Origin of the sequence: Nocardioides sp. NPDC023903, assembly GCF_040639295.1 — a bacterium.
Taxonomy (GTDB): Bacteria; Actinomycetota; Actinomycetes; order Propionibacteriales; family Nocardioidaceae; genus Nocardioides.
This window is the reverse complement of record NZ_JBEZZS010000001.1, coordinates 1-111,840: the sequence shown is the minus strand read 5'-3', so window position 1 is coordinate 111,840 and position 111,840 is coordinate 1. Positions and strand designations below refer to the sequence as shown.

At 69.2% G+C, this 111,840-nt stretch carries 112 protein-coding genes (1 of these 112 only partly in view); 40 read left to right on the top strand and 72 right to left on the bottom strand.

Features of this window, described 5'->3' with window-relative positions; translation table 11 throughout:
• Together AB0F44_RS00560 and AB0F44_RS00555 are read right to left on the bottom strand one after the other, a co-directional pair.
• Positions 1-440: the 5' portion of a hypothetical protein gene (locus AB0F44_RS00560; RefSeq protein ID WP_357351642.1), read on the bottom strand. 718 nt of this gene lie to the left of the window's left edge; the window shows 440 of its 1,158 coding nt (coding positions 1-440); its start codon is at positions 438-440; its stop codon lies beyond the left edge, outside the window.
• A complete protein-coding gene (locus tag AB0F44_RS00555) occupies positions 437-1,321 on the bottom strand; it encodes a TIGR03619 family F420-dependent LLM class oxidoreductase (protein ID WP_357351641.1) in 885 nt (294 codons plus the stop codon). The genes AB0F44_RS00560 and AB0F44_RS00555 overlap by 4 nt, the downstream gene beginning before the upstream one ends.
• A 46-nt stretch (positions 1,322-1,367) precedes the next feature.
• Here AB0F44_RS00555 and AB0F44_RS00550 point away from each other — a divergent pair, with 46 nt between their 5' ends.
• Complete coding sequence (locus tag AB0F44_RS00550) at positions 1,368-1,853, top strand: nitroreductase/quinone reductase family protein (RefSeq protein WP_357351639.1); 486 nt, start codon at positions 1,368-1,370, stop codon at positions 1,851-1,853.
• Positions 1,854-1,865: 12 nt separating this feature from the next.
• Positions 1,866-2,321 (top strand): nuclear transport factor 2 family protein, encoded by a 456-nt coding sequence (locus AB0F44_RS00545; RefSeq protein WP_357351637.1) that lies wholly within the window; start codon positions 1,866-1,868, stop codon positions 2,319-2,321.
• 4 nt (positions 2,322-2,325) lie between these two features.
• Here the strand turns inward: AB0F44_RS00545 and AB0F44_RS00540 are convergent, their stop codons facing one another.
• Positions 2,326-2,715 (bottom strand): helix-turn-helix domain-containing protein, encoded by a 390-nt coding sequence (locus AB0F44_RS00540; RefSeq protein WP_357351635.1) that lies wholly within the window; start codon positions 2,713-2,715, stop codon positions 2,326-2,328.
• 78 nt (positions 2,716-2,793) lie between these two features.
• Here AB0F44_RS00540 and AB0F44_RS00535 point away from each other — a divergent pair, with 78 nt between their 5' ends.
• Both AB0F44_RS00535 and AB0F44_RS00530 read left to right on the top strand, forming a co-directional pair.
• Positions 2,794-3,519 carry an SDR family NAD(P)-dependent oxidoreductase gene (locus tag AB0F44_RS00535; RefSeq protein ID WP_357351633.1) on the top strand — a complete coding sequence of 242 codons (726 nt, stop codon included), beginning with the start codon at positions 2,794-2,796 and terminating at the stop codon, positions 3,517-3,519.
• Between the two features lie 51 nt (positions 3,520-3,570).
• A complete protein-coding gene (locus AB0F44_RS00530) occupies positions 3,571-4,389 on the top strand; it encodes a class I SAM-dependent methyltransferase (RefSeq protein WP_357351631.1) in 819 nt (272 codons plus the stop codon).
• Positions 4,390-4,829: 440 nt separating this feature from the next.
• On the opposite strand, the gene AB0F44_RS00525 is transcribed toward AB0F44_RS00530, so the two are convergent.
• The 6 genes from AB0F44_RS00525 to AB0F44_RS00500 all read right to left on the bottom strand — a co-directional run bounded on the left by AB0F44_RS00525 (position 4,830) and on the right by AB0F44_RS00500 (position 9,780).
• A complete protein-coding gene (locus tag AB0F44_RS00525) occupies positions 4,830-5,558 on the bottom strand; it encodes a class I SAM-dependent methyltransferase (RefSeq protein WP_357351630.1) in 729 nt (242 codons plus the stop codon).
• Between the two features lie 72 nt (positions 5,559-5,630).
• Positions 5,631-6,401: a 3-oxoadipate enol-lactonase gene (gene pcaD, locus AB0F44_RS00520; RefSeq protein ID WP_357351628.1), complete on the bottom strand. Its 771-nt coding sequence runs from the start codon at positions 6,399-6,401 to the stop codon at positions 5,631-5,633.
• Positions 6,402-6,535: 134 nt separating this feature from the next.
• On the bottom strand, positions 6,536-7,117 hold the full coding sequence (locus tag AB0F44_RS00515; RefSeq protein ID WP_357351626.1) for a hypothetical protein: 582 nt from the start codon (positions 7,115-7,117) through the stop codon (positions 6,536-6,538).
• Positions 7,118-7,266: 149 nt separating this feature from the next.
• A complete protein-coding gene (locus tag AB0F44_RS00510; protein ID WP_357351624.1) occupies positions 7,267-8,316 on the bottom strand; it encodes a ferredoxin--NADP reductase in 1,050 nt (349 codons plus the stop codon).
• Positions 8,306-8,611 carry a hypothetical protein gene (locus AB0F44_RS00505; RefSeq protein WP_357351622.1) on the bottom strand — a complete coding sequence of 102 codons (306 nt, stop codon included), beginning with the start codon at positions 8,609-8,611 and terminating at the stop codon, positions 8,306-8,308. Before AB0F44_RS00505 ends, AB0F44_RS00510 begins: the two co-directional genes overlap by 11 nt.
• The gene (locus tag AB0F44_RS00500) at positions 8,611-9,780 is read right to left on the bottom strand and encodes a Rieske 2Fe-2S domain-containing protein (RefSeq protein ID WP_357351620.1); all 1,170 of its coding nucleotides are present in this window, start codon (positions 9,778-9,780) and stop codon (positions 8,611-8,613) included. Before AB0F44_RS00500 ends, AB0F44_RS00505 begins: the two co-directional genes overlap by 1 nt.
• A gap of 71 nt (positions 9,781-9,851) precedes the next feature.
• Between AB0F44_RS00500 and AB0F44_RS00495 the strand changes: the two genes are divergently transcribed.
• The 4 genes from AB0F44_RS00495 (at position 9,852) to AB0F44_RS00480 (ending at position 15,092) form a co-directional block, all read left to right on the top strand.
• Positions 9,852-11,054, top strand: a complete 1,203-nt coding sequence (locus tag AB0F44_RS00495; protein ID WP_357351618.1) for an acyl-CoA dehydrogenase family protein — start codon at positions 9,852-9,854, stop codon at positions 11,052-11,054.
• A 23-nt stretch (positions 11,055-11,077) separates the two neighbouring features.
• Positions 11,078-12,154 (top strand): acyl-CoA dehydrogenase family protein, encoded by a 1,077-nt coding sequence (locus tag AB0F44_RS00490; RefSeq protein WP_357351616.1) that lies wholly within the window; start codon positions 11,078-11,080, stop codon positions 12,152-12,154.
• A 763-nt stretch (positions 12,155-12,917) separates the two neighbouring features.
• Complete coding sequence (locus tag AB0F44_RS00485) at positions 12,918-14,159, top strand: DUF222 domain-containing protein (RefSeq protein ID WP_357351614.1); 1,242 nt, start codon at positions 12,918-12,920, stop codon at positions 14,157-14,159.
• Positions 14,160-14,432: 273 nt separating this feature from the next.
• Positions 14,433-15,092: a hypothetical protein gene (locus AB0F44_RS00480; RefSeq protein WP_357351612.1), complete on the top strand. Its 660-nt coding sequence runs from the start codon at positions 14,433-14,435 to the stop codon at positions 15,090-15,092.
• A 24-nt stretch (positions 15,093-15,116) separates the two neighbouring features.
• On the opposite strand, the gene AB0F44_RS00475 is transcribed toward AB0F44_RS00480, so the two are convergent.
• Positions 15,117-15,554: a hypothetical protein gene (locus AB0F44_RS00475; protein WP_357351610.1), complete on the bottom strand. Its 438-nt coding sequence runs from the start codon at positions 15,552-15,554 to the stop codon at positions 15,117-15,119.
• A 91-nt stretch (positions 15,555-15,645) separates the two neighbouring features.
• On the opposite strand from AB0F44_RS00475, the gene AB0F44_RS00470 reads away from it, so the two are divergent.
• Positions 15,646-16,158, top strand: a complete 513-nt coding sequence (locus AB0F44_RS00470; RefSeq protein WP_357351608.1) for a hypothetical protein — start codon at positions 15,646-15,648, stop codon at positions 16,156-16,158.
• On the opposite strand, the gene AB0F44_RS00465 is transcribed toward AB0F44_RS00470, so the two are convergent.
• From AB0F44_RS00465 to AB0F44_RS00450, 4 genes are all read right to left on the bottom strand, one after another.
• Entirely contained in the window at positions 16,142-16,630 is a 489-nt protein-coding gene (locus tag AB0F44_RS00465; RefSeq protein ID WP_357351606.1) for a hypothetical protein, read from the bottom strand. The two genes, AB0F44_RS00470 and AB0F44_RS00465, sit on opposite strands and share 17 nt — an antisense overlap.
• Positions 16,627-17,454, bottom strand: coding sequence for an alpha/beta fold hydrolase (locus AB0F44_RS00460; protein WP_357351605.1), 828 nt, complete (start codon positions 17,452-17,454; stop codon positions 16,627-16,629). Before AB0F44_RS00460 ends, AB0F44_RS00465 begins: the two co-directional genes overlap by 4 nt.
• A gap of 171 nt (positions 17,455-17,625) precedes the next feature.
• On the bottom strand, positions 17,626-18,735 hold the full coding sequence (locus AB0F44_RS00455) for a nitronate monooxygenase family protein (RefSeq protein WP_357351603.1): 1,110 nt from the start codon (positions 18,733-18,735) through the stop codon (positions 17,626-17,628).
• The gene (locus AB0F44_RS00450; protein ID WP_357351601.1) at positions 18,732-20,381 is read right to left on the bottom strand and encodes an acyl-CoA synthetase; all 1,650 of its coding nucleotides are present in this window, start codon (positions 20,379-20,381) and stop codon (positions 18,732-18,734) included. Before AB0F44_RS00450 ends, AB0F44_RS00455 begins: the two co-directional genes overlap by 4 nt.
• A 54-nt stretch (positions 20,382-20,435) precedes the next feature.
• Between AB0F44_RS00450 and AB0F44_RS00445 the strand changes: the two genes are divergently transcribed.
• On the top strand, positions 20,436-21,233 hold the full coding sequence (locus tag AB0F44_RS00445) for a crotonase/enoyl-CoA hydratase family protein (RefSeq protein ID WP_357352688.1): 798 nt from the start codon (positions 20,436-20,438) through the stop codon (positions 21,231-21,233).
• A 7-nt stretch (positions 21,234-21,240) separates the two neighbouring features.
• Here the strand turns inward: AB0F44_RS00445 and AB0F44_RS00440 are convergent, their stop codons facing one another.
• Positions 21,241-21,870, bottom strand: coding sequence for a cytochrome b/b6 domain-containing protein (locus tag AB0F44_RS00440; RefSeq protein ID WP_357351599.1), 630 nt, complete (start codon positions 21,868-21,870; stop codon positions 21,241-21,243).
• A 113-nt stretch (positions 21,871-21,983) separates the two neighbouring features.
• Between AB0F44_RS00440 and AB0F44_RS00435 the strand changes: the two genes are divergently transcribed.
• Entirely contained in the window at positions 21,984-22,562 is a 579-nt protein-coding gene (locus AB0F44_RS00435; protein WP_357351597.1) for a dihydrofolate reductase family protein, read from the top strand.
• Positions 22,563-22,568: 6 nt separating this feature from the next.
• Here AB0F44_RS00435 and fadD8 read toward each other — a convergent pair whose 3' ends face one another.
• Genes fadD8 through AB0F44_RS00410 form a run of 5 tightly spaced genes read right to left on the bottom strand, consistent with a single transcriptional unit; the run spans position 22,569 to position 28,080 of the window.
• The gene (gene fadD8, locus AB0F44_RS00430; RefSeq protein WP_357351595.1) at positions 22,569-24,146 is read right to left on the bottom strand and encodes a fatty-acid--CoA ligase FadD8; all 1,578 of its coding nucleotides are present in this window, start codon (positions 24,144-24,146) and stop codon (positions 22,569-22,571) included.
• 52 nt (positions 24,147-24,198) lie between these two features.
• Entirely contained in the window at positions 24,199-24,915 is a 717-nt protein-coding gene (locus AB0F44_RS00425) for a PaaI family thioesterase (protein ID WP_357351593.1), read from the bottom strand.
• Positions 24,916-24,929: 14 nt separating this feature from the next.
• Positions 24,930-26,177: an NADH:flavin oxidoreductase gene (locus tag AB0F44_RS00420; protein ID WP_357351591.1), complete on the bottom strand. Its 1,248-nt coding sequence runs from the start codon at positions 26,175-26,177 to the stop codon at positions 24,930-24,932.
• Positions 26,174-27,034 carry an SDR family oxidoreductase gene (locus tag AB0F44_RS00415; protein ID WP_357351589.1) on the bottom strand — a complete coding sequence of 287 codons (861 nt, stop codon included), beginning with the start codon at positions 27,032-27,034 and terminating at the stop codon, positions 26,174-26,176. Before AB0F44_RS00415 ends, AB0F44_RS00420 begins: the two co-directional genes overlap by 4 nt.
• Positions 27,031-28,080: an LLM class F420-dependent oxidoreductase gene (locus AB0F44_RS00410; protein ID WP_357351587.1), complete on the bottom strand. Its 1,050-nt coding sequence runs from the start codon at positions 28,078-28,080 to the stop codon at positions 27,031-27,033. The genes AB0F44_RS00415 and AB0F44_RS00410 overlap by 4 nt, the downstream gene beginning before the upstream one ends.
• 58 nt (positions 28,081-28,138) lie before the next feature.
• Between AB0F44_RS00410 and AB0F44_RS00405 the strand changes: the two genes are divergently transcribed.
• From AB0F44_RS00405 to AB0F44_RS00390, 4 genes are all read left to right on the top strand, one after another.
• Complete coding sequence (locus tag AB0F44_RS00405; RefSeq protein WP_357351585.1) at positions 28,139-29,089, top strand: OB-fold domain-containing protein; 951 nt, start codon at positions 28,139-28,141, stop codon at positions 29,087-29,089.
• A 10-nt stretch (positions 29,090-29,099) separates the two neighbouring features.
• The gene (locus AB0F44_RS00400) at positions 29,100-30,170 is read left to right on the top strand and encodes a thiolase domain-containing protein (RefSeq protein ID WP_357351583.1); all 1,071 of its coding nucleotides are present in this window, start codon (positions 29,100-29,102) and stop codon (positions 30,168-30,170) included.
• A complete protein-coding gene (locus AB0F44_RS00395; RefSeq protein WP_357351581.1) occupies positions 30,167-31,330 on the top strand; it encodes a thiolase domain-containing protein in 1,164 nt (387 codons plus the stop codon). The genes AB0F44_RS00400 and AB0F44_RS00395 overlap by 4 nt, the downstream gene beginning before the upstream one ends.
• A 63-nt stretch (positions 31,331-31,393) precedes the next feature.
• The gene (locus AB0F44_RS00390; RefSeq protein WP_357351579.1) at positions 31,394-31,900 is read left to right on the top strand and encodes a GNAT family N-acetyltransferase; all 507 of its coding nucleotides are present in this window, start codon (positions 31,394-31,396) and stop codon (positions 31,898-31,900) included.
• On the opposite strand, the gene AB0F44_RS00385 is transcribed toward AB0F44_RS00390, so the two are convergent.
• Complete coding sequence (locus tag AB0F44_RS00385; RefSeq protein WP_357351577.1) at positions 31,891-33,114, bottom strand: cytochrome P450; 1,224 nt, start codon at positions 33,112-33,114, stop codon at positions 31,891-31,893. The genes AB0F44_RS00390 and AB0F44_RS00385 overlap by 10 nt on opposite strands.
• Positions 33,115-33,328: 214 nt before the next feature.
• Here AB0F44_RS00385 and AB0F44_RS00380 point away from each other — a divergent pair, with 214 nt between their 5' ends.
• From AB0F44_RS00380 to AB0F44_RS00365, 4 genes are read left to right on the top strand one after another with little or no spacing between them, the layout of a single operon-like run.
• Entirely contained in the window at positions 33,329-34,492 is a 1,164-nt protein-coding gene (locus tag AB0F44_RS00380) for a steroid 3-ketoacyl-CoA thiolase (protein ID WP_357351575.1), read from the top strand.
• Position 34,493: 1 nt separating this feature from the next.
• Positions 34,494-36,116: a GMC family oxidoreductase N-terminal domain-containing protein gene (locus AB0F44_RS00375; protein ID WP_357351573.1), complete on the top strand. Its 1,623-nt coding sequence runs from the start codon at positions 34,494-34,496 to the stop codon at positions 36,114-36,116.
• A 59-nt stretch (positions 36,117-36,175) separates the two neighbouring features.
• The gene (locus AB0F44_RS00370; protein WP_357351571.1) at positions 36,176-37,783 is read left to right on the top strand and encodes a succinic semialdehyde dehydrogenase; all 1,608 of its coding nucleotides are present in this window, start codon (positions 36,176-36,178) and stop codon (positions 37,781-37,783) included.
• Positions 37,780-39,018 (top strand): hypothetical protein, encoded by a 1,239-nt coding sequence (locus AB0F44_RS00365; RefSeq protein ID WP_357351569.1) that lies wholly within the window; start codon positions 37,780-37,782, stop codon positions 39,016-39,018. The genes AB0F44_RS00370 and AB0F44_RS00365 overlap by 4 nt, the downstream gene beginning before the upstream one ends.
• A gap of 16 nt (positions 39,019-39,034) precedes the next feature.
• Here AB0F44_RS00365 and AB0F44_RS00360 read toward each other — a convergent pair whose 3' ends face one another.
• The 12 genes from AB0F44_RS00360 to AB0F44_RS00305 form a co-directional block, all read right to left on the bottom strand.
• Entirely contained in the window at positions 39,035-39,460 is a 426-nt protein-coding gene (locus AB0F44_RS00360) for a nitroreductase/quinone reductase family protein (protein ID WP_357351567.1), read from the bottom strand.
• Between the two features lie 64 nt (positions 39,461-39,524).
• Complete coding sequence (locus AB0F44_RS00355; RefSeq protein WP_357351565.1) at positions 39,525-41,138, bottom strand: FAD-dependent oxidoreductase; 1,614 nt, start codon at positions 41,136-41,138, stop codon at positions 39,525-39,527.
• Complete coding sequence (locus tag AB0F44_RS00350) at positions 41,135-41,545, bottom strand: carboxymuconolactone decarboxylase family protein (RefSeq protein ID WP_357351563.1); 411 nt, start codon at positions 41,543-41,545, stop codon at positions 41,135-41,137. Before AB0F44_RS00350 ends, AB0F44_RS00355 begins: the two co-directional genes overlap by 4 nt.
• 16 nt (positions 41,546-41,561) lie before the next feature.
• On the bottom strand, positions 41,562-42,443 hold the full coding sequence (locus AB0F44_RS00345) for an NAD(P)-dependent oxidoreductase (protein ID WP_357351561.1): 882 nt from the start codon (positions 42,441-42,443) through the stop codon (positions 41,562-41,564).
• Entirely contained in the window at positions 42,440-43,186 is a 747-nt protein-coding gene (locus AB0F44_RS00340; RefSeq protein ID WP_357351559.1) for an SDR family oxidoreductase, read from the bottom strand. Before AB0F44_RS00340 ends, AB0F44_RS00345 begins: the two co-directional genes overlap by 4 nt.
• Before the next feature lie 151 nt (positions 43,187-43,337).
• Complete coding sequence (locus AB0F44_RS00335) at positions 43,338-44,822, bottom strand: aldehyde dehydrogenase (protein WP_357351557.1); 1,485 nt, start codon at positions 44,820-44,822, stop codon at positions 43,338-43,340.
• Entirely contained in the window at positions 44,819-45,418 is a 600-nt protein-coding gene (locus AB0F44_RS00330) for a hypothetical protein (protein ID WP_350839166.1), read from the bottom strand. The genes AB0F44_RS00335 and AB0F44_RS00330 overlap by 4 nt, the downstream gene beginning before the upstream one ends.
• Complete coding sequence (locus AB0F44_RS00325; RefSeq protein WP_357351555.1) at positions 45,419-45,613, bottom strand: ferredoxin; 195 nt, start codon at positions 45,611-45,613, stop codon at positions 45,419-45,421. It lies immediately after the preceding gene.
• Entirely contained in the window at positions 45,610-46,965 is a 1,356-nt protein-coding gene (locus AB0F44_RS00320) for a cytochrome P450 (RefSeq protein ID WP_357351553.1), read from the bottom strand. The genes AB0F44_RS00325 and AB0F44_RS00320 overlap by 4 nt, the downstream gene beginning before the upstream one ends.
• On the bottom strand, positions 46,962-47,738 hold the full coding sequence (locus tag AB0F44_RS00315; protein WP_357351551.1) for an SDR family oxidoreductase: 777 nt from the start codon (positions 47,736-47,738) through the stop codon (positions 46,962-46,964). The genes AB0F44_RS00320 and AB0F44_RS00315 overlap by 4 nt, the downstream gene beginning before the upstream one ends.
• A gap of 178 nt (positions 47,739-47,916) precedes the next feature.
• Positions 47,917-49,149: a cytochrome P450 gene (locus AB0F44_RS00310; protein ID WP_357351549.1), complete on the bottom strand. Its 1,233-nt coding sequence runs from the start codon at positions 49,147-49,149 to the stop codon at positions 47,917-47,919.
• The gene (locus AB0F44_RS00305) at positions 49,146-49,727 is read right to left on the bottom strand and encodes a helix-turn-helix domain-containing protein (protein ID WP_357351548.1); all 582 of its coding nucleotides are present in this window, start codon (positions 49,725-49,727) and stop codon (positions 49,146-49,148) included. The genes AB0F44_RS00310 and AB0F44_RS00305 overlap by 4 nt, the downstream gene beginning before the upstream one ends.
• A gap of 71 nt (positions 49,728-49,798) precedes the next feature.
• Here AB0F44_RS00305 and AB0F44_RS00300 point away from each other — a divergent pair, with 71 nt between their 5' ends.
• The 4 genes from AB0F44_RS00300 to AB0F44_RS00285 are packed head-to-tail and all read left to right on the top strand — an operon-like array spanning position 49,799 to position 51,598.
• Positions 49,799-50,392 carry a hypothetical protein gene (locus AB0F44_RS00300; protein ID WP_357351546.1) on the top strand — a complete coding sequence of 198 codons (594 nt, stop codon included), beginning with the start codon at positions 49,799-49,801 and terminating at the stop codon, positions 50,390-50,392.
• Entirely contained in the window at positions 50,385-51,128 is a 744-nt protein-coding gene (locus AB0F44_RS00295; protein WP_357351544.1) for a metallophosphoesterase, read from the top strand. Before AB0F44_RS00300 ends, AB0F44_RS00295 begins: the two co-directional genes overlap by 8 nt.
• Positions 51,125-51,388: a hypothetical protein gene (locus tag AB0F44_RS00290; RefSeq protein ID WP_357351542.1), complete on the top strand. Its 264-nt coding sequence runs from the start codon at positions 51,125-51,127 to the stop codon at positions 51,386-51,388. Before AB0F44_RS00295 ends, AB0F44_RS00290 begins: the two co-directional genes overlap by 4 nt.
• Positions 51,389-51,394: 6 nt before the next feature.
• The gene (locus AB0F44_RS00285) at positions 51,395-51,598 is read left to right on the top strand and encodes a hypothetical protein (protein WP_357351540.1); all 204 of its coding nucleotides are present in this window, start codon (positions 51,395-51,397) and stop codon (positions 51,596-51,598) included.
• A gap of 15 nt (positions 51,599-51,613) precedes the next feature.
• Here AB0F44_RS00285 and AB0F44_RS00280 read toward each other — a convergent pair whose 3' ends face one another.
• Both AB0F44_RS00280 and AB0F44_RS00275 read right to left on the bottom strand, forming a co-directional pair.
• Positions 51,614-52,402: an enoyl-CoA hydratase-related protein gene (locus tag AB0F44_RS00280; protein WP_357351538.1), complete on the bottom strand. Its 789-nt coding sequence runs from the start codon at positions 52,400-52,402 to the stop codon at positions 51,614-51,616.
• An 11-nt stretch (positions 52,403-52,413) separates the two neighbouring features.
• Positions 52,414-54,021 (bottom strand): FAD-dependent oxidoreductase, encoded by a 1,608-nt coding sequence (locus tag AB0F44_RS00275; protein WP_357351536.1) that lies wholly within the window; start codon positions 54,019-54,021, stop codon positions 52,414-52,416.
• Positions 54,022-54,083: 62 nt separating this feature from the next.
• On the opposite strand from AB0F44_RS00275, the gene AB0F44_RS00270 reads away from it, so the two are divergent.
• The gene (locus tag AB0F44_RS00270; RefSeq protein WP_357351534.1) at positions 54,084-54,923 is read left to right on the top strand and encodes an LLM class F420-dependent oxidoreductase; all 840 of its coding nucleotides are present in this window, start codon (positions 54,084-54,086) and stop codon (positions 54,921-54,923) included.
• Here AB0F44_RS00270 and AB0F44_RS00265 read toward each other — a convergent pair whose 3' ends face one another.
• Complete coding sequence (locus tag AB0F44_RS00265; protein ID WP_357351532.1) at positions 54,924-55,793, bottom strand: alpha/beta hydrolase; 870 nt, start codon at positions 55,791-55,793, stop codon at positions 54,924-54,926.
• Positions 55,794-55,880: 87 nt separating this feature from the next.
• Between AB0F44_RS00265 and AB0F44_RS00260 the strand changes: the two genes are divergently transcribed.
• Positions 55,881-56,333, top strand: a complete 453-nt coding sequence (locus tag AB0F44_RS00260; RefSeq protein ID WP_357351530.1) for a nuclear transport factor 2 family protein — start codon at positions 55,881-55,883, stop codon at positions 56,331-56,333.
• A 22-nt stretch (positions 56,334-56,355) separates the two neighbouring features.
• Entirely contained in the window at positions 56,356-56,766 is a 411-nt protein-coding gene (locus tag AB0F44_RS00255) for an RpiB/LacA/LacB family sugar-phosphate isomerase (protein WP_357351528.1), read from the top strand.
• A gap of 29 nt (positions 56,767-56,795) precedes the next feature.
• On the opposite strand, the gene AB0F44_RS00250 is transcribed toward AB0F44_RS00255, so the two are convergent.
• From AB0F44_RS00250 to hsaA, 7 genes are read right to left on the bottom strand one after another with little or no spacing between them, the layout of a single operon-like run.
• Positions 56,796-57,527: a cation transporter gene (locus AB0F44_RS00250; RefSeq protein ID WP_357351526.1), complete on the bottom strand. Its 732-nt coding sequence runs from the start codon at positions 57,525-57,527 to the stop codon at positions 56,796-56,798.
• A complete protein-coding gene (locus AB0F44_RS00245; RefSeq protein ID WP_357351524.1) occupies positions 57,524-58,474 on the bottom strand; it encodes a cation diffusion facilitator family transporter in 951 nt (316 codons plus the stop codon). The genes AB0F44_RS00250 and AB0F44_RS00245 overlap by 4 nt, the downstream gene beginning before the upstream one ends.
• The gene (locus tag AB0F44_RS00240; protein WP_141804731.1) at positions 58,441-58,776 is read right to left on the bottom strand and encodes a metalloregulator ArsR/SmtB family transcription factor; all 336 of its coding nucleotides are present in this window, start codon (positions 58,774-58,776) and stop codon (positions 58,441-58,443) included. Before AB0F44_RS00240 ends, AB0F44_RS00245 begins: the two co-directional genes overlap by 34 nt.
• Positions 58,777-58,833: 57 nt before the next feature.
• Complete coding sequence (locus AB0F44_RS00235; RefSeq protein WP_350720171.1) at positions 58,834-59,415, bottom strand: flavin reductase family protein; 582 nt, start codon at positions 59,413-59,415, stop codon at positions 58,834-58,836.
• Between the two features lie 30 nt (positions 59,416-59,445).
• Positions 59,446-60,342, bottom strand: a complete 897-nt coding sequence (gene hsaC / locus AB0F44_RS00230) for an iron-dependent extradiol dioxygenase HsaC (RefSeq protein WP_357351521.1) — start codon at positions 60,340-60,342, stop codon at positions 59,446-59,448.
• Positions 60,339-61,241, bottom strand: coding sequence for a 4,5:9,10-diseco-3-hydroxy-5,9,17-trioxoandrosta-1(10),2-diene-4-oate hydrolase (gene hsaD / locus AB0F44_RS00225; protein ID WP_357351519.1), 903 nt, complete (start codon positions 61,239-61,241; stop codon positions 60,339-60,341). The genes hsaC and hsaD overlap by 4 nt, the downstream gene beginning before the upstream one ends.
• A gap of 1 nt (position 61,242) precedes the next feature.
• Entirely contained in the window at positions 61,243-62,436 is a 1,194-nt protein-coding gene (gene hsaA / locus AB0F44_RS00220) for a 3-hydroxy-9,10-secoandrosta-1,3,5(10)-triene-9,17-dione monooxygenase oxygenase subunit (protein WP_357351517.1), read from the bottom strand.
• Between the two features lie 176 nt (positions 62,437-62,612).
• Here hsaA and kstD point away from each other — a divergent pair, with 176 nt between their 5' ends.
• Genes kstD through AB0F44_RS00205 form a run of 3 tightly spaced genes read left to right on the top strand, consistent with a single transcriptional unit; the run spans position 62,613 to position 66,693 of the window.
• Positions 62,613-64,328: a 3-oxosteroid 1-dehydrogenase gene (gene kstD / locus AB0F44_RS00215; protein ID WP_357351515.1), complete on the top strand. Its 1,716-nt coding sequence runs from the start codon at positions 62,613-62,615 to the stop codon at positions 64,326-64,328.
• Positions 64,328-65,224, top strand: a complete 897-nt coding sequence (locus AB0F44_RS00210; protein WP_357351513.1) for a MaoC/PaaZ C-terminal domain-containing protein — start codon at positions 64,328-64,330, stop codon at positions 65,222-65,224. The genes kstD and AB0F44_RS00210 overlap by 1 nt, the downstream gene beginning before the upstream one ends.
• Positions 65,221-66,693, top strand: a complete 1,473-nt coding sequence (locus tag AB0F44_RS00205; protein ID WP_357351512.1) for an FAD-binding protein — start codon at positions 65,221-65,223, stop codon at positions 66,691-66,693. The genes AB0F44_RS00210 and AB0F44_RS00205 overlap by 4 nt, the downstream gene beginning before the upstream one ends.
• Positions 66,694-67,174: 481 nt before the next feature.
• Here AB0F44_RS00205 and pulA read toward each other — a convergent pair whose 3' ends face one another.
• The 8 genes from pulA to AB0F44_RS00165 all read right to left on the bottom strand — a co-directional run bounded on the left by pulA (position 67,175) and on the right by AB0F44_RS00165 (position 81,110).
• The gene (gene pulA / locus AB0F44_RS00200) at positions 67,175-72,454 is read right to left on the bottom strand and encodes a pullulanase-type alpha-1,6-glucosidase (RefSeq protein WP_357351510.1); all 5,280 of its coding nucleotides are present in this window, start codon (positions 72,452-72,454) and stop codon (positions 67,175-67,177) included.
• A 145-nt stretch (positions 72,455-72,599) separates the two neighbouring features.
• Positions 72,600-74,009: an alpha-amylase family protein gene (locus AB0F44_RS00195; RefSeq protein ID WP_357351508.1), complete on the bottom strand. Its 1,410-nt coding sequence runs from the start codon at positions 74,007-74,009 to the stop codon at positions 72,600-72,602.
• Between the two features lie 140 nt (positions 74,010-74,149).
• On the bottom strand, positions 74,150-75,316 hold the full coding sequence (locus AB0F44_RS00190; RefSeq protein WP_357351506.1) for a lipid-transfer protein: 1,167 nt from the start codon (positions 75,314-75,316) through the stop codon (positions 74,150-74,152).
• Positions 75,313-75,690 carry a MaoC family dehydratase gene (locus AB0F44_RS00185; RefSeq protein WP_357351504.1) on the bottom strand — a complete coding sequence of 126 codons (378 nt, stop codon included), beginning with the start codon at positions 75,688-75,690 and terminating at the stop codon, positions 75,313-75,315. Before AB0F44_RS00185 ends, AB0F44_RS00190 begins: the two co-directional genes overlap by 4 nt.
• Entirely contained in the window at positions 75,690-76,094 is a 405-nt protein-coding gene (locus AB0F44_RS00180; protein WP_357351502.1) for an OB-fold domain-containing protein, read from the bottom strand. The genes AB0F44_RS00185 and AB0F44_RS00180 overlap by 1 nt, the downstream gene beginning before the upstream one ends.
• Positions 76,091-76,636 (bottom strand): MaoC family dehydratase N-terminal domain-containing protein, encoded by a 546-nt coding sequence (locus AB0F44_RS00175; RefSeq protein ID WP_357351500.1) that lies wholly within the window; start codon positions 76,634-76,636, stop codon positions 76,091-76,093. The genes AB0F44_RS00180 and AB0F44_RS00175 overlap by 4 nt, the downstream gene beginning before the upstream one ends.
• On the bottom strand, positions 76,633-78,813 hold the full coding sequence (locus tag AB0F44_RS00170; protein WP_357351498.1) for an acyl-CoA dehydrogenase: 2,181 nt from the start codon (positions 78,811-78,813) through the stop codon (positions 76,633-76,635). Before AB0F44_RS00170 ends, AB0F44_RS00175 begins: the two co-directional genes overlap by 4 nt.
• A 170-nt stretch (positions 78,814-78,983) precedes the next feature.
• Positions 78,984-81,110 (bottom strand): acyl-CoA dehydrogenase, encoded by a 2,127-nt coding sequence (locus tag AB0F44_RS00165; protein WP_357351496.1) that lies wholly within the window; start codon positions 81,108-81,110, stop codon positions 78,984-78,986.
• 170 nt (positions 81,111-81,280) lie between these two features.
• On the opposite strand from AB0F44_RS00165, the gene AB0F44_RS00160 reads away from it, so the two are divergent.
• Positions 81,281-81,916 (top strand): TetR family transcriptional regulator, encoded by a 636-nt coding sequence (locus tag AB0F44_RS00160; RefSeq protein ID WP_357351495.1) that lies wholly within the window; start codon positions 81,281-81,283, stop codon positions 81,914-81,916.
• A gap of 4 nt (positions 81,917-81,920) precedes the next feature.
• On the opposite strand, the gene AB0F44_RS00155 is transcribed toward AB0F44_RS00160, so the two are convergent.
• The 16 genes from AB0F44_RS00155 to AB0F44_RS00080 all read right to left on the bottom strand — a co-directional run bounded on the left by AB0F44_RS00155 (position 81,921) and on the right by AB0F44_RS00080 (position 96,810).
• Positions 81,921-82,820, bottom strand: coding sequence for a hypothetical protein (locus AB0F44_RS00155; RefSeq protein ID WP_357351493.1), 900 nt, complete (start codon positions 82,818-82,820; stop codon positions 81,921-81,923).
• On the bottom strand, positions 82,817-84,001 hold the full coding sequence (locus AB0F44_RS00150) for a hypothetical protein (protein ID WP_357351491.1): 1,185 nt from the start codon (positions 83,999-84,001) through the stop codon (positions 82,817-82,819). The genes AB0F44_RS00155 and AB0F44_RS00150 overlap by 4 nt, the downstream gene beginning before the upstream one ends.
• 116 nt (positions 84,002-84,117) lie before the next feature.
• Positions 84,118-84,876, bottom strand: a complete 759-nt coding sequence (locus tag AB0F44_RS00145) for a glucose 1-dehydrogenase (protein WP_357351489.1) — start codon at positions 84,874-84,876, stop codon at positions 84,118-84,120.
• On the bottom strand, positions 84,876-85,754 hold the full coding sequence (locus AB0F44_RS00140; RefSeq protein WP_357351487.1) for an SDR family NAD(P)-dependent oxidoreductase: 879 nt from the start codon (positions 85,752-85,754) through the stop codon (positions 84,876-84,878). The genes AB0F44_RS00145 and AB0F44_RS00140 overlap by 1 nt, the downstream gene beginning before the upstream one ends.
• A gap of 6 nt (positions 85,755-85,760) precedes the next feature.
• Positions 85,761-85,955 (bottom strand): ferredoxin, encoded by a 195-nt coding sequence (locus AB0F44_RS00135; RefSeq protein ID WP_160023224.1) that lies wholly within the window; start codon positions 85,953-85,955, stop codon positions 85,761-85,763.
• 32 nt (positions 85,956-85,987) lie between these two features.
• Complete coding sequence (locus tag AB0F44_RS00130) at positions 85,988-86,464, bottom strand: TIGR03618 family F420-dependent PPOX class oxidoreductase (protein ID WP_141804750.1); 477 nt, start codon at positions 86,462-86,464, stop codon at positions 85,988-85,990.
• A 112-nt stretch (positions 86,465-86,576) separates the two neighbouring features.
• Complete coding sequence (locus AB0F44_RS00125; protein ID WP_357351484.1) at positions 86,577-87,440, bottom strand: hypothetical protein; 864 nt, start codon at positions 87,438-87,440, stop codon at positions 86,577-86,579.
• On the bottom strand, positions 87,440-88,012 hold the full coding sequence (locus tag AB0F44_RS00120) for a hypothetical protein (protein ID WP_350658599.1): 573 nt from the start codon (positions 88,010-88,012) through the stop codon (positions 87,440-87,442). Before AB0F44_RS00120 ends, AB0F44_RS00125 begins: the two co-directional genes overlap by 1 nt.
• A 5-nt stretch (positions 88,013-88,017) precedes the next feature.
• Positions 88,018-89,295: an MlaD family protein gene (locus AB0F44_RS00115; RefSeq protein ID WP_357351482.1), complete on the bottom strand. Its 1,278-nt coding sequence runs from the start codon at positions 89,293-89,295 to the stop codon at positions 88,018-88,020.
• On the bottom strand, positions 89,295-90,650 hold the full coding sequence (locus AB0F44_RS00110) for an MCE family protein (RefSeq protein WP_357351480.1): 1,356 nt from the start codon (positions 90,648-90,650) through the stop codon (positions 89,295-89,297). The genes AB0F44_RS00115 and AB0F44_RS00110 overlap by 1 nt, the downstream gene beginning before the upstream one ends.
• Positions 90,647-91,990 carry an MCE family protein gene (locus tag AB0F44_RS00105; RefSeq protein WP_357351478.1) on the bottom strand — a complete coding sequence of 448 codons (1,344 nt, stop codon included), beginning with the start codon at positions 91,988-91,990 and terminating at the stop codon, positions 90,647-90,649. The genes AB0F44_RS00110 and AB0F44_RS00105 overlap by 4 nt, the downstream gene beginning before the upstream one ends.
• On the bottom strand, positions 91,987-92,976 hold the full coding sequence (locus AB0F44_RS00100; RefSeq protein ID WP_357351476.1) for an MCE family protein: 990 nt from the start codon (positions 92,974-92,976) through the stop codon (positions 91,987-91,989). The genes AB0F44_RS00105 and AB0F44_RS00100 overlap by 4 nt, the downstream gene beginning before the upstream one ends.
• Positions 92,976-94,076: an MlaD family protein gene (locus AB0F44_RS00095; protein WP_357351474.1), complete on the bottom strand. Its 1,101-nt coding sequence runs from the start codon at positions 94,074-94,076 to the stop codon at positions 92,976-92,978. The genes AB0F44_RS00100 and AB0F44_RS00095 overlap by 1 nt, the downstream gene beginning before the upstream one ends.
• Positions 94,073-95,215 carry an MCE family protein gene (locus AB0F44_RS00090; protein ID WP_357351472.1) on the bottom strand — a complete coding sequence of 381 codons (1,143 nt, stop codon included), beginning with the start codon at positions 95,213-95,215 and terminating at the stop codon, positions 94,073-94,075. The genes AB0F44_RS00095 and AB0F44_RS00090 overlap by 4 nt, the downstream gene beginning before the upstream one ends.
• A 13-nt stretch (positions 95,216-95,228) precedes the next feature.
• On the bottom strand, positions 95,229-96,071 hold the full coding sequence (locus AB0F44_RS00085) for an ABC transporter permease (protein WP_350658607.1): 843 nt from the start codon (positions 96,069-96,071) through the stop codon (positions 95,229-95,231).
• A gap of 7 nt (positions 96,072-96,078) precedes the next feature.
• Complete coding sequence (locus AB0F44_RS00080) at positions 96,079-96,810, bottom strand: ABC transporter permease (RefSeq protein WP_305367616.1); 732 nt, start codon at positions 96,808-96,810, stop codon at positions 96,079-96,081.
• 375 nt (positions 96,811-97,185) lie between these two features.
• Between AB0F44_RS00080 and AB0F44_RS00075 the strand changes: the two genes are divergently transcribed.
• Positions 97,186-98,436, top strand: a complete 1,251-nt coding sequence (locus AB0F44_RS00075; RefSeq protein ID WP_357351470.1) for a phospholipase D-like domain-containing protein — start codon at positions 97,186-97,188, stop codon at positions 98,434-98,436.
• Positions 98,437-98,446: 10 nt separating this feature from the next.
• Here AB0F44_RS00075 and AB0F44_RS00070 read toward each other — a convergent pair whose 3' ends face one another.
• From AB0F44_RS00070 to AB0F44_RS00060, 3 genes are read right to left on the bottom strand one after another with little or no spacing between them, the layout of a single operon-like run.
• Positions 98,447-99,352, bottom strand: coding sequence for a DNA-3-methyladenine glycosylase 2 family protein (locus AB0F44_RS00070; protein WP_357351468.1), 906 nt, complete (start codon positions 99,350-99,352; stop codon positions 98,447-98,449).
• Positions 99,349-100,737 carry a serine hydrolase domain-containing protein gene (locus tag AB0F44_RS00065; RefSeq protein ID WP_357351466.1) on the bottom strand — a complete coding sequence of 463 codons (1,389 nt, stop codon included), beginning with the start codon at positions 100,735-100,737 and terminating at the stop codon, positions 99,349-99,351. The genes AB0F44_RS00070 and AB0F44_RS00065 overlap by 4 nt, the downstream gene beginning before the upstream one ends.
• A gap of 23 nt (positions 100,738-100,760) precedes the next feature.
• Positions 100,761-101,177, bottom strand: a complete 417-nt coding sequence (locus tag AB0F44_RS00060) for a MarR family transcriptional regulator (RefSeq protein ID WP_357351464.1) — start codon at positions 101,175-101,177, stop codon at positions 100,761-100,763.
• Between the two features lie 51 nt (positions 101,178-101,228).
• On the opposite strand from AB0F44_RS00060, the gene AB0F44_RS00055 reads away from it, so the two are divergent.
• From AB0F44_RS00055 to AB0F44_RS00040, 4 genes are all read left to right on the top strand, one after another.
• Positions 101,229-101,813, top strand: coding sequence for a TIGR03086 family metal-binding protein (locus AB0F44_RS00055; protein ID WP_357351462.1), 585 nt, complete (start codon positions 101,229-101,231; stop codon positions 101,811-101,813).
• Between the two features lie 26 nt (positions 101,814-101,839).
• Positions 101,840-103,360 (top strand): ATP-dependent DNA ligase, encoded by a 1,521-nt coding sequence (locus tag AB0F44_RS00050; protein WP_357351460.1) that lies wholly within the window; start codon positions 101,840-101,842, stop codon positions 103,358-103,360.
• A gap of 56 nt (positions 103,361-103,416) precedes the next feature.
• Positions 103,417-104,883, top strand: a complete 1,467-nt coding sequence (locus AB0F44_RS00045; protein WP_357351458.1) for a glycerophosphodiester phosphodiesterase family protein — start codon at positions 103,417-103,419, stop codon at positions 104,881-104,883.
• Between the two features lie 62 nt (positions 104,884-104,945).
• Positions 104,946-105,671: a TetR/AcrR family transcriptional regulator gene (locus tag AB0F44_RS00040; RefSeq protein WP_357351456.1), complete on the top strand. Its 726-nt coding sequence runs from the start codon at positions 104,946-104,948 to the stop codon at positions 105,669-105,671.
• A 280-nt stretch (positions 105,672-105,951) separates the two neighbouring features.
• Here the strand turns inward: AB0F44_RS00040 and AB0F44_RS00035 are convergent, their stop codons facing one another.
• Complete coding sequence (locus AB0F44_RS00035) at positions 105,952-107,232, bottom strand: acetyl-CoA C-acetyltransferase (RefSeq protein ID WP_357351454.1); 1,281 nt, start codon at positions 107,230-107,232, stop codon at positions 105,952-105,954.
• Positions 107,233-107,382: 150 nt separating this feature from the next.
• On the opposite strand from AB0F44_RS00035, the gene AB0F44_RS00030 reads away from it, so the two are divergent.
• From AB0F44_RS00030 to AB0F44_RS00010, 5 genes are all read left to right on the top strand, one after another.
• Positions 107,383-108,705, top strand: coding sequence for a 3-oxoacyl-ACP reductase (locus AB0F44_RS00030; protein WP_357351452.1), 1,323 nt, complete (start codon positions 107,383-107,385; stop codon positions 108,703-108,705).
• Complete coding sequence (locus tag AB0F44_RS00025) at positions 108,705-109,586, top strand: MaoC/PaaZ C-terminal domain-containing protein (RefSeq protein ID WP_357351450.1); 882 nt, start codon at positions 108,705-108,707, stop codon at positions 109,584-109,586. The genes AB0F44_RS00030 and AB0F44_RS00025 overlap by 1 nt, the downstream gene beginning before the upstream one ends.
• 63 nt (positions 109,587-109,649) lie before the next feature.
• Positions 109,650-110,564: a GNAT family N-acetyltransferase gene (locus AB0F44_RS00020; RefSeq protein WP_357351448.1), complete on the top strand. Its 915-nt coding sequence runs from the start codon at positions 109,650-109,652 to the stop codon at positions 110,562-110,564.
• Between the two features lie 56 nt (positions 110,565-110,620).
• Positions 110,621-110,839 (top strand): hypothetical protein, encoded by a 219-nt coding sequence (locus AB0F44_RS00015; RefSeq protein ID WP_091041496.1) that lies wholly within the window; start codon positions 110,621-110,623, stop codon positions 110,837-110,839.
• Positions 110,840-110,853: 14 nt separating this feature from the next.
• Complete coding sequence (locus AB0F44_RS00010) at positions 110,854-111,243, top strand: PIN domain-containing protein (RefSeq protein ID WP_229788919.1); 390 nt, start codon at positions 110,854-110,856, stop codon at positions 111,241-111,243.
• Between the two features lie 13 nt (positions 111,244-111,256).
• On the opposite strand, the gene AB0F44_RS00005 is transcribed toward AB0F44_RS00010, so the two are convergent.
• Complete coding sequence (locus tag AB0F44_RS00005) at positions 111,257-111,607, bottom strand: ArsC/Spx/MgsR family protein (RefSeq protein ID WP_357351445.1); 351 nt, start codon at positions 111,605-111,607, stop codon at positions 111,257-111,259.
• Between the last annotated feature and the right edge of the window lie 233 nt (positions 111,608-111,840).

Here is a 111,840-nt window from a genome sequence, read left to right as displayed (position 1 = left end):
CCCGGCTCGGCGACATAGGTGAACTCGAAACCCCCGTCGTCGTCGAGCTGGAGCTTGCGGTCGTCGAAGGCCATCAGGCTGGTCGCGGCGGAGTCGGCGGTGTAGGCGCCGCCCATCACCTGGAAGGAGAGGTCGGCACTGGTCCCGCGACGGCCGCGGACGACGTACTCGACGCCTTCTCGCAGGTAGGCGTTGAAGTAGATCGCGTCAGGATTGTCCAGGCCCTGCTTGGAGAACTGGTGGGTCGGGTTCACGAAGAGCGGTTGCTCGAGGTCGTAGTCGAACGCCGTCTGCATCGCCATCCGGATCCGGCCGGAGAGATACTCATAGCCCTCGAGCCGGTCGGCTTCGGTGCGGATGAACGGGGCGTTCGCGATCAGCTCCTCCGCCTCCGCGATCGCCCGCTGGAGCGGCTCGGTCAGGCCGTACGCCTCACTCACTTGCCCACCTTGGCGATGATGTTCTCCCCGTACCACTCCAGGTGCTTGATCTTCTTCTCCAGCGGCTCGGGGTCGGCGCCCTTCACATAGGGGTCGCGGAAGCCGACGATGCAGTCGGTGACGCCCTTGTCCTCGAGCCGCTTGATCCCGTCGAGGTCGTACGCGTCGTAGCTGATCACATGGACCTCGAAGTCGTCCCTGGCGTCGCCCTCCTCGCGCCGGATCTCGGCGAGGCGGACCAGAAGGCGGTCGAGCTCCTCGCCGTCGCCGCCGGCGTGCATCCAGCCGTCGCCCTTGAGGACCGCGCGGCGCAGTGCCGCGTCGGCGTGGCCGCCGACAAGGAGGGGGATCTTCTCGGTTGGCGCGGGGCGCTGCTGGAGCGGTGCGAACTCGTAGAACTCACCGTCGTAGCCGAAGAAATCGCCGCTCGGGTCGGTGAGGCCGCGGAGGATGTCCATGCACTCGTCCATCCGCTTGCCGCGGCGCTTCCAGTCGACGCCGAGGGCGGCGAAGTCCTCCGGCCATGGGGACAGGCCGACGCCGAGTCCGAGCCGGTTGCCGGAGAGGAAGGCGAGGCTCGAGGCCTGCTTGGCGGCCAGCACCGGCGGGCGTACGGGCAGCTTCACCACGAACGGGGTCAGGCGCAGCGTCGTGGTCACCGCGAAGAGGTGGGCGCACAGGATGAACGCCTCGATGAACTCCTTGCCCTGCAGGAACTCCCGGTCGCCGGTATCGGTGTAGGGATAGGTGGAGTCGGACTCCTCGGGATAGATCAGGCTGTCGGCCACCGTCATGCTGGTGTAGCCGGCGGCCTCGGCCGCTTGGGCCAGCGGTGCGTAGTAGTCGGCCTGCGTCATTGCCTCGGCATAGGTGAAGCGCATGTGCCAACACTAGAACGTGTTCTAAGTTTCTGCCAGAGTGTTCGTCATGTCGCCTTCTCTCGAACGTCCCGCAGGCCTCGACTCGCCGCTGACGGCGAGAATCATCAAGTACGGCGCCCGCGCCAACACCGCGCTGTTCAAGCTCACCAACGGCCGGATCGGCGGCACCTGGCGGGTGATGGCCGGCTGGCGCAAACCCGCTCCGGTGCTGCTGCTCGAGCACATCGGCCGCAAGTCGGGCCGCACCTTCACCACTCCCCTGCTCTTCATGCGCTCGGGCGACGATCTCGTGGTCGTCGGCTCCCAGGGCGGCCTTCCGAAGGACCCGCAGTGGGTCCCCAACCTGCGCGCCCAGCCCGACGTCGCGGTCCGTGTCCCCCGTCACGGGCGGCAGCTCGTCCGGGCACGCGTCGCCGACTCCGAGGAGCGGGCCGAACTCTGGCCGCGGCTGCTGGAGACGTACGCCGACTTCGAGACCTACCAGACCTGGACCGACCGGGAGATCCCGGTCATCGTCCTCTCGCCCCGCTGAAGGAGACCTTTCATGGACGTTCAAGAGCTGATCGACCGCGCCGAGATCACCGACGCGCTAACCCGCTACACCCTGGCTGTCGACGACGGCGACTGGGACGCGCTCGACACGGTCTTCGCCGCCGACGCCACGATCGACTACTCCGAGTCCGGTGGCACGGTCGGCGAGTTCCCTGACGTCAAGAAGTGGCTCGCCGAGATGCTGCCCGCGTTCTCCCAGAAGCGCCTGCACACCATCGGCCAGGTCGGCATCACCTTCACCGACGAGGGCGCAGCACCGGATGCCTCGGGCTTCGCTTCGGCAGAGGTCGTCGCGTACTTCGACAACCCGATGGTCATCTCCGACGGATCCGGCGGCGAGCGTGTCGTCGAGGTGGGCGGTCGCTACCGCCACTCCTTCGTACGCACTCCGGAGGGCTGGCGCTCGCGCCACCTCCACGAGGAGGTCTTCTGGACCCGCGGCCTCTGAGCCCTCAGGCCGCGCGGCCCCGGATCACCCAGTCCGCGAGTCCGGCGAGCGGCACCAGCAGCTCCCGGCCGCGCTCGCTCAGCCCGTACTCCACACCCGGGGGCACCGTCGGGAAGACCGTACGCGTCACGATCCCCTCCTCCTCCAGGACGCGCAGCGTCCGGGTGAGCATGCGCTGGCTGATCCCCTCGACCCGGCGCCGCAGCTCGTTGTAGCGATGCGGCCGCTCGGCCAGCATCATCACGATCAGCAGCGTCCACTTGTCACCGAGCATCTGCACGGCCTGCGTCACCGGACAGTCCTCGTACTCCCCCGCCGGGACCTTCGCCGGCAGTCCTGGCCCCAGCGCCGCGCTCACGATGTGCCGGGGCACATCGGTGTTCCCATCTGACATTGAAGTGCCTTCTTCCGCGAACGCCGCTCGGCGGCGAGGGTTGCTGACATCAGCAACCTACCCATGAGGGAGAAGTAGATGAGCACGATCGCGGTTCTGGGCGCAGGCCCCGGCCTCGGAATGTCGGTGGCGCAGAGGTTCGCCAAGGAGGGGTACGCCGTCGGCCTGGTCTCGCGCAGCACTGACCGGCACCCAGCCTATCTGGAGGAACTGTCAGCGAGCGGCGTACCCGCCGTCGCGGTCGCCGCCGACCTGCGAGCACCAGGTGCCGCAGCGAGCGCCCTCGCCGAGATCACCTCGGCACTGGGACCGATCGACGTCGTCTACCACGGCCCCGGCGCTCAGAACCTGAGCGCACCCATGGTCGGGATCGTCGAGACCGAGCCCGCCGACATCCGTCGCGCCATGGCCGAGACCCTCGAGCCGGCCGTCGAGGTGGCCAACCTGACCCTCCCCACGATGCGCTCGCGCGGCAGCGGCGCGCTCGTGTACGTCTCCGGACTCAGCGCGCTCGTCCCTCTCCCCTTCCTCGGCCCCTACGCTCCCGCCTCAGGCGCCCTGCGGACCTACGCCCGCACCCTGGCCGCCGCCGCAGCCGAGGACGGCGTACACGTCGGCTCGCTCGTCGTCGGTGGCCTGATCGAGCGCGGCGACATCCACCAGATGCTCACCGACCCAGCCACCCCCTCCCCCTACGCCACCCTCGACCCCGACGAGCTCGCCGACGCGGTCTGGCGCCTGGCCTCCGGGCTCGAGGACGAGGTGGTCTTCGACGTGCTCACGCCGCAACCCGCCGAGAGCTGAGAGACCGCCGCAAACTCAGTGGCATCGCGACTTTCGGGTCTGGTTCGCTGGATGACGGAGGTGATCACTGTGGCCGGCTATGGCGCACTGTCCGAGGCGTACGAGTGGTTGATTCGGGACGAGAATCTGTCCCCCGTCGGCGCTGCGGCGAGGTTCGAGGGCCTGGTGACGCCTCCGCCACCGAACGCACGGGTCCTCGACTGCTCCTGCGGCACCGGCCAGCTCGCTGTCGGTCTCGCCGGACATGGCCTGGACGTCGTGGCGACAGACGCCAGCGCCGGGATGATCCGCCGAACAACAGCGCTCGCCGGCGAACATGGCGTACGGCTCGACGCACGCCAACTCAGCTGGGAGGAGCTGACCGGTCGTTTCGAGGCGTCGACCTTCGACCTGGTGTTCTGCGTCGGCAACTCGCTCGGTCACGCCGAAGGCAGGCGCGGCCGTCTGGCCGCGCTTGCCTCGATGGCCCAGCTGCTGCGTCCAGGCGGACGCCTCGTGCTCACCTCCCGCATGTGGGAGGTCGTGCGCGCGCGTGGCTCCCGGATCGACGTCCGCGATCGCCTGATCCGCCGCAACGGTCGCGACGCGGTGGTCATCTACCACACCCAGATCGCGCCGGGCTGGGAGCAAGAGCACCACATGGAGATCGCCGTCACCGAGGTGAGACCTGACGGATCGCTCCACACGTGCGCGGAGCGGTTGTCGTTCTGGCCCTACCGCTACGAGGAGCTCGTCGCACAACTGCAGAGCATCGGACTGACCGTCGAGACCACGACCCTCGACGCCGACGGCGCCGGCTATCTGCTCGTCGCTCAGTCGGGTGACGGCCGATCGGTGAACGAGACCGGCTTGCCGGTGTCACGGGCGTAGGCGATCTCTCTGCTCGTGGACTCGCCGACGGACCCACCCGGGTTGACGACCAGAACCCGGTCGGCCAGGTCGATCTTGCGCAGGTGGAGACGCCCGGGGCGAGGACGATCACGCCGGCGAGTGTCAGGTCACGGTTCGCCGCCGCCATCTCATTCACGAATCGGGTGGAGCCACAGATGCAGACGATCTTCGGTTGGCCGGACACGGCCACAGCGTATGCACCCATGGCCACAACCCAAGGACGACGTCGTTTCGAGGCGCTCACGCGGCAAGTTGCGTGAGCTGCTCGTACGTGCCATCGGGGTAGCGGACGTACTCCAAGCCGAGTGGTGAGCGCCAGATGAATGTGCCGGGAGCGGGCTGGGTGTAGGTCCAACCGCCGAAGGTCTTGAGGCGGTGGTGGCTGCGGCACGGTCCGCGCCGCTCGAGTGACCTGATCGTCAGGCAATCGCACGGGCCAGGAAGACATACTCCATGCCCGGCCGGTCCGGGGCGTCGCGTACGTCGCCCACGATGAAGCCATGGGAGAGGAGGTCGCGCTCGATCTCCGGGCGGTCGCGGAAGCGGAGGGTGGAGGACGAGGTCAGGGTCTCGTCGCCGATCGTGGTCGATCCCTCGAAGGTGACCAGCGGGAGGTCGACGACGGTGACGGTGCGGGTGACCACCGCGGTGCGGCCGTCCGGGAGGTCGACGGTTGTCGGCGCGACGTCCCAGCCCTCCCAGGCCCGGACCTCGGGTCGACGGGTCTCGAAGATGAACCAGCCGCCAGGACGAAGCGCCGCGTGGACCGCGGTCAGGGTCTCGGACCAGTCCGCGTCGGAGACGAAGACCTGGGCGACGTTGCCGGCCATGACCGCCATGTCAGCAGTGCCGGCGACGCCGGCGAGGGCGGTCGCGTCGCCGTTGATCCAGGTGACGCGGTCGGCGTACGGCTTGGTGCGGGCGACGTCGAGAGACGCCGCGGCCGGGTCGACGCCGACGACGGAGAGCCCTTCACCGGCCAGCCGAACGGCGAGCGAGCCTGTTCCGCACCCGATGTCGATGACTTGTCGAGCACCGAGCTCACCGGCGATCGCGACATAGGTATCCAGGTCGGAACGGTCGTCGTCGAAGGCGTCGTAGAGGACTGCCTGACGTGGGTCCGCGAACGCGGCATCGGGTTCTCGCATCGGCTCCGAACCTAGCCAGGTCGCGCACCTGGACACACCTGGTTATCCCCGGAGACGCTGCGGCGTCGTCCGTCAGGTCGCCTGGAGGTGGTCGATGATGGCGCGGGTGATGATCGCGGGCTGCTGGGCGTTGGCCAGGTGTGCCGAGTCGGGGACCACGAGGAGCCGGCCGTCCTGGACCGCATCGGCGATCGCCTCGAGGTGCGGGGGCGGCGTCGCGGGGTCGTTGGCACCGGCGATGGCCAGGGTCGGAGCGGTGATCGCGGGGAGGTCGGCGCGGAGGTCCATGGCGGCGATGACCTCGCAGCATCCGGCGTAGCCCTCGTCCGGGGTGGCGGCGACCGTGGCCTCGCAGGTCGCCTTCACCTCGGGGTTCGACTCGAGGAAGCCTGGCGTGAACCAGCGGGAGACGACCGCCTCGGCGACGGCATGGGTGCCGTCGGCTCGCACCGTGGCCGCGCGGTCGTGCCAGGCGGAGGAAGGCGTCAGATGCGCTCCGGTGCACAGGAGGACGAGACGGTCGACGCGCTCGGGGCAGCGCGCGGCGAGGCGCATCCCGGTCATGCCGCCGAGCGAGAGACCCACGAAGTGGGCCCGCTGGACGCCGAGGCGGTCCAAGAGGGTGACGACGTCGTCGGCCAGGTCGTCGATCGAGTACGGGCCGGGACGTACCGGAGAGCGACCGTGTCCCCGGGTGTCGTAGCGCACGACGCGGAAGTGGCGCTCGAGGTCGGCGAGGTTCTCGTCCCACATCGCGTGGGTCGCTCCCAGCGAGTTGGACAGCACCACCACCGGTCCGTCCGGCCGGCCCGAGACGACATGGTGCACGGCGACCGCGTTCACGACGCCAACCACGAACGGGTCGGGGTCCGGAAGGCTGCGCAGGTGACGTCCATGCCCGAGAATCTAGGATCGCCGACCGGTGTTGTGAAGTATCGATTGTCGGGCGATTGATACGCCGGGCGTATCGACCTAGGTCAGCCGAGACCCGGGCGGGCGTGCAGGCCGCCACCGGACTCGTACAGCAGACCCTTGTCCTTGATGAGCTGGCCCGCGGCGGCGAGGATCGGGCTGTCGCCCACGGCGGAGCCGGCCATCGAGGCGATCGCCTCGAACATCTTGATCGCCGCGTCGTCGACGGCCGGCCAGTTCCACTCCGAGGGAGCGGCGCCGATCGGCTCCACGGCGTGCCAGCGGGTCGCACGGGCCTCCGCCATGGTGGTCAGGGTGCTCCAGCCGAGGCCGCCGATGCCGACGACCCCACCGAAGTTGAGCCCGATGAGCCCCCAGCCGTTGCACTGGTACTCAAAGGCCGAGGGACCGAACTCCGACTCCTCCAGCTCGACCCGGGTGATCACCGGCTCGGGGCCGGTGTTGGGGGCGTAGAGCTTGAACGCGGGCCGCGCAGCCAGCAGCGAGGCCGATGCCGTCGTGGTGATCTCGCTCAACGGCTGGCCAGGAGCCGAGTAGGCATCGAAGACTCTGAAGCCGAGATCGAGGGCATAGCCGACGACGAAGCGCCGATCGTCCTGGGCGGCGTAGAAGTTGCGATTGAACACGTTGGGGGAAACCTCGCTTGAGCCCTACCGGTCAGCCGACGACGTTCCTCGGGGTGACACGGTGGGATGTGGTTCGGGCAGCGCGACACTATCGCGCCACGCGGCTCGACCTGGCAACCGGTTGGTGATCTGTGTCTCTCGCGAGTCCCTCAGGAGTAGGTGCCGCGGACGGTGTCGGTGGTCGGCAACGACTGACAGCCCAGCCGGATCCCGTCATCGAGGTCCTCCTGCTCGAGCACGTCGTTGCGGACCATCTTCACCTCGCCCTCGAGCAGCCGGAACGCGCACGCCGAGCACTCGCCCTCGCGGCAGGAGTAGGGCGCCTTGACGCCCTTCGCCTCGAGGAACTCGAGCATCGGGGTGCCTGGGTCCCAGTCGTCGTACGTCGTCGTGGTGCCGTCGAGCTCGATCTCGAGCGTGGCGGGCTGCTTGGGGCCGTCGTCGACGACCTCGGTCTCCGCCTCCTTGACCGGGGCGACCTCACCGAACGGGTTGCCGCCGAGGGAGGCGAATTTTTCCTGATGCCGCCGCGCCCGGGGGAACTCGAGCTCCTTGAGCGCCGCGATCGTCGCCTTCATGAACGGCGCCGGCCCACAGACGAAGGCGTCGTACGTCAGATGGTCGGCCGCGAACGCCTTGAGCTGCTCACCGGTGGGCAGCCCCTGGACCGACTCGAGCCAGTGGACCACTTGGAGCCGGTCTGCGTGCTCGGCGGAGAGCCGCGCCCACTCCTCGGCGAAGATCACCGAGCGCTCGTCGCGGTTGGCGTAGAAGACCACGATCCTTCCCGTGCCCTCGCGCAGGGCCGTGCGGGCGATCGAGATGATCGGGGTGACGCCCGAGCCGCCGGCGAAGAGCAGGAAGTCGGCGTCGATGTCGGCAGGGGTGAAGATCCCGCTCGGCGGCAGTACGCGGAGCGTGTCGCCGGGGCGGAGGTTGTCGCAGATCCAGTTGGACGCGTAGCCGTCGACGGTACGCTTGACGGTCACCGTGAGCGCGTCGCCCGGGGCGCTGGAGAGCGAATAGCACCGCGCCGCCAGGCCGTCGCGGTCGCTCGGAACGGCGACGGTGAGGAACTGCCCCGCCTTCGGCTGGAACGCGTGCCTCACGTCCTCGGGCAGCTCGAAGACGATCGAGTGGGCGTCGGCGGTCTCCTTGACCACGTCGCTGACGGGCAGCAGGAAAGAGTCAGTAGCCATCCTCGGCTCCGATCTGGATCCGGCCGTCGGCGACGGCTGCTTCGATGGACGCGGCCAGACGAGGGCAGCGGGCGTGGACTAGCCGATCGCCGTTGGCGGCGGCCTTGCGGCGTACGAGGTCCGGACACTGCGCCTGCGCCTCGGCCGTCCACTGGACGGAAGTCTGGTGCTCGCTGTTCTTCTTCACCCCGACGCAGGCGAGGCAGTCGAGGCACTCCACCTCGACCAGGCGGGCCTGGGTGTAGAGCCGCTGGTCCTCGACGGTGTCCTCGGACGTCGGGACGAACGAGGCCATCAACTGACCCCTGCGTCGCTCGACTCAGGGTTCTCGGCCTTCTCGGCCTCGATCCGGCGCAGGTTCTCGGCGACCTCCTCGTGCCAGAACTCGTTGGCCTTGGTGGTGTCGACCTCGAACTCGAAGCGAGCGCGCATCTCGGGCTCGATGTCGGCGACGTCGACGTAGAACTGCTCGTACCAGCGGCGCAGCTGGTAGACCGGGCCGTCCTCCTCGCACAGCAGCGGGTTCTGCACCGGCGCCTTGTTCTCCCAGATCGCTACGTCCTGGAGGAACCCGTCACCGAACATGTCGGCGTACTTCTTGCCGATGAAGTTGGCGGTCTTGTCGTCGAGGCCCTCAGGCTTCTTGACGGTGATGCCGTACTGCAGGAGGAACGAGTCGGGCCCGGTCGGGATGTGGCAGTTGATCAGGATCACCTCGGTGACGAAGCCCTTGTAGTCGACCTCGAGCCAGTTGATCATGTACGCCGGGCCGTAGTAGGTCGCCTCGGACTTGAGGAACATCTCGGCGTCACCGTAGCCGCCCGACACGTCCGGGCGCCCTCGGGAGGCCATGTACTGCGTGGCCATGTGGTCCTCGAAGACGTTGCGGAAGTCGGTCGGGAAGGCAAAGTGCACGTAATAGAAGTGCGCCATGTCGACCACGTTGTCGATCAGCTCGCGGCAGTGGCTGCCCTTGATCGGGACGGTGTTCCAGATCCAGTCGGTGTAGATCTCGCGGTTGCTGACGTCGGGCAGCTCCGGCGGCAGGATGTCGTAGTCCGGCTTCGAACCCTCGGGGTCGTGCCAGATCAGGAGCGAGTCGTTGCGGATCACGGTCTCGTACGCCTTGGTGCGAGCGCGCAGCGGGACGCGGCGGGCGTACGGGATCTGCTTGCAGCGGCCGTCGGCGCCCCAGCGCCAGTCGTGGAACGGACAGCCGACCTCATCACCCTTCACGGTGCCCTGGGTGAGGTCGCCGCCCATGTGGCGGCAGTAGCCGTCGAGCACGCCCAGCTCGCCCTTGGTGTTCTCCCAGACGACCAGCTTGCCGCCGAACGCCTCGACGGCGTGGGGCTTGCCGTCCTTGAACTCGCTGGCCAGGCCCAGGCAGTGCCAACCGCGCGCGAAGCGCTCCGGCTGGGAGCCGTGGTCGAGCGTGCGGGTCTGGGTGGTGGGGTCGGCCATCGTCGTACCTTCCGCTGGGTCTGAGCCTGGTGGACCTGTTCAAAAACAGGAACCTGTTCTAGTTTTATCACATGCATGTGGCCTTGACACCCGCCCAGGAGCAACTTCGCTCAGAGCTCAACTCCTATTTCGCCCAGTTGGTCACGCCGGAGCGCCGGGCTGCGCTCGCGCGCGCATCGGGCGAGTTCGGGGACGAGGCCGACAAGGAGGTCTACCTCTCGACCATCCGGCAGATCGGCGCGGACGGCTGGCTCGGGATCGGCTGGCCGAAGGAGTACGGCGGCCAGGACCGCTCCATGGTGGAGCAGCTGATCTTCACCGACGCCGCCGCCGTGGCCGGGGTGCCGATCCCCTATCTCACGCTCAACACGGTCGGCCCGACGATCATGCGGTTCGGGACCGACGAGCAGAAGGCGTACTTCCTGCCGAAGATCCTCGCCGGCGAGCTGCACTTCTCGATCGGCTACTCCGAGCCGGGCTCCGGGACGGACCTCGCCTCGCTACAGACTCGCGCGGTGCTCGACGAAGGCTCCGGCGAGTGGGTGATCAACGGCCAGAAGATGTGGACCTCGCTGATCCAGTATGCGGACTGGATCTGGCTCGCCTGTCGGACAGAGCCGGAGGCGTCGCGGCACAAGGGGCTGTCGATGATCCTGGTGCCGACGTCCTCCGAGGGGTTCTCCTATACGCCGGTCCAGACCGTGGCCGGGGTCGGCACCTCGGCGACCTACTACACCGACGTACGCGTGCCGGCGTCGAACCTCGTCTCCTCGCGTGGCGGGGGCTGGGCGCTGATGACCAACCAGCTCAACCACGAGCGGGTCGCGCTCACCTCCGCCGCGCCGCTGGTCCACTCGCTCGGGCTGGTGAAGGAATGGGCGCTGGCCACGGTCGTCCCTGATGGCAGCCGGGTGATCGACACCGAGTGGGTCCAGCTGGCCCTCGGGCGAGCGCACGCACGCATCGAGGCGCTCTCGCTGATCAACTGGAAGCTCGCATCGGACGCAGACCACGGGGTCGCGCTCTCGCCGGCCGAGGCGTCCGCGACGAAGGTATACGGCTCCGAGTTGGCCACCGAGGTCTACCGGACGCTGATGGAGATCGTCGGACCGCACGCGGGTCTCACGGCCGACTCCCCCGGCGCCGTACTCGCCGGCCGCCTGGAGCGGTTCCACCGCTCCTCGCTCGTCATGACCTTCGGCGGCGGCACCAACGAGATCCAGCGAGACATCATCGGCTACGTGGGCCTCGGCCTCCCCGCCGCCAAGCGTTGACCATCCCGACCCGAGGACATCTCATGGACTTCTCCTTCACCACCGAATCCGACGACGCCGCCGAGCTCGCGGCCAAGATCATCGGCGATGCGACCTCGCTCGAGCGGCTGCGTACGGTCGAGGCCGCTGCCGGCGACCGCGGCCGCTTCGACGCCTCCCTCTGGTCTGCCCTGGGCGAGGCCGGGTTGCTCGGGCTCCATCTGCCCGAGACGTACGACGGGGCCGGGCTCGGGCTCGTCGAGCTCTGCCGGGTCCTGGTCGAGGCTGGACGGCGCGTCGCGCCGGTGCCGCTCGCTGTGCATGGACCGTGTGGCTTGCTGCTCGCCGAGACCGCGGCGGATGCGCTGACCGGCGTCGCCGACGGGTCCCGGGTGCTGGCGGCCGCGGTCGCCGAGGAGCACTCCCACCTGCCCGACGTCCCAATGGTCGTCGCCACGGGGGACACGGTCACCGGCGTGAAGACGCTGGTCAGGGCCGGAATGCTCGCCGATGCCTTCCTGGTCACCGCCTCGATGCCGGACGGCACGGTCGGGGTCTTCCTGGTCGAGGCAGCTGCGGAAGGCGTCGACCGCCGCGCACAGCACACCAGCGACGGTGACGTCACGGCCCTGGTCTCGTTCGCCTCGGCCCCCGCACGTCGGATCGGGGACTCCTCGGCCGCTGCCCGTCTCGGCTCGCTGTTGACCGTGGCAGCCGCCGCCGAACTGTTGGGCATCACCGAGGGAGCCCTCTCGCTCACCTCGTCGTACGCCAAGACCCGGGAGCAGTTCGGCCGCGCCATCGGCACCTTCCAGGCCGTTTCTCAGCGGCTCGCCGACGGGTTCATCGACGTACTCGCCCAGCGGCTCACCCTCTGGCAGGCCGTCTGGCGGGTCTCCTCTCGCCTCCCCGCCGACGACCAGGTCGCCGTCGCCAAGCTCTGGGCCGCCGACGCCTCCCACCGCCTCGCACACACCACCGTCCACGTACACGGCGGTGTCGGCATCGACCTCGACGGCGAGGCCCATCGCTACTTCACGACCGCCAAGCGCTTCGAGTTCGTCTTCGGCGGGGCTACTGAGCAAGCGCTGCGGATCGGGCGGAATCTCGCTGCATCCTGATTGGCCACCAACGGCTCGAGAGGCTCCGGCGTCTGCCGGGCCTCTCTTTCGTGGCTGGTGTTTGTGCGGTATCGCGGCGGACAAACATTGTGTGCGATAGCGCTTCGCCCTACTGACTGCGATTCCAGTGCTCGCCCACGAGACCGCAGTCTCAGGCCCCCGCGGACCTTGTGCTGGTCATCGCCATCACGGGTCTCGAGCTTGGATCGACCGCTCCCCCCTCTGGGCTGCCCTCCCACTGAATCGCCGTCCCCGGAACTTCCGCACACCTGGGGACGTGTTGTGGCCTATCGCGCGGCTCGCTGGCCGCCTTCGGGTGGCAAGCTGGATGTGTGTCTGTTTGGTCTCGTGCGGAGTTCCAGCGCGGGTGGGGCCGATACCGGGATTGGGTTGGGAGATTTAGAAGCAGGGTGTCTGGGTTGGGTGCCATTCGGGTGTCTTGCGGGCTTCCAGCAGCGGTCTGGCTTGGGTTTGGGATATCTGTCCCTGATTGGGTTCCCGAGAATTTTCGTGACTTGGTTTTGCGTTGTGTGGTAGGCTCGGCGCAGGCGTAAACGTGAAGGCCGACCACCTCGAAAGAGGCGTGCCCCTTCTGCCCGAGAGACAACGGGTGTGGGGTAATCCAGGGGAACCAGGGGCGTGAACGCTGAGCTGCGAGGGTAAGTAATAGCCCGTACTGCCGGGCCTCCGAGACCAGCGAACCAACCGGGATTCTGCACAGGCAGAAACCCTTGAGTTCGTACGTCGGGAGGTGACCGTTTCGATGACCACGCTGCAACAGCCACAACACCCTGTACTGGGTGCCGTGGTCGCGATCACCGCCTCCCTCGACGCGGTTGCTGAGGCGAATCCGTCGTTCATGGCCACCGATCAGAAGGCCACCACGCTGCTCGAGATCGCCCGGGCCAAAGCGCAGCTGGCCGAGCTCGAGCTGCGGGTGCTCGCCGCCGCCGAGGATGTGGCCGCCGAGAGTGCCGCCCGGGATGTGGCGGCGTGGCTGCATCACCACACCCACCAGCGCCCCGAGGCCCTGCGCGCCGACCTCCGGCTTGCTGAGGCGCTGGACCGTTCCTACGGGCTGGTCGCGGCCGCGATGCGAACCGGCGCCTGCAACCCCGTCCAAGCCCAAGTCATCGTGAACGCCCTCGACGACCTCCCCGCCGACCTCGACCCCGAGATCCGGATCAAGGCCGAAGAAGCCCTGGTCGCCTACGCGACCCAGTTCGACCCCACCCAGCTGCGCCGCCTGGGCCGCCGGATCCTCGATGTGATCGCGCCGGAGATCGCTGAGGCCGAAGAAGCGAAACGGCTCGCTGCCGAGGAGGCCCACGCTCGGAAGAAGACCCGGCTGGCCATGCGGCGCCTCGGGGACGGCACCACCCGGATCTCCGCTGTGGTCCCGGATGCGGCCGCGGACCGGCTGGCCACCAACCTCGAGGCCTTTGCCTCACCCCGTCGCGACGACGGCACCCGCACCGAGACCGGCGACTACCTGCCCTACGACCGACGCCTCGGGCGCGCGTTCTGCCAGATGCTCGAAACCCTCGACCCATCCCAGCTCCCGATCCACGGCGGGGACGCCACCACGGTGATCGTGACCATCGACCTCGACCAGCTCCGCAAGGAAGCCGGCATCGCCCAGATCGTTGGCGGGAGTCAGATCACCGCGGCCGAGGCCAGGCGCCTGGCCTGCACCGCAGGCATCGTCCCGGCCGTCCTTGGCGGTGACTCGGAGGTGCTGGACTTCGGGCGTAAGGAGCGGTTCTTCACCGCCGCCCAACGCCGAGCGCTCCTGCTCAGGTCAGCGACCTGTGAGGCCGAGGGTTGTGACATCCCCGGTACCTGGGCCGAGGCCCACCACTGGATCGCCTGGGCCCAGGGCGGCCTGACAGACATCGATAACGCCGCCCTGCTCTGCAGTCATCACCACCACCGCGCCCACGACTCCGCGTACCTCCACGAGCGCCTACCCGACGGCGCCATCCGCTTCACCAGACGCACATAGGGATTCCCAGGATCGCCCGGGCCGCGCGTCCGTCCGCCCACCAGACACGGGCGCCTGGAGGCGATGCTCATCTTCGTCGCGGCCGTCTGTGCTGTATCGCGGCAAATCACCACGGTGTGCGATAGCGCTTCGGCCTATCAGTTGCATGCCGAGGATCGCCCGGATCTTCTTGGACGAATGCCGGTCAAAAGCGCGTGCGGTGCACGGGGAGGCATGTCATCATCCTCGCAATTGAGAGCACTGCTCTCACTGCATCCACCGAGGAGTTTCGCAGTGACCGTCCCCCACGTCTCCCCCGACCGACGTACGCAGATGGGCGCCGTCGCGTTCGCGATCGCCGGTGTCCTCTTTGCCGTCTACGAGGCCGTTGCCCCACGCGCCGACGAGACCACCCTCGACGGAGCGGCGGCGTGGGCCTCCGCCGGCTGGAGCATCGCGCACATCTGCGCCATCGTCGGCCTCATTCTCATCCCGCTCGGCTATGGCGCGATCCGCGGCTTCCTCGACGGCACGCCGCAGGAGAAGACCGCGTACCTCGCCGCTGTCATCGGCTACATCGGCTCCGGGCTGACCATCTCTTACTACGGCGCCGAGGTGTACGGCCTCAAGGCCATCGGCGAGCGTGCGGTCGCCGACGGCGACCCCGGCCTGACCGACGTCGGCAATGACTTTCGCCTCGACCCGACTGCGATGACCGTCTTCATGATCGGACTGCTGCTCGTCGCGGTCGCCGCCGTGCTCGCCGCGATCGCGGTCTGGCGCTCGGGCTCCCTGCCTCGCTGGAGCGCCGTCCCGCTCGCCGCTCTCCTGGTCACCATGCTCCCCCAGTTCTTCCTCCCGCACGCGGGGCGGATCGTCTGGGGCGTACTCGTCGCCGTCGCGGCCCTGTGGCTTGCCGCCGCACTCTGGCGGGCTTCAAGGGTCCGCTCGTAGCCTGGATGAGAGCGGCAGGAAGCCTCAGCCACCGACACACTCGTCGTTGTCGCCGCCGGAGTAGCAGGGCGGGGCGTGGTAGCCGTCCTTCTCCTGCTCCGGCGCCGGTAGATCCACCGCGCCGGGGATGTAGCTGAGCAGGACCATCGCCGCGCCGACGAGGACCAGCAGAACCTGCCAGATGGTCCCAAGCATTCGGCGGTCGGGGTTGAGCATGTGGGCGAGCGCGCCGCACAGGAGAGCGGCGAGCGCGATCGCGCCCCATACGCGGTACGCGGCGATGTTCGCCGGGTCGATCTGCGGCTGCTCGCCGAAGAAGACGAGATAGACGTCCAGCCAGTTCATGGCCAGCTTCCCGACGGCGAGGACGGCCACGACGGACGCCAGGGCCGTGGTGACGGGGAACCAGGGCAGGCGCGTCATGCGCCAGCGGACACTGGCCGGGCGGTCGAAAGCGAGCATGCGACGAGTCTTGCGCCGTCGCGGCGTGGCGTGATGAGCCCGCGTACTCAACTCTTGACCTTCGGGTCGGTCGAAGCCTCAGCATCGAGGCATGACCGCGACGCCTGCTGTTGACCCCACGATGGACGCCATCACCACCGCCGTGAGCCTTGGCCACGAAGGAGAGATCGCGCGAGCACGACAGGAGCTGCTCGCCATCTGGGAGGAGCTCGGTGTGCTGGGCGATCCGCTTCATCGGTGCACGCTCGCCCACTATCTCGCCGACCTGCAGACCGATCCTGCCGTGGCGCTCATCTGGGACGTACGCGCCCTGGATGCCGCCGGCGCGCTCACCGACCAACGGGCCGGCGAGCACCACGCGGGCCTTCAGGTTGCCGGCTTCTACCCGAGCCTGCATCTCAACATCGCCGACAACCTGCGCCGTCTGGGCTCCTTCGAGGCGGCCGCCGAGCAGATCGGCAGGGCCGAGGAGCGAGTTGCCGCCCTGCCAGCGGGACCGTACGGCGACATGATCCGCGCGGCGATCGGCGGCGTCAGCGAGGCGATCACCGCTCGCGACACCACACCCCGGTCGACGTCTCCGACCGTCACCGCGACCGACTGATCAGCGGTGTCGGAAGGGCCGCTGCGAGCCAGACCGATGCTGCTGCCGCGACTGCCACGGTCACCGGCCAGAGCCATGGGACCGAATCCGGCAGGAGCTGCCCGATCCCGAGGAAGACTACGACGGCGAGCGGCAGCGTGATCAGGACTGCCAGCCAGGCGCGCTCGAACCCTGTGCCTCCAAGCGCGAGGCCCATCGCCGCCAACGGCATCACGGCCACGACGGTGAGCAGTGCGACGGCCGCGAAGAAGAACGCAGCCAGCACCGCTCCCAGCGCGCCGAGCCCGGTGGCGAGCGCGTCGCTCACCGCCGATCCGGTGTCGGCGGCCTCCACCTCGATGAAGCCACCGAAGAAGGCCACAGCCGGCGAGAACAGCACCCTCATCAGCCCGATGCCGGCCAACGCACCAACGGCCGCAGCGACAGCACCAATCACGGCATGGCGCGACACCCCGCCTCGGACTTGGCTCACGACTGATTCGTCCTGGCGATGGTCGAGAGGATCGCGTCGGCGGCCGCCTGCGGTGCCTTGGTGGGGATCCAGTGGCTTACCCCGGTGAGCTCGATGAACGCGTAGGGACCGGTGACGGAGTCCTCGTTGCCCTCCAGTGCGGTCCGGCCGATCGCGACATCGCCGTCGCTCCAGAGCATCGTCGTCGGCACCGAGACCCTGCCGACGCGCGGAGCGAGGGGCAGGGCTCGATACCAGCCGAGGCCACCGGGCAGCGCGCCGTAGTCGACGATCTCCTCCCGGAAGCGCTCGACGTCATCGTCGTTCCAGCCGCTCCCCCGCATCATCCGCTCCATCCGGCCGTCGCGCCCGGAGACCAGCTCGGGCAGCAGCGGGATGTTGAAGAGCGCGATGTAGGCCGACTTGCGCCGCTGCGGGCCCTTCATCGACCGCGCGAACGGAACCGGGTGCGGGACCGACATCGCGGTCCAGCTTCGGACCAGGTCAGGCCGCTTGGCCGCCACTCCCCAACCGACCGCACTCCCCCAGTCATGACCGGCCAGGTGCACCGGCCGGCCGATCTCGTCGATCAGCGCGACCACGTCCTCGACCAGTTGGCCGGCGCCGTAGCCGAGACGCGTACGCGGCCGGGCACCCAGTGAGTAGCCGCGCTGGTCCGGGGCGAGGGTCCGGAAGCCGGCCTCGTGCAGGATCGGTGACACCTCGCGCCAGCAGGTCGCCCGCTCCGGGAAACCGTGCAGGAGCACGACCGGGTCGCCGTCGACCGGGCCCGAGTCGATCACGTCGAAGGTGAGTCCGTCACGTACGTAGCTCGAGATCGTCACGCGTTCATCCTGTCAGGGCCTCTCCCGCCTCGGCGGCGGGGTTGGGGTGTGCGGTAGCGGCGTTGACGACCATGGTGTGCGATAGTGCGCCGAGGTAAGGCGGGCAGTGCCCGGGCATGAGAAATGCGCCGGCTCGGTCACCGAGCCGGCGCATTTCGTTGGCGCTGCGGTTTATCCCTGCGCGATCGCGTCCAGGCGCTTGACGGTGGCCTCGAACTCGGCGATGAGATCAGCCATGACCTCGGCGACGGGGCGTACCTCGTTCATCCGGCCGACGATCTGCCCGACCGGCATCGCGACGACGTCGGGGTCCCCGGCAGCGTTGATGCGGTTGTGGGCGTCGGAGACGAGCAGGTTCTGCAGCGGCATCGGCAGCGGCGCCGGCGAGCCCTCGGCCTCCCAGGCGTCGGTCCACTTCGACTTCAGCAACCGGGCCGGCTTGCCGGTGTAGATCCGCATCCGTCGGGTGTCTGCGGACGTGGCGCGGGTGAAGGCACTCTCCCAGCCGGCGTGGGTGTTGAGGTTGCGGTACTCCGAGGTCCCGAGCCAGATGGAGCCCGTCCAGACGCCCTGCGCACCGAGCGCCAGCGATGCAGCGATCTGGCGGCCCGAGCCGATCCCGCCCGCACCCAGCACCGGCACATCCGTCCCGACCGCGTCGACGATGTCGGGCTGGAGCACCATCGAGGCGATCTCCCCGGTGTGCCCGCCGGCCTCGTAGCCCTGGGCGACGATGATGTCGACGCCGTTCGCGACGTGCGACACCGCGTGCTTCGGGGCGCCGGCCAGCGCAGCGACCTTGACCCCGTGCTCGTGCGCCTTCTCGATCACGTCGTTGGGCGGGGTGCCGAGCGCGTTGGCGATCAGCACCGGGCGGTGCTGCAGCGCGATGTCGACGTGCGAGCGCGCGGTCGAGTGCAGCCAGCCGAGCACACCCTCGCGCCCCTCCCCCTCCGGCAGCGGCGGTACGCCCAGCGAGAGCAGCGTCTTGTCGACCCACTCGGTGTGCTCCGCGGGGATGTAGGCGGACAGGTCGGTCGAGGTGCCCTCGGTCGGCACCTTCATCGGCATGACGACGTCGACGCCGTAGGGCTTCCCGTCGGTGTTCTCGTCCATCCAGGTCAGGGTGCGGTCGAGCTCCTCGGCGTCGTTGAAGCGTACGCAGCCCAGCACGCCCAGCCCGCCGGCCTTGGAGACCTCCGCGGCGACGTGCTCCGAGGGGGTGAAGGCGAAGATCGGGTAGTCGATCCCGAACGCCTCGCACAGTGCCGTACGGATCATGCCTTTGCTCCTTCGGGGTCCTGCTCGATCGCGGTCGCTTGCGTGGCCAGGGCGATCTCCTTGGCCTTGGGGTACTGGGCCTTGCCCGTGGCGTTGCGGGGCACCTCGTCGACGATGGTCAGGGCACGCGGCAGCTTGTAGCCGGACAGGTGAGCCCGCAGGAACGTACGCAGCCCCTCGAGCTCGATGGTCGCGCCAGGTCGCGGCTGGACGACCGCCGCGACGGCCTGGCCGTAGCGCTCGTCCGGGATCCCGACGACGAGCGTGTCGTAGACGTCGGGATGCGCCTTGATGGCGGCCTCGACCTCCTCGGGGTAGACCTTCTCGCCGCCGGTGTTGATGCAGTTGGAGCCCCGTCCGAGGAGGGTGAGGCGGTTGTCGGTCTCGATCCGGGCGTAGTCCCCCGGGATCGCGTAGCGGATGCCGTCGATCTCGACGAAGGTCTTCGCCGACTTCTCGGGGTCCTTGTAGTAGCCGACCGGCACGTGGCCCTTGCGGGCGGTGCGGCCGATCTTGCCGACGTCGGTGGCGAGGTCGAGGGGGTGGCCGTCTTCGCCGATCACGGCGGTGTGAGCGCCCGCGGTGACCACGGGGCCGTCGGTCGAGAGCGCGGAGGCGTCCTGCAGCCCGGTGCCCTGGAAGCCGGTCTCGGTCGAGCCGATCGAGTCGGTGAAGACCGCGTTCGGGAAATGACTCATCCAGCGTTCCTTGACCGACTTGGAGAAGATCGCGGCACTGGAGGCGATGGCGAACAGGCTCTGCCCGTCGAAGCCACCTGCCTCGTACGCGTCGATGAGCGGCACCGCCATCGCGTCACCGGTCATGAACATCATCTGGACCTTCTCGCGGTCGACGATCTCCCAGGTGCGTACCGGGTCGAACTTGGGCTCCAGGATCGTCACCTGGCCGGCGAAGAGGTGCATGAGCAGGCTCGCTTGGGCGCCGCCGTGCATCAGCGGGCTGAGCGGCAGGGTGATGAGCCCGTCGCCGGCGGCCTGCTTGGACTGGTCGTACTCCTCCAGCGGCACGCCCGTCATGAAGTCGATGCCGCCGCCGAGCACGCGCCAGAAGTCCTCGTGGCGCCACATCACGCCCTTGGGGAAACCGGTGGTGCCGCCGGTGTAGATGACGTGGATGTCGTCGGGGCTGCGCTCGCCGAAATCGCGTACGTCGGACTGCCCGGCCTGCGCCTCCTCGAGCGTGACGCCGCCGAACGGGCTCAGGTCGGAGTCGTCGTGGGGCTCGAGCGGGTTGGAGACGGCGACGAACGTCTTCAGTCCCTCCAGCTTCGGGGAGACCTCGGCGACCAGCGGCGCGTAGACACGGTCGTGCACCAGGGCCTTGAGGTCGGCGTTCCCGAAGAGGTACTCGAGCTCGCCGGCGACGTAGCGATAGTTCACGTTGATCGCGACGGCACGGATCTTGAGGATCGCGAGCAGGGCGATGACGTGCTCCACGGAGTTCTTGGAGTAGAGCCCGACGTGATCGCCCTTCCCGATCCCCTGCCCGGCCAGGTAGTGGGCCAGCTTGTTGGACTCACGCTCGAGCTCTGCGTAAGTCACTTTGCGGTCGCCGACTTGGACCGACACCTTCTCAGGCGCGGCGTCGACGGCGTGTTCGAAGAGGTCAGCAAGGTTCAGCGCCATGACTGCGACACTAGAACACGTTTCAGTTTTCCGCTAGGGTCTGATGTTATGCCGATCACAGAATCTTCTGCTCAGCCGCACGCGATCGTCGAGCAGGACGGCCACAAGCTCATCGTCACCATGAACCGTCCCGAGCGCCGCAACGCCCTCTCCTCCGAGATGCTGCGGATCATGGAGGACGCCTGGGACCGGGTGAACTCGGATCCCGAGATCCGGGTCTGCATCCTGACCGGCGCGGGCGGCTACTTCTGTGCCGGGATGGACCTGAAGAAGGCCGACGAGAAGCCGCCCTCGGAGTCGTTCGAAGAGGGCTTCGACCCGTCGGTGATCAAGGGCCTGCTCAAGGGCTTCCGGCTCACCAAGCCGCTGATCGCCGCCGTCGAGGGCCCTGCCATCGCCGGCGGCACCGAGATCCTGCAGGGCACCGACATCCGGGTGGCCGGCGAGTCGGCCAAGTTCGGCGTGGCCGAGGCCCGCTGGTCGCTCTACCCGATGGGCGGTTCCGCCGTCCGTCTCCCCCGCCAGATCCCCTACACTGTCGCCGCCGAGCTGCTGCTGACCGGACGTACGCTGCTCGCCCCCGAGGCCAAGGAGCTCGGCCTGATCGGCCACGTCGTCCCCGACGGCTCCGCGCTCGAGAAGGCTCACGAGCTCGCCGACATGATCGCCGCCAACGGGCCTTTGGCCGTCCAGGCGATCCTCCGCACCATGCGCGAGTCCGAGGGCAAGCACGAGGAGGAGGCCTGGGCCGACGACGCCAAGGTCGGCGCCGCCGTCTTCGCCTCCGAGGACGCCAAGGAGGGCCCCAAGGCCTTCCTGGAGAAGCGCAAGCCCGAGTTCAAGGGACGCTGAGACCCCGTCAGGCCCGGCCCTTCCTGACGTACGCAGCCCCTGGCAGCATCCGCGGAAGCAGCCCACGTCGCAGCACCAGCAGCAGATGGGCAGCGAGGGCGACGAAGAACACGATGTGGGCCGCTATGTGCAGCGCGACCAGATCGTCGGAGACCGCCACCAGCGCGAGGCCGGTGAGCGGGACGACGAACATCAGCGTGAGCAGCACCTGCTCGGTGACATGGGCCAGCCGCCGGTCGGTCGCGGTGAGTCGCGGGTCCCACGGGGGCAGCGGGGCGATCATGCGCCAGGCGACCCGAAGACCGCCGAGAAGCAGGATGGCCAGGCCGAGCAGGATGTGCAGCTCGGGCTGGCTGATGCCGTCCACACCGATGCTGCCGCCCCACAGGTCGGCCCAGGCGGTGTCGAGCGAGCCCTCGTCGCCGACCCGGGCCTCGCAGGCCTCTTCGAGGCGATCGATCCGCTCCTCCTCCGCGTCGGAGGTGTCACCGCCGCTTCGGTCCTCCCCCGGGGGGTCGCAGTCGGTCTCTGTCGACATGACATAGCCGACCACGAACTGCAGCACGAAGGCGGCGACGGTCAGCCAGTGCAGGGTCTTGGCGACGACCCCATAGCCCGTTGCCGACGCGCCTGACATCAGGAGGCAGCGTAGCGGGACCGCCGAGCTCATCGTGTCGGATCGGCAGGATTTCGATCGTGGTGTTGGTGAGCGCCGCCCTCAGCGGCGCCTGACCACCACTAGGAGGAACCATGTCCAGCACCTCACGCACACCCGTACGCCTGTCTATGTCCATGACGCTGGACGGCTTCGTCGCCGGCCCGGACGACCGCCACGGCCAAGGGCTCGGCCGGGGCGGCGGCCGGATCTTTGACTGGCTCGACGACCGTCACGGCGCCGGGGTGAACGGCGACGTCTATCGCGAGTACCTCGCCACGGGAGCGCTGATCTCCGGGCGGCGTACGTATGAGCTCGCCGACCGCTGGGGCGGTGACCACCACGACGGCGTGCCGATCCACGTGCTCACCCATCACCCCGACGACGTCCCGCCGGGCAGCGCCCGCTACTTCACCGACGTCGACCGGTGTGCCGACGAGGCCCGGCAGGCATCCGGCGACAAGGTCGTCATGGCACACGGCGCCGGCGTCGCTCAGGCGCTTCTCGCCGCCCGTCAGCTCGACGAGATCGAGATCCACCTGGTGCCGGTGCTCCTCGGCGCCGGGAGACGACTCTTCCCCGACGACGGCGTCGGGCCCGTCGAGCTCGAGCTCACCCGACGCCTCGAGGGGCGCGGGGTGACCCACCTTAGGCACGCGGTCCGCTACTCCTGACGTACGTCACTGCGAGAAGCGGGCGCGGAGGGCCTTCTTGTCCGGCTTCCCGAGCGCGGTCATCGGGATCGCATCGATCTCGATGACCGACTTGGGCGCTTGGACGGAGCCCTTCCGCTCCTTGACCAGGGCCTGGATCTCAGCGACGACCTCGTCCGAGAGGACGGCGTCGGGACGCGGGACGACCACGGCGGTGACGGCCTCGCCGAACTTCTCGTGCGGGGTGCCGATGACGGCCACCTGGGCGACCGCGGGATGGGTCGCGATGACGTCCTCGACCTCGCGAGGGAAGACGTTGAAGCCGCCGGTGACGATCATGTCCTTGGTGCGGTCGACGATGTACCAGAAGCCGTCCTCGTCCTCCCGGGCGACGTCGCCGGTGTGCATCCAGCCGTCCCGGAAGGTCTCGGCGGTGACCTCGGGCAGCTGCCAGTAGCCGCCGGAGAGCAACGGCCCGGCGACGCAGATCTCACCCGGTTCGCCGGGCGCCACCGGGGTGCCGTCTGCATCGAGCAGGGCCGTACGGACCAGGGCGGACGGGCGGCCGCAGGAGGTGAGCCGATGGGTGAGCGGCTTCCCTTCGGCGTCGACGTGGTCGACCTTGGCGAAGTACGTGATCGCCATCGGCGCCTCGGACTGGCCGTAGTACTGCGCGAAGATCGGCCCGAACCGGTCGATCGCCTCGGCGAGACGCACCGGGTTGATCGCGGAGGCGCCGTAGTACACGGTCTCGAGCGAGGACAGGTCGCGGGTGCGCGAGTCGGGGTGGTCGAGGAGTGCGTAGAGCATCGTCGGGACCACCATGAGCGAGGAGATCCGTTCGCGCTCGATGGTCTCCAGGACGGCGGCCGGGTCGAACCTCGGCATCACGAAGAGCGTGCCGCCCTTGATCACGACAGGTACGAAGAAGGCGGCGCCGGCGTGCGAGAGCGGCGTGCACATCAGGAAGCGGGGCGCCTCGGGCCACTCCCACTCCGAGAGCTGCACCTGGGTCATCGTCGCGAACGACCCGGACAGCCCGATCACGCCCTTCGGCTTTCCGGTCGTCCCGCCGGTGTAGGTGATCGAGGTGACATGGTCCGGCGGGAGCAGCCTCGCTGCGAGCGGCTCGACCGGATAGGTCTCCGCGGCGGCGACGAGATCGACGCCGATATCGGCCAGCTGCGGCGGCACCGGTCCGATGGTGAGCACCTGCTTGAGCCCGGGACACAGCTCGAGCAGCTCGACCGCGCGGTCGGCGAAGTAGGGATCGATGACCAGGCCGGTGATCTGGGCGTCGTTGATGACGTACGCCTGATCCTCGGCGCTCCCCAGCGGGTGCAGCGATGTGCGCTGGAATCCCTGGGTCTGGCCGGCGCCGAGGATGAAGAGCACCTCGGGGCGGTTGAGCGCGAGCAGCGCGGTCGCCGAGCCGGTGCCGGCGCCGAGCGCCTCGAAGGCCTGGACGTACTGGCTGATCCGCGCCGCCACCTCCGCCCCGGTCAGACTCACGTCTCCGAGATGAATGATCGGACGGCTCTTGTGGCGCTCCAGCGCCGAGACCATCAGATGACCGTTGTGGGGACCGATGCGGCTGGTATCCATGCCCGCACCTTACCGTGAAACTAGAACGTGTTCTAGAGGTGTCGTCAGTCGATCAGGCGTCGCCGACGTGCTCCCGGTCGGCGGCGGCCATCGCCTCGCGTGCCCACCGCGGCAGGATGAAGATCCCCTCGGCCTCGACGCACAGCACCGGCTCAGAACCGTCGGCCGGCCGGGTGAGCAGACGGCCGCGCACGATCGCCTTCACTCCCTCGGTCGACTCGATCCGCGCCTCACCGCGCAGCGGACCCAGCGGGGTCCCGTGCCTGTAGACGATCGTCAGGGTGCCGGTCATCCCGGGCCGCCCACCCGCCGAGGCGGCCTCGCCGAGCAGCTGGTCCAGGATCAGCGCGGAGACACCGCCGTGGACCAATCCGGGCGGGCCCTCGTACGCCGGTCCGAGTGAAAAGTCGGCCCAGACGTCCTCGCCGTCGCGCTGGACCTCCAGCGGCGGGGCGAAGGCGTTCCCCTTCCCGACCACCGGGTTGCCGTAGTTGCGAAATCCGCCGTCCGCCCCGAACCGGACCCCGTGCGGGCCGGGCAGCGCGTCGGCGAGCAGCTCATCGGTGAGGTCCTCGACCCGGCGGCGTACGTCATCGAGGACCGAGTCGGCGACCTGGGTGCGCACGACGGCGTCGACGAGCCTGCGCACCGAGTCGGTCAGCGGGACCAGGGTGGCCTCTCGCTCCTTGATCTCAGCCTTGGTCATGTCGTCATGGACGTATCCGGCAGGAGCCTGCGGGTGATGGGCGCGTCCGTAGTGCATCGACATCTGGTTCCTCGGCTTCACGATGGGGCTTCAGGTTGGGGCAGCAGGATCGGATGAGCCTCACCGTAGACGTGCTCGTCGTCGAGGTGGCAGTGGGTCCCGGGATAGATAGTCGACATGCACAGGTTGCAGTGGGTGCATCGCGACACGGTCGACGGGTCCGCCCGGAGGCGGTTGACCAGGTCCGGCTCGCGAAGCAGGGCACGGGCCATCGCGACGTACTCGAAGCCTTCGTCCATCGCGGTCCGCATCCCGGCCAGGTCGGTGACCCCGCCGAGGAGGACCAGCGGCATGCTCAGGGCGCGGCGGAACTCGCGGGCGTTGTCGAGGAAGTAGAGCGGCTTGTAGGGGTACTCCTTGAAGAAGCCCTTGCCCACCATCCGCATGCCCATCCTGATCACCGGGTGGAGCGGCATGTTCGCCGCCATCTCCTGGTAGGGAGCGTCGCCGCGGAAGAGGTACATCGGGTTCATGAACGAGGAGCCGCCGGTGAGCTCGAGCGCATCGAGGTGGCCGTCGGACTCGAGCAGGCGCGCGAACTCGACAGACTCGGGCAGGTCGAACCCGCCGCGGTAGCCGTCGCGCATGTTCATCTTGGCGAGCACGGCGACCCGACCGCCACCCGCTTCGGCTACCGCCTCCCGCACCGCGGCCAGGATCCGGCGGGGGAACGCGGCCCGGTTGGCCAGCGACCCGCCGAACTCGTCGGTGCGCGGGTTGAGGCGCGGGCTGAGGAACGAGCTGGGCAGATAGTTGTGACCCAGGTGCACCTCGATCGCGTCGAACCCGGTCTCGACCGCCATCCGGGCGGCGGCGCCGTGCTGCTCGACGACCCGGGCGAGGTCCGCCGCGGTCGCGGCGCGGTTGAACGCCATTCCGAGCGCGTTGAACGACCGCGTCGGCGCCAGTGACGGCACCCCGTTGGACTTGGCGTTGGCCACCGGGCCGGCGTGACCGATCTGCGCCGAGATCTTGGCGCCGGTCGCATGGACCTCCTCGGTCAGCCGCCGCAGCCCGGCCAGCGCCTCCGGGCGCCAGTAGATGCAGTCGGCATGCGTACGCCCCTCCGGGGCCACCGCGAGATAGGCGACCGTGGTCATCCCGACGCCGCCCTCGGCGACGGCGAGGTGGTAGTCGATCAGCCGGTCCGAGACCAGCGCCCCGGGCGAGGCGCCCTCGAAGGTCGCCGCCTTGATCACCCGGTTGCGCAGGGTCACCGGACCCAGCGTCGCCGGAGCGAGCGGGTCGGTCGTGGAGTCGGTCACGCGCGTACCTTCCTGAACTCGCGCATCCTGCGCAGATAGCCCCGCAGCCGCCGGCCCGGCACCGGCCGCGGCCAGTCCTCGGCGCGGAACCAGGCGTCGGTGCCGCCGTCGACCACGACGACGCTGCCGACCATGAAGTCCGCGGCGGGGCCGAGCATGTGGATCACCCAGTCGGCGAGGAGCCCGGGGTCGCCGTAGCCCCCGGCCGGGACCGGGAACGACCGGATCGCCTTCGCCTCCCCTGGCGTCGCGAGCTGCTTCTCCAGCAGCGGCGTCAGCACCGCGCCCGGCGCGATCGCGTTGAGCCGGATCCCGGCCTGCACCCACGCCGGCTCGACCGCGCGCCGCCGCACCCAGCGGGTCACGGCGACCTTCGAGGCCCCGTAGGCCATCGCCGGCGCCCCCTTCCCGAAGATCCGGTACGCCTTCAGCGCCCGCTCCGCGTCGCCCTCGAGCAGCGCCGCGACCGCCCGTGCCGGTATCAGCGGCATGGTGGTGGTCGAGTTGCTGGAGAAGACCACCACCTTGGCGTTCCCGGTGGCGGCGAGCGCCTCGCGCCAGCCCTCGAGGAGCTCGACGACGCCGAGGTAGTTGACCTGGGTGATCAGGGCCGGCCGCTCGCGTCCCGGCGCCGGCCCGAGCCCGGCCGCGAGGACCGCGCCGTCGAGCCGGCCGCCACAGGCGGCGAGCACCTTCTCGGTGGCGTCGCGGCGGCCCTGTGGCGTCGACAGGTCGGCGACGACATCCGCCTCGGCGATGTCGACGGTCACGACCCGATGTCCGGCGGCGAGGAGCCGTTCGACCACCGCGGCGCCCATGCCCGAGGCCGAGCCGGTGACGGCGTAGACAGCCGTCATCCGAGCACCTCGGCGATGCGGTGGACGTCGGCGGCCGAGCCCAGGCTCAGCAGCAGGGTGGTCACACCGGTCTCCTCCCACTGCGCCACCTTGTCGCGTACCTCGCCCTCGGTGCCGATGATGTGCAGGTCGTCGACGAGCTCGTCAGGGATGAGCGCGGTGGCCTTCTCCTTCTCGCCGGTCAGGTAGAGCGCCTGGACCTGCCCGGCGAGCTCGGCATAGCCCATCCGCTCGAAGACCTGGTTGTGGAAGTTCTGCTCCTTGGCGCCCATCCCGCCCATGTAGAGGGCCGCGAACGGCTTCATGGCCTCGATCGCGGCCTGCTTCTCCTCCGCGTCCGCGACGATCTGGAGGTGGCAGGTCGCGGCGATCTCGAAGTCGTCGGCAGTACGCCGCGCCCCGGGGCGCGCGAAGCCCTCGGCCAGCCAGTCGGCGTACATCGGGGCGGATCTCGGGGTGTAGAAGATCGGGATCCAGCCGTCGGCGATCTCGGCGGTCTGGGCCACGTTCTTGGGACCTTCGGCGCCGAGCCAGATCGGGATGTCGGCGCGCAGCGGGTGCACGATCGGCTTGAGCGGCTTACCGAGCCCGACCGAGCCCTCGCCCGTGAAGGGCAGCGGGTAGTGCGGACCGTCGTTGGTCACCGGAGCCTCTCGCGCGAGCACCTGGCGGATGATCGAGACGACCTCGCGGGTGCGGGCCAGCGGCTTGCCGAACGGCTGGCCGTACCACCCCTCGACCACCTGCGGGCCGCTCACGCCGAGCCCGAGGATGAACCGGCCGCCGGAGAGATGGTCGAGCGTCAGCGCGTGCATCGCGATCGACGTCGGCGTACGTCCGGACATCTGCACGATCGAGGTGCCGAGACGGACCCGGGAGGTCTCCCGGCCCCACCAGGCCAGCGGCGTCAGCGCGTCACTCCCCCAGGCCTCGGCGGTGAAGATCGCATCGAACCCGGCCTCCTCCGCGGCGGCGACGAGCTCGCCGACACCGGTCGGTGGCTGTGCTCCCCAGTAGCCAAGCTGTAGCCCCAACTTCACTCTCATCGACTCCTTCGTCACCTACGGGTTGTGGCCAATACTAGAACGTGTTTCACTTTCTGTCATGAGTCGCACCTTGCAGGCACCCGTGACGGTCGCCTTCGACTACACCAGATCCACAGGCCCGGTGATCGGCCGCTTTCTCACCGGACTGCGAGACACCACCATCGTCGGCGGCCGGCTCGGCGACGGTCGAGTCGCCGTCCCACCCCCTGAGTACGACCCGGTCACACACAAGGCGGTGACCGAGTTCGTCGAGCTTCCCGACACCGGCACGGTCACCTCGTGGACCTGGGTCAGCGAGCCCGTCGCCGGCCAGCCGTTCGAGAGGCCGTTCGCGTACGCCCTGATCACCATCGACGGCGCCGACACGCCGTGGCTGCATGCCGTCGACGTCGTCTCCCCCGACGACATCGAGACCGGGATGAGGGTCCGGGCGAGATGGGCCGAGGAGCGGACCGGCTCGGTCAACGACCTCGTCTTCGAGGCCGACGGCGGTGACCAGCCAGGCACGCCGGCGCCTACCGGAGGCGAGGACGTCAGCCGAATCGTGACCCCGGTCAGCCTCGACTACCACTACGCGGCCTCGCCGGAGGAGTCCTCGTTCTTCCGCGGCCTGGCCGAGGGCCGGATCCTGGGCCAGCGGTGCCCGAAGTGCCGGAAGGTCTACGTCCCGCCGCGCGGCGCCTGCCCGACCGACGGAGTGCCGACCGCGGAGGAGATCGAGCTCTCCCACGTCGGCACGGTGACCACCTTCTGCGTCGTCAACGTCCCGTTCCTGGGACAGAAGATCAAGCCGCCGTACGTCTCCGCGTACGTCCTCCTCGACGGCGCCGACATCGCGCTGCAGCACCTGATCTTGGACATCCCGGCCGACGAGGTCCGGATGGGAATGCGGGTCAAGGCGGTCTGGAAGCCGCGTGACGAGTGGGGCACCAGCATCGAGAACATCAGCCACTTCGCGCCGACCGGTGAGCCGGACGCGGACTTCGACAGCTACAAGCACCACCTGTGAGGAGCGCTCAGTGAGAGACGTTGCCGTCGTCGGGTTCGCCCAGCGACAGATGAAGGACTTCGACGGGTCGCCGAGCATGGCCGAGCTGCTCGTACCGATCCTGGCCGAGTGCTACGAGCAGACCGGATGGGCCAAGAAGGACATCGGGTTCTGGTGCTCCGGCTCCTCGGACTACCTGGCCGGCCGGTCGTTCTCGTTCGTGAGCGCGATCGACGCGATCGGGGTGCTGCCCCCGGTCAACGAGTCGCACGTCGAGATGGACGCCGCCTGGGCGCTCTACGAGGCCTGGATCAAGATCCAGACCGGGGAGGTCGACACCGCGCTGGTCTTCGGGTTCGGCAAGGCGTCGGCGGGCGTGCTGCGCCGTACGCTGTCGCTGCAGCTCGACCCCTACACGATGACGCCGCTGTGGCCCGACACCGTCTCCCTGGCCGCGCTCCAGGCGCGCCTCGGGCTCGACGCCGGGCTCTGGGACGAGGCCGCGCTGGCCGAGGTCGTCAACCGGTCGCTGACCGATGCCGAGAAGAACGAGTACGCCGTCCGTGCCGGCGGCTCCTCGGTGAGCGAGCTGCTCGCCCGGCCGCTGTTCGCCGACCCGCTGCGCAAGCACGACTGCGCTCCAGTGACCGACGGCGCGGCCGCGATCGTGCTCGCCGCCGGCGACCGGGCATACGGGGCCAACCAGCGACCGGCGTGGATCACCGGGATCGCGCACAGCTCCGACGGTCTCCACCTCGGCACACGCGACCTGACCACCTCCGGGTCGGCCGAGCGGGCCGCGGCCGCCGTGGGCGGCACCGCGGGTGTCCAGGTCGCCGAGCTGCACGCGCCGTTCAGCCACCAGGAGCTCGTCCTGCGCTCCGCGCTCGGGCTGGGTGATGACGTACGGATCAATCCTTCGGGTGGGGCGCTCGCCGCCAACCCGATGTTCAGCGCCGGCGCGATCCGCATCGGCGAGGCCGCCAAGCGGATCTGGGACGGGTCGGCCGACAAGGTGCTCGGCCATGCGACCAGCGGGCCGGCACTGCAGCAGAACCTCGTGTGCGTGATGGAAGCCCAAGAGAACGGGAGTGGCAAGTGAGCAAGGTTCCCGCGGCCGTCATCGGGATCGGCCAGACCCACCACCGCGCCAAGCGCGAGGACGTCTCCATGGCCGGGCTGTGCCGCGAGGCGATGGATCGGGCCCTCGAGGACGCCGGGCTGACCCTCGACGAGGTCGACGCCATCGTCATCGGCAAGGCACCGGACCTGTTCGAGGGCGTGATGATGCCCGAGCTCTACCTCGCCGAGGCGCTGGGCGCGGCCGGCAAGCCGCTGCTCCGGGTGCACACCGCCGGCTCGGTGGGCGGCTCGACAGCGATCGTCGCCTCCTCGCTGGTGCAGGCCGGCGTCCACAAGAAGGTCCTCACCGTCGCCTTCGAGAAGCAGTCGGAGTCCAACGCGATGTGGGCGCTCTCGGTGCCGATCCCGTTCGTGATGCCGGTGCACGCCGGCGCGGGCGGCTACTTCGCCCCGCACGTACGCTCCTACATCCGCCGCGCCAACGCGCCTTCGCACATCGGCGCGATCGTCGCGGCCAAGGACCGCAACAACGCCCTGAAGAACCCCTTCGCGCACCTGCACAACGAGGGCACCACGGTCGAGTCGGTCCTGGCCTCGCAGATGCTCTGGGACCCGATCCACTACGACGAGACCTGCCCGTCCTCCGACGGTGCCTGCGCGATGGTGATCGCGGCCGAGGACGTCGCCAAGACGTACGACGCTCCCGCCTGGATCCACGGCACCGTGATGCGCTCCGAGCCCACCTCGGCCGCCGAGCGCGACCAGGTCAACCCGCAGGCGGGCCGCGAGGCCGCGGCGGCGTTGTGGAAGGCCACTGGGATCACCGACCCGGCCCGCGAGATCGACTGTGCCGAGATCTACGTGCCGTTCGCCTGGTTCGAGCCGATGTGGCTCGAGAACCTCGGCTTCGCCGCCGAGGGCACGGGTTGGAAGCTCACCGAGGCCGGCGAGACCGCCCTCGACGGCAGCCTCCCGGTCAACATGAGCGGCGGCGTGCTCTCCTCCAACCCCATCGGCGCCTCCGGCATGCTCCGCTTCGCCGAGGCCGCCCTGCAGGTCAGGGGACGGGCAGGAGAGCACCAGGTCGACGGCGCCCGCCGCGCGCTCGGGCATGCCTACGGCGGCGGGTCGCAGTTCTTCGCGATGTGGGTCGTGGGTTCACAGCCGCCCTCCAACTGAGAACACGCACGGTCGTTGCGGGTGTGACGGACGAGGTCCGTCACACCCGTAGCCTTCGTGTCCATGAGCTACGCAGGACTGAGCAAGCTGTTGGTCGTCCCGGACGGGTTCGAGGCGCCGCGGGTGCTCACCCACGGCGACCTGACGGCGCGGCCGCTGTCGCGCGAGTGCCTGGCCGATGACGTACGCGCCATCAACGCCGACCGCGATCTGATCAACGCGACCCGTGGCGGCGGGTGGCCGGAAGGGCCGACGTCGGAGGAGGACGACTACATCGACCTGGTCTGGCACGAGGGCGAGTGGAAGGAGAACAAGTCGTTCTCCTACGTCCTGGAGACGCCCGGACTCGGCTACGTCGGATGCGCCTATCTCTATCCGATGGGCGTCCGGCAGGAGCTGAGCGAGGAGCTGGCCGCGTACGACGTCGACGTGAGCTGGTGGGTGACCACCGAGGCCTATGGGGAGGGGCTCTACGAGGTGGTCCATGAAGCGCTGACGAAGTGGGTGCCGGCGAGTTATCCGTTTCGCCGGCCCCACTTCTCCAATGCGAAGGTCCCTGGTCAGGCGTAGGTGACCGGGAGCTCCTTGATGCCGTTGATCCATGCGTGCCGCAGCCTGCGCGGAGCGCCGTTGGGCTTCAGGTCGGGCATCCGGTCGGCGATCACGTCGAACATGATCCGCACCTCCATCCGGGCCAGGTTGGCGCCGATGCAGTAGTGGGCGCCGTGGCCACCGAAGGCGAGGTGGGGGTTGTGCTCGCGGGTGATGTCGAAGGTGTCGGGGTCGTCGAAGACGTCCTCGTCGTGGTTGCCCGAGGCGTAGAAGATGCCGACGCGCTGGCCCTTCTTGACGAGCTGGCCACCGACCTCGACGTCGTTGAGGGCCGTACGCTGGAAGACGGTGACCGGGGTGGCCCAGCGGATCACCTCGTCGACCATGGTGTCGGGGCGCTCCTTCTTCCACAGCTCCCACTGGTCGGGGTTGTCGAAGAAGGCCTGCATGCCGTGGGAGATCGCGTTGCGGGTGGTCTCGTTGCCGGCCACCGCGAGCAGGATGACGAAGAAGCCGAACTCGTCATCGCCCAGTGCGCCGCCCTCCAGCTCGGCGTTGACGAGCTTGGAGATGATGTCGTCCTTGGGGTCCGCCTTGCGCTCGGCGGCCAGCGTCATGGCGTACGTCAGGATCTCGATGGAGGCGGCCTCGGGGTCGGCGTTGTACTCCGGGTCGTCGTAGGCGAGCATCTGGTTGGACCAGTCGAAGAGCTTGCGCCGGTCCTCCTGCGGGACGCCGAGCAGCTCGGCGATCGCCTGGAGCGGGAGCTCGGCCGCGACCTCGGCGACGAAGTCACCCTCGCCCTTGGCCAGAGCGTCGTCGACGATGTTGTGGGCCCGCTCGACCAGACGGTCCTTGAGCGCGTTGATCGCCCGCGGGGTGAACCCGCGGCTGATGATCTGGCGCAGCTTGGTGTGGTCGGGCGCGTCGTGATGGATCAGCATCGCGCGCTGCAGCTCGACCTGCTCGCGGGTCATGTCGGGCGCGAACCGGATGATCACGCCGTTCTCGTTGGTGCCGAAGTTCTCGTTGTCCTTGGAGACGGCAAGGATGTCCTCGTGCTTGCTCACCGCCCAGAACCCGGTGTCGAGGAAGCCCGCGCGCGCCTCCGGCGTCTGCTCGACCCACCACACCGGGGCGTTCTTGCGAAGCTCGAGAAACTCCTGGAGCGGGACGCGCTCCTCGTTGAGCACGGGATCAGTCGGATCGAAATCCACGGGGAGAGCGGTCACGGGTGTGCTCCTTCGAGGTCTTTTCTGTAACACGTTCTAGTTTATGTTCACACAGTGCTCGCCATCACACAAGGCTCAGTACGCAAAGGGTTGCGCCAAACGAGAACACGTTCTACTTTGGAACAATCGAGTGTAACCGGTGTCACGTCATCAGGCGTGACGGTGCGCGCCCGCGCACCAGCGACTTGTCGAAACCCCCGAAGAGCGAGGTTCCATGGGCACGCCCGTCATCGTCGAAGCCGTCCGTACCCCCATCGGCAAGCGCAAGGGCTGGCTCGCGGGCCTGCACCCCGGCGTCCTGCTCGGCGCCGCCCAGGTCGAGGTGCTCAAGCGCGCCGGGATCGACCCTGACCTGGTGGATCAGGTCATCGGCGGCTGCGTCTCCCAGGCCGGCGAGCAGTCCAACAACATGGTCCGCCGCGCCTGGCTCCACGCGGGGCTGCCGATCCACACCGGCTCCACGGTCATCGACGCGCAGTGCTCCTCGGCCCAGCAGGCCACGCACCTGATCAACGCGATGATCGCCTCCGACCAGATCAAGGTCGGCATCGCCTGCGGGATCGAGTCGATGTCACGTATCCCCCTGGGCGCCAACGTGCCCAAGGGCGCGGGCGACCCACGTCCCGCAGACTGGAACATCGATCTGCCCAACCAGTTCGAGGGCGCCGACCGGATCGTGAAGAACCGCGGGTTCTCCCGCAACGAGGTCGACGAGTTCGGGCTGTGGTCGCAGGTCAAGGCCCGCCAGGCGCGCGACGCCGGCCACTTCAAGAGCCAGATCTTCGCCGTCGAAGCCCCCATGCTCGACGACGAGGGCAAGCCCACCGACTCGGTACGCACCGTCACCGAGGACCAGGGCATCCGCGACACCTCGCTCGAGAAGCTGGCCGGACTCAGCCCGGTGCTCGAGGGCGGCACCCACACCGCCGGCACGTCCTCGCAGATCTCCGACGGCGCCTCGGCACTGCTGCTCATGGACTCCGCGGTCGCCGCCTCGCTCGGGCTGAAGGCTCGGGCGAGGATCGTCACCTCCAACCTGGTCGGATCCGACCCCTACTACCACCTCGACGGCCCCGTCCAGGCGACCGAGAAGGCGCTGAAGGACACCGGGATGACGATCGGCGACATCGACATCGCCGAGGTCAACGAGGCCTTCGCCGGCGTGGTCATGTCGTGGGCCAAGGTGCACCAGGTCTCCGAGGAGAAGATCAACGTCAACGGCGGCGCGATCGCGCTCGGCCACCCCGTCGGCTCGACCGGCACCCGTCTGCTCACCGCGGCGCTGCACGAGCTCGAGCGTCGCGACGCCAACACCGCCCTGGTCTCCATGTGCGCCGGCGGCGCGCAGGCCACCGCGACCATCATCGAGAGGATCTGAGATGGCCCGCGAGAAAGTCACGGAGGCCGAGTACGTCGTCGTCGGTGCCGGCTCGGCCGGCTGCGCCGTCGCCGGCCGCCTGGCCGCGGCCGGCAAGTCGGTCATCCTCCTCGAGGCCGGGAAGAACGACAGACGCAACTACCTGGTGACCAAGCCAGGCATGATCGGCCCGCTCCACGCCGAGCCGCGGCTGAAGAAGCTCGTCGACTGGGGCTACCACACGGTCCCCCAGCAGCACGCCCGCAACCGCGAGCTCCCCCAGCCGCGCGGCAAGGTGCTCGGCGGCTCCTCCTCCATCAACGGGCTGCTGTGGGTCCGCGGCAACCGGGCCAACTACGACGCCTGGGCGGCCGAGGGCAACACCGGCTGGGACGCGGACTCGGTCAACGAGGCGTACCGCCGGGTCGAGGACTACGAGGGCGGCGGCTCCGATTACCGCGGCACGGGCGGGCCGATCAAGGTCATGAAGCACCCGCGGCCGACCGAGGCCTCGCTCTCCTTCCAGCGCGCGGCCGCCGAGACCCTCGACGTGAAGGTGCTCGACGACTACAACGGCGCCGAGCAGGAGGGCGTCTCGACGTTCCAGCAGAGCGCGATCGACGGGCTGCGCTACTCCGCCTCGCGGGGCTACCTCCACGACCAGGAGCTGCCGAGCCTGACGACGCTCACCCAGGTGCACGTCTCGAGGATCGTGATCGAGAACGGCCGGGCCAAGGGCGTAGAGATCCTCACCAGGCAGGGTCCGCAGACGATCTCGGCGACCCAGGAGGTCATCGTCTCCGCGGGCGTCTTCGGCTCCGCGCAGCTGCTGATGCTCTCCGGAATCGGTCATTCCGCCCACCTCGCCGAGCACGGGATCACCGCGATCCACGAGCTGCCCGTCGGCGACAACCTGCACGACCACATGTTCGTCCCGACCACCTGGGAGATGCCGACCGCGCTACACCGCGGCACGGCTGGCTACTTCGGCAAGGCGGTGCTCAGGGAGCAGACCGTCGGCAGGTCGATCCTCGGCCACACCGTCTTCGAGACGGTCGGCTTCGTACGCACCTCGCTGGCCACCGACGTACCCGACCTGCAGCTGCACGTCCTCCCCTGGGCCTACCCCTCCCCCAACCAGGATGCGCCGATCCGCCACGAGGTCGACCCGCGGGCAGCGCTGACGGTGATGTCGTCGCTGATCTACCCGCGCTCGCGCGGAACGCTGCGGCTGCGCAGCGCAGACCCGATGGCCGAGCCGCTGATCGACTTCAACTACCTCGCCGAGCCCGACGACAAGCGCGTCCTGCTCGAGGGCGTGGAGATGATCCGCGAGATCATGGCCGCCCCCGCCTTCGGCGACCAGGTCAAGTCGGAGATCCACCCCGGCAAGGCGCTCGACGCCGAGGCTATGAAGGACGAGGTCACCAACCGCGCGACCTCGATCTACCACGGCGTCGGCTCCTGCCGGATGGGCGTCGACGAGCGGGCCGTGGTCGACCCGCAGCTGCGCGTACGCGGCATCGACGGCCTCCGCGTCGCCGACGCCTCGATCATGCCGTCGATCATCGGCGGCAACACCAACGCTCCCGCGGTCATGATCGGTGACCGTTGCGCGACCTTCGTCCTTGACGAAAATGCGTAGAGCCATTCTCGACGAAAATCTGTAGAGCCGTCCTCGACAACCGCTGATCGGAAGCAGACATGAGCACTGACACCGCGAAGACAGCAGACGTACCCTTCGACAAGCTCAGGACACCGCGCCGCCCCGACTGGATCACCGAGGAGCTGCTGAGTGATCTGGTCTCCCGGGTCCCGTCCTCGACGGGTGCGTCCTGGAAGTTGACCGAGGTCTACACCGGCGAGGTGCTGGTGGCGCTGCCGCAGTCCTCACCGGAGGACGTGGAGCGGGCCGCCGAAGCCGGACGGGCTGCCCAGCACAAGTGGGCGGCGACCCCGCTGCCGGAGCGGCTGGCCGTCTTCAAGCGCGCCCACGAGCTGATCCTGCGCAACCAGCACAAGATCGCCGACCTGATCCAGGCCGAGTCGGGCAAGGCCCGCCGGATCGCGTTCGAGGAGGTCTGCGACCCGCCGATGGTGATCTCGCACTACCTCAAGCGGGCGCCGAAGCTGCTCAAGGACAAGAAGCGCCCCGGCGTGATGCCGGTGCTGTCCAGCTCGATCGAGCGCCACCCGCCGCGAGGCCTGGTCGGGATCATCGCGCCGTGGAACTTCCCGTTCGCGACCGGTCTCTCCGACGCGATCCCGGCGCTCATGGCCGGCAACGCCGTGCTCCTCAAGCCCGACAACAAGACCGCGCTCTCGCCGCTGTTCGGGATCTCGCTGCTCGAGGAGGCGGGCCTGCCGAAGGGTCTGTTCCAGGTGGTCTGCGGCGAGGGACCGGACGTCGGCCCGACGATGCTCGACAACGTCGACTACGCGATGTTCACGGGCTCGACCGCGACCGGCCGGTTGATCGGTGAGCAGGCGGGACGCAACCTGATCGGCGCCTGTCTCGAGCTCGGCGGCAAGAACCCGATGATCGTCCTCGACGACGCCGACATCGACGAAACCGTCGGCGGCTCGATGTTCGCCGTCTTCGGCAACACCGGCCAGATCTGCATGCACATCGAGCGGATCTACATCCCCGAGGCGATGTACGACGAGTTCCGCGACAAGTTCGTGGCCGCCGTAGAGAACATGCGGATTGAGGCGGCGTACGCCTTCGGGCCCGACCTCGGGGCGCTGGTCTCCCCCGACCATCTGGCGCGGGTGCAATCGCACGTCGAGGACGCGGTCGCCAAGGGCGCCACCGTGCTGACCGGCGGCAAGGCGCGCCCCGACATCGGGCCGACCTTCTTCGAGCCGACCATCCTGGAAGGCACCACCAAGGAGATGCTCCACGGGGTGACCGAGACGTTCGGTCCGGTCGTCTCGCTGCACCGCTACTCCACTCTCGAGGAGGCGATCGAGCTGGCCAACGACACCGACTACGGGCTCAACGCCTCGGTCTGGACCACGAACTTCAAGCGCGCCCAGGCGATCGCGGCACGGATCGAGTCGGGCAACGTCAACATCAACGACGGCCTCGCCACCGCGTACGCCTCGAAGTCGACCCCGTCGGGCGGCATGAAGCAGTCCGGCGTCGGTGCCCGTCACGGTGACCAGGGGCTGCTGAAGTACACCGAGACCCAGAACGTCGCGACCCTGAAGAAGCAGGTCATGGGGCCGCAGGGCAAGCAGACCTTCGACGACTACGCCAAGCAGATGCAGATGTCGCTGCGCTGGATGCGGAAGCTCGGCATTCGTTGATCTCCCGCTATGCCGAGCTGACTCGGGAGGAGCTCGCCGAGGTCGTCCGCGAGCTCCTCCTGATCGGCCAGCTGATCGACCGCTCCGGGATGGCGTGGTGCATCTCCGCCTTCGGGCGCGAGAAGATGCTCCGGATCGCGATCGTGGAGTGGGCCGCCGCCTCGCCGATCTACACCCGACGGATGCAGACCGCGCTGGGCTACGCGCCGGCGGTCGCCGGGCAGGGTGACGTACCAACGATCTTCAAGGGTCTTCAGCTCGACATCGGCGCGCCGCCGCAGTTCATGGACTTCCGCTACACCGTCCACGACGACCGACACGGCGAGTTCCACCTCGACCACTGCGGCGCGCTGATGGACGTCGAGCCGATGGGTGAGGAGTACGTCCGCGGGATGTGCCACGACATCGAGGACCCCACCTTCGACGCCACCGCCATCGCGACCCACCCCCGGGCCCAGGTGCGCCCGGTCCACCGGCCGCCGCGGGTGCCGGCCGGCCGGACGCCCCACTGCCGCTGGACCGTGACCATCGACGACGGCCATCCCGAGGCCGTGGCGATCCCGGAGCTCGCCGTCAACGAGCTCTCCCGGGCGGCGCGGCTCGAGCTGGCACCGATCGATCCGTCCGAGGACGGCGCCGCCGACTACGCCGGGCCGCTGGTCTCCGACCTCGACCTGGCCGCCTTCTCCCACTCCGCGCTGGTCCGTATCGCCGACGAGGTCTGCCTGCAGATGGCGCTGCTCGACCGTGGCTTCGTGCTCGCGCTGGAGTCCCGGGTGACCTCGCCCGAGCAGCTCCTCGACATCCGTCGCAAGCAGCTGGTCGGGGTCGCCGGCATCGCCGGCTCACGCCTCGCCCGGGCCCTCTCCTTGCCGCCGGACACCAAGGGCGCCCTGCGGCTGCTCGCGCTCCATCCGATGCTCAACCCCGCTGCGTACGTCTCGGTCGAGGTGGAGGCCGACGCGCTGACCGTCCGGCCCTCGGCCGCCGACGAGGACGGCGCCTGGGTCTCGCTGATCGGGCCGGAATGGTTCGTTCCGCTCCGGGTCGCGGTGCAGGCCCTCGACCCTCATCTCGACGTCGAGGTCGGTGCGGTCGAGGTCGGCTGGCGGGTCGAGGTCGTACGCCGCGCCGAACCCGCTCCCGAGGCCTCCGAGGTCGCGGTGGTGAGGTTCAGCACCGGCGCGGACTTCGCCTTCGAGCCGCGCCGGTCGCTGCCGATCACACCGGTCTGAGCGCTCGGATCCCGCGTCAGCGGCGGCGAAGTGCGAGGACCGGGATGACCCGGTCGGTCTTCGCCTCGTACTCGCCGAACCCGGGGCTCATCGCCTTGAAGCGATCCCAGGCGGCGTCGCGATCGGCGCCGGTCAGCTCGGTCACCTCGACCTCGACGACCCCTTCGTCGGGCGTCTCGATCTTGGTCTCCGGGTGGGCCAGGAGGTTGTGGTACCACGCCGGGTTCTCGGGCGCGCCGGCCTTGGAGGCGGCGATCAGCCAGGTGTCGGGGTCCGGGTGGAGGTTGGCGACCGGCGAGACTCTCTCGGTGCCGGTCTTGGCGCCGGTGTGGTGCACGAGCACGAGCCCGCGTCCGAACGGCACCGAGGTCACGTTGCCGTCGTTCGAGCGGAACTCGTCGATGATCGACTGGTTCCAGTCCTTGTAGTCGCTGCCTGACATGGAGTGCCTTTCCCCCGAGGAATCGGTTTTCAACCACTCTTACAGACATCCCCAACGGGCACGGTCAAACGCGGGCAAGGGCGGCGATCCGCACCTGCTCCTCCCGCTCGGTCACCTTCGCCCGCGGCCGACCGATCTCCTTGCCGGACTCGCACTCATGCGTGTCGAGCGTGTTCCAGCCCGTCTGGTCGACCACGATCACGCCGCGCGCCGCCAGCAGGTCGTCGAGGGGCTCGCCTGCGGGGTCGGCGAGCGAGCCGGCGGCGTAGTCGTCCAGGAGGGTGCGTACGGTCTCGGCGGCGCAGGCGCGGTTGGTGCCGATCACACCGCTGGGACCGCGCTTCGCCCAGCCCGCGGTGTAGGTGGCCTCGGCCCCGACCACCCGGCCGGCCTCGTGCAGGAACCGGCCGGTGCCGGCCTCGTTCGGAACGCCCGCGACGCCCGCGGAGCGGTAGCCCGTGGCCCGGACCACCAGCCCGGCCTCGATCTCCTCGCCGCTGGCGAAGCGCACTCCGGTGACGGTCTCCGTGCCGAGGATCTCGGTGGGCGTCAGGCCGAAGCGGAGGACCAGCCGCTTCGGGGCGTCGGTACGCGGCCGGGCGGCCAGGTCGCGGAGCAGGTCGGCCTTCTGGAGCGCCCCGAAGGTGTGGGCGTTGCGTTCGGTCGTGTCCGCCTCGGTCGGCAGGGCGGTCAGGTCCGCCTCGTCGACGACGACGTCGATGCCCGGGGCGTCGGCCAGTGCCCGCAGCTCGGGGCTGGTGAAGGCGGCGTGCTCGGCACCGCGGCGGGCGGTGACGACGACCTCGCGGATGCCGCTGGCCGCCAGGGCCGAGAGCGCGGCCGGAGCCAGGTCGGAGGCCGTCAGCGCCGCCTCGTCGGCCAGCAGCAGCCTGGCCAGGTCGAGGGCGACGTTGCCGTTGCCTATGACCACGGCGCGCTCGTGCGCGAGCGGGAAGGTGAGCTCAGCTCGGTCGGGATGGCCGTTGTACCAGCCGACGAGCTCCGCCGCGGAGGTCGAGCCCGGCAGCTCCTCCCCCGGCAGGCCGAGGCTGCGGCCCTCGCCAGCACCGGTGGTGTAAACGACGGCGTGGTGGGCGCCGAGGAGCTCATCATGGGTGACGTCGCGCCCGATCTCGACGTTGTAGCGCGTCCGTACCCGGCGGTGGCGAGCCGTCTTGGCGAAGCCGGAGACGATCTCCTTGGTGTCCAGGTGGTCGGGCGCGACGCCGTAGCGGACCAGACCGTAAGGAGTCGCGAGCCGGTCGATGACGGTGATCTCGACGTCACAGCGACGGGTGGTGGCGAGCTCGTCGGCGACGTACCAACCGGCCGGGCCGGCCCCGACCACGGCCACCTTGAGCGGGCCAGTGCCGGTGATCTTGGCACCCGGCGGCGGCAGCGGCGCGGACTCGTCCTGCTCGCCGGTGAACTCGAAGAAGGCGGCGTTGATGTCGACGTAGGGCGCGAACGCGTCCGGGACCTCATAGTCCGGGAAGATCGCGTTGACCGGGCAGGCGTCCTCGCAGGCTCCGCAGTCGATGCACTCGTCCGGGTGGACGTAGAGCATCTCGGCGGCGCCGAAGCCCGGCTCGTCGGGCCCGGGGTGGATGCAGTCGACCGGGCAGACCTCCACGCAGGAGGCGTCGTTGCAGCACGACTGGGTGATGACGTACGTCATGAGCGCTGGGCCTTCCGCTGAGCTTCCCTCCGGGCCTTCCCGATCGTCTCCTCGACGACCGTGTTCATCCTGGCACCGTTCGGCCACCCCGCGTAGTGACTCAGGAACACCACGATCTCGCGCAGCTCGTCCTCGGAGAGCTCGCCGTTGGCGTACGCCGCGGGGATCTGGATTCCGAGGACGTCCGCGGCGCCCTGGCCGGCGAGCAGGCCGATCAGCAGGAGCCGGCGATCGCGCGTGGTCAGACCCGGGCGCTGCCAGATGTCGCCGAAGAGGTGGTCGGCGGTGTAGCGGAAGAAGTCGCCCTCGCCATCTGCCATGTCGAAGCCGTAGACCTCCTCCATCTTGCGCAGCCCCCTGGCGCGCTGCTCGGGGAGGTCGGCGAACTTGGCGGTGTCGTCACTCATGTCCATGGTTCCTTGATCAGTGGGATGCGTCCTTGGGGAGCCCGAGCCCCGGCGCCAGCCGCTCGAGCGCGAGCCGCGCGAGCGGCACCTCGACGCCGAGCTCGTCCGCGAGCGCGATCGCGAAGCCGAGGTCCTTCTCCCCCAGCGCGACCACGTGGCCGAAGACGCCGTGCCAGAAGTCGTCAGGGGCGATCGGCGCGGTGGTGTCGCGGTGCATGATCGCGCCCGGGCCGCCGGTGATCGCGTCGGTGTGGCGTACGACGTCGCCGAGCGCCACCAGGTCGAGCCCGGCCGCCTCGGCGAGGCGCTGGGCCTCGGTGGCGGCGGTGAAGGAGGCGAAGTGGAGCAGGTTGCGGGCCAGCTTGAACCTGGTCCCGGCGCCGACCGGGCCGGCATGGACCACCTTGGAGCCCATCGCGGTCAGGACCGGGCCGGCTGCTGCGTACGCCTCGGGGCTGCCACCCACGAGGATGGCCAGCGTGCCTTCGGCCGCTCCCATCGGGCCGCCGGAGACGGGGGCGTCGAGCACCTTCACGCCGTGCGGCTCGGCGGTCGCGGCCAGCTCGGCCGGTGTCTCCGGGGCCACCGTGGAGTGCACCAGGACCGTCAGTGGGTCTTGCCTCGGACGGTCACCGACAGACCTGAGCACCTCGGCGAGCACCTGGCGCACCTGGTCGTCGTCGCGCACCATCACGCTGAGTACGTCGACGGCCGAGGCCAGCTCGGCGACCGAGGCCGCCGCCTTCGCACCGGCGGCGCCGAGCTCGGCGACGGGCTCCTCGGCGATGTCGTGCACCCACAGCTCGATCCCGTCGGTGGCGGCGAGCTGGAGCGCCATCGGCTTGCCGATGTTGCCGAGGCCGACGAACCCGGCGCGTGTCCTGGGCGGCGCGTTCACAGCCGGAACGTCCCGCCGCCGTCGACGGCGATGATCTGGCCGGAGATCCACGAGGAGTCCTCGGAGAGGAGGAACTTCGCGGTTCCGACCATGTCCTCGGTGGTGCCGAGGCGCTTGATCGCCATCTGCTTCGTCATCTCCTTGGCCGCGTCACCGGCCTGGGTGCGGGTCGCCTCGGTGTCGGTCGGACCCGGCGCGATCGCGTTGACCCGGATGTTCATCCCGCCGAGCTCGTGGGCGAGCTGCTGGGTCAACCCGTTGATGCCGACCTTGGCCAGGCCGTAGAAACCGGAATAGAGGTAGGCGGCGGTCGAGGACTGGTTGACGATCGCCCCACCGCCCCGCTTCTGCATCGCCGGGTAGACGGCGCGGGTCATCACCAGGGCTCCATTGAGGTTCACGCTCATGAACTTCTCGTAGTAGTCCCAGTCGACGGTGAGCAGCAGATCGAAGGCCATCTCGCCGTAGATCGCGGCGTTGTTGACGAGTCCGTCGATCCCGCCGTACGCCTCGGTCGTCTCGGCCACCAGCGCGGCCGCCGACTCGTGGTCGGAGACGTCGCAGCGTACGAACCTCGCGACTCCGCCGGCCGCCTCGATCTCCTTGGCGACCTGCTGCCCCTTCTCCTCGTTCAGGTCGGCGACGACGACAGCGGCTCCCTCGGCGGCCAGCCCCTTGGCGTACGCCTCCCCGATCCCCTGCGCGGCGCCGGTGACGACGATGACCTTGTCCTTGAACCTCATCGGGCTTGCTCCTCTCGCTCGGGTCTGCTCGCGACTGTGTTGGTCTCGACACGCCTCCGCCTAGCGGCTCCGGCGGCTCGACCAACGGTTTCGCTGGTCGAGCCGGGCGAGCGCCAGCGAGCACGTGTCGAGACCAACACGGTTCTCGCGGTCATGCCGGCTCCGCGATCAGCTTGGTCTCGAGGTACTCCTCGAAGCCTTCGACGCCCATCTCCCGGCCGAGACCGGACTGCTTGTAGCCGCCGAAGGGGGCGTCGGGGCCGAACCACTGGCCGCCGTTGACGCCGATGGTGCCGGTGCGGATACGGGCAGCGACCGACTTCGCGCGCTCCAGCGAACCGGACTCCACGGAGCCGGAGAGGCCATAGGGCGAGTCGTTGGCGAGCCGTACGGCGTCGTCGTCGCCGTCGTGCGGGATGACCGTGAGCACGGGGCCGAAGATCTCCTCGCGGGCGACGCGGGCGGTGTTGTCGAGGCCGGCGACGACGGTGGGCTGGATCCAGAAGCCGCCGGCGAGGTCGCCGTCCTGGACCGCGACGCCACCGCCGGTGGCGATGCGGCCACCCTCCTGCTCGGCGAGTGCGAGGTAGCCGAGGATCCGGTCGCGCTGGACCGCGGAGATCACCGGGCCACAGATCGTGCCGGCATCAACCGGATCACCCGCGCCGAGGGAGGCCATCGTCGCCGCGGCCGCCTCGACGGCCGCGTCGTAGGACTCACGAGGCACGAGCAGCCGGGTGGTCAGGGCACAGCCCTGGCCTGCGTGAACGGACACCGAGAAGGCCGCCATCGAGGCGGCCGAGGCGACGTCGGCGTCGTCGAGGACGATCGCCGCGGACTTGCCACCGAGCTCGAGGAAGACCTTCTTCAGGCTCGGCGCAGCGGCCGCCATGATCGCCCGGCCGGTGGCCGTGGAGCCGGTGAAAGAGACCAGGTCGACCCGCGGGTCCTCGGCCAGCATCGCGGCCACCCGGTTGTCGCGCGGAGTGACGACGTTGAAGACGCCCGGCGGGAGATCGGTGTGCTCGGCCGCCAGCCGGCCCAGCTCCGCGGCCAGCCACGGCGTGTCCGGGGCGGGCTTGAGGATCACCGTGTTGCCGGCCGCCAGCGCCGGGCCGATCTTGGCCAGGTTGATCTGGTTGGGGAAGTTCCACGGCGTGATCGCCGCGACGACCCCGACGGCCTCGCGCCGCACCGTACGCCGCGAGGAGATGCCCATCGTGACCCCGACGCCGAGGTCCCGCTCCCACTCGAAGGACTCGGCCAGGTCGATGGTCCACTTCAACGTCTCGACCGGGGTGTCGAACTGCGGCCCGGCGACCAGGAACGCGGGCGCGCCGACCTCGGCGGTCGTCAGCTCGCGCAGCGCCTCGGCGTTGTCGAGGATCGCCTGGTGGAGCTGGCGCAGGCACCGGATCCGCAGCGCCACGTCGGTCGACCAGTCGGTCTCGTCGAACGCCTTCCGCGCGGCCGCGATGGCAGCGTCCATGTCCTGGGCCGTCGAGTCGGGCGCGCGCCCGATCTCCTGCCCTGTGGCCGGGTTGAGGATGGCGTACGTCTCGCCCGAGCTGGCCGCGCCGAGCTTGCCGTCGACGAGCTGCTGGGCGGGCGGGTTGGTGGGGTTGCGGGTCGTCACACGGGCTCCTGGGTCACGAAGTTCCCGGCCGCCACCGGCGGCGGCCAGACGGTCGAGGGCAGGTCGGCGAGGCGGTAGTGGCCGGGTTGCTCGATGCCGTTCAGCGACATCCGCTCCAGCAGCCCGGCGGTGGCCTTCTTCGCCTTGACGATGTCGAGGAATGTGGTCGCGGTGGACCCGAGGTCGAACCAGTCCCGCTGCCAGGCGAACTCCAGCCCGTCGCCATCGGGCCGTGGAGCGACCCCGAACCAGGAGCCGCCGATCCCAAGGATCTCGTACTCCTCTCCGGTCGCGTCGTCGACGATCCCGGCCCGCTGCCGCCAGAAGCCGATCACCATGGCGTTGACGTCGTCGATGACCGTCGCCTGGTAGTCGTAGTGCCAGCCCTCGAGCCCGGCCATCTCGGTGCCGAGCGCCCACTCCCGGATCTGCTCGCGGCCCACGGCCATGAAGTGCTCGTCGGGGGTGTACATCCAGCCGTACGTCGCGTCCTCGGCGTACACGTCGGCGAGCGGCGACCAGTTGCCGTCGGCCTCCGCCTTCCGGTTGAGGTCGAGCCAGTGGGCCCAGAACCCCTCGATCTCGGCGCGGTCCATTCAGTCCTCCAAGGTCAGAGCGAAAGCGGGGCAGTACCTAACGGCCGCACGCGCGGCGGGAAGCTGCTCCTCGGACGGTTCGGTGATGCGTACGACGACCTGATAGTTGTCGTCGTCGAAGGCGAAGAGCTCCGGGGCCTCAGCGAGGCACTCCTGATGCCCCTGACAGAGCCCAAGATCAGCGGCTAGCTTCACGACGACCTCCGCCGGTAGCGGACCTGGCAGGGCTGCTGGAGCTGGATCACCATCTTGGTGAAGTCGTCGGCGTACGACTCCAGCGGCTGCGCCGCCTCGAACGAGTAGTCGCGCAGGATGACCGAGAAGATGGCCTTCATCTGCATCATCGCGAACGCGTTGCCGACGCAGCGGTGCTTGCCGGCGCCGAACGGGATCCAGGTCCAGCGGTTCTGCATGTCCTCCTGGCGCGGGTCGATGTAGCGGCTCGGATCGAAGGACTCCGCCTTCGGGAAGTCGGCCTCGATCCGGTTGGAGACCCGTGGCGAGGCGGCGAGCAGAGTGCCGGCGGGGATGGTCTCGCCGAGCAGCTCGAAGTCCTCGCGCACCAGCCGCATCAGGATGATCAGCGGAGGGTGCAGCCGCAGCGTCTCCTTGAGCGCCGCCTCGAGCACCGGGATCGAGCGCAGCGCCTGGAAGGAGACCTCGCTGCCGTCGGCGTAGAGGTCGTCGAGCTCGCCGACGACGTCCGCCATCACCGACGGGTTCCGCAGCAGCTCGATCATCGCCCACGACGCGGTGCCGGAGGAGGTGTGGTGGCCGGCGAACATCATCGAAATGAAGACGCCGGTGATGGTGTCGGTGTCCATGTCGATCGAGATGAGCACGTCGAGGAGGTCTCGCTCCTCGCGAGCGACCTTGCCCCGCGCGACCCGCTTGTCGATGATCGCCTGGACCAGCGCGACGAGCTTCTCCCGGGCGTCATCGCGCATCCGGAAGCTCTCGATGTCGGCGTAGGCGTCGACGTACGCGATCGCGTCCGTGCCGTGCTCCAGCTCGTGATAGTGCTGCGCGAAGGAGGAGTCGAGCTCCTCGCGGAACGGCTTCCCGACCAGGCACGCCGAGGTGGTGTAGATGGTCAGCTCGGCGAAGAAGTCGAGCAGGTCGATCTCCCCCTCCTCGCCCCAGCCGGCGATCATCCGGCGGATCTCGGCCTCGATCGTCTGCGCGTGCCCGCGCATCATGTCGCCTCGCAGCGCCTGGTTCTTCAGCATCTGCTGCCGCTCCTCCGGAGAGGCGTCGAAGACGACGCCCTTGCCGAAGATCGGCGTCATGAACGGGTACGCAGCCGCCTGGTCGAGCACGTCGTCGGGCGCCCGGAAGAACGCCTCGTTGGCCTCGGCTCCGGTGACCAGGACGACCTCCTTGTCGGCGAGGCGGAAGCGGCCGAGGTCGCCGCACTCCTCGCGGACGCGGGTGAACAGCGAGATCGGGTCGACCCGCATCTCGGGCAGGTGTCCGGTGCCGCGGATGATCTCGGGGACGCTCGGGTCCTGGTCGTCCAGGACGGTGGAGACGGTGGGGATCGTCATCGTGACTCCTGCACAGGGGCTTCGGGATTGACGTCGATGGTGCTGATGTGGACGCCGCGCTTGGCGGTCACGACCGACGTGATGGCGTCGGCCAGCGCCTGGGCCTTGAGGAAGTGCGGGTGGCGCGCGAGGCCCCACCTGACCCACTGCTCCAGCACGAACCCGCCGAGCTCGGCGGGCCACTCGTTGCCGATGTCGGAGTGAGTGGGACCGGGTCGCACGATCGAGGCCCGGACGCCGGTGCCCTCGAGCTCCATCTGGAGCGCGCTGACCATGCCTTCCAGGCCCCACTTGGAGGCTGCGTACGCTCCCATGAACGGTCGCGGCCTCACGGCCACGTCGGAGGAGAGGAAGACCAGGTCGCCGCGCTGCCGCTCGATCATCCCGGGCCCGAAGGCGCGCAGGATCCGGTGAGCACCGAGCAGGTTGATGTCGACCTGGCCGCCGAAGGTCTCAGTGGAGACGTCGACGGTCGCGCCCGGATGGGTGACTCCGGCGTTGCTGACCACGACCTCGATCTCGCCGAGATCGGCGACCGCCTTGTCGGCGAACTCGGCCACCGAGTCGTCCGAGGTCACGTCGAGGGGATGCGCGACCGCCTCTCCCCCGTCGGCCCGGATCGCGGCGGCGATCTCCTCGACCCGGTCGAGGCGCCGGGCGCCGAGCGCGACCGGGAAACCGGCCGTGGCCAGCGCTTTCGCGGTCTCCGCGCCGATCCCGGAGGAGGCGCCGGTGATGACCGCCGGACGGCGGTCAGGCTGTGCGTACTTCACGCGTCCTCCATGGATGCTGACCGAGGTAACTCGGCGAATGCGTACTGACCTCGCGGAACTCCACGAAGTAGGTGGTCGCCGACCGAGTTACCTCGGTGAGCATCCGCCGCGCTGACCGAGTTACCTCGGTGAGCATCCGTCGCGCTGACCGAGTTACCTCGGTGAGCATCCGCCCCTCTCATCGCACCCTCCGGGTGAACGTGACGGGCAGCGTGGCGAAGCCGCGCACGCTCGTGGAGTGGACCCGGACCGAGCGCTCGGCGTGGACCTCGAACCCAGACGTACGCCGCACCAGCTCTGCCAGCACGACCCGAGCCTCGAGACGGGCGAGGTTGGCGCCGAGACAGAAGTGCCGGCCGACGCCGAAGCTCATGATCCTGCCGAGCTCGTCGGAGGGGCGATGGATGTCGAAGACATCCGGAGCGGCGAAGACGCGCTCGTCGCGGTTGGCCGAACCGAGCAGCACCAGCAGCTTCGACCCGGCCGGGACGACCTGGCCGTGGAGCTCGACGTCCTCGGCGACGTAGCGGGCCAGCATCTGGCTGGAGGTGTCATGTCGCAGGGTCTCCTCGATCCACGAGCCCACCGGCGCGGTGTCCTCGGGATCAGCGAACACCTCGGCGAGCTGCGACGGGTGGGCGCCGAGGTGGAAGAGCGCGTTGCCGAGAAGCTTGGTGGTGGTCTCGTTGCCGGCCACGACCATCAGGAACAGGAACGCGATCACCTCGTGGTCGAGCAGCCGGTCGCCATCGACCTCGGCCTCGATGAGCGCCGAGGTGAGGTCCTCGCTCGGCTGCTTGCGCCGCTGCGCGACCATCTCGGCGTAGTAGCCGATCAGCTCCAGCGCGGCCGTCATCCCGGCCTCCGGCACGTCGCGTACGCCGTCCTCACGGTGCACCACCAGGTCGGCCAGGCGCCGCACCTCGTCGCGGTCGGCGACGGGGACGCCCATCATCTCCGAGATGACATCCATCGGGAGCTTGCCGGCGAGCTCGGCGATCCAGTCCGCCTCTCCCGTCTCGGCGCAGGCCGCGAGCAACCCGTCGAGATAGTGGTCGGCGAGCGCCTGGATCCGCGGGGTGAGCTCGCGTACGCGGCGGGGCGTGAACCCGGCCGAGACCAGCTTCCGCAGCCGGGTCTGCTCCTTGCCGTCCAGGGCCAGGAAGGACATCACCCGGTGGGCGTCGGCGTTCCAGGCGCTGGCGTCGAGCGAGACCCCCATCCGGTTGGAGAAGGTGATGTCGTTCTTCACCGCGGCGTGCACGTCGGCATGCCGGGAGAGCGCCCAGAAGTCGTCGGAGGCGTTGTAGTAGAGCGGCGCCTCGTCCCGCAGCCGGGCATAGACCGGGTAAGGGTCCTCGTGGAAGTCGTAGTCGTAGGGGTCGAAGATCTCGGTGGTGGTGCTCGTCATCTCACTCCATCTCGACAGGCTCGATACACCGCATCTCGGCCGACGATCACGGCGACGACCGGGGCGAGCCGGTCGGCCATCTCGTCGTAGGTCATCAGGCCCATGCCCGCCTGCAGCAGCGCCCCGGAGAAGGCGAGCAGCAGGGCTTCGCGCTCCGCGTCAGCCGCACCGTCGCCGAGCGCCGCCTCGAACCGGGCAGCGAACTCGGCCCCGATCCGCAGCCGCAGCCGCTCGACGTCGGAGTCGCTGCCCAGCAGCGCCGGCGTCACCGCCGCCGCGAGCGCCGGTTCCTCCGCGATCCGCGTCGTCAGACCGCCAACGGCCGCCTGCACCCGCTCCACGCGGGACCCGGTCTCCTCGACAACCGGCGTCTGGGCCAGATGACGCCAGAAGAGCTCGGCGAAGAGGTGGTTCCGGGAGGCGAGGTAGGTGTACGCCGTCGCCGGGGAGACCCCGGCCCGCGCGGCGACCGAACGGATGGTCAGTGCCTCGTGCCCGACCTCGCGCAACTCCGCCAGACCTGCGGCGAAAACTCGCTCGACCGTCTCCGCCTGGCGGGTGCTAGCTGCGCTGGACACGTGTCCAGATTAGAACACGTTCTCGTTTCGGGCAAGGGGTGAACCAGACCCGATCGGGGTACCGCACTGACATGCCGAGAACAGACGTGCTGGGCGAGGAGTTCCAGCGACAACGCGACGTCCTCAAGCTGGTGGGCGCGACACTGAAGGCCGCCGAGATCCCGTTCGCACTCGCCGGCGGGTACGCGGTGTGGACGCGAGGCGGACCGGAGAGCACCCACGACGTGGACTTCGTACTCCCGCAGGAGTGCGTCGAGGACGCCGTGCGCGCACTGGTTCTTAGCGGGATGGAGGCGGTCGACGCCCCCGAGGACTGGCTGGTGAAGGTCGGTCGCGAGACCGTGGTCGTCGACCTGATCCACCGGCTCCCGACCGGGCCCGTCGACGAGGAGCTGCTGGTGCGGTGCACCGACCTGCCGGTCGACTCCGTCACCATGCCCGTCATGTCCTCGACGGACCTGCTCATCTCGCGGATGCTGGCGTTGAGCGAGCACGCCTGCGACCTGTCCCCGATTCTCGGCTCCGCACGTGCCCTGCGCGAGCAGATCGACTGGCGGCTGGTGCGACAGGAGGCGAAGAGAAGCCCCTTCGCACAGACTGCGATCGGCCTGCTCGACGCGCTCGCCATCACGGAAGGAAGCAGTATTGGAGGCGATGATGCCTGACCCGATTCGTGTGGCAGCAGTGGGTGACGTACATCTGGCCGACGACCTGCGCGGCCGCTACGCGCCGCTGCTCACGGACATCTCCGAGGAGGCCGACGCGCTGCTGGTCGCCGGAGACCTCACGCAGCACGGGACGGTCGAGGAGGCCGAGGCGTTCGCCGACGAGTTCGACGCCGCCGACGTGCCCGTCCTGGTCGTCCTCGGCAACCACGACTACCACTCCGGGGCCGAGCGCGACATCGTCCGGCTGCTGGAGGACCGCGGGGTGACCGTCCTCGAAGGCACCTCGACCACCATCGACACGGATGCCGGCCGCCTCGGCGTCGCCGGCATCAAGGGCTTCTGCCTCGGCTTCGTCGGCCGGTGCGCAGCGGACTTCGGCGAACCCGAGATGAAGGCCTTCACCGGGCACGGCATCGAGACCGCCGCCCTCCTGCGCGGCGCCCTCGACGACCTCGCCGCCGAGGAGCCGGACGTCACCGTCGCGCTGTCCCACTTCGCTCCCGTCGACGACACGCTGATCGGCGAGCCGAAGGAGATCTGGCCGTTCCTCGGCAACTACCGGCTCGGCGAGGCGATCGACGAGACGGGTGTGGACCTGGCTGTCCACGGCCACGCCCACGCCGGGCGCGAGAAGGGCATCACCCCGGCCGGGGTGCCCGTACGAAATGTCGCCCAACCGGTCATCCAGTCAGCGTTCCGTGTCTACGACGTCGTCCCCAGGAGGTCGGCATGAACGAGCAGCAGACGCGAGATCTCGAGCGCGAGATCGCGACCGACCCGCGCACGAACGAGCTGGGCATCCGGCTCCGGGTACGCGGCGACAACCTCGTCGTCTCCGGCGAGGTGGCCTCCGAGGAGCGCCGGTCCACGGTCCTCGAGATCATCAAGGAGCACGACACCGGGCTCGACATCGTCGACTACATCGTGCTCAGCGCCGAGCCCGGTCCGGGCGGACCGCAGCACGAGCAGATAGACCCACCACGAAGGAGCTGATCATCGATGAACGGCACCATCGTTGCGGTCGTGATCGGGATGATCCTGTTCTGGAGCGTCCTGACCCTCATCGCCGCGCTCCTCGACCGGCGCCGTAGCCACCAGATCGAGGACGACCTGACCGAGATGGAACGCAAGTACCATCTCGACGGCAGCGACCGGTACGGGAGTTTCGACCAGCGACCCCACGGAGCCCACCGAGCCCGCTGAGCCCGCTGAGCCCGCTCAGACGCCAGGCGGAAGCCTGGTGAAGTCGGGCTCCCGCCCCTCGGCGAAGGCGACGAGCGCCTCGATGTTGGCAGGCCCGCCGAGCAGCTCGGCGAACTTGGCGTTCTCGAGCTCTCGGGCAGCCTCGATGCCGGGGCGCAGCGACGCGGTCATCGTCTCCTTGACGGCGACCAGGCTGCTGATCGGCCTCGCGGCGAGCGTGGCTGCGTGATCCCAAGCGACCTCGAGGAGCTCCTCGGGCTCGGTGACCCGCCAGACGAGGCCCATCTCGTGGGCCTCCTCGGCACTGAACCACTCCCCCGACATCAGCATCCAGGCGGCGTTCTGACGTCCGATCAGCCGCGGGAACAGGAAGCTGGACGCCGCCTCCGGCGCAACCCCGAGCGTCGTGAATGGCGTCTTGAACCTCGCCTTCGTCGAGGCGAGGACCAGGTCCGCGAAGCCGAGGAGGGTCACGCCGATGCCGAGCCCCAGCCCGTTGACGGCGACGACCAGCGGCTTGGAGAACCCGGCCAGGGAGTCGACGAGGCCGATGAACCCGTGGGCGGCGCTTTCGTCGCCACCCGAGGCGGTCTCCTTCATCTCGACCAGGTCGGTCCCGGCCGAGAAGGCCCGACCGGACCCCGTCAGCAGCACCACGGCCACCTCCGGGTCCTCGTCGGCCTCGCGGAGCGCCTCGGCCAGGGCGACATAGAGCGCCTGGCTGAACGCGTTGAGCTGGTCGGGACGGTTGAGCGTGAGGGTACGGACGCGGTCGCGGTCCTGGCTCAGCAGCAGGTCTGACATGCGGGGGTCTCCTATCGGCCGAGGATCAGGTCGGCGGCGCGCTCCCCGATCATGATCGAGGGTGCGTTGGTGTTGCCGCCGGTGATCGAGGGCATCACGCTCGCGTCGGCGACGCGGAGGCCGTCGATGCCCAGCACCCGCAGAGACGGGTCGACCACGGCGCGCTCGTCCGACCCCATCCGGCAGGTGCCGACGCCGTGGTAGACGCTGTGCACGATGTTGGGCAGCAGCTCACGGGTCGCCTCGTCGGTGGCGTACGACGGTCCGGGCGAGATCTCGCCCTGGCTGTCCCCGAGGCCCACCATCATCTCGCGCACCTTCGCGATGCCGTCGAGAAGCACCTCCGTATCCTTGCCCGAGGTCAGGTAGGCCGGGTCGAGCAGCGGGTGTGCGAGCGGGTCGGCGCTGGCCAGGCGTACGGTGCCGCGGCTCTCGGGGTAGATCAGCGTCGGCAGGATGCACAGGCCGGGCTTGCTCGTCGGTGGCCGGATGGCCTTCTCGCCGTCCTGGTTCGGGAACGGGTAGACCCAGTAGAGGACGTGCAGCTGCAGGTCGGGGACCTGACCGGCCAGGGCGCTGCGTACGAAGCCAAAGGCCTCGAACTGCGACCCGGCCGCCCAGCCCTTGCGGGTGAGCCGCGACTTCGCGAAGCCGGCGGCGAAGTAGGCGGGCGTGGGCCGCCGCAGCGCCGAATCCATTCGGAACGAGACCGGCACGAAGAGGTGGTCGTGGAAGTTGTCGCCGACGGGAAGGTCGGCGTGGACCTGGATGCCGTGGTCGCGGAGGTGGTCGGAATGACCGATTCCGGAGAGCATCAGCAGATGCGGCGAGCCGTAGACGCCGGCCGCCACGATGACCTCGCGAGTTGCCCGGATGGTCTGCTTGTCGCCGTCGGCACCGACGACCTCGACGCCGGTGGCGCGCGAGCCCTCGATCCGTACGCGGGTGACCTGGGCCTTGGTCAGGATCAGCAGGTTGTCCAGCGGCTGCTCGCGCAGGTAGGCCTTGGACGCCGAGTAGCGACGCCCCTCGGAGGCGCTGAGCTGGACGACGCCGACGCCCTCCTGCTCCTTGCCGTTGTAGTCGTCGAGAGCGCCGACGCCGAGCCGCTTCGGCGCCTCGTCGAGCCAGGACTGCGTCGCCGGGGTGAGGTCCTTCTGGTAGCGCACCTTCACCGGTCCGCCCTCACCGCGGAACTCGTCGCCACCGCCCTCGAAGTCCTCCATCCGCTTGAACGCCGGCAGCACGTCGTCGTAGGACCATCCGGTCGCGCCGTCGGCCGCCCAGTCGTCGAAGTTCTGGCGGTTGCCGCGCACCCAGAGCATGCCGTTGATCGAGGATGAGCCGCCCAGCACCTTGCCGCGGGTCATCGGGATGACCCGGTCGAGGGCGGCGCTCTGCGGAACCGACTTGTAGCCCCAATCGACCAGCTTCTTCAGCTGTGGCGTGGAGAGCATCGCGGCGACCGCGCCGGGGAGCTCGAGCAGGTTCTTGATCCCGAAGGCGGTGTCCTTGCCGCCCGCCTCGATCACGATCACGCTGGCACCGCTCTCGGCCAGCCTGCGGGCGGTGGCGCAGCCCGCACTCCCGGCGCCTACGACGATGTAGTCGGCTTCCATGTTCACTTCTCTCTCCCGGCGATCCCTTCCGCAAAGACTAGAACACGTTCTACTGTTGTGTCATGCGCCACGGCATCGTCCTGTTCACCTCGGACCGCGGCATCGCGCCCGCCGAGCTCGCCTCCGCCGCCGAGGAGCGCGGTTTCGACACGTTCTACGTGCCCGAGCACACCCACATCCCGGTGCGCCGCGACGCCCTGCACCCCACCGGCGGCACCGAGCTCCCCGACGACCGCTACCTGCGTACGCTCGACCCCTGGGTCACGCTCGGGACATGCGCCGCAGTGACTTCGAGGATCGGGCTCTCCACAGCCGTCGCGCTGCCGGTCGAGTCCGACCCGATCACGCTCGCCAAAACCATCGCGACCCTCGACCACCTCTCCGGCGGCCGAGTCTCGCTGGGCGTCGGGTTCGGCTGGAACACCGACGAGCTCGCCGACCACGGCATCCCGGGCGACCGCAAGCGCACCGCACTGAAGGAGTACCTGGAGGCGATGCGCGCACTGTGGACCGAGGAGGAGGCGGCCTACGAGGGTGAGTTCGTCTCCTTCGGCCCCTCATGGGCCTACCCCAAGCCACCGCAGGGCCGGATCCCGACGATCGTCGGCGCCGGCGGCGGCCCCAAGACGCTGCGCTGGATCGCCCGCAACGCGGAGGGCTGGATGTCGACCCCGACCGAGGCCGGCATCGGCGACAAGGTGAAGACGCTGCAGGACGAATGGGAGTCGGCCGGCCGCGAGGGTAAGCCCGAGGTCCGCGTGCTCGTCGCGAAGCGGCCGACACCCGACGACCTGGCCGAGTGGTCGGTGGCCGACGAGCTGATCTGGGGCGTGCCCGACACCGATCCGGCCGGCGTACTCACCTATCTCGACAAGCTGGCGGGCAGGCTCGACCTCGGCTGATCAGCCGAGCCGCTCGCGCAGGAACCCGACGATCCGGTCCAGACCGCCTCGCGAGGCCGGCGAGATTCCCGGCAGCGTGAGATAGGCATGGGTCGCCAGCCGCGGGCAGTGCACGGTGACCTCCACCCCAGCCGTACGCAGCGCCGTGGCGTAGCGCTCGGCGTGCGAGCGCATCGGGTCGAACCGCGCGGTGAGCACCAGGGCGGGCGGCAGGCCTTCGTGGGACGTCGCCCGCAGCGGCGAGACCGACCACTCCTCGGCGAGGGACCCGTCTTTGCCGAGATAGTGCTCCACGATCCCGCCCAGGCCCGGACCACGCAGGCCGACGAGATCGACAAGCGGGTAGATGAGCACCTGACCGCGGATCCGCGACTCGCCCTCGTCACGGGCGCGCAGCGCCAGGACCGCGGCCAGCGTTCCACCGGCGCTGTCGCCCAGCACGGCGATCCTCGCCGGGTCCGCGCCGAGGTCGTCGGCGTTCGCCACGGCCCACGTCAGCACGCTCCAGCAGTCCTCGACCGCCGCCGGATAGGGATGCTCCGGCGCGAGCCGATAGGCGGGGGCGACCACGACGGCTCCGATGCGGGCCGCGATCCGGCCGGCCATCCAGCGCGACTGCTCGGGCGACCCCCAGCACCATCCGCCGCCATGGAAGGCCAGCACGATCGGCCGTCCCGAGGCCAGGGCACGCGGGATGTGGACCCGCAGCCGGATCTCGCCGGCCCAGGCCTCATGCACCACCACGCCTGGGTCGTCCGTTCCGAAGACCCAGGTCAGGCGGCGGTTCGCCAACAGCGCCGCCCGCCGCTGGCGCAGCTCGACCATCGCGTCCACACCGCGATCCTGCACCTCGGCGGCGGTCTTCGTCATGACGTACGGCCGACCGATGGCCGAACGTCAGCCCACAGCTCGCGCAGACACCGCCCAAAATAGAACACGTTCTACTAGGATCGGCTCATGAGTGACATCAGCGAGATAGAGCAGCTCAAGTACCGCTACGTACGCCTACTCGACACCAAGCAGTGGGACGAGTTCGCCACCTGCTTCAGCGATGACGCCACCGCCGACTACGCCGGGCTCTCCTTCACCTCGCCCACCGAGCTGGTCGACTACATGCGGACCAACCTGCCGGCGGAGATCATCACGATGCACCACCTCCACCACCCGGAGATCGCGGTCGACGGCGAGGCGGCCACCGGCCGCTGGTATCTCTACGACAAGGTCTTCGCCCCCGCCTTCGACTTCGCCCTCGAGGGCGCCGCCTTCTACGAGGACCGCTACGTCCGTACGCCGCAGGGCTGGCGCATCGCCCACACCGGCTACCAGCGCACCTGGGAGCTCACCACCAGCCTCAAGGACCAGCCTCACGCGAAGTTCACCGGACCCGGCGGACCGGCCACGCACGCCTGAGAACGGCGGTAGGTTCGGCACCATGCGGATCGCCTTCGGAACCGACGACGAGAACGAGACGACCCGAGCAGTGCTCACCGAGCTGCGGGAGCGCGGGGAGGTCGAGGTCGTCGAGACCGACTCCTGGCCCGACCTCGGCGCCGGGATCGGCCGGGCGGTCGTCGAGGGCCGCGCCGACGTCGGCGTGGTGATGTGCTGGACCGGGACCGGCACGGCGATCGCCGCCAACAAGGTCCCCGGCGTACGCGCCGCCCTCGCCTGGGAGCCCTGGATCGCCCGCAACGCGCGCCTGTGGAACGACGCCAACGTTCTGGCGATGAGCCTCAAGCGTCTCGCCCCCGATGTCGCGGTCGAGGTCACCCGAGCCTTCCTCGACGAGACCGATCCCGACCCCGAGGAAGCAGCCGCGATCAAGCGCCTCGACGAGCTGTGAGCCCCGCCAGGCACCCGAGGACTGCCCGATCAGCAGCAGGCGCAGCCGTTGCCGCAGCCGTCGTGGTCGTCTTGGCCGCCTAGGGCTCCCGCCGGAGAGCAGCAGACCTCACCGCGCCAGGCGTTGATCCCCTCCCCTACGGCGAGGGCGGCGATGACGAGCGCGGCGACCGAATCAGCCCACCACCAGCCCCAGGCGCTGTTGGCGAGCAGGCCCACGAGCAGAGCCGCGGACATGTAGGTGCACAGCAGCGTCTGCTTCGAGTCGGCCACAGCGGAATGGGAGCCGAGCTCGTTGCCGGTGCGGCGCTGGATCCAGGAGGCGGCGGGCATGACGAGCAGGCTGAGCGCCGCGATGCCGATGCCGAGACTGGAATGGTCGGCGGCGTGTCCTGCGATCAGGCTGGTGACGGCGTCAAAGGTGACGAAGGCAGCGAGGCCGAAGAACGAGAACGCGATGATCCGCAGCGCGACCTTCTCGCGGGCTTCTGGATCGCGGCCGGCGAACTGCCAGGCGACAGCGAGAGCGGACGAGACCTCGATGACCGAGTCGAGACCGAAGCCGAGGAGCGCTGCCGAGCCGACGATTGCTCCGGCCGAGATCGCCACCACCGCCTCGATCACGTTGTAGGCGATGGTGAAGGCGACCAGGAGGCGGACGCGTCGCACCAGGGCAGCCCTGCGAGACGGATCGGGGCCCGAGACCGGCGGCGGCACATCCTCGCGTCGGCCGATGACATGGATCGGAAGGTCGGAGCTCACCAGTTCACCTCATGGCACTGTCGGGTGGGGGCGGTCTCGGTCTGGAGGGTCGCATGCTCGATCTGGTGCCGGGTGGCGAGCGCGGTCTGCGCCTCGGCCAGCACGGTTTGAGCATCGGTGCCGGCATCCAGGACGAGATGAGCGGTGGCGACGTGCATCCCGGAGGTCAACGTCCACACGTGCAGGTCATGGACGCCGCCCACGCCCGGGACGGCTTCGAGGTCGGCGACGACCTGGTCGACCTCCATGCCCTCGGGGACGTGCTGGCCGAGCACCGCCAGGACCTGACGGCCCAGGGCGACGGCACGTACGGCGACGAAGACCCCGATCGCAACAGCCACGGCGGTGTCCCACAACGGCTGCCCGGTGGCGGCGACCAGCAGTCCGGCCACGATCACGCCGACGCTTCCGGCGGCATCGGCGACCACCTCGAAGTAGGCGCCCTTGAGGTTGAGCGACTCGCTCGCGCCCGCGCGCAGGAGCAGCATCGAGACCAGGTTGATGGCCAGGCCGATGGCGCCGACCACGAGCATCGCCCCGGTCTGGACCTCGGATCCCACCCCGATGCGGCCGATCGCCTCGAGCACGACATACACCGCGACCCCGAGCATCACCAGGACGGTCAGGCCGGAGGCGAACACCTCGACCCGGTAGGAGCCGTACGTGCGACGACCGGTGGTGTCGGCGCGCGTGGCGATCCGGGTCGCGACCAGCGCCGCACCCAGCGCGACGACGTCCGCTGTCATGTGGCCGGCGTCGGAGATCAGTGCCAGCGACCCCGACCACAGGCCCGCGACGAGCTCGACCACCAGGAACGCCGCCACCATGGCGAAGGTGACGGCCAGCCGCCACCGGTGCCTGCCGCCGGCGTGGCCCACAGCGGCGCCGTGCCCGTGCCCGTGTCCGTGGCCCATCAGCAGCAGCCCTGCTCGGCGGAGTCGCGGCACGCCTCCGGGTCGGTGACCAGGATCAGGTCGTGCAGATCAGCCAGCGCGTGCGCGAGGCGGCCGTCGGCGAGCTCGTAACGCGTACGCCTGCCCTCGGGGACTGCGACGACCAGGCCACAGCCGCGCAGGCAGGCCAGGTGGTTCGACATCGACTGACGCGTCACGCCCAGCGACTCGGACAGCTCGGCCGGGTAGGCCGGGCCCTCGCGCAGCTGCATCAGGACCCGGGCTCGGGTGGCATCGGAGAGGGCGTGCCCGAACCGGGCGAGCGCATCCAGAGAGGAGGTGGTGGCGGTGACCATGCCGCGACAGTACAGCGAAACATGTATTCAGCAAAAGCTGAACCATGAGAGGAGCGATCAGTCCAGCTCCCGGTAGTTGCTGCGGAAGAAGAGCAGCGGCTCGGTGGCGGCGCCCTCCTCGAGGTCCAGGACGCGGCCGACGACGAGGTAGTGGTCACCCTCCTCGTGGACCGAGTGGACGGCGCAGTCGAGATAGCCGACGGCTCCGTCGAGGTGCGGGTCGCCGTGATGGGCCGACGGGGTCCAGGAGATGTCGGCGTACTTGTCCGCGGCGCGTGAGGCGAACTGGTTCGAGACGGCCTCCTGGCCGGCGGCGAGGATGTTGACCGAGAAGTGCCCGGCGCGACGGATCCGGGCCCAGGCGCGCGAGGACTTGGTCGGCGCGAAGAGGATCAGCGGCGGCCGCAGCGACACCGAGGAGAACGACTGGCAGGTCATCCCGACCGGTCCCTCCGCGGTCTGCGCGGCGATCACGGTGACCCCTGAGGCGAACCGGCCGAGCACCGTACGGAACCGGGCATCCGCCTCGGCGTCGGCAGGGGTCTCCGGTGGAGACGGTGGCGCTTCGAAGTCGAAGCGACCGTGGAAGGACTCGATCAGCTCCGGATGCGGCCAGCTCTCGGCGGCATCGGGAGACATCCCATCAGGCACCTCTATACGCATACCCGATCACTGGCCTACGCCGAAGTCGTGACCCCAGTACGAGACGGCCGTGGACTCCCGGGCGACCCACTTCTGGTCGTCGACCTGCAGTCCCTCGGTGCCGAACTCGATGTCGAAACCACCCGGCGACTTCACGTAGAAGGAGACCATCTCGTCGTTCATGTGCCGCCCGAGCGTCGCCGAGAGCTTCGCGCCGTACTTCTTCACCCGCTCCAGCGCCCGGCCGACGTCGTCGAGCTTGTCGACCTCGAGCATGATGTGGACGCACTTGGAGTCGTTGGGGAACGGCAGGAACGCCAGCGAGTGGTGGCGCGGGTTGATCCCGAGGAAGCGCAGCCAGATCTTCGTGCCGGGCTCCTTGCCGGCGAACTCGCCGGGCATGCTCATCGAGTCGCGCAGCCGGAACCCGAGCGTGTCGCGGTAGAACTCCAGCGCCTCGACGTCGTCGGAGACCGGGATCACCACGTGGCCCATCCCCTGCTCGCCGGTCACGAAGGTGTGGCCGTAGGGCGAGACCGCGGGACGGCGCTCGTAGGTGATGCCGTGGAAGAGCTCGAAGACATTGTCGAAGGGGTCACGGAAGCGCAGCATCTCCTGCACCCGGCGCTCGGCGAGCTCCTCGGGAGTCCCCTCCTCCACCTCGACCCCGGACTTCTCCAGGTGCTCGCGGGCCTGCGCCAGCGCGGTGTGGTCGGCGACCTCCCAGCCGACGCAGCTGAGCTGGTCGACCTCGCCGGGCTCGATCACGAGTCGCGCCGAGACCTCGTCGATGCGGTAGTAGAGGTGCTCCGGATTCTGCCCCTTGGCCGTCACCAGGCCGAGGACCTTCTCCGCGAACGTACGCCACGCCTCCAGGTCGGTGCTCGTGACGCGTACGTAGCCCATGGACTTGATGTCGATCATGCGCGCTCCTTGTGCCGCTTCAAGAAGTTGACCGCGATCTCGCGGAACTCGTCGGCCGCCTCGATCTGTGCCCAGTGCCCACAACGCGGGAAGACATGCAGCTGCGCCTTGGGGATCAGCTTCAGGGCGGGGAACGCGCCGTCGAGCGGGTTGACCCGGTCCTCGCGTCCCCAGGTGAGCAGCGTGTGATGGCGCAGCCGGTGCGCCTCGCGCCACAGCATGCCGTCCTCGGCGGTCTCGGGGTTGTAGAACGACCACCCCATCGACGCCATCGCCTCGCGCGCACCCGGCGCGGTCGCGTCCGCGAACCGCTCCTCGACCAGCTCGTCGGTGACCAGCTTCTGGTCGACGACCATGGTCGAGATGAACGCCTTGAGCGCCTCGCGGGTGGGGGCGCCGGAGAAGTCCATCAGGCGCTGGACGCCCTCGGTGGGATCGGCATGGAAGAGGTTGAGCGAGAGCCCGCCCGGCCCCATCAGCACCAGCCGTCCCACCCGGTCCGGGTAGGTCAGCGCGATCCGCATCGCGGTTCCGCCGCCGAGCGAGTTGCCCAGCAGGTGCACCTTCTTCAGGCCCAGCTCGTCGAGCAGGGCGATCACCGCGTCGCCGGCGAAGCGGTAGTAGTTGCCCACCACCTCCGGCTTGTCGGAGGCGCCGAACCCCGGCTGGTCGACCAGGATCGTACGGAAGTCGGCCGCGAAGCCCTCGAGCGCAGAGCCGAAGTTTGACCACGACGAGGCCCCGGGACCCCCGCCGTGAAGCATGACGAGAGGCAGCCGGTCGTCCTCGGGCGCTGTGCCCATTTCTGGGGCGAGGTCGTAGTAGCGCAGCGAGATCTCCCCCGCCGCCTCGGTCTTGATCCGGACGTCGCGGGCGACGTCATCCTTCACGAGCGCCATCTCAGTACATCCCCGGGTCGACCTTGTGCCCGAACTCGGAGGCGCCGTACATCTGCAGCGCCCGCTCGGGGTCGTTGGCGGCGTGGACACGACCCGCGTGGGCATCGCGCCAGGCGCGCTGGAGCGGGGTGCCGTTGGCCAGCGCCCGGCCGCCCGATGCCTCGAAGAGCAGGTCGATCGCGTCGATCGCCCGCTGGGTGCCGAGGACCTGGTCGCGGCGGATCCGCAGCCGCTGGGTGATCGGGATCTTCTCGCCACGAGCGACGTAGGCCTGCTGCTCGCGGATGTTGCCCATCAGCAAGGCCCAGGCGGCGTCGATGTCGGAGGAGGCGGTCGCCACGCGCACGGCGGCGAAGGGGTCCAGGGACGCCTTCTCGCCGTAGGAGGCGCGGACCCGATTCTGCTGCATGGTCACGTGCTCCTCGTAGGCGCCGCGGGCCATGCCGATGATCGGCGTGGTGATCGTGGTGGTGAACAGCGAGTGGAACTGGAGCTTGTAGAGGTCACCGGTGTTGACCGCCTGCCCGGGCCCCTTGCAGCGTCCGGTCTCGCCCATCGAGAGCGTGAAGGTCTCCGGGATGAAGACGTCCTCGACCACGATGTCGTTGGAGCCGGTGCCGGCCAGACCGACGACGTTCCAGACGTCGACGATCTCGTAGCGCTCGCGGGGCACCAGGAACGTACGGAAGTCGACCACCTGACCCTCGTCGTTGAAGACGAGGCCGCCGAGCAGCACCCAGGTGGCGTGTGCGCAGCCGGAGGAGAACGACCAGCGGCCGGAGAGCGTGAAGCCGCCCTCGGTGATCGCCGCCTTGCCCATCGGCGCGTAGGAGGAGGAGACCCGGGTGTCGGGGTCCTCGCCCCAGACCGCCTGCTGGGCCTCGTCGTCGAAGAGCGCGATCTGCCAGGGGTGCACACCCAGGACGCTGGAGACCCAACCCGTCGACCCGCACGCCGAGGCGATGTCGCGCACACAGGTGTAGAAGTCGACCGGGTCCGCCTCGAGACCGCCGAACCGGGCCGGCTGCAGCAGCTTGAAGAAGCCGACCTCCTCCAACTCCTTGACGCTCGACTCGGGCACGACCCGGAGACGCTCGGTCTCCTCGGCCCGCTCCCTGATCGTGGGCAGCAGGTCCTGCACCCCGTCCTTGACGGTCTGCGCGTCCTTGTGGGGGCGCTGTGTCGGTTCGCTCACCGCTCTGCCTTCCTGCATGGTGTCCCAATGACCTCGGACGGCGCGGTTCGTGCGCTGCCGATGGATCAATACTAGAACACGTTTCAGTTTTGTCGAGTCCCCGGGCGTGTTTCGTGCGCCTTCGTCTATGGTAGAACGTGTTTCAGTTCTGGGACAGTCGAAGCTGAGGGAGCACCATGGGAAAGACCGACGAGACGTACGACGTGGTGGTCGTGGGCGCCGGAGGCGCCGGGATGACCGCCGCGCTCGCGGCGGCCCGCCGCCACGGGCTCGAGACCGTCGTCATCGAGAAGAGCGCCTACTTCGGCGGATCGACGTCGCGCTCGGGCGGCGGGGTCTGGATCCCGCGCAACCACGCCCTCGAAGCGGCCCGCCAGAAGGACTCCCCCGAGGACGCCAGCCTCTATCTCGAGTCGATCGTCGGCGACGTCGTGCCCAGCGACCGGCGCGAGACGTTCCTCGACCGCGGACCGGAGGTGCTCTCCTTCGTCTGCGAGAAGACGCCGGTGCGGTTCAGCTGGGTCCCCGACTACGCCGACTACCACCCCGAGGCCCCCGGCGGCCGCGGCGCCGGCCGCTCCGTCGAGCCGGTCCCGCTCGACGCACGGATGATCGGCGAGGAGCTCTCGCGGCTGCATCCGCCCTATACGAAGTCGCCCGCCAACATGGTCGTCACCCAGGCCGACTTCCGGAAGATCAGCCTCGGCATGCGCACGATCAAGGGCCCGATCACGATGGTCAAGATCGCGGTCGCTCGGATCCTCGCCGGCCTGCTCGGCAAGAAGATGTACGCCATGGGCGCGGCGCTCGCGATCGGGCTGCGCAAGGGGCTCCTGGATGCTGGCGTCGAGGTCCGCTACAAGACCGAGCTGGTCGGCCTCGTCACCGAGGGCGGCCGGGTCGTCGGCGTCGAGGTACGCCACGGGGAGTCCGGCCCGACGACGGTGATCCGGGCACGCCGCGGCGTGATCCTCGGCTCCGGCGGCTTCGAGCGCAACCTGGAGATGCGGGAGAAGTACCTACCCGCCCCGACCTCCGTCGAATGGACCACCGGCGCCTTCTCCAACACCGGCGGCGGCATCCTGGCCGGGATCGCGGCTGGCGCTGACACCGACCTGATGGACGAGTCCTGGTGGGGGCCGACGATCCCGTTCCCCGGGCGGCCGTGGTTCGCGCTCGCCGAGCGCAACCTGCCCGGCTCGATCATCGTCAACAGCGCGGGCAAGCGCTTCATGAACGAGGCACTCCCCTACGTCGAGGCCGTCCACGAGATCTACAAGGGGCAGGAGACAGGCGTCTCGCACGTTCCCGCCTGGCTGGTCTTCGACCAGCGCTACCGCAACCGCTACATCTTCGCCGGCCTCGGACCGGGCCAGCCCTTCCCGGGCCGCTGGCTCAAGAGCGGCGTCGTCGTGAAGGCCTCGTCGGTGGAGGCGCTGGCCGAGAAGATCGAGGTGCCCGTCGACGGCCTGCGCGAGACCCTGGCCCGTTTCAACGGCTTCGCCGAGTCCGGTGTCGACGAGGACTTCCACCGCGGCGAGTCGACCTACGACAAGTACTACTCCGACCCCACCGTCAAGCCGAACTGCTCGCTCAACGTCATCGACCAGGCGCCGTTCTACGCCGTCAAGATGGCTCCCGGCGACCTCGGCACGAAGGGCGGCCTGGTCACCGACAGGCGCGCCCGGGTCCTGCGCCCCGACGGCTCCGTCATCGAGGGCCTGTACGCCGCCGGCAACGTCTCCTCCGCCGTCATGGGCCGCACCTACGCCGGCCCCGGCGCCACCATCGGTCCCGCCCTGGTCTTCGGCTACCTGGCCGCCGAGGACTGCGCCGTCTCGCCCGAGAAGACCGAGAAGTCCCAGAAGCCCCAGGACAAGGAGCACAGCTGATGCCCATCGACCCGACCAAGGCCATCGGCGCGGAGCTGCCGTCCCAGTCGTTCTCGTGGAGCTCCTCCGACGTACTGCTCTACCACCTCGGCATCGGCGCCGGCTCGCGTCCCGGTGACGCGACCGACCCGGCAGCGCTGCGCTACACGCTGGACTCCGACGCCCAGACGGTGCTGCCGTCCTTCGGGGTCGTGGCACCGACCTTCCACGTCACCGAGCCACCCTCGCTCGACCTGCCGGGCTGCGACATCGACCTCGCCTCGGTGCTCCACGGCTCCCAGGAGATCCACGTCGACGGCCCGATCCCCACCTCAGGAGAGGCAGTCGTCTCGACCCGGATCGCCGAAGTCTGGGACAAGGGAAAGGCCGCCGTCATCGTCCAGGAGGGCGTCGCCAAGACCCCGTCCGGCGATCCATTGTGGACGGTCAGGAGCTCGATCTTCGTACGCGGCGAGGGCGGCTTCGGGGGTGAGCGCGGGCCGTCGACGTCGCTGCCGGTTCCCGACCGTGCGCCGGATGCTGTGGCTGCGTACGACGTCACCGAGCAGCAGGCGCTGCTCTACCGGCTGTGCGGCGACCGCAACCCGCTGCACGCCGACCCCGTTTTCGCCGCGAAGGCCGGCTTCCCGAAGCCGATCCTGCACGGACTGTGCTCCTACGGCATCGTGCTGCGCGAGGCGACCGCCCTCCTCCTGGACGGGGACGCCACCCGGGTCGCCGGGTTCAGCGCCCGGTTCGCCGGGATCGTCTTCCCCGGCGAGACGATCTCGATCGAGGCCTGGGATGAAACTGGTCAACAGGCCGGGAAGATCCTGATCAGGGCCACGATCTCGTCGGCAGACCCGGCCCGCGACGGCGCCCTGGTCCTCGCCGACTGCTACCTGGAGGCAGCATGAGCGGAACGGCACTGCCCGACGTACTCTCCCCCGCCGATGTCGAGGAGCGGTTCGGCGGCTGGTCGGAGGAGACCGATGTGATCGTGGTCGGCTTCGGCGTGGCCGGCGGGGCCGCGGCGCTGGAGGCGGCCCGTGCGGGCGCCCGCACGATCCTGCTGGAGCGGGCCGCCGAGCCCGGCGGTACCTCGGCGATGGCCGGTGGCCACTTCTACCTCGGCGGCGGCACCGCGGTGCAGAAGGCGACGGGGATCGAGGACTCGGCCGAGGAGATGTTCAACTACATCCGCGCGGTCTCCAAGGAGCCGGAGGACGACAAGATCCGGGCCTACTGCGACGACTCGGTGGAGCACTTCGACTGGCTCGAGGCGCTCGGCTTCGAGTTCGAGCGCACCTTCTGGCCCGGCAAGGCGGTCATCCAGCCCGGCACCGAGGGGCTGATGTACACCGGCAACGAGAAGGTCCACCCCTTCCGCGACCTCGCCGTCCCGGCGCCGCGCGGCCACAAGGTTCCGGTCCCGGGTGACACTGGCGGCGCCAAGCTGGTCGTCGACCGGATGGCCGACCGGTTGGCCGAGACGTCGGCAGAGATCCGCTACGAGACCGGTGCCACCAACCTGGTGATCGAGGACGGCCGGGTCGTCGGGCTGGCCTGGCGCCGGTTCGAGGAGCGCGGCGCGATCCGCGCCAAGGCGGTGATCCTCGCCGCCGGCGGCTTCGTCGGCAACGCCGACATGGTCGCCGAGCACACGCCCAGGCTCAGCGAGAAGCTCTTCCCACTGGCCTCCACCTACGACGACGGCCTCGGGCTGCGCCTGGGCGCCTCGGCGGGCGGCCGCTGGCGGTTCATGGACGAGCCGTTTCAGACCGCGCCGTTCTACCCGCCCTCGATCCTGCTCACCGGGATCATCGTCAACAAGCACGGCAAGCGGTTCGTGGCCGAGGACTCCTACCACGCGCGTACGGCCGCCTTCGTCATGGAGCAGCCGGACTCGGCCGCGTTCCTGATCGTCGACTCGGCGCACATCGAGCACCCGAAGATGCCGCTGTGCCCGTTCATCGACGGCTGGGAGACGGTCGAGGAGATGTCGGCCGGCCTGGGCGTACCTTTCGAGACCCTCAACGCCACCCTGACCTCGTACAACACCCACGCCGCCGACAGCAAGGACCCGGAGCTCCACAAGGCGCCGGAGTGGACCGAGCCGCAGGACACCGGCCCGTGGGGCGCCTACGATCTCTCCCTCGGCAAGGCGATGTACGCCGGGTTCACCATGGGCGGTCTGGCGACCACCGTCGAAGGAGAGGTACGTCGTGAGGACGGCTCCGCGATCGCGGGCCTCTACGCCGCCGGCGCCTGTGCGGCCAACCTCGCCCAGGACGCCAAGGGCTACGCCTCCGGAATGCAGCTCGGTGACGGCTCGTACTTCGGGCGGCGCGCCGGACGGCATGCGGCCGGGCTGGGCCGACACTGACCGGCTCCGGTGACGGGCCTCACAAGCTCGGCACGTCCGGTGAGACCGATCGACCGCTGCCCCCGGCGACCAGCTAGTCTTTGCAGACGCTCACCAAGCGAACTGTTGCCATATCACATATCTCTCCAGACGTGAATGGCTTCAGTAAAATTTGGGACTTTCGACCCTACGCGCATCACGAGCCTGGCTGGTTATGTATACGCGACGCCACGGGCATCGCCGGTGCTGGCTCCCCCGCCGCGTCCGCAGGCCATCGGTCCCCAGTCGACGCCTGTCGCCGAACTAGCCGAAAGGAATCCCCATGTTCGACTTCCGGAGCCCGGCCGGCCTCATGGTCATCGCCGCCCTGGTTGTCATCACGCTCGTGGTGGTCGGCGCAATCGCCGGCAACAGCCCTTCCTGATCCTGAGCTTTCTGGCAAGGAAACCGCAGGCCCCGGCTCGATGAGCCGGGGCCGCGTACGTCTCTCGACCAGTCCGGATCAGCGGCTGAAGACCGCCACCGTCCGAGCCGGCACCGTGAAGGTGCCCGTGCCCGCCTCGAACGAGGACGACTTCACGATCTCGTCCGAGCCGTCGGCCTGAGTCAGGTGCAGACGGTAGCCGGCGCGCTCGGCGTCCTTCACCGTCTGCTGCTGCGTCGTCGTGGTCGCGTTGAAGACGACCACGAGGTCACCGAGGCGCATGGTGATGACGCCCGGCGTCTCGTCCTTCCCCGAGAGCGGGAAGCCGAGCTTCTCCTGGACCTGGCCGGTGGTGGACAGGTGGAAGGCCTGCTCGTCGGTACGGATCTTCAGCAGGTCCTGGTAGGCGGCCGAGGCACCTTCGATGTCCGAGCAGCCCGGCGCCGAGGTCGACGCCAGCAGCGGCTTGGCATACGGCCACTTGTCCTTGTTGTCGGTGGCCGGCGGCAGGCCGCGACCGAAGCCGTTGCCGGAGTCGCAGTCCCAGTGGATGGCGTTGAACCAGTCGCCGGAGTCGTAGGAGTTGCGGTCCAGCGACTTCGAGCGGAGCAGGTCGGTGCCGGCTTGGGACAGCGCCGGGCCCTGCGAGAGCGCGGCCGTGGCCATGGCGAGCACCTGCATCCGGGAGCGATCCGCCGTGCTGGTCGCGGCGGGCAGCTTGAAGGTGAGCGCGTCGAAGAGCGACTCGTTGTCGTGAGCGTCGGCGTAGGCGAGCGCGTCTCCGGGCTCGTCCGCGTAGCCGGCCGGCGAGCCGTTGTAGTCGACCTGCGAGCCCTTCACCGGGTTGCCCGCGCTGTCGGTGAACGAGTAGTCGGCGAGGTTGCCGGACAGCCCGACCTTGATCAGGTCCTGGTAGTGCAGCAGTCGCGCCCGCTGCTCCGCCTCGGTTCCGTTGGCGGCCGAGGTGTTGGGGTCGGTGTAGAGGCCGCTCGCGAAGCCCTGGACACCCGGATCGGCGTCGAACGGGCCGCCACCGCGTACGGCATCTCGGGCTCGGTCGCTGAATGTCGCGATGCCGGTGCCCGCCATGTTCTTCTGGGTGGCCTGGACGAAGCGGGCGTCGTCGGCGACCTCACCGAAGTTCCAGCCTTCGCCGTAGAGGATGATCTTCTTTCCGTCGACGCCGTCCTTCTCGAGCGTGAGGGTGTCGAGCGCCTTGCGGACGGCCAGGATGTTGGCCTTGGGGTGGTGCCCCATCAGGTCGAAGCGGAAGCCGTCGACCTTGTACTCCTTGGCCCAGGTCAGGATCGAGTCGACGACGAGCTTGCCCATCATCGCGTTCTCGGGCGCGGTGTTGGAGCAGCAGGTGGAGTTGGCGACGGAGCCGTCGGCCAGGAGCCGCTGATAGTAGCCGGGCACGATCTTGTCGAGCACGGACGTCTTCGCCTGCCCGCTGCTGGTGGTGTGGTTGTAGACCACGTCCATGACGACGCGCAGGCCGTCCTCGTTGAGCGACTTCACCATCTGCCGGAACTCGACGGTTCGGTCGGTGCCGTCCGGATCGGTGGCGTACGAGCCCTCCGGGACCGTGTAGTGGTAGGGGTCGTAGCCCCAGTTGTACGCATCCTTCGCAGCCGCCGCGGCGACACACTCCTGCTGCTTCTCGCTGTCGGCCTCATAGGACCCGAGGTCGCAGTCAGGCGTGGTCTGATCGGCCTTCTCCTCCGGGATGGTGGCGATGTCGAAGGCCGGCAGCAGGTGGACGTACGAGGTGCCGGACCCGGCGAGCTTCCGCAGGTGCCTCACCCCGTCGCTGTCCTCGTCGGCGAAGGCGAGGTAGCCGCCCGGGTGAGCGCTGGTCACGTCCTCGACGGAGAAGTCGCGGATGTGGAGCTCCTGGATCTGGGCGTCCTTCATGGCCACGGCCGTCGGCTTCTTCAGGGTGGTCCAGCCCTTGGGAGCGAGCGACCTGTCGCCGAGGTCGACGATGAGGCTGCGCTCGGAGTCGGCGGTGAGCGCGACCGAGTAGGGGTCGGTGACCATGTTGGTGACGAACTTCTGCACGCTCGGCGCCCACACGGTCACCGCGTAGCGGTACTCCATGCCGCGCCAGGCCGTGGCTGAGCCGGTCGCCGACCAGACACCGCTGGCCTCGTCACGACGCATCGGCATGGTCTTTCCGCCGAGCTCGAGCCTGACGTCGTGGGCGGTCGGCGCCCAGACGGACAGGGTGACCTTGCCGCCCTCGAACACCGGACCGAGCGACGCCTGCTTCGCCTTCGCGGCGTAGAGGTCGTCGAGGATGCCCTGGGTCTGGACTCCGGTGCCCGTGACCAGGGCACCGTTGCCGATGCGCTGGGTGAGGACGACCTGGCCGAAGAGCGCCTCGCGGATCCGGTCGCGGTCGCGGGGGTCGACGGTGAACGCGGTGTAGTCCTTCAGGTGCGGGAACCGTGCCTTCTGCTCGTCGCTCAGCGTCGAGGTCTGGAGCCGCAGCCACCGGCCCTCGCTGCTGAGTGCGCCGTCTTCGACGGTGATGCCGCCGTCGCGGTCATAGACCAGCTGCGTCGACAGCGCCGAGCCGCTCGCCATCTCCTTCGGCAGCACCACAGTCTCCCGGTCGATCCACTGCGCCTGTGCCTTGCTCAGGTCGAGGTCGGGTGCCGAGCCGACCGACGGCAGCAGGTAGCCGGTGTCACCGGAGTTGAGCCACACCTCGTGGCCGTACGTGGCCAGGTCGAGCGAGCGGTCGTTCGGGATGTCCTTCTCGTCGCCCTTGTGGACGATGTAGTTGAGCGAGGTGGCGCCGTCGACCAGCGGCACCTCGAAGGTGACGCCGTACGCGTCCTCGCCGGTCGGCTGCAGCGGCTTGGACCACTCGGTCGGACTGGCGGCGCCGGTCCAGGTGTGTAGACCCCAGCCGTCGTAGTCGCCGTCGGCGCGGTGCAGGTGGATGACCGCCTTGGACGTGTCGGGCGCCGGGTAGACGCCGTCGGGCCGGGTGGTCTGCTGGCCGTCGCTGCCGGTCTCGACCCAGACCTCGCCGGTCTCCGCGAGGTCGATCGTCCGCTCGCCGCCGTCGGCGGTGCCGTCCTTCTCGACCGTGTACGTCACCGAGGACGCCCCGTCGGGGAGCTTCACCCAGGCGAAGGCGCCGTAGGCGTCGCGGCCGCTGAACCCACTGTTCTGATCGCCGGCGCGGAGGGTCCAGCCGGTGTAGTCACCGTCGGCCCGCCGGTAGTGCACGACCGCGTAGTCGCGGTCGACGGCGCTCGGGTTCTCGGCCTCGGGTGCCTGTCCGGCCGTGGTCTCGGCGAGGTCGCTCGCGGTGCGTCCGTCGCGGTCGACGACCACCGCCTTGTAGCGCAGCGCGGTGCCGGCGGCGACGGTCGCGGGGACGTACTGGGTGATCTTGTAGGGAGCGTGGTCGACCGAGCCGAGCGTGCGCCACTTTCCGTTGCCGACCTGGGCGGCGAAGACGACGCGGGCACCGGAGGTCTCCCCCGGGTCGGCGGAGAGGGTGACCGTGTCGGTGGCGCCGGCCTCGGGGGCGGTCAGCGACAGGGTCGGCTTCGCGGTGGCCTCGGGGAGCTCGGCCTCGGCGCGCAGGACGACCGAGGAGAGCGCCGGGACGGTCACCTCGATCGTGCCGTCGGCCGCGGTCTCGGTGGCGTCGCCGCCGTAGATCGTCTCGAAGGCGGCGGACTCCACGGGCAGGGTGACCGTCTTCGCCTCGGTGGCGTTGTTGACCGCGACGACGTACTCCCGGTCCTCGCCGGTGCGCGAGAACGCGTAGACGGAGTCCTTGGCGTAGAGCTCCTTCTGGGTGCCGTCGGTCAGCGCCGGGTGGTCCTTGCGGAGCTTCGCCAGCGCGGCGATCGAGCTGTAGATCGGGTGGGTGGTGTCGTACGCGTCGTCGGCATGCGTGCGGTCGGTGCCGAGCTGGTCGTCGTCGAGATAGTCGGCGACCTTCGAGCCGAACAGCGTCTGGCGGGCGTCCTTGTCGCCGCCGGCGCCGGTGAAGCCCTGCTCGTCGCCGTAGTAGACGACCGGGTTGCCGCGGGAGAGGAACATCAACTCGTTGGCGAGCTGGGCGCGCTGGACGAGCTCGGCGTCGGTCGCGTCGGGGTGGTCGGCCGCGAGGAAGGTGCCGATCCGGCCCATGTCGTGGTTGCCGAGGAAGGTCACCTGCTCGTAGGCGTTGGCCTTGTCCGTGGCGTACTTGTAGTCGTCGGCGAAGACCTTGGCGAGCCGGTCGGCCGGAGCGTCCAGCGAGGCGTAGGCACGGGCAGCGTCCTGGAACGGGAAGTCCAAGGTGGCGTCGAGACGGCCGCGGGTGACGTACGGCGAGGTGACGTCGCTGTCGGCGGAGTAGACCTCACCGAACATGAAGAAGTCCTCGCGACCCTGCTCGGCGGCGTACGCGTCCAGGGCGGTCGCCCACTCGGTCCAGAAGTCCAGGTCTACGTGCTTGACGGTGTCGATGCGGAAGCCGTCGATGTCGAAGTCGCGGACCCACCGCTGATAGATCTTCGTCATCCCATCGACGACCTCGGGGCGCTCGGTCCACAGGTCGTCCAGGCCGCTGAAGTCGCCGTACGTGGTCGACTCGCCCTCCCAGGTTGAGTCGCCACGGTTGTGGTAGAGCGTCGGGTCGTTGAGCCAGGAGGGCACCATCTCGCCGGTGTTGGCCGGGGTGTAGGGGAACGAGTCCTCGTCGACCTTCGCGTCGTCCGAGCTGGGCTCGGCGTCGTCGAAGGGACGACCCTCGGTGTCGAGGTACGGGAAGGCGCCCTTGGGGCGGTAGCCGTACTTCTTCTCCGCGTAGTCGACGGTGTCGGCGGTGTGGTTGGTGATGACGTCGAAGAAGACCTTCATGCCCTTGGCGTGGGCCTCGTCGACGAGCGTCTCGAGGTCCTCGTTGGTGCCGAAGTGCGGGTCGACCTGGGTGAAGTCGGTGATCCAGTAGCCGTGGTAGCCGGCCGAGGCGTTCGCGCCCTCGCCCTGGACGGGCTTGTTCTTGAAGATCGGCGCCATCCAGATGGCGGTGGTGCCGAGGCCCTTGATGTAGTCGAGCCGCTCGGTGAGGCCCTGGAGGTCGCCGCCCTGGTAGAAGCCCTTGTCAGTTGTGTCGAACCCGGTCTCGGTACGGCTCCCGGTCAGTCCGCCCTTGTCGTTGCCGGTCTCGCCGTTGGCGAACCGGTCGGGCAGCACGAAGTAGAACTGCTCCTTCGTCGCCTCGTGACGGGCCGGCTCGGCGGCCAGCTTGGCGTCCGACGGCGGCTTCGGGGCGGCGGCGGTCGCCGACTCCGACGTGGCCGTCTGCAGCACCGTGGCGAGCAACGCGGTCGCGAGCACGGTCGCTGCGATCCTGGGCGCGCCATGTGCGCCACTTCTTCGATTCACCTTTGAGGGCCTCTCTGGATTGTGCGGGGGCATGCGGTGGAGACCGACCGTCCGGCGCCCATGGGGGTCGGCGCCGGACGGACGGTCGAGGGGGATGTCAGCCGCAGGTCATCGCGCCGACGTGCAGCGCGAGGGCGGTGTTAGGCCCGAGGGTGGCGGTGAACTGGCCGGAGCCGTTCACGGCGACGCTCTTGCCGCTCTGGACGTCGCAGTAGGTGCCCGCTGCCAGCGACGTCTGGAAGGTGCGGGTCAGCGACGAGGACTCGTGGTTGATCGCGACGTACGCCTTGCTGCCTCGCCCGAAGGCGATGGCGTCGGCGCCGTTGTCCCACCAGTTGGTGACCGCCTGGCCGCGGGCGGTGTTGCGGAAGGCGACCATCTTCTTGATCTCGGGCCAGGCGTGCTGGCACTTCCAGCCGTCCTGCCAGCAGGCGTTGACAGTGCCGGCGTTGGGCGGGCCGGCGTCCTTGTCGCTCCACTCGTAGCCGGAGTGGATGTCGGGCGAGCCGTAGGGCCAGGCCAGCATGAAGACGTTGGCCAGGGTGTAGTTGGCGCCGTCCTTGTAGTTGAGCGTGTCGCCGCCGCGCTCGGTGTCGTGGTTGTCGACGAAGACGGCCGAGCTGCCCGAGGACATGTAGCCCCAGCCCTCGCCGTAGTTCTTCAGGTAGGCGAGGTTCTCGTTGTTGAAGACCCGCTTCAGGTCGCGGGCGTAGCGGAACTCCTGGACGTCGCCGTTGCCGAGGTACTCGCTGGGCGAGACCGCCTCCCCCGCGCCGAAGATGGCCTCCTGCTTCCAGTAGACGCTCGGGTTGCTCAGCCGGGACTTGATGTTGGCCAGGTCGGAGGCGGCCATGTGCTTGGCGGCGTCGATCCGGAAGCCGTCGACGCCGAGCGAGAGCAGGTCGTTGAGGTAGCCGGCGATCTTGCCGCGTACGTAGTCCTCGCCGGTGTCGAGATCGGCGAGGCCGACCAGCTCGCACTCCTGGACGTTGGTGCGGTCCTGGTAGTTGCTGATCTGCGCGGTGCAGTTGTCCAGGTCGTACGAGGAGTAGAGACCGGGGTAGTCGTACTTGCTGTAGGACGAGCCCCCGGTGCCGGTGCCGGAGCCCGCGGACATGTGGTTGATGACGGCGTCGGCGACGACCTTCACGCCAGCGGCGTGACAGGTGTCGATCATGTTCTTGAAGGCGGTGCGGTCACCCAGCCGGCTCGCGATCCGGTAGCTGACGGGCTGGTACGACGTCCACCACTGCGAGCCCTGGATGTGCTCCTGGGGCGGGGAGACCTGAACGTAGCCGTAGCCGGCCGGGCCCAGCGTCTGGGTGCACTCACGAGCCACCGAGGCGAATTTCCACTCGAACATCACCGCGGTGACGTCCTTGTCTCCCGGTGGCGCGGCCTGTGCTGGTTGTGGGGCCGAGAACGGGATCGTGAGCGCGGCGACGGCGCCCGCCGAGAGGGCAAGTGCGGCAGCCATGGACTTTCTCGTGATGAGCTGTTTAGCCATGGTTCCTCCTAGGTCGAAGGCTGAATCTTGCTGCAAGATCTTGCAGACAGACCGTAGGGTGATCGACGTCACACGTCAACCCATCGGTCCCCACCGCTGCAAGAGCTTGCGCAAAATTTCAGCGCCTTGCGTCGACCCGGTCAGGAGGAGGTGAGCACCAACCCACTCGTGGGTACGCCCGTGCCCGCGGTCACGAGCACATGCGCGGCGCCCGCGACCTGGTTCACCGAGGTGCCGCGCACCTGCCGTACGCCCTCGGCGATGCCGTTCATGCCGTGCAGGTAGGCCTCGCCGAGCTGGCCGCCATGGGTGTTGACGGGCAGTCGTCCGCCGAGCTCGATGGCCCCGTCGCGTACGAAGTCCTTGGCCTCTCCCCTGCCGCAGAAGCCGAGCTCCTCGAGCTGCATGAGTACGTAGGGGGTGAAGTGGTCGTAGAGCACGGCGGTGTCGATGTCGGCCGGGGTGAGGCCGGACTGGCGCCACAGATCCTTGGCGACCACGCCCATCTCCGGGATGCCGATCTCGTCGCGGTAGTAGGAGGTCATCACGTACTGGTCGGCGGCGCTGCCCTGGGCGGCCGCGGCGATGGTGACCGGCGGATTCGGAAGGTCGCGAGCCCGCTCCGGGCTGGTGACGACGATCGCGACGGCGCCATCAGACTCCTGGCAGCAGTCGAGCAGGTGGAGCGGGTCGGCGATCATCCGGGACGCCTGGTGGTCCTCGAGCGTGATCGGCTTCTGGTAGAAGAACGCGGCGGGGTTGGTCGCGGCGTGGCGCCGGTCGGCGACGGCAACGGCACCGAAGTCCGCGCTGGTCACGCCGTAGTCGTGCATGTAGCGGCGCGCCTGCATCGCCACGGTCGCCGCAGGCGTACTGAGACCGAGCGGGTAGGTCCAGGCGTTGTCGATGCCGTTGGTGTTGACCTGCTGGGCAGCCCAGGGCTGCACCTGGCCGAACCGCTGGCCCGAGCGCTCGTTGAAGCCGCGGTAGGCGACCACCACATCGGCGACGCCTGTCGCGACCGCCATCGCGGCCTGCTGGATCGTTGCGCACGCCGCGCCGCCGCCGTAGTTGATCCGCGAGAAGAACCTCAGGTCGCCGAGCCCGAGCTCGCGAGCCAGCGCGATCTCGGAGCTGGTGTCCATCGTGAACGTGGTCAGCCCGTCGACGTCCTCCGGAGCGAGTCCGGCGTCATTCAGGGCTGACCTGGTCGCCTCGACGGAGAGCTGGAGCTCGGAGCGTCCTGACTCCTTGGAGAACTCGGTGGCGCCGATGCCGACGACCGCTGCCTTGCCACTCAGCGTCATGCCGCGACCCGGACCGTTCCGGTCACGTGCGCACCGAGCGAGACCGCGCCGGTGACGCTGATCGTGGCGATCCCGTCGGTGACGTCGGTTACCTCGCCCGAGAACGACAGCGTGTCGTAGGGGTAGGCCGGGGCGCCCAGCCGGATCGAGATGCCCTTGATCTGAACGTCGGTGCCCGCCCAGTCGGTGACGTACCGCTCGCACAGCGCCGTCGAGGTCAGGATGTTCATGAAGATGTCCTTCGAGCCGGCCGCCTGGGCACGGTCGCGGTCGTGGTGCACGTCTTGGAAGTCCCGCGTCGCGATCGCCGTCGAGACGACCAGGGTCGGAGTGATCGGAAGCTCCCAGACCGGGATCTCGTCGCCAGTCTTCATCAGGGCCTCCTCCAGATCGGGAGCGTCAGCTCCTCATCGATGACGTTCCAGTCGACGACCAGGCGTTCGCCGATGCGTAGGCCGTCCTCGCCGTCGGTCGGCACACCGGTCACCTCAGCCACCATGCGTACGCCCTCAGGAAGGTCCAGCAGGGCCACCACCAGCGGGAGCTCCTTGCCGGGCAGCCTCGGCGCGTGGACGACGGTGAACGAGTACACGGTGCCCTCGCCCCGCGCGACGACATGTCCGCGATCGTAGGCGTCGCAGCTCAGGCAGGCCGGGCCCGGCGGGTGTCGCAGGGTGCCGCAGGCGTTGCAGCTCTGGATGCGGAGCTCCTGCTTGGCGGTGCCTTCGAAGAAGTACGCGTTGTCCCGGCCGATCACCGGCCGCACCGGGCCGCTCATGCCGTCACCTTGGGGATGAACTTGAGGACGCGGAACAGCATGGTCGCGACCCGCTCGTCTCCTACGTACCAGGTGCTCCTGGAGGTCACGAAGTAGCCGACGCCCATCCCGGTGCTCTTCGGGCCGACGACGGAGTCGAGGGCCGTGGTGATGCGGACCTGCTCGCCGACGCGGAGGTAGCGGTCGTAGCTCTGCTCGGAGTTGGTGCCGAGGACGCCGTCGAAGCCGGCGTCGGTGAGGACGTTCATCATCGCGTGCAGCGGATCGCGATACCCCTCGGTGGTCGAGCTTGTCGAGACCCCGCCCTGGCCGTACATCGTCCACACCTGTGCCATCGAGGGCGGTGCCTCGCCCTGGTGGAACCGCTCGGACTCCAGGCCCATCGCCTCGAGCCAGTTGTTGATCGTCGGCTGGTTGACCAGGTCGCGGGCGTCGCGCTCGGCGGCCTCGCCCCGCGCCTCGATCTCCTCGGCCGCGGCCATGATCTTCTCGTGGACGGCCTCGTCCACCACGCTGTGCACATCTCGGGGCTTCTCGCTCATCGCGGCACCCTCGGCATTCCGAGGCCGAACATCGCGATCAGCTCGCGCTGGACCTCCTGTACGCCGCCGCCGAAGGTGAGCACGAGGTTCCGCTTCGCCTGGGCGTCGAGATAGTCGAGCAGGCTCTTCGTGACGGGATCCCCGGGGTCGCCATGGCGATGGACGAGTGCGATCAGGTCGGCGAGCAGGTGCTGGACCTGGTCGGCCGCGAAGACCTTGGACGAGGACGCGTCGGCGACCTCGATCTCGCCGGCCTCACCGGCCTTGGCGACCGCCCAGTTGAGCAGCTCGTTGACCCGGAAGACGGCGGTGGTCTTCCCGATCAGCGCGCGTACGTCCGGGCTGTCCGTGATGCCCTGGGACCGTGCCCAGCGGAGGACCCGATCGCGCAGGCCCTCGATCCGGCCGGCCGGGCCGAGCATGACGCGCTCGTGATTGAGCTGGGTGGTGATCAGCTTCCAGCCCTTGTTCTCCTCCCCCACCAGCATGTCGACCGGGACGCGGACGTCGTTGAAGTACGTCGCGTTGACGTGGTGGGAGCCGTCCGCGGTGATGATCGGGGTCCACGAGAAGCCTGGGTCGGTGGTGTCGACGATCAGGATCGAGATGCCCCTGTGCTTGGGGGCGTCCGGGTCGGTGCGTACGGCCAGCCAGATGTAGTCGGCGGCATGGCCGCCCGTGGTCCACAGCTTCTGGCCGTTGACGACGTAGTGGTCGCCGTCCCTCCTGGCCGTCGTGCGGAGCGAGGCCAGGTCGGTGCCCGCCTCGGGCTCGGAGTAGCCGATCGCGAAGTGCACCTCACCGGCGAGGATCCGGTTGAGGAACATCTCCTTCTGCTTGTCGGTGCCGTAGCGGATCAGCGTCGGGCCGACCGTCTGCAGTGTCACCGCCGGCAGGTGCACGTCGGCGTACTGCGCCTCGTTGGCAAAGATCGTCTGCTCGACCTCACCGAGGCCGTGGCCGCCGTACTCCTTGGGCCAGCCAACCCCCATCCAGCCGTCGTCGCCGAGCTGCTTGATGAGCTTCTGGTAGGTCGGGCCATGTCGGTCCCACGATCCCTCGGGACCGGGATCGCCCGGCTCACCCTCGTGCGAGAGGCCGGCGAAGTAGGCCCTGACCTCGGACTTCAGGCTGCGCTGCGCCTCGGTGAGCTCGAGGTTCTTGGCCTCCGCGCTCTCGACCGGGACGTCGGCTGCCGAGGTGTTGAGCAGGTGGGCGATGTCGGTGCCCCAGGTCGTGAACGCGAGCAGCGGGTAGGTCACATCGACACCCATGCCGCCGTGCAGGTGGTGGCAGGTGCGGAAGGCGTACGGTGCGACCTGGCTGGCCCAGTAGGCGGCGACCTTCAGGTCGACTGCGGCCGCTCGCCCCTCCGCGATGGCGTCGACCGCGTTGTCGGCGGCGAGGTCGAGCGTGCGGGAGGTGACGTAGACGTCGGCCAGCTGCAGCGCGACCGCCTGGAACTCCGCGAGGGCGCGGCCGAACTGCTGCCGGTTGCTTACGTAGGCGGCGGTCAGGTCCCGGGCACCGGAGAGCACGCCCGCGGCGCTCACCGCCAGCCCGGCGGTCGCGAGACCGGTCAGAGCCTCGAAGGCCCCCGGGCCTAGCGGCTCTGCCGGGGCGTCCTCGAGCACGACGGTGTGTTGGGGCACCTCGCCCGACGCGCTCGCCGGAGCCAGGCTGACGCCCGGGCCACTCGGGTCGACGAGCACCACGACCGACTCCCCGGTCGCGTCGGCGGTCGCGGTGACCAGGAGGCGCGAGCTCTCGGCGGCGTACGTCACCCCGGTCTTGCGACCGCTGACGGTGCCGTCCCGGTAGGTGGCCGAAGGCGTCTGCGGGCGTCCCGGCTCGAGCCACGCCGGGGTCAGCAGCGTCTCGCCGCTCGCCACGCCGGGCAGGGTCGCGGCCTGCTGTTCCGGCGTCCCGTGACCGGCCAGCGTCAGCGCGCCGACGGCAAGGGTCTCCCACACCGGCACGCGCACCGCCTGGCGTCCGGCCTCGCGCAGCAGCACCGCGATCTCTGTCGGCCCGAACCCCTCGCCCCCGTGGGCCTCGGGGACCGGCAGCGAGGTGAGCCCCGCGCTCGCCCAAGCCGCCCAGTCCCCCCGGTCCGACTCTCGGCCGAGCACCTCCCCAACAACAGCCCGCACAGCATCCAACGCCTCATCCACCATGCCAGAACTGTAACGCGTTCTAGTTTTCAGATCCACGCCGAGCCGTCACTTTCTGACGCCGAGAAGTCAGAAAACGACGCCGAGAGGTCAGTTTCTGGCGCCGCACGCCTCGAAACTGACGCGTCGACGTCGAAAACTGACCTCTCGGCGCCAAGAACTGACTTCTCGGGCTATCTGGGTAGGCCGAGGATCTGCTCGGCGGACACGTTGCGGAGCACTTGGGTGGTGCCGCCGGCTATCGAGAGGCAGCGGGTTAGCTGGGACTGGTGCAGGTCCTCTCGGACCTGCGGGTCGTCGGTGAGCGCCAGCGGGCCGAGGAGGTCGACGACGAGCTCGGAGGCGTCCTGGCGGTTGCGTACGGTCAAGAGCTTGGCCACCGAGGACTCCGCGCCGGGTCCGCGCCCGGCGAGCGCCTTGAGCGTGGAGCGTACGCCGAGCAGTGCGCAGACCGTGGAGAGCGCGACCGCATGACCGACCCGGGCGAGATCGGCCTCGCCCCGACCATCGGCGAGTGCCACCGCGCGTTCGACGCTGCCGCCGAGGTTTGTCGAGGCCATCGCGACCCGCTCGTTGGCCAGCGTCGTACGAGCCAGGCGCCAGCCCCCGTCGACCTCGCCGACGACCAGCTCGTCGGGCACGAATACGCCGTCGAGGAAGACCTCGTTGAAGAGCGCGTCACCGGTCAGCTCGCGCAGCGGCCGGACGTCGATCCCCTCGCTGCGCATGTCCACCAGGAAGTACGTGATGCCCTTGTGCTTGGGGACGTCGGGGTTCGTACGCGCCAGGCAGATCGCCCAGTCGGCGTCGGCCGCTAGCGAGGTCCACACCTTCTGGCCAGTCAGCCGCCAGCCACCTTCGACTCGCTCGGCGCGAGTGGCCAGGGAGGCCAGGTCGGAGCCGGCGCCGGGCTCGCTGAAGAGCTGGCACCAGATGATCCGGCCACGGAGCGAGGCTTCGACGAACCGCTCGCGCTGGGCGTCGGTGCCGTGCTTCAGGATGGTCGGCACGGCCCAGCCGGCGATCTTGATGTCGGGGCGGGACACCCCTGCCGCGGCGAGCTCCTGGTCGATGACGAGCTGCTCGACGGGGCCGGCACCGCGGCCGTACGGAGCGGGCCAGTGTGGCGCGAGAAGTGCCGCGTCGACGAGCGCGTCCCGGCGCTCCACCTCGGGAACCGCGGCGATCGCGGCGACGAGCTCTTGGACTCGGGGGCGGATCGCCTCGTCCTTGCCGTCGAGGTCGACGCGGACCGAACGGCGGGTCCCGGCCACGGCGTGTTCGGCCAGAGCGACCGCGTGAGCGTCGCCCCCACCGAGGAGGCTCCGCAGGGCGACGGCACGGCGCAGGTAGAGGTGGGCGTCGTGCTCGAAGGTGAAGCCGATGCCGCCGAGGACCTGGATGCAGTCCTGGGCCGCACGGACTGCTCCGTCGAGCGCGGTGACGCCGGCGACCTCGGCAGCGAATGCCCACTGGTCGGTGTCCCCGCCCTCCGCTGAGGCGGCCGCGTCCCAGGCGGCCGCGGCCACCGACTCGGCCGTCTCCAGCATCTGGGCGCACAGGTGCTTGATCGCCTGGAACGACCCGATCGGCGCCCCGAACTGCTCGCGCACCTTCGCGTACTCCACGGCCGTCGTCAGGCACCACTGCGCGATCCCGGAGGCCTCCGCGGCAGCAAGCGTGAGGGCCGTACGCCGCACCGCCTCGCCGCGCAGGCCCGGCACCTCGACCGCCTCGCGGGCATCGATGTCGACCCGCACCTCGGCGACCCGCCTGGTCAGATCGGGGCCCACCTGAGGACGTACGTCCACCTGCTCCGCCGCCAGGAAGAACCAGCGTTCCTCGCCGTCGGCGCCGCGGGCACCGAGCAGCAGCTGTGCCGCTCCGCCACCGTCGTAGACCACGGGAACCGTTCCGCGGAGGCGGTTGCCAAGCTCGAGGTCCGGGTCGAGCGCGATACCGCAGCCGCCGGCGGTGACGGCACCCACCAGGTCGTCGAGTCCGGCCGCTCCCGCATGGAAGGCGGCAACCGCGCTGCCGAGCAGCGGGCCCGGAAGCAGCTCATGAGCGCAGGCCTCGAGCGCGACGGCCGCGTCCAGCAGTGTTCCGCCACCACCGTTCGGCTCGGGCGCCGCGATGCCGGCGACGCCGTACTCCTCGACACCCCGCCACACCTCGTCGAAGTCCGCGGAGGCAGTGCCCTCCGCAGCACGGGCGATCGCGATGCCACCCAGCCCCTTGGCCCAGTCGCGCAGGCTCTCACTGAGGGCTTGGTGTTCGTCGGTGATGCCGATCGGCACAGGGTCCTCCTACTATTTCCGCAGGTTCCGCGGCCTTCTGGAATAGAGACTGATGTAGAACGTGTTACAAGTCTAGACTCACGGAGGAACGTGTTTCACTCTTGGGCGCCGTTGCGGTTAGCCTGAGAAGCCACAGATCGAGATCCGGTCATAGTCCTAGGGGGACACCAGTGACGTCCGTCAGCACGGAGCCACGCGACACCGATGGCCCAACCCCGGCCACCGCACCCACCGGCGGTTCCGCGGCCCAGCGAGAGCGCCGTCGGCGCATCCTCGACGCCACCATCACCCTCGCCGCCGAGGGTGGCTTCGACGCCGTGCAGATGCGCGCCGTCGCCGAGCAGGCCGAGGTCGCGCTCGGCACCCTCTACCGCTACTTCCCCTCGAAGATCCATCTGCTGGTCTCCGCGCTGGCGCGTGAGTTCACCAAGGACGTCGACCGCTCCGCCATCCGTGCGACGCCGGGCGACACCGCTCACGAGCGGATCATGTACGTCCTCAACCGCCGCACCCGCGCCCTGCAGAAGCAGCCCAAGCTCACCGAGGCCCTGGTCCGCGCCTTCATGTTCGCCGACCAGTCGGTGACCGGCGAGATCCACGAGGTCGGAACCAGCCTGACCACCGTCATCGCCCGCGCCATGCACGGCACCCCCGAACACGGCGAGGTCACCGAGGAGGAGGCCGCCATCATCCGGATCATCTCCGACGTATGGCTCTCCGCCCTCATCTCCTGGGTCACCGGTCGCATGGACGAGAAGGACGTCGAGAAGTCGATCGACGTAGCCGTACGCCTCCTGCTGCGCTGAAGGATCACCTCGGGCAGTAGTCCTGGTCCTTCTTGCGCGCCGCCCAGTCCTCCGGTCTCATCACCCGTGCGCAACTCACGCTCCAGGTGAGCGCATAGGGGTGCCCCTCGGGGGTGCCGGTGATCCCGAACTCGCGGCCGCCAGGAGCCTTGATGGTCATCGTCTCGCGCTTGCCATGGTCGACGTAGTCGACCTCGAGCACCCAGCGGCAGGTCGGCCCCGAGCTCGTCGCCGTGATCGGGATGACCACCGTCTCCCCCTTGGAGAGGATGACCGTCCGGCTGGTGAAGTAGGGCGAATCGTCCTTCTCCGAGGTCAGTGCCGGCACCGGCGCGCCCACGTCCGTCCGAAGCAGGATCTTGTCTCCCCCTCCACCTTGGCGAATGTCTTCCACGACCGTGCCCTGGCGCAGGATCGACGTGCACGGTCCGGAACGCTTCGGCCGCAGATCGGTGATCACCACGTCCTCGCTGTGCCGGCCGACCAGGGTGACCTCCCAGGTCACGTTTCCTACGGCGTACCACTCGTGCTTCGCCTGCCAGTCGAGATCGTTGACCGCGCTCATCGCTTGGTCCACGTTCTTGAACGCCGTGGCGCTCGCACCCTCCGGGATCAGCACCGGCCCGCTCATCGCCTGCCTGCGCACGTCCACCAGCTGGATGCCCTTGCCCGGATCGCTCCACCCTTCGGGCAGGAGCCCGGTGAAGAGATTCTGCAGGCCGGAGCCGAACGTCGCCCCCAGCGAGACCAGGACCACCCCGACGACCCAGGCGGTCGGCTTCTTCAGCAGCGACACCGTCCACGGCAACGCACCTCGGCGGCGTACGTCGCCGGCCGGGGCCGGCGCCTCTGTCGCGGGGTCCGTCGCGGCCTCCTCGGGCTCCTCAGCCCGCTGCCTGGTCATCGGTCCATGCTCCCCTCGGGTAGACGTTCAGCCGACTCCAGCTCGGTCACGGACCCGCCGGACAGCCGGAGCGCAAGCGCCACGGCGACGCCGGTAGCCCAGCCGAAGCAGGCAGCGAAGCGAAGCGCGTCGGCGACGTTGTCGAACGCCCGGGTGTAGGCCGGCAGGCCGAGCTCGGGAACCGGGAAGAGGGCTCCTTCGACCAGGCCCACGACCACGGCGAGCATCGCGACCATGCCCCAGCACCGCATGACGACGCCGAGTACGCTCGGCTCAGCGCCGCGCTGCCAGCGAGTCACCATCAGGCGGATCGCGAGCCAGATGAGTGCCACCAGGACGACCGAGCTCAGCGTGCGCGGTAGCCAGATCAATGTGTCGAACGTGCCGCCGAGCGAGTAGGGGTCATCGGGCGCCGCGAGGCTGGCATGGGGGAACCAGACCAGATGCACCCAGGCCTGGCGCGCATCGACGGCGGCGTCAGAGTAGACGTCAGGACCGTAGTCCCAGGCGAAGCCACCGACGAGCGCGAGGGCCAGCGTCGGCAGCGCACCCCAGGTCGCGACCCGGACGGCTCGCACCCGTCCCTGTGCACGGCTCGGCCTCGGGGACTTCACCGACGCAGGCGAGTCGTCACGCTCGCCGTGCTCCGCAGCAGCGGCCGCGAGCAGGGCCAACGTCACCACGTGCGCCGCCACCACGCCGCCGACCAGACCGAGGACCAGGCCGAGCCATACCCCGTCGTCAGGGAACGACCACACCATCGCCGACAACATCGCGGCCCCGTAGGGGGAAGCCTCGACGGTCCCGAGGATGACGAACAGGTTCGTGAGCCCGCCAGCCAGAAGGGACGCACCCAGCACTCGGCCGGCGACCGCATAGGCGCCGTCCGCTCCGGTTCGGAGGCTCGCGTAGACGAGCACGGAGAGGAGGACGACGAAGACCAGCACCGGCCATGCAGACTCAGGCGCGACGGCGTACTCATACCTGACCACCGATCCCCAGAGGAACGACAGGCCGTCGAGCACCCGAGCCAGGAACGCCCCGAACCACGCGTGTCCACGCGCTTGCCAGAGCGCGGACACGCTGCCGGTGTCGATCGGGATCGCCAACGCGAACGAGTAGAACCAGGCAAAGACGGCGACCACGGCCAGAGTGGCGAACGCACTGCGTCGTCGAGACAAGTTCTGTTGGCTTTCGGTTCGTCCCCGGTGACTGAAAAACTCCGCGTCGCAGTATGCCGGAGACGAGCCTCCCGTGTGGCCGACTCACCCACACCGGGCAGCCGACCTTCGCCCCGTCAGCCGCCGAAGGCGTGGGTGGCGGTGGCGCCGCCGTCGATGGCGATCTCGGCGCCCGTGACGAAGCCGGACTCGTCGGAGGCCAGGTAGACGTAGAGGGGCGCTATGTCCGCAGGGTGGCCGACACGCTTGAGCGCCACCTTGGCGGCGCCGAACTCCATCGCGGCGTCATCGGCACCAACGCCGCGGGTCATCCCAGTGTCGATCATGCCGGGGTGTACGGAGTTGACCCGGATACCGCTGGGGCCGAGCTCGAGGGCGGCGGCCTTGGTCATGCCGCGGATGGCGAACTTGGTCGAGGTGTAGCCGGCCACGAAGGCCATCCCGGCCAGACCCTCAATCGAGGAGGCGTTGATGATCGAGCCGCCGCCGTTCGCCTTCATCGTCTCGATCACCGAGCGCATCCCGAGGAAGCAGCCGAGGGTGTTGACCCGCCACAGCAGCTCGAACTCCTCGACCGGCTGGGTCAGGATCTCGCCGAAGCGCAGGATGCCGGCGTTGTTGGCGAGGACGTTGACCGGGCCGTACGCCTCGGCCGTCTCGGCCACCAGCGACGTCCAGGACTCTTCCGAGCTGACGTCGTGGTGCACGAAGAGCGCGGACTCCCCCAGCGAGTCGGCGAGCAGCTTGCCCGGCTCGTCGGCCACATCGGCGATCACCACCTTCGCGCCCTCGGAGACGAAGGCACGCGCGATGGCGGCTCCTTGCCCCTGCGCACCACCGGTGACGATCGCGGTCTTGCCGTCGAGACGTGCCATCACTGCTCCTTGAGCTTCAGCTGCATGATCGAGTCGGCCGAGAACCCGGCCGCAGGGTCGCGGTCGGCGAACCAGCCGCCGACCTGCTTGTCGAGCGAGTCCAGGTCCCAGGCCGCGTTGTCGAAGCGCTCGGCCACCGTGGGCGGCGCGAGGACGGCGATCATCCCGCCGTAGACGACGAAAACCTGTCCGGTGATCGCGGCGGCGGCCGGCGAGGCGAGGTAGGTGACCAGCGGCGCCACGTGCTCGGGCCCGTAGGAGTCGCCCGAGAGCACGCCCTCGGTCATCGCGGTCGCGGCCCGCGGACAGATCGCGTTGGCGCGTACGCCGGAACGGCCCATCGAGCGCGCCGTCGACATCGTCAGCGCGGTGATCCCGGCCTTGGCGGCGCCGTAGTTGGCCTGTCCGGGAGGTCCGGACAGGAACGCCTCGGAGGAGGTGTTCACGACCGCGGCGTCCACTGGCGCACCCGTCGACTTGGCGACCGAGCGCCAGTGGGCCGCGGCGTTGCGGGTCAGCAGGAAGTGGCCGCGGAGGTGCACGCGTACGACGAGGTCGAACTCCTCGTCGGACATGTTGAAGAGCATCTTGTCGCGGGTGATGCCCGCGTTGTTGACCACGATGTCGAGCCCGCCGAAGCCGTCGACGGCCGCCGCGAGCATCGCATCGGCGGTGCCACGCTCGCTCACGTCGCCGGCCGCGATCACCGCCTCGCCACCGAACCCGCGGATCTCCTCGGCGGCCTTGTCAGCGGCACCGGACAGGTCGTTGAGCACGACTCGGGCACCCGCCCGAGCCAGGGCGACCGCCTCGGCGCGCCCGAGACCCGCTCCGGCTCCGGTGACGATCGCGATCTTTCCGTCCAGGTCAACGCTCACGTGGTGCTACTCCTCGATCCTCAGGGCCGCCTTCGGGCAGCCGGCCACGGCCTGCTCGACGCGGCCGCGGTTCTCGTCGGTCACCGTCGGGTCCTCGATCTGCAGGTAGTCGTCGTCATCGATCTCGAACACGTCGGGAGCGAACGCCTCGCACATCCCGTTGGACTCGCACAGGTCGAAGTCCGCGATCACCTTTGCCATGTCCGTCTCCTCTGTCTTCGCCGTGATTGAACTCAGCCCTGGCCGGGCAGCGCACCCAGCTTGCGGTGGTCCCAGCTTGCGACCTTGTCGGGCTCGATGACGATGCCGACGCGCTTGTGCGCCTGCTTCGAGACCAGGTCCTCGCCGAGCTCACCCAGGTCGGCCCCACCGGCCATCCGGGTCATCACCTGCGACCCGATGCCCTTGATCTCGTCGTAGTCCTCGACGAGTCTCGCCCGCCCGGTGATGCTCACCCCACGCAGCTCGAAGTAGTCGACGCCGTCCTCGACCAGGCAGGTGACCCGCGGGTCGCGCCGCAGGTTGCGGACCTTCTGCGAGGAGCCATAGGTCCAGAAGACGATCCTGCCCTCGTCGAGCACGTAGAACAGCGTGGTCAGGTGCGGCGCGCCGTCGGGACCGACGGTCGCGACCTGCACCTTCATCTGCGAGCCGAGGAAGTCCTCGATCTCGGTGTCGGTCAGCTGTACGGACTGGCGGGAGCCGGCCATGTGCCCTCCTCGAGCAGTGAAACTAGAACACGTTCTACCATATCAGGGTGGAGTGGCCCCTGGATGGGACCTCATGGTGAGACTAGGCCCATCGTCTCGGGCTCCGCTTCGACTAGGAGGCGGCGTTCATCTCGGAGATCAGCCAGCCGCCGTCGTCCTTCACCAGCGTCAGCACCTCCCAGGTCGGGCTGACCACGGTGTTCTTCGTCTTCGGAGCGGTCGCGCTCTGGTTGACGAAGAGCAGCACCTTCGCGGACTCCTCGGTCGCCGAGATGATGGAGGCGGCGCAGTCCTCGTCGATGCAGGCCTTGCCCTCCTGGGCGGCCTTCGCGCCCTCCTCGGAGAGCGGCGCCACCTCGGCGTCGACCTTGATGCCGAGGTCGGCCTGCTCCTTGCGCTTGTCCTCGCCGGGCAGCGTCTTCTCGTAGTCCTTCTGCATCGCTGGCGTCATCAGCTTCTTCGCCGCCGCGATGTCCTTCTCGGCGCTGGCGGCCTGGTAGGACATCACCGTCTGCGCCAGGTCGACCGAGTGCTCCATGATCGCCGCCCGGGAACCGGCCGCGGTCAGCTCGCCGCCGGGCGCGACATCGTCGTTCGACGCCATGTCGATGGCCAGCCAGAGCGCGCCGCCGGCCACCAGCACGAGTACGCCGAGAACGGCCGTCAGCACCCGGCTGCCGTCGCCCAGCCACCGCTCGGCGAACCCGGCGCGCTCCTCGGAATCACCCTCACCCTCAACCTCAGCTTGAGGCTCGGTCTCGGTCTCGTCGGCCTCCGATTCCGCCGCAGAAGCCTCGCTCTCCTCCGGAGCAGCGACCTCGTCGCGTACGTCCTGCTCCTCGGGGTCATCAGCCGGAGGCAGCAGGTCGGAGCCGCAGTAACGGCACTTGATCGCGGCGGCCTTGATCGTCTCCGCGCAGAAGGGGCACTCCTTCTGGCCGGTGGAGACCGATCCGTTCGCTCGTACGCCCGTCATCAGTTGACTCCTGCCAGGTCGGACATGCGCCATCCGTCCTTCGTCTTGGCCAGCGACACCTTGAAGCGGTACTTCGAGCACCGCGCACCGTCGTAGGGACAGGTGTCGCTCTTCTTCAGCTCAGCGGTCTGGCTGCTGGTCACGACCGAGTCCACGGCGACCAGCACGACCGCGTTCTTCGACCCGATCGCGCGGATGCCGACCTGCTTGACCTTGCCCTTGGAGATGGTCTGGGCGGGGATCGCGGCCTGACGGATCTGCTCGGCGATGGCGGTGTACTCCTTGCCGAAGGTGCCGGTCGAGATCTCCTTGACGGCCTGGATCCGCGGGTCCATGTCGCGGTAGTCGACGTCGAGGAAGGCGATCACGCCGTCCTCGGCGACCGCCTTGACCTCGTCGTAGTCGGCGGCCGCGGCCTCGGCGGGTGTCGTCCAGGGCAGCACCCGGGCGCCACCGATGAAGACGGCCGCGGCCAGCACGACCAGGATCACCACCACCGCCGCGAGCACGGTGTTGAGCCGCCCCAGTCTGGCGACGGAGAGCTTGACCTCGAGGGGATTGTGAGAGTTCACGGAACTCACTCCTCTCCCAGGATCATCGATCGCCAGGAGTCGTCGGACAGGGCGGAGACCAGGCCGCCGTCATCGGTCGGGGTGGACATCGTGACCGTCTTTCCATCGGGAAGGTTGGTGCGCCCGGTCTTCGGGTCGTAGGTCGTGACGTACTTCCCCACACCCTCGGGCTTGGGGACCATGTTGACACCGCGCTGCATGATCGGGTTGTCGCCCTCGTAGCCGGGCTGGGCGCGCTCGTCGGTGCACTTGGCCGGGTAGAGCGGCTGGTCCTCCATCACGGTGCCGGGGATCCACTGGTCGGCGGGCTTGTAGCCCTCCTGGCACGGCGGTGTGGTGTAGACGAAGCCCATCGACAGGTGACCGTAGCCGTCACCGGGCGAGCCGGTCCACCCTGTCGCCACGACGCGCGGGAACGTCACCAGGGTCTGCTCGATCGCGGGCAGCCGGGCGGTGAGCACCTCGTTGACGGTGCTGAGGTTGGCCAGGAAGACGGGTAGGAGCGGCTGCAGCCCGTCGAGCAGCGACTGCACCTGGACCGCGGTCGCCTCGCCGCCCTGCAGGATCTCGCGCAGCTCCGGGTCGCGCTTGTCCAGCGTCGCGGTGACCTCCTCGAGTCCGTCGGCGAACTCGCGGATGTCGCCGCTGTGCTCCTTCTGGGTCTGGAGCACGGTCTGGCTGGTGTTGAGCAGCCGTACGGTCTCCTTCTGGTGGGCGGAGGCCTGGTCGACCAGCGTGGAGCCCGAGTCGAGCAACGTACGCAGGTTCTCGGCGTTGCCGCGGAACAGCGTGCCGAGCTCGGCGACCACGGTGCTCAGGTCCTGGCCGTTGATCGAGGTGGTGAAGCTGTTCAGCTCGGTGAGCAGCTCGTCGGTGGTGCCGGGCATCGACTCCGGCCCCGCGGTCACGACGTCGCCCTCGGCGAGGTAGGGCCCAGAGGCCGAGTCGGGGATGAAGTTGATGTACTGCTCCCCCACCGCCGAGAGGTTGTGGACCTCCACCTCGGCATCCCGCGGCACCTCGGTGCCGGGGTCGAGCTGCAGTTCGGCTCGTACGCCCTCATCGGTGACGGTCATCGAGGCGACCCGGCCGATGCTGACGCCGCGGTAATTGACCTCGCTGCCCTCGTAGAGGCCACCGGAGGCCGGCAGGTCGACCGACACGTCGACATGGCGGCCCAGGACCCGGTCGACGACGCCGAGGTAGGCGGCCGAGACGTAGAAGATCCCGACCGCGGCGAGGATGAGGAAGATGACCAGCTTGTTGCGGACGCTCCGTGTCATCAGCTACCGCCTCCCAGCAGTCCGAGGAGGCCGGCCAGGCCTCCGGTGGTCGGCTCGGCCGTCGGCGAGTCGGTGTCCGTCGGGCTCGAGAGGCCCTCGGCGATCTCCGGCACCAGGTTGTTGAGCCCCGGCGTCTTGGTCGAGGTGGAGCTCTTGGGCAGCAGGTCGGAGATGTCGGGCAGCTTCGGCGTCTTCTCGCCCGGCTTCGCCGCGGTGTCCTCCTTGCCGACCACCGAGCAGACCAGCTGCAGGTTGGTCAGGTCGCACAGCGCCTTGGCCAACGGCTGGATCGCCTCGCAGCCCTTGGAGTAGGACAGGCAGATCTGGAAGACCTGCGGGATGATGCCGCTCGACTCGCCGTTGGTGAGGCTGCCGACCAGCTTGCCGAGGTCGAGGTCCATGTGGAACAGCGCGTTGGAGTAGTCACCCATCGCCAGCCCGGAGGCGTTCTCGGGGAACGGGAAGCTGGCCGCCATCATCAGGCCGCGCGGCAGCGAGTCACCGGCATCGGCGAGCTCGCGCAGCGTCGGCGCCAGCTCGTCCAGCGCCGTGGTCAGGTTGGCGCCGCTCTGGTTGATCACCCGGGTCGCGACGACCCCGAGCCGGTCGAGCGCCTTCATCATCTTCAGCAGGTCGGCGTGCTGCTGGCGGAGCACCTCGAGCGCCGGCCCGAAGGAGTCGATGGCCGCCTCGATCTTCTCCGACTCCTTGTTGAGGGTGCGGGTCAGCCGGTCGACCTGCTCCATCGCCTTGATGATCGAGCCCTTCTGCTGGTTGAGCGAGGCGACCGTGGTCTCCAGGTTGCCCAGCAGCGCCCGCATGTCGCCGGTGCGGCCGTCCATCATGGTGTTGAGCTCGTCGCTGATCGTCTTCAGCTGCCCGACGCCGCCGCCCGCCAGCAGGAAGGAGAGCGCGCCGAGAACCTCCTCGACCTCGGGGTTGCGGTTGGTGCGGTCCAGGCCGATGGTGGCGCCGTCGCCCAGCCTGCCGGCGCTGGCGATGGTGGAACCCTCGGGCGCCACCAGGGCGATGTACTTCTCCCCGAGCAGACTGGTCTGGCGTACGTTGGCCAGCGCGTCGGCCGGGAGTTCGATGTTCTTCCGGAGGGTCATGGTGACCTTCGCGTGCCAGCCCTCCCGCTCGACCTTGTCGACCTGGCCGACCGGCACGTCGTTGGCCATCACCTTGGTGCGCGGCACCACGTCGACGACGTCGTTGAACTCCGCGGTGACGACGTAGCCGTCGCCCTCGCCGACCTCCTTGCCGGGAAGCGGCAGGTCATAGGCCTGTACGCCGCACCCGCTCGCCATTGCGACGAGGCCGAGCATCACCAGGACCGCCCATGAGCGCCTCATCTCTTGCCTCCCGACATCAGTTCCTGGAGCGAGCCGCTGAGCTCGGTGATGCCGCCCTGGGTGACCACCTCGGGCTCGACCTCGGGCTGCTTGGCCCCAGTGCCGGTGTCGAGCGGCAGCCCGGTGGCGGTGTCACGGTCTGTGGGGGCGCTGGCCTCGGTGAGCGCCTTGCCGGCCGGCGCGGTCGACCCGGTCGGCAGCAGCGCCTTGAACAGTGCGCAGATCTCCTTGGCTCCCGGGATCTTGTCGTTCTCCACGACCATGCAGAGGATGTTGGACAGGTCGGAGCCGATCGGCCCGACCTGCAGCCGGAATCCGACCGAGCCCGAAGCCGGGTCGAAGGACTCGGCCAGGTTGCCGATCCCGAGCGGCGCCAGGTCGATGACGGTGCCGAGGGTCTCCTTCTCCTTGGCCAGGATGTTGAGCGTCTTGTTGAGCTCCTTGACGTCGCCGACCAGGGCGTCGCGGTTGTTCTCCACGAAGGACTTGGTCACCTTGACCGCCTGCGCGATCGCGGCCAGCGCCTGATCGAGCTCGTCGCTCTCGCCGGCGAGCTGGGTGGAGACGGTCCCGAGGTCGGTCAGGAACTTCTCGGTCGTTTCGTCATTGCGGGCCAGCGTCCGGGTGACCTCGGAGAGCTGGGAGAGGGTGCTGAAGAGCTGCTCGGAGTTGCCGCCGAGCACCTGGGCGGCCTCGGACATGTCGGCGATCGCCTGGTTGCCGATCTTGCCGTTGCCCTCCAGAGCGTCGGCACCCTCACGCAGGACGTCGCTCAGCGCGCCGTTCTTGTTGGCTCCGTTGGGCCCCAGCGCGGTGGTCAGCTCGGAGAGGCTGGCGTAGATGCGGTCGAGCTCGACCGGGACCGCCGTGCGCTCGATCGGGATCTCACCGCCGTCGGCCAGCGTCGGCCCGCCGGTGTAGGCCGGGGTCAGCTGTACGAACCGGTCGGCGACCAGCGTCGGGGTGACGATCGCCGCCTTCACGTCCTTCGGGAGCTTGTGGTCGCTCTCGTACTCGATCACCGCGTCCACGTGGTCGCCCTTCGGCTCTAGCGAGGCGACCTTGCCGACCTTGACGCCCATGATGACCACGTCGGAGCCCTCGTAGACGCTCACCGCCTGCGGGAAGCTGACGGTCACCATCTTGGTGTCGGGGGCGGCGACCTCGGAGACGAGCAGCAGCCCGCACATCAGCACCAGCGCGATCGGCAGCGCGGCCCACTTCGACTTCAGGCTGGGCCCCGATGGCCGCTCGGTGCCCGCCACGACGGCCGGCGCCTGCGTACGCCGCCGGCCCCTGCCGCGCGGCACCTCGGTCAGTCGTTCGATGATGTTGGTCATTGCACGATCCCTGGTCGTCGTCCCGGCACGAACTCGCCGCTCACGATGCCGGTCAGGTTGGCGAGGTAGGCGTCGAACCAGGGGCCGGTGCCGATGATGTTGATCAGGATCGACGCGTACGGCCCGTAGTTCTGGATGGTCTTGGTCAGGTCCTCGTCGCGGGCGTTGAGGAACTTCAGCGCCTGGTTGAGCGCGTCCAGCGCGGGCCCGATCTGCTTCTGGTTCTCCTTCACCAGGGCCTGCAGCTGCTCGGCCAGGGCGGTGGCGTTGACCAGCAGCTGGTGGATCGCCTGGCGGCGCTGGATCAGCTCGGCGAAGACCTGGTCGCCGTTCTCCATCACGCTGACGATGTCCTGCTTGCGCTGGTTGACGAGCTGGACGACCTTCTCGGCGTCCTCCAGCAGCGACTCCAGCTCGTCGCCGCGGGCGGCGATCGTCTGGGAGAGCGCGGCGATGCCCTGGAAGGCGCCCTGCACCTCGGGCCCGGCCTTGTCGAGCGTGCCCGACATCGTGGTCAGCGCCTTGGCCAGCTGCTGGGTGTCGATCGCCTCCGTCGTCTCGGCGAGATCGCCGAAGGTGCCGACGATGTCGCTGCCGGCACTGGTGCGGGCCAATGGGATCTTCGAGCCTGCGTCGAGCGTCCGGCCGCCCTGCGGGGTGATGTCGAGGTACTTCTCCCCCAGCAGGTTGAGCACGCCGATCGACGCCTCGCTGCGATGGCCGATCTCGGTGCCCTCGACCGAGAAGGAGACGACCACCTTGGCGCCCTCGATCTCGATGTCGCTGACCCGGCCGACCCGGATGCCGGCGATCTCCACCCGGTTGCCCACGTGCAGGCCGCTGGTGTCGGAGAACTCGGCCTGGTAGGTCGTGCCGGCGAACCACGGAAGCTTGCGCAGGTTGAACGCCGCGGTCAGCGCCAGCGCGATCGCCACGATCGTGATCACACCGGTGCGCTTGAGCTGGGTGTCGGAGTGGTGGGCCATCAGAGCTTGCACCTCTCTGCACGGCTGTAGAACGCCACGTTGTCGAGTTGCTTCTGGATGGCCTTGACGGCGGGTGAGTTGTCGAGCAGCTCACCGAGCGAGGGCAGCTTAATCGAGAAGTCGAGGTCGCAGAGGTAGTAGTTGTACCAGGAGCCGTAGCTGCCGATCCGCGCCTGCGACTCGAGGGTCTCCGGGAGCCGCTCGAGCGTCCTGTCGAGCAGCTTCTGGTTGCCCGGCTTGTTGAGGATGTCCACCACGCGCTTGAGCTGCTTGATGTCCTCCTTGAGGAACGGGCGTACGTCGGTGAGCAGCCCAGCCAGCTCGTCGGTGAGGTCGCCGATCGAGGAGATCGAGTCGCCGATCGCCTCCTTGTCGCGCGCCAGGTCCTTCATCCAGCCGCTGAGCTGCTGGATGAGCTCGGACAGCTCGGTGTGGTGCTCGTTGACGGTGTTGAGGGTCTTGGACAGGTTGGTGATCACGTCGCCGATCAGCTGGTCGCGCTCGGCCAGGGCGCTGGTCAGCTCGGCGGTCTCGGAGAGCAGGCTCGCGACCGTGCCGCCCTCGCCCTGCAGCACCCGGATCAGGTTGAGCGAGAGCTTGTTGACGTCCTTGGGCTGCAGCGCCTGGAAGAGCGGCTGGAAGCCGTTGAAGAGCTCGGTCAGGTCGAGCGCGGGCGTGGTGTTGGCCATCGCGATCGCCTGTCCCTGTCGCAACGGGGCCGCATCCGCTCCGGGCTCCTGCGCACCGGCGTCCTGGGTCAGCGCCAGGTAGCGGTCACCGACGAGGTTCAGGTAGCGCACCTGGGCACCGCTGGCGGTCGTCAGCGGCACCGTCCTGTCGACCCGGAAGGTGACCATCGCGTGGTCGCCGCCCTCGATCTCGACGGCGAGCACCTCCCCCACGGTGATGCCGGCGACGCGTACGTCGTCTCCCTCGCTCAGGCCCGAGGCGGTGGTGAACTCGGCGCGGTAGGGCACCCGGTCGCCGAAGCCCACGTTGCCCATGATCGAGGCCAGGGTGCCGGTGACGAGGATCGAGAGGACGGTGAAGATGACCAGCTTGGTCCCGGCCACCGTGGTCTTCAGATCGCGCTTGTTCACTGCAGACCTCCGTTCCCGGGTGCCCACGGAACGTCCTCGGTGCCGTTCTCCAGCTCCTTCGGACCGGCGGGGACCTGCGGGGTCGGCAGGCCGTCGCACCAGGGGCCGTGGCCGATCTCGCCCCACTCGGGGCGGTCGTCGCGGCCGTACGCCGGCTTCTGGGTGCCGTCGAGGACCATCGTCTGGCGCACGCGGTTCTGCTGGAAGACGGTCGCCAGCAGCTCGGTGTAGTCGTCGAGGCCCCGCAGCAGGCAGGTGTACTCCGGCGAGTAGTCGGAGAGCAGCTTGAGCAGCGGGACGGCCAGCTCGGTCTCGTACCTGATCATCTTCTCGTTCTCGGCGAGCAGGTTCTTGGAGGTGTCTGCCACTCCGGTCACGGAGGTGAGCAGGCCGCCGAGACGGGCTCGCTGCTCGGTGACGGTGTTGGCGGTGGTCGTGGTGTTCTCGAGGACCTTGACCAGGTCGGGCGCGGCCATGGAGTAGGTCTCGGCGACGTCGGCCATGTCCTCGAGATCGCGTTCGAGTGTGGGGAGGTGGACGTTCATCTCTTCGAGGTAGTCGTTGAGCTGGACCAGGGTCTCGCCGAGCTTCTCCCCGTTGCCGGAGAGCGCGGTGGCGAGGGCGTGCAGGGTGCTGTTGAGGTCCTGGGGACGGATCGACTTCAGCAGCGGGAAGAGCCGGGCCAGGATCACGTCGAGCTCGACGCTGGTGCGGACCCGGTCGGCGGGGATCACGGCGCCGTCGCTGAGCGCGCCGGTGCGCTTCCCCTCGGGGTCGATGAACTCGACGTACTTCTGCCCGAACAGCGTCGTCGGCTTGATCGCGACGCTGACGTTGGCGGGGATCTGCTCGGCCTGCTCCGGCTCCAGACCGAGCTCGATGACGGCCTTCTTGCCGTCCTGGTTGATCTCGCGGATCTGGCCGACGATGACGCCGTGCATGCGTACGTCGCCGTAGCGCGGCAGCTGCAGGCCGGCCCGGTCGGCCTCGACGCTGACGGTGGTGAACTGCACGAACGCCTTCTGGTAGATCGCGATGCAGAGCGTGACCAGCAGGGCGAGGGTCACCGTGAAGGCGATCCCGGAGACGAAGAGCTTGGTGTGCTCGGCGCGGGTGTCGCGCTGGATGCCCATCAACATCTGGCCGCCCACCTCATCCCGTGATCCGGACGGTGGTCGTCGAGCCCCAGATCGCGAAGCTCAGGAAGAAGTCCGCGACGACGACGGTGACGATGGACGTGCGGATCGCCTTGCCGACCGCGATGCCGACCCCGGCCGGGCCGCCGGAGGCGGTGTAGCCGTAGTAGCAGTGGATCAGGATGATCGCGACGGCGAGGATGATCAGCTTGAGGAAGCTGTAGAGGATGTCGATCGGCGGCAGGAACGCCAGGAAATAGTGGTCGTAGGTCCCGCCCGACTGCCCGTACATCAGCGTCGTGATCAGCCGCGGGCTGAGGTAGGAGGCGCACAGGGCGACGATGTAGAGCGGGATGACGGCCAGGAACCCGGCGATCATCCGGGTTGTGACCAGGTAGGGAAGGCTCGGCACGCCCATCGCCTCGAGCGCGTCGATCTCCTCCGAGATCCGCATCGCACCCAGCCTCGCCGTGTAGCCGCAGCCGACGGTCGCGGCCAGCGCGATCGCGGAGATCAGCGGGGCGACCTCGCGGGTGTTGAAGAAGGCCGAGATGAACGCGGAGAACTTCGCGACACCGATCTGACTCAGGCTGGCGTAGCCCTGGATGCCGACCTCGGAACCGGCGAAGAAGGCCATGAAGGCGATCACGCCGACGGTGCCGGCGATCATCGTCAGGCCGCCGGCGCCGAAGGCGACCTCGGCCAGGATGTTGAGGATCTCCCGCTTGTAGCGGCGGATGGTGCGGGGAGCCCAGGCCAGGGCCTTGACGTAGAAGAGCAGCTGGTCGCCATAGCCCTCGACGGCATGGCGCTGCTCCTTGACGATCTGGTTGCCCACCTGGGCGAGCGTGTTGGTCACCGGGGGATCACAACCCGTCCTGAGGAACGATCTGGAAGTAGACCGCGGTCATGATGGAGTTGAGGACGAACAGCATCATGAACGCGATGATCACGGCCTCGTTGACCGCTCGGCCGACGCCGCTGGGACCACCCTGGGCGTTGAGGCCGTTGTAGGCGCCGATGATCGCCGCCAGGAACCCGAACAGGGCCGACTTGACCATCGAGATGTAGAGGTCGGGAAGGCTCGCCAGCGCGGTGAAGCTCGACAGGAACGCACCGGCCGAACCGCCCTGCACGATCACGGTGAAGAAGTAGCCGCCACCGATCCCGGTCGCGATCACGATCCCGTTGATCATCACCGAGACGAACAGGCACGCGAGCACCCGCGGGATCACCAGCCGGATCACCGGGTCGATGCCCAGCACCTCCATCGCGTCGATCTCCTCACGGATCTTGCGCGATCCCATGTCGGAGCAGATCGCCGACCCGGCAGCCCCGGCGATGATCAGCGCGGCCGCCATCGGCGCCGCCTCCCTGACCACCGCGAGCACCGCCGTCGCTCCCGCGAACGACTGCGCCCCGAGCTGGCCGGCGAGGTTGCCGACCTGCAGCGAGATGACCGCTCCGAACGGGATCGAGACCAGCACCGCGGGCAGCAGCGTGACGCTGGTGATGAACCAGGCCTGCTCGAGGAACTCCCGCATCTGGAACTTGGTTGTGAAGGTGCCCTTGACGACCTCTCCGGTCATCAGGCCCATCCCGCCGACGCCTCGGACCAGCGAGGCGAACTGCACTGCCATCCTGCACCTTTCGGGTGGTCTTGTGACTCGGCTCACGTTTCAAGCCTGTAGTAGAACATGTTTCAGTTCTGAGGGCAACGACCCGCCGCGACATGCCCGGGAACAGGGTGGGAGGTATTCCGGTCCAACGACTTACCCGCCGGTAGGTGACGCGGATCACAGGATCCTCCACCCCTGTGCGGCGGTCGGAGAAGGTCGTTCTCGCATGCTGGTCCTGAGCGTGATCGGACTGGTCGGGACCATCGGCATGGGTAAGAAGTCCGCACCGGTGTGTCTCGCCGCGATGAGACGGTTAGATTGGGGACTGTGATGAGACTGTCGCCGGGGGGCGTCATGAGGTTCCTACGCCGCCTGCTCCTCGCCGTGTTCGGCGTGCCGGTGGCGCTGGCCGTCGTGATGAGCCTCGTCGACGGCTACCGCAGCCGCGGGAAGCGCGGCCGAAGGGGCAAGCCGTTCCCGGTGACGCCACCGCTGACCAACAGCGTCGGCGACGGCACGGTCACCACCTACACGTTCGGCAACGACCTCTACGAGGACATGATCGCCGCCATCGAGGGGGCGAAGAAGCAGATCTTCCTCGAGACGTACATCTGGAAGGGCGACGAGGTCGGCCAGCGGTTCAAACAGGCGCTGGCCTCGGCGACCGAACGAGGGGTCGACGTCTACTGCATCTACGACGAGCTCGCCAACCTCGTGGTGCCTTCCCGCTTCAAGCGCTTCCCCGAGGGGATGCACGTCCTGCGCTACCCCACCTACGCGGCGGGGTGGCGCTTCTTCGACCTCTCCCGCTACGGCCGCGACCACCGCAAGATCCTGGTCGTCGACGACACGGTCGGGTTCGTCGGCGGCTACAACATCGGGACCGCGTACGCCACCGAGTGGCGCGACACGCATGTGCGCATCACCGGCCCCGGCGTGTGGGACCTGCGCCGCGCGTTCGCCGACTTCTGGAACCTCAACCGGCGGCGGCCGCACCCGCTGACCCACAGCAACGGCGCCGAAGGCCCGCTGCTCATCGAGACCGCGCCGTCCTGGGAGCCCGATCTCCGGTTCCACCGCAACGTGCCCCGGCTGTGGATGTTCCCGATCCGGTCGATGTACCTGGAGGCGATCAACCGGGCCTCCCGCAACATCTACCTGACCACCGCCTACTTCGTCCCCGACGAGGACTTCGTGGACGCGCTCAAGGCCGCGGCGCGGCGCGGAGTCGACGTACGCATCCTGCTGCCGCTGAAGTCGAACCACATCGTCGTCGACTGGATCTCGCGCGGCTACTTCTCCCAGCTGCTCGGCTCGGGAGTGCGGATCCTGCGGTTCAAGGACGCGATGATCCACGCCAAGACCGCCACCGTCGACGGCTTCTGGTCCACCGTCGGCACCGCCAACATCGACCGGCTCTCGCTGACCGGCAACTACGAGATCAATCTGGAGATCTTCGACCGCGACGTCGCCAAGCAGATGGAGGAGATCTTCTCCCGCGACGAGTCCAACGCGATCGAGCTGACCGCCGATGAGTGGGCCTCCCGCGAGATCCACCGGAAGTTCACCGAATTGGTTCTCACTCCCCTACGCCCCCTGCTCTGAAGGCCCGCCGTCAAGAAGGCAGGTGGGTCCGCGGCGACATCTTCGGACCCCGACGAGGCCGCTTTCCGGCACCGCGGTAGATGAGGGCGACCACGCGAGCGCGATGCGGGCGGAACCGCTCCAGATAGTCGCGGAGCCGGTCGTCGTCCCAGGCCTGGTTGGTCAGCGCCCAGCCGACGTCCTTGGCGAGGTGGTAGTCACCGAAGCTGACGGCGTCGGGGTCGCCGAGCGCGCGCTGGCGCACCTCGGCGACGGTCCACTCCCCGATGCCCGGGATGGTGGTGAGCCGCCGCTCGACCTCCTCACCCGGGAGGCCGGCGGTGCGCTCGACCGCCGTCGCGACCCGGGCGGCCTGGAGAACGGCCTTGGAGCGGGCCGGGTCGACCGGCAGGCGCAACCAGTCCCAGCTCGGGACCGTCCGGAGCGTCTCGGGTGTCGGCTGCAGGCGCAGCCCGTGATCGGCGCCGGGGCCGGGGGCGACCTCACCGAAGCGCCTGACCAGGTTGCCGAAGCCGCGGAACGCCTCGTTGTTGGTCACCTTCTGCTCGATGATCGAGGGCACCAGCGCTTCCATCATCAGTCCCGTACGCCCGAAGCGCGGCACCTCGAAACGCTCCAGCAGACCCGCGAGCAGCGAGTCGTCGGTGTGGAACTCCTCGGGGCGGTCGCCCGATCCCAGCAGCCCCGGCACGTGCTCCAGCGCCCACTCCGCACCCTCACCCCACGCCTCCGACTCCACCTCGGCGTCGCGCTGGCGAAGCCTGAGCGTGGCAGGGCCCTGTGGCGTACGGATGGCTCGCCAGTGGTCCTCGCCGAGGATCTTGTACGTCGGGTCGCCCAGCCCACGCCGAAGCGGCCGCAGCATCGAGGCGAGACCGACGGCGTAGCCCGGGCGGACCGTCCGCTGCGCACTCATGCTTCGAGGTTAGCCCGCGGGAAGACCCGGCTGGTGGTCAGATGGGTCGCCCGGCCGGTGGAGTCGCGGCCAGTGAACCCGAAGACATGGTGTGCGCCGTGGAGGGCGTCGGCGGTGACGACCTGATCGATGGCGTACGGGAGGACCTCGTAGCTCTGCGGCGCGTCGCCGATCGCGGCGCCCTCGGGGCCGGGGATCTCCTCGACCCACAGCCGGCCGTCGGGCTCCTGGCGCAGCGTCCAGTCGACGATCCGGGCGCGGTAGGTGCCGACCAGCCGGTCGGCGTCGAAGCCGAACGGCGGCTGGGGTGGTGGCACCGGGTCGGGCGCGATCCGTACGCCCGCGAGCTCGTCAATGAGGTGGCCCACGACGTCGTGGTAGAGCCCGTAGGTGTCGCCGCCGTTGGTGAGCAGCGCGACCGCCAGGCCGTGCTCGGGCATCATCCGGAAGAACGCCGACTGCCCGATCGTCTGGCCGTCGTGGCCGACGATCCCCTGGCCGATGTCGTCGAGGGACCAGCCCAGGCCGCGCGCGTCGGACCGGGTCGATGCGGGATGGTCGACCTGCCTGGTCAACACCTCGGCACAGGAGGCCGCCGAGACGACCCGGGTGCCGTCAGAGGCCGTCCCGCCGGCGAGATGCATGGCGGCGAAGCCGAGGAGATCGCGTACGCGCATCGACAGCATCGCGCCGACCGGGCCGCTGGCCCGTGCCATCCCCCAGGCCGGGCCCGGACGCAGGACATGGTCGGGAGCAGGGTCGATGTGGCCCATCGCGGCGCGGAACCTGATCGCGTCGTAGGCGGTGGTGGCGATGTGGGTGAGGCCCATCGGGGCGGCGAGGCGCTCCTGGAGCGCCCGGTCCCAGGTGGTGCCGCGCAGCACCTCCACCAGGCGCCCGAGGACGGCGAAGCCCGCATTGGAGTAGGAGAACCGCTCCGCCGGGGCGAAGATCTGCGGCAGGTCGCCCATCGAGGCGACGAACCGCTCGACCGCGTCGTCACCCGGCCCGTGGTCGGTGAAGATGTCGCCCTCGAAGCCGGCCGTATGGGAGAGCAGCTGACGGACCGTGATGTTCGTGGCCGCCTCCTCGTCGGCGATGGCGAACTCCGGCAGGTGGCGCCTGACCTCGTCATCGAGGCCGACCCTGCCCTCGTCGACGAGCTGCATCACCAGATCTGTGGTCCACAGCTTGGTGATCGAGCCGACCTGGAACAGCGAGTCGGCGGTCGCCTCCACACCGGTGTCGAGGTTGAGGATGCCGACGGCGTAGTCGATGACCTGACCGTCCTGAAGCACGCCGACAGCCGCCGCGGGCACGCGACGACGTGCCAGCAGGGCGGGCAGCTCGGACTCGATCCAGGAGCGGGCGGCGGCAAGCGACATGGGGCGAGGATAGGCGGAGCGGCTCAGCGCTCGGTGTCGGCGAGAGCCGTCAAGGCGCGCTCGAACGCCGCCCGGTCGGCCGGGTCGAGATCGGCCAGCAGCTCGGTCTCCATCGCCCCGATGGCGTCGCGGCAGCTGCGGAGGACCCGAGACCCTGCTGAGGTCAGGGAGACGATCCGGTTGCGGCGGTCGGCCGGGTCGGGCTCGCGCTCCACCATGCCTTGCGTCTCGAGGCGGTCCAGGTTGCCGATCAGGCGGGTCTTGTCGCGGCCGGTCGAGGCGGCGAGCTGTGCTTGCGTGGGTGCGTCCGACTCCGCCAGCGCGCTCAGCACCGCGTAGTCCCACATCTCCAGCCCGGCGGCGTCGAGGATCGGCTTCTCGCGAGCCATCACCTCGCGCATGAGTCGGGACAGCAGGAAGCCGAGCTCGGGTCGATCCACCGCAGAATCGTACCGCCCGACATATCATCTACGCATGCTTACGATCTACTCATGCTTACTTTTGAAGAGATGCTCACCGCCTACGACCGCGCCCTCGACGACACCACCATGCTCGCTTCCGGAGCTGGCGATCTGACCGTTTCCACCCCATGCGCCGGCTGGGACCTCGCGGACCTGTTCGGCCACATGGTCGGGCAGAACCTCGGCTTCGCGGCTGCGGTGGCCGACGGCGACGCGCCGGTGGCTGCGTACGAGTCCGTGCCGGTCGCCCTCGACGACGTCGCCCGGAGATGGCAGGAGTCGGCCGCCCGGGTTCGAGCTGCGTTCGATGCCGCCGACCCGGAGGCGACCGTCCACCTCGCCGAGTTCGGCTTCCGCCCGACCGTCGCGGTCGCGCTGGGCATGCAGCTGCTCGATGCCGCAGTGCACGCCTGGGACGTCGCGACGGCGCTCGGGCAGACCTACCGGCCGACCGAGGCCACAGTCAGCGTCGTCCTCGACATGGCCCGGCAGATCGCCGCGAGCCCGGGCGGGACACCGGTGTTCGGCGCACCGCTCGCCGAGGGCGGCCAGGACCCTTGGGGTGACGCGCTGCGCCTCCTCGGGCGCGATCCGGACCAGGCGGCGGCCGCCTGAGGTTCCTGGGAAGTGTCGGTGGCTTGATGTTCACTGGAGACATGCTGCTCGCCGACATCGTCTCCACCTCGAACGCCGTCGCCGCGACCCGGTCGCGGAAGGCGAAGGTCACCGCGCTGGCGGAATGCCTCGGCGCAGCCACGCGCAACGAGCTGCCGGTGGTGACCGCCTATCTCGCCGGCACGCTGCTGCAGCGGCGTACGGGGCTGGGGTGGCGCTCGCTCACCGCGCTCCCCTCGCCCGCGGCGGAGGCGTCACTCACGGTGAGCGACGTGCACGAGGCGTTCGAGCGGATGTCGCTACTCGCAGGCTCGGGCTCACAGGTCGCCCGGGCAGCCGAGGCAGAGACTCTCTTCGGCGCGGCGACCACGGCGGAGCAGGTGTGGCTGCGAGGCGTCGTCACCGGCGAGGTACGCCAAGGGGCGCTCGACTCGCTCGTGCAGGAGGCGCTCGCGGTTGCTGCCGGGGTGCCGTTGCCGGCCGTACGCCGCGCCGCGATGCTGGCCGGCTCGACCGTGGTGGTCGCAGGGCTCGCTTTCGACGGCGAGGAGGCACTCGCCGAGGTCGGCCTGGTCGTGGGGCGGCCCGCGCTGCCGATGCTCGCCTCGTCGGCGGGCTCGGTCGAGGAGGCCATGGCCAAGCTCGGCGAGGCGGTCGTGGTCGACACCAAGCTCGACGGCATCAGGATCCAGGCCCACAAGTCGGGCTCCGAGGTACGCATCGCGACCCGCACCCTGGAGGACATCACTGCGCGGCTGCCCGAGGTGGCGGAGATCGTCGCCTCCTTCCAGGCCGACACGCTGGTGCTGGACGGCGAGGCCATGACGCTCGGCCCCGACGGGCGGCCGCGGCCGTTCCAGGAGACCGCCTCGCGCACCGCGACCCGGTCGGCCGCCGACACGGTCGTCGCGCCGTACTTCTTCGACATCCTCCACGTCGACGGCCGCGACCTCATCGACCTGGCGCTCGACCAGCGCCTCACCGAGCTCGACCGGATCGTTCCCGAGCGGCATCGGGCGCCGCGGCTAGTCACCGTAGATACCGAGGAGGCGGAGCGGTTCGCCAGCGACGTACTCTCCGCCGGTCATGAGGGTGTCGTCGTCAAGGGGGTCGGCCTGCCCTGGGAGGCGGGGCGGCGTGGCTCGGGCTGGATCAAGGTCAAGCCCGTCCACACCCTCGATCTGGTCGTCATCGGGATCGAGTGGGGTTCGGGACGCCGCAAGGGCTGGCTCTCCAACATCCATCTCGGCGCCCGGGGCGCCGACGGCGAGTTCGTGATGATCGGCAAGACGTTCAAGGGCATGACCGACCAGATGCTGGCCTGGCAGACCGAGCGCTTCACCGAGCTCGCCATCGGGGGCACCGACGACTGGCAGGTGAAGGTCCGCCCCGAGCAGGTGGTCGAGATCGCCTTCGACGGGGTGCAGCGCTCGACGCGCTACCCGGGCGGCGTCGCGCTGCGATTCGCCAGGGTGGTGCGCTACCGCGACGACAAGTCGCCGGCGGAGGCGGACACGATAGATACCGTCAGAATGTATCTTCAGTGACCTGATCGGGATACCGGGTGCAGGTGGCCCCGACCGATCCTTTAATCTCACTCCGCGTGCCCCCACACGCCTATGCGCGCTTCGTCGCGATTCTCGCGACGCTGACGACGATCTTGGGACCCGCCGCCATCAACCCGGCCCACGCCTCCACTGGCGCCGCCTCGGCCGACCTCTCGGTCGCTGCGCCGAGCGCCAGCGTCTCCCGGCCGATCCTGGGTGAGTCGTTCACGCTGAGCGGCTCGCTCGGGGCCAGCGTGAGCCGGGTGGTCCGGCTGGAGCGCTACCACGACGGCGCCTGGCTGCCCGTTCAGAAGCAGACCGCTGCGACGTCCGGGCACTACTCGTTCGGCGTGACCCAGTCGTCCTGGCGGACGCGCTGGCGGGTCCTCGCGCCCGGCGTCGAGCGTCAGGGGCAGAGCTGGCCGATGCGGGTCACGGAGCCGCGTACGCTCTTCGGGCAGCCGCAGGCCGTCACGACCAGCATGGCGAGGTCGGTGCGTGCCGGGAGCGCGGTGCGGATCAACCTCTTCGCTGCGCCAGCCCGCCCGGGACGGGTGCTCACCCTTCAGCGCGACAGCGGCGACGGATGGGAGAACGTCGCCAACCTCACCACCGGCGCGACCGGCCATGCGACGTACGTCTTCAGGACCCGCGAGGTGGCGAAGACGCGGTTCCGGACGGTCGCCCGGGCGCACCAGGGCGCACCGGCGTTCGTGGGTTCCTCGGCGGCCGTCTACGCCCTCGGCGGGAGGCCGGTCGGGGTGATGGCCTGGCGCGGCGACTCGGGCAGCTACCCGGAGAACACCCTGGACGCTTTCCGCAGTGCGGTGCGGGAGCGGGCCGACTTCATCGAGATGGACTTCCAGCCCACGGCCGACGGCGAGTGGGTGCTGGTGCACGACGGCGACTTCAGGCGTACGACCGACGTCGAGGCCCGCTTCCCCGAGCGCCGGACCGCGAGTCCGCGGGAGTTCACCCTCGCCGAGGTGCAGTCGCTCGACGCCGGCTCGTGGATGGGGCCGCAGTTCCGGGGCGTCCGGGTCCCGACGATCGAGGAGACCTTCGACGCCATCGACGCGGCCGAGCGCCTCCACGGCCATCGGGTGCGGCTCGTGGTCGAGCTCAAGGGCGAGAGTGCCGCCGAGATGCGTGCGCTCTACCGCAAGGTCGTCTCGCTACGTCCGGACTGGGTCTCCAGGAAGGGCCACGGCGACAAGGCGATCTTCATGAGCTTCGACGCGAGCCACTTCGACTTCCCCGGCGCCGAGAGGACCGGGATGGAGACGGTCGCCGTCAAGGACGAGCCCGATCCCGCGGACCTTTACGATCAGGACTTCACACAGGTGCACATCCACACCCGGCTGCTCGAGGCCGCCCTCGTGGACCGCTACCGCGGCAAGGGAGCCGAGGTCGGCACCTGGCCGGCGGTCGGCACCGCCTCCGTGCTGCGCGCCGCGGTCGCGGGGGTCGACTACGTCACCACCGACGATGTCGCGGGCGCCCGCCGCGCACTGCTCCACTAGGCCGATGTGAGGACGGACACTCACAGTGCAACTCGGAGTTGCACACCGCGTACAGTGTGCTTGTGAGCAGCCGACCAAGCACCTCCCACTCCGCCTCGGGCTCCGCTTCGGCCCCCGGCTCCGGGTCTGACGGCCGCCGCTCGGCCGCCGCCGCCCGGCGCCGTGCGCGTGAGGCAGACATCGTCGCCGCAACCCGCCGGCTCTTCGACGAGCGCGGGGTGAGCGACGCCCAGATCGAGGACATCGCCAAGGCGGTCGGCATCAACCGCGCGATCGTCTACCGGCACTTCACCGGCAAGGACGAGATCTTCGCGCTGACCCTGGTCGGCTACCTCGACGAGCTCCGCGAGCGGATGCTCATCGCAACCGAGGGCGACAGCGCCCCCACCGACGTGGTCCGCGACGTCGTCGGCACCTTCGTCGACTACGGGATCGAGCATCCCGCCTTCGTCGACTGCGCCCAGACGCTGATGCGTCGCAGCGGCTCCGACCTGCTCGACGAGCTCTCCGAGAGCGCCCTGTTCCGCCTGGGCCGGGCGATGAACGGCTGCCTCACGATCCTCACCACCGTCTTCGAGGACGGCGCCGCCTCCGGCGAGCTCCACGTCAAGGACGCCAACCTGCTCGCCAACACGCTCTACGCCTCCGGCCTCGGCGCCCTCCAGCTCGCCCGCGTCGGCATCCTCGTCTCGGAGTCCGCCCCCGGCGTACCCACCGTCGGCTCCGTCTCCCCCGACCAGGTCCGCGACTTCCTCGTCACCTCCGCCCTGGCCCTCACCGCCAAATAACGCCGAGCCGTCACATACGTCGGCCGAAACGTCACGTACGACGGTCGAGACGTCGGTTGTGGCGGTCGAGACGTCAGTTGTGGGGGCCGAGATTGCAGTTGTGGGCGCCGAAACTCGAACTTCGTCGCCCACAACTACATTCTCGGCCGCCGCTTCTACCGATTCGGCGGGCTAGCAACAGTCGAAGCGTCACATACGTCGGCCGAGCTGGCAGTCGGGTGCAAACTCGGCCGACGGGGGTGACGCTTCGGCCGACGCAGGTGACGCTTCGGCGTGAGGGTTACTTCTCCAGGATGGCGACTACGCCCTGTCCGCCCGCGGCGCAGACCGAGATCAGGCCGCGGCCGGAGCCCTTCTCGTCGAGGAGCTTGGCGAGGTTGTTGATGATGCGGCCGCCGGTGGCGGCGAAGGGGTGGCCGGCGGCGAGGCTGGAGCCCTTGACGTTGAGCTTCTCGCGCGGGACCGACCCCAGCGGGGCGTCGAGGCCGAGCTTGTCCTTGCAGAAGTCAGGGGACTCCCAGGCGGCGAGGGTCGAGAGGACCTGCGACGCAAACGCCTCGTGGATCTCGAAGAAGTCGAAGTCGTCGAAGGTCAGGCCGTTGCGGGCCAGCAGGCGCGGGACGGCGTACGCGGGAGCCATCAGGAGGCCCTCGCCACCGGCGACGTAGTCGACTGCGGCGACCTCGGCGTCGACGAAGTAGGCCAGGACCGGCAGGTTCTTGGCGGCGGCCCACTCCTCGCTCGCGAAGAGCACGGCCGAGGCGCCGTCGGTCAGCGGCGTCGAGTTGCCGGCCGTCATGGTCGGGTTCTCACCCTTGACCCCGAAGACGGGCTTGAGCGTCGCGAGCTTCTCCACGGTCGAGCCCGGGCGGAGGTTGTTGTCCTTCTCCAGACCGCGGAACGGGGTGATCTGGTCCTCGAACCAGCCGGCCTCGTACGCGGCGCCGAGCTTCTGGTGGGAGGCGGCGGCCAGCTCGTCCTGGGCTTCGCGGGTGATGCCCCACTCCTGCGCGGTCAGCGCGGCGTGCTCACCCATGGAGAGCTTGGTGCGCGGCTCGACGTTGGCGGGGATGTTGGGGATGACGTCGGCCGGGCGGAGCTTGGCGAAGGCCTTCACACGGTCGATGTTGGTCTTGGCGCGGTTGGCCTCGAGCAGGACCTTGCGGAGCTTCTCGCCCAGCGCGATCGGCGCGTCGGAGGTGGTGTCGGTGCCACCGGCGATGCCGGAGTCGATCTGGCCGAGCGCGATCTTGTTGGCGATGTAGGTCGCGGCCTGGAGGCCGGTGCCGCAGGCCTGCTGCAGGTCGACGGCGGCCGTCTCGGGGGCCAGCTTGGACCCGAGGACCGACTCGCGGGTCAGGTTGAAGTCGCGCGAGTGCTTGAGCACCGCGCCGGAGGCGACCTCACCGATGCGCTCGCCCTCGATGCCGAAGCGAGCGGCGAGGCCGTCGAGGACGGCGGTGAACATCTCCTGGTTGGACGCGGTCGCGTACGCACCGTTGGAGCGGGCGAAAGGAATACGGTTGCCGCCCACGATGGCGACACGACGAGTGGTGGTCATGAGTTCATCCTTGTCTGATGAAGCGCTTTGGAGAAGGGTATGTCAGAGAGATCACGAAAAGTGGACACCGAGTTACACGCCTAGTTACAACTGGCCAGTAACATACCAATGTACGCCTCAGAGACCACGTCCAGAAGGATCAGAGAGACCATGAGCGACAAGTACCAGAGCTTCACCCAGTCGGCGATCGGCAAGGTCCTCGTCAAGAACCTCGGGCTGCCGAGCCCCGCCAAGCTCGAGCGGTACGCAGCCGGTGCCCCGCTCGTGAAGGGCACCGTCCTCGTCGGCGGACGTGGTCGTCTGGCCGAGTCGCTGGGCGGGCTCCTCGGCGAGCTGGACATCACCTCGACAGACTCCGCCACCGCCGGCGCCAAGTTCAAGGGCCTCGTCTTCGACGCCACCGGCCTCACCTCGACCGCAGACCTGGTCGCGCTCCAGGAGTTCTTCACCCCGGTGCTGCGCAGCCTGGAGAACAACCCGCGCGTGGTCGTGATCGGCACCCCGCCCGAGCAGCTCAAGGGCGCAGAGCGGGTCGCGCAGCGCGCGCTGGAGGGCTTCACCCGCAGCCTCGGCAAGGAGATCGGCAAGGGCGGCACCGTCCAGCTCGTCTACGTCGCCGAGGGCTTCGAGGGCTCGCTGCTCTCCACGCTGGCCTTCCTGCTCTCCCCGAAGAGCGCCTACGTCTCCGGCCAGGTCGTGCGGATCGGCACCAAGAACGCCTCCCCCGCCGCCGAGCAGGTGGACCCGAAGAAGCCACTGACCGGCAAGGTCGCGCTCGTCACCGGCGCCGCGCGCGGCATCGGCGAGGAGATCGCCAAGGTCCTGCAGCGCGACGGCGCGACCGTCGTCGGTCTCGACATCCCGCCCGCCGAGGACGACCTGAAGAAGGTCACCCCCGACTACATCACCGCCGACATCACCTCCGCAGACGCACCGGCCACGATCGCCGCCTACCTCCAGGAGAAGTTCGGCGGCGTCGACATCGTCGTGCACAACGCCGGTGTCACCCTCGACAAGAAGCTGGCCAACCAGAAGGCCGACCGCTTCGGCAAGGTGCTCGAGATCAACATCACCGCTCCGGAGCGGATCACCGCCGAGCTGCTCGAGCAGAAGCTGGTCCGCCCCAACGGCCGCATCATCGGCGTCTCCTCGATCGCCGGCATCGCCGGCAACCTCGGCCAGACCTCCTACGGCGCCTCGAAGGCCGCCGTCATCGGCTTCGTCGACTCGTTGGCCGAGGAGCTCCCCGACGGCATCACCGTCAACGCGGTCGCGCCGGGCTTCATCATCACGCAGATGACCGCGGCGGTGCCGTTCGCGACGCGTGAGGTCGGCCAGCGGCTCAACGCGATGGCCCAGGGCGGCCTGCCGGTCGACGTCGCCGAGACCATCGCCTGGTACGCCTCGCCGGCCTCCACCGGCGTCAACGGCAACGTCGTGCGGGTCTGCGGCCAGATGATGCTGGGGGCCTGATGAGCACGCCCAAGACCGAGCCCAGCTTCACCGGCAGGTCCGGTCCCGCTCTGCTCGTCCGGGCCGCGCTGCCAGCCATTCCCGGCATCAACGCGCTCCCGGGGATCAAGAAGACTGGCGTCGCCTACGAGGAGCTCAGCCTCACCCGCGAGCCGGTCGTCCTCGAGCGGGACGCGGTCGACGCCTACGCCGAGCTGTGCGGCTTCCCGATCAAGGACACCGTGCCGCTCCCCTACCCGCACATGCTGGCCTTCCCGCTGCACATGGCGCTGATGTCCTCGCCGGACTTCCCCTCGCCCGCGATGGGGATGGTCCACATCGAGAACTCGATCAGCGGCTATCGCCCGGTCTCGGTCGGCGAGGCGGTTGCGGTCACGGCGACCGTGGGGCAGCCCGAGCCGCACCCGGTCGGCAAGGCGTACCGGTTCCTGACCGTCGCCACCGTCGAGGGCGAGGTCGTGTGGGAGTCCACCTCGACCTACCTCGTCCGCGGCAAGCGCAACCCCGACGTCTCCTGGAAGTCCGACCTCATCGACGTGGATCCGTCCGGGCCGGTCTTCCCGCTCAAGGCCGACCTGGGCCGGCGCTACGCCAAGGTCGCCGGCGACTACAACCCGATCCACCTCTACCCGCTGACCGCGAAGGCGCTCGGGTTCAAGAGGCAGATCGCACACGGGATGTGGACCAAGGCGCGCTGCATCGCGGCGCTGGAGAACCGGCTCCCGGGCGCGGTTCGAGTGGATGTCGCGTTCAAGAAGCCCGTCTTCCTGCCCTCCTCGGTCGCGTTCGGGTCGCTGAAGCACCTGGACGGCTACGACTTCTCGCTCCACAAGCGCGGCTCGGACACGCTGCACCTGGTGGGGCGTACGACCGCTCTGTGACCCCGAGGGCCGCCACGATTTAACCCGTGGCGGCCCAGGTCCTGCAGGTGAGACGGTGCTCGCATGCCCGCCCCACTCCAGCTCCCGCCGCGCTACACCGAGCGGCCGTTGACACTCGCCGATGCCGCCGCCGTGACCCGAGTGATGGCGGCGAACGAGCTGGCGACCGTGGGCGAGGTCCTCATCGAGGAGGCCGACATCGTCGCGGAGTGGCAGCGGCCTTCCTTCGACGTCGGTGCGGCCACCGTCGGAGTGCTCGGACCCGATGGTGAGCTGGTGGCCTATGCGGAGTGCTCCGGCGGCGCCCGAGCCGACGCGGCCGTCCACGCCGACCACTGGGATCGCGGGATCGGCACCGCCCTCGCCGGCTGGATCAGTGCCCGCGCTGCCGAGCTCGGGGAGCCGGTCATCGGCATGCCGGTCCCCCAGGGCTCGCCCGGCGACCGGCTGCTCGAGTCGCTGAACTGGTTCCCACGCTGGGAGTCTTGGGTGCTGGTGCTGCCCGAGGACGCGGCGATCCCGGTGCGGGAGCTGCCCGCGGCGTACGCCATCCGGGCAGCCACCCCGCAGGACCACGAGCAGGTGTGGACCGTGATCGAGGACGCCTTCCTGGAGTGGTCCGAGCGCGAGCGTGAGCCGTATGCCGACTGGGTCGCCACGACCATAGAGCGTCCCGGCGCCGAGCCGTGGAACGTCCGCGTGGTCACCGGCCCGGACGGCGCCGTGGTCGCCGCGGCGGTCCTGGTGATGACCGAGGACGGCCGGGAGGGGTACGTCAGCAGGCTGGCCACCCGCAAGGACCAGCGCAACCGTGGCCTGGCCCAGGCGCTCCTCGCCGACGCGTTCGGCGCTGCCCGCGCCCATGGAGCGACGCGTGCGACCTTGTCTACGGATTCCCGCACCGGCGCCCTCGACCTCTACCGCCACGTCGGCATGGAGGTCGAGTCCACCTGGGTCCACCGCGCGACCCGCCCCTGATCCCACGTCGACACCCCGTCCTCGGCTACCATCTTGCGTCCAGGAGGTGGACAGACATGTCCGACGTACTGATCCGAGGCCTCTCGGATGACGAGCTCGCGCGCATCGACACCGAGGCGACGCGGCTCGGGCTCACCCGCAACGAGTATCTTCGCCGATGGTTCACGCCCGACGCTCTGCGTCCGCTGCCACCGGCGCGACCCGTGGCCGGCGGCGACTTCGCGAAGTTCGCCCCGCTCGCCGACCGGGGTCTGATGCGTGACGCATGGTCGTGAGGCGACCCTGGCTGATGCACCGGTCGGCACTCGCCCGGATGTCCACCAGCCCCGACGCTGAGAAGTGGTCCCGCCTGATCGAGCTGGGACAAGTACGCATCACCACCACCACGCTGCTCGAGATCGGCCACCTGGCCCGCTCGGAGCGGGAATGGTCCGAGCTGGTCGAGGACGTGCCGGTGATCCACATGCCGCTCGCGACCCTCACGCCGCGGACCGAGGCACGCGCGCTGGAGATCCAGCGGATCGTTCTCCGCGACGGCCGCCACCGGGCGCCGTCGGTGCCGGACCTGCTGGTGGCCGCGGTCGCGGAGGAGGCCGACCTCACAGTCCTCCACGCCGACAACGACGTCGATCTCATCACCCGCACCACCGGTCAGCCGGTCGAGCGGCTTCGCGCCTGACCAGCGGCGCGACTCAGAAGAGCTCGCGGACCTTCTCGATCGGCCGCGCGAGCACGCCACGATCGCCCTTGAGCACGATCGGGCGCTGCAGCAGGGCAGGGTGCTCGACCATCAGCGCGACCAGCTCGTCCTCGGAGAGGTCGCGGTTGCCCAGGTCGAGCTCCTTGTAGACCGGCTCGCGCTTCCGCAGCACGTCACGAGCACTCAGGCCGGTCTTCGCGAGGATGTCCTTGACCTCCTCGGCCCGCAGGCCGAGCACGTGATAGTCGACCTTCTCGAAGTCGACGCCCTCCTCCTTGAGGAGAACGAACAGGTTCCGACACGTCGTGCAGGTCGGCTTCTCGTACACGGTGATCTGATCCACGGCGCCACCTTAGCCCGAGGGGTCGGTGCGCTATCGCGGCAGACGACCAGGGTGTGCGATAGTGCGCCGACCTATTTCTGGACACGATGATGAGACAGACGCGCCGAGTCGGCTCGTCCTGACTGAGATGCCCGCCGACAGAACCCAGCTGGCCCCGGTCAGCCAGGGGTGGTCGGCGCGGGGTAGCGCGGGCATCGCCGCCAGCAGCGACGGCGCCATCTGCGCGAGGGTCG

Coding starts and splice junctions, on each gene's coding strand:
- AB0F44_RS00105 (WP_357351478.1), bottom strand. CDS start 91,990: ATGACCAACATCATCGAACGACTGACCGAGGTGCCGCGCGGCAGGGGC.
- AB0F44_RS00440 (WP_357351599.1), bottom strand. CDS start 21,870: ATGTCAGGCGCGTCGGCAACGGGCTATGGGGTCGTCGCCAAGACCCTG.
- AB0F44_RS00015 (WP_091041496.1), top strand. CDS start 110,621: ATGTCCGACGTACTGATCCGAGGCCTCTCGGATGACGAGCTCGCGCGC.
- AB0F44_RS00125 (WP_357351484.1), bottom strand. CDS start 87,440: ATGACGGGCGTACGAGCGAACGGATCGGTCTCCACCGGCCAGAAGGAG.
- AB0F44_RS00035 (WP_357351454.1), bottom strand. CDS start 107,232: ATGACCACCACTCGTCGTGTCGCCATCGTGGGCGGCAACCGTATTCCT.
- AB0F44_RS00270 (WP_357351534.1), top strand. CDS start 54,084: ATGCGCCACGGCATCGTCCTGTTCACCTCGGACCGCGGCATCGCGCCC.
- AB0F44_RS00110 (WP_357351480.1), bottom strand. CDS start 90,650: ATGAGGCGCTCATGGGCGGTCCTGGTGATGCTCGGCCTCGTCGCAATG.
- AB0F44_RS00145 (WP_357351489.1), bottom strand. CDS start 84,876: ATGGCACGTCTCGACGGCAAGACCGCGATCGTCACCGGTGGTGCGCAG.
- AB0F44_RS00135 (WP_160023224.1), bottom strand. CDS start 85,955: ATGGCAAAGGTGATCGCGGACTTCGACCTGTGCGAGTCCAACGGGATG.
- AB0F44_RS00510 (WP_357351624.1), bottom strand. CDS start 8,316: ATGGCTACTGACTCTTTCCTGCTGCCCGTCAGCGACGTGGTCAAGGAG.
- AB0F44_RS00065 (WP_357351466.1), bottom strand. CDS start 100,737: ATGTCGCTTGCCGCCGCCCGCTCCTGGATCGAGTCCGAGCTGCCCGCC.
- AB0F44_RS00265 (WP_357351532.1), bottom strand. CDS start 55,793: ATGACGAAGACCGCCGCCGAGGTGCAGGATCGCGGTGTGGACGCGATG.
- AB0F44_RS00415 (WP_357351589.1), bottom strand. CDS start 27,034: ATGACGGCTGTCTACGCCGTCACCGGCTCGGCCTCGGGCATGGGCGCC.
- kstD (WP_357351515.1), top strand. CDS start 62,613: ATGGGAAAGACCGACGAGACGTACGACGTGGTGGTCGTGGGCGCCGGA.
- AB0F44_RS00180 (WP_357351502.1), bottom strand. CDS start 76,094: ATGAGCGGCCCGGTGCGGCCGGTGATCGGCCGGGACAACGCGTACTTC.
- AB0F44_RS00340 (WP_357351559.1), bottom strand. CDS start 43,186: ATGAGGTTCAAGGACAAGGTCATCGTCGTCACCGGCGCCGCGCAGGGG.
- AB0F44_RS00050 (WP_357351460.1), top strand. CDS start 101,840: ATGTTCACTGGAGACATGCTGCTCGCCGACATCGTCTCCACCTCGAAC.
- AB0F44_RS00390 (WP_357351579.1), top strand. CDS start 31,394: ATGAGCTACGCAGGACTGAGCAAGCTGTTGGTCGTCCCGGACGGGTTC.
- AB0F44_RS00485 (WP_357351614.1), top strand. CDS start 12,918: ATGACCACGCTGCAACAGCCACAACACCCTGTACTGGGTGCCGTGGTC.
- AB0F44_RS00535 (WP_357351633.1), top strand. CDS start 2,794: ATGAGCACGATCGCGGTTCTGGGCGCAGGCCCCGGCCTCGGAATGTCG.
- AB0F44_RS00450 (WP_357351601.1), bottom strand. CDS start 20,381: ATGGCGCTGAACCTTGCTGACCTCTTCGAACACGCCGTCGACGCCGCG.
- AB0F44_RS00010 (WP_229788919.1), top strand. CDS start 110,854: ATGCACCGGTCGGCACTCGCCCGGATGTCCACCAGCCCCGACGCTGAG.
- AB0F44_RS00020 (WP_357351448.1), top strand. CDS start 109,650: ATGCCCGCCCCACTCCAGCTCCCGCCGCGCTACACCGAGCGGCCGTTG.
- AB0F44_RS00310 (WP_357351549.1), bottom strand. CDS start 49,149: ATGACGAGCACCACCACCGAGATCTTCGACCCCTACGACTACGACTTC.
- AB0F44_RS00070 (WP_357351468.1), bottom strand. CDS start 99,352: ATGAGTGCGCAGCGGACGGTCCGCCCGGGCTACGCCGTCGGTCTCGCC.
- AB0F44_RS00190 (WP_357351506.1), bottom strand. CDS start 75,316: ATGACGCTGAGTGGCAAGGCAGCGGTCGTCGGCATCGGCGCCACCGAG.
- AB0F44_RS00355 (WP_357351565.1), bottom strand. CDS start 41,138: ATGACGTACGTCATCACCCAGTCGTGCTGCAACGACGCCTCCTGCGTG.
- AB0F44_RS00380 (WP_357351575.1), top strand. CDS start 33,329: ATGGGCACGCCCGTCATCGTCGAAGCCGTCCGTACCCCCATCGGCAAG.
- AB0F44_RS00210 (WP_357351513.1), top strand. CDS start 64,328: ATGCCCATCGACCCGACCAAGGCCATCGGCGCGGAGCTGCCGTCCCAG.
- AB0F44_RS00175 (WP_357351500.1), bottom strand. CDS start 76,636: ATGAGCGAGAAGCCCCGAGATGTGCACAGCGTGGTGGACGAGGCCGTC.
- AB0F44_RS00075 (WP_357351470.1), top strand. CDS start 97,186: ATGAGGTTCCTACGCCGCCTGCTCCTCGCCGTGTTCGGCGTGCCGGTG.
- AB0F44_RS00205 (WP_357351512.1), top strand. CDS start 65,221: ATGAGCGGAACGGCACTGCCCGACGTACTCTCCCCCGCCGATGTCGAG.
- AB0F44_RS00080 (WP_305367616.1), bottom strand. CDS start 96,810: ATGGGCCTGATGACCGGAGAGGTCGTCAAGGGCACCTTCACAACCAAG.
- AB0F44_RS00360 (WP_357351567.1), bottom strand. CDS start 39,460: ATGTCAGGCAGCGACTACAAGGACTGGAACCAGTCGATCATCGACGAG.
- hsaD (WP_357351519.1), bottom strand. CDS start 61,241: ATGGCGCTCGTGAAGGATGACGTCGCCCGCGACGTCCGGATCAAGACC.
- AB0F44_RS00320 (WP_357351553.1), bottom strand. CDS start 46,965: ATGACGATCCCCACCGTCTCCACCGTCCTGGACGACCAGGACCCGAGC.
- AB0F44_RS00500 (WP_357351620.1), bottom strand. CDS start 9,780: ATGGCCGACCCCACCACCCAGACCCGCACGCTCGACCACGGCTCCCAG.
- AB0F44_RS00185 (WP_357351504.1), bottom strand. CDS start 75,690: ATGAAGACTGGCGACGAGATCCCGGTCTGGGAGCTTCCGATCACTCCG.
- AB0F44_RS00530 (WP_357351631.1), top strand. CDS start 3,571: ATGACGGAGGTGATCACTGTGGCCGGCTATGGCGCACTGTCCGAGGCG.
- AB0F44_RS00370 (WP_357351571.1), top strand. CDS start 36,176: ATGAGCACTGACACCGCGAAGACAGCAGACGTACCCTTCGACAAGCTC.
- AB0F44_RS00540 (WP_357351635.1), bottom strand. CDS start 2,715: ATGTCAGATGGGAACACCGATGTGCCCCGGCACATCGTGAGCGCGGCG.
- AB0F44_RS00285 (WP_357351540.1), top strand. CDS start 51,395: ATGAACGGCACCATCGTTGCGGTCGTGATCGGGATGATCCTGTTCTGG.
- AB0F44_RS00275 (WP_357351536.1), bottom strand. CDS start 54,021: ATGGAAGCCGACTACATCGTCGTAGGCGCCGGGAGTGCGGGCTGCGCC.
- AB0F44_RS00475 (WP_357351610.1), bottom strand. CDS start 15,554: ATGCTCGCTTTCGACCGCCCGGCCAGTGTCCGCTGGCGCATGACGCGC.
- AB0F44_RS00155 (WP_357351493.1), bottom strand. CDS start 82,820: ATGACCAGGCAGCGGGCTGAGGAGCCCGAGGAGGCCGCGACGGACCCC.
- AB0F44_RS00290 (WP_357351542.1), top strand. CDS start 51,125: ATGAACGAGCAGCAGACGCGAGATCTCGAGCGCGAGATCGCGACCGAC.
- AB0F44_RS00490 (WP_357351616.1), top strand. CDS start 11,078: ATGGACTTCTCCTTCACCACCGAATCCGACGACGCCGCCGAGCTCGCG.
- AB0F44_RS00255 (WP_357351528.1), top strand. CDS start 56,356: ATGCGGATCGCCTTCGGAACCGACGACGAGAACGAGACGACCCGAGCA.
- hsaC (WP_357351521.1), bottom strand. CDS start 60,342: ATGATCGACATCAAGTCCATGGGCTACGTACGCGTCACGAGCACCGAC.
- AB0F44_RS00330 (WP_350839166.1), bottom strand. CDS start 45,418: ATGGACCGCGCCGAGATCGAGGGGTTCTGGGCCCACTGGCTCGACCTC.
- AB0F44_RS00295 (WP_357351544.1), top strand. CDS start 50,385: ATGCCTGACCCGATTCGTGTGGCAGCAGTGGGTGACGTACATCTGGCC.
- fadD8 (WP_357351595.1), bottom strand. CDS start 24,146: ATGGATACCAGCCGCATCGGTCCCCACAACGGTCATCTGATGGTCTCG.
- AB0F44_RS00405 (WP_357351585.1), top strand. CDS start 28,139: ATGAGTCGCACCTTGCAGGCACCCGTGACGGTCGCCTTCGACTACACC.
- AB0F44_RS00545 (WP_357351637.1), top strand. CDS start 1,866: ATGGACGTTCAAGAGCTGATCGACCGCGCCGAGATCACCGACGCGCTA.
- AB0F44_RS00435 (WP_357351597.1), top strand. CDS start 21,984: ATGTCCAGCACCTCACGCACACCCGTACGCCTGTCTATGTCCATGACG.
- AB0F44_RS00115 (WP_357351482.1), bottom strand. CDS start 89,295: ATGACACGGAGCGTCCGCAACAAGCTGGTCATCTTCCTCATCCTCGCC.
- AB0F44_RS00240 (WP_141804731.1), bottom strand. CDS start 58,776: ATGGTCACCGCCACCACCTCCTCTCTGGATGCGCTCGCCCGGTTCGGG.
- AB0F44_RS00505 (WP_357351622.1), bottom strand. CDS start 8,611: ATGGCCTCGTTCGTCCCGACGTCCGAGGACACCGTCGAGGACCAGCGG.
- AB0F44_RS00375 (WP_357351573.1), top strand. CDS start 34,494: ATGGCCCGCGAGAAAGTCACGGAGGCCGAGTACGTCGTCGTCGGTGCC.
- AB0F44_RS00260 (WP_357351530.1), top strand. CDS start 55,881: ATGAGTGACATCAGCGAGATAGAGCAGCTCAAGTACCGCTACGTACGC.
- AB0F44_RS00170 (WP_357351498.1), bottom strand. CDS start 78,813: ATGGTGGATGAGGCGTTGGATGCTGTGCGGGCTGTTGTTGGGGAGGTG.
- AB0F44_RS00195 (WP_357351508.1), bottom strand. CDS start 74,009: ATGGCTAAACAGCTCATCACGAGAAAGTCCATGGCTGCCGCACTTGCC.
- AB0F44_RS00025 (WP_357351450.1), top strand. CDS start 108,705: ATGAGCACGCCCAAGACCGAGCCCAGCTTCACCGGCAGGTCCGGTCCC.
- AB0F44_RS00350 (WP_357351563.1), bottom strand. CDS start 41,545: ATGAGTGACGACACCGCCAAGTTCGCCGACCTCCCCGAGCAGCGCGCC.
- AB0F44_RS00300 (WP_357351546.1), top strand. CDS start 49,799: ATGCCGAGAACAGACGTGCTGGGCGAGGAGTTCCAGCGACAACGCGAC.
- AB0F44_RS00455 (WP_357351603.1), bottom strand. CDS start 18,735: ATGATCCGTACGGCACTGTGCGAGGCGTTCGGGATCGACTACCCGATC.
- AB0F44_RS00100 (WP_357351476.1), bottom strand. CDS start 92,976: ATGGCCCACCACTCCGACACCCAGCTCAAGCGCACCGGTGTGATCACG.
- AB0F44_RS00410 (WP_357351587.1), bottom strand. CDS start 28,080: ATGAGAGTGAAGTTGGGGCTACAGCTTGGCTACTGGGGAGCACAGCCA.
- AB0F44_RS00525 (WP_357351630.1), bottom strand. CDS start 5,558: ATGCGAGAACCCGATGCCGCGTTCGCGGACCCACGTCAGGCAGTCCTC.
- AB0F44_RS00495 (WP_357351618.1), top strand. CDS start 9,852: ATGCATGTGGCCTTGACACCCGCCCAGGAGCAACTTCGCTCAGAGCTC.
- AB0F44_RS00055 (WP_357351462.1), top strand. CDS start 101,229: ATGCTTACTTTTGAAGAGATGCTCACCGCCTACGACCGCGCCCTCGAC.
- AB0F44_RS00030 (WP_357351452.1), top strand. CDS start 107,383: ATGAGCGACAAGTACCAGAGCTTCACCCAGTCGGCGATCGGCAAGGTC.
- AB0F44_RS00235 (WP_350720171.1), bottom strand. CDS start 59,415: ATGTCTCCCGATGCCGCCGAGAGCTGGCCGCATCCGGAGCTGATCGAG.
- AB0F44_RS00555 (WP_357351641.1), bottom strand. CDS start 1,321: ATGCGCTTCACCTATGCCGAGGCAATGACGCAGGCCGACTACTACGCA.
- AB0F44_RS00470 (WP_357351608.1), top strand. CDS start 15,646: ATGACCGCGACGCCTGCTGTTGACCCCACGATGGACGCCATCACCACC.
- AB0F44_RS00280 (WP_357351538.1), bottom strand. CDS start 52,402: ATGTCAGACCTGCTGCTGAGCCAGGACCGCGACCGCGTCCGTACCCTC.
- AB0F44_RS00425 (WP_357351593.1), bottom strand. CDS start 24,915: ATGTCGATGCACTACGGACGCGCCCATCACCCGCAGGCTCCTGCCGGA.
- AB0F44_RS00550 (WP_357351639.1), top strand. CDS start 1,368: ATGTCGCCTTCTCTCGAACGTCCCGCAGGCCTCGACTCGCCGCTGACG.
- AB0F44_RS00090 (WP_357351472.1), bottom strand. CDS start 95,215: ATGTTGATGGGCATCCAGCGCGACACCCGCGCCGAGCACACCAAGCTC.
- AB0F44_RS00130 (WP_141804750.1), bottom strand. CDS start 86,464: ATGGCCGGCTCCCGCCAGTCCGTACAGCTGACCGACACCGAGATCGAG.